At 71.2% G+C, this 109,585-nt stretch carries 113 protein-coding genes, 1 tRNA gene, 3 pseudogenes and 1 riboswitch; of the genes and pseudogenes, 63 read left to right on the forward strand and 54 right to left on the reverse strand.

Annotated features, from left to right (window positions below; genetic code table 11):
• The first annotated feature begins 166 nt into the window (after positions 1 to 166).
• The 4 genes from AQI94_RS40335 to AQI94_RS40350 all read left to right on the forward strand — a co-directional run bounded on the left by AQI94_RS40335 (position 167) and on the right by AQI94_RS40350 (position 2,956).
• On the forward strand, positions 167 to 910 hold the full coding sequence (locus tag AQI94_RS40335) for a GbsR/MarR family transcriptional regulator (RefSeq protein ID WP_031042950.1): 744 nt from the start codon (positions 167 to 169) through the stop codon (positions 908 to 910).
• Positions 911 to 923: 13 nt separating this feature from the next.
• Positions 924 to 1,559, forward strand: a complete 636-nt coding sequence (locus AQI94_RS40340; protein ID WP_031042947.1) for a maltokinase N-terminal cap-like domain-containing protein — start codon at positions 924 to 926, stop codon at positions 1,557 to 1,559.
• A 75-nt stretch (positions 1,560 to 1,634) separates the two neighbouring features.
• Positions 1,635 to 2,018: a DoxX family protein gene (locus AQI94_RS40345; protein ID WP_031042945.1), complete on the forward strand. Its 384-nt coding sequence runs from the start codon at positions 1,635 to 1,637 to the stop codon at positions 2,016 to 2,018.
• Positions 2,019 to 2,041: 23 nt separating this feature from the next.
• Positions 2,042 to 2,956 carry an RNA polymerase sigma-70 factor gene (locus AQI94_RS40350; RefSeq protein WP_031042942.1) on the forward strand — a complete coding sequence of 305 codons (915 nt, stop codon included), beginning with the start codon at positions 2,042 to 2,044 and terminating at the stop codon, positions 2,954 to 2,956.
• 6 nt (positions 2,957 to 2,962) lie between these two features.
• On the opposite strand, the gene AQI94_RS40355 is transcribed toward AQI94_RS40350, so the two are convergent.
• Positions 2,963 to 4,555, reverse strand: a complete 1,593-nt coding sequence (locus tag AQI94_RS40355; RefSeq protein ID WP_031042939.1) for an amidase — start codon at positions 4,553 to 4,555, stop codon at positions 2,963 to 2,965.
• A 134-nt stretch (positions 4,556 to 4,689) separates the two neighbouring features.
• On the opposite strand from AQI94_RS40355, the gene AQI94_RS40360 reads away from it, so the two are divergent.
• Positions 4,690 to 5,682: an aldo/keto reductase gene (locus AQI94_RS40360; RefSeq protein WP_031042937.1), complete on the forward strand. Its 993-nt coding sequence runs from the start codon at positions 4,690 to 4,692 to the stop codon at positions 5,680 to 5,682.
• 193 nt (positions 5,683 to 5,875) lie between these two features.
• On the opposite strand, the gene thpR is transcribed toward AQI94_RS40360, so the two are convergent.
• A complete protein-coding gene (thpR, locus tag AQI94_RS40365) occupies positions 5,876 to 6,448 on the reverse strand; it encodes an RNA 2',3'-cyclic phosphodiesterase (RefSeq protein WP_031042934.1) in 573 nt (190 codons plus the stop codon).
• Between the two features lie 26 nt (positions 6,449 to 6,474).
• Here thpR and AQI94_RS40370 point away from each other — a divergent pair, with 26 nt between their 5' ends.
• A complete protein-coding gene (locus tag AQI94_RS40370) occupies positions 6,475 to 7,005 on the forward strand; it encodes a GNAT family N-acetyltransferase (protein ID WP_031042929.1) in 531 nt (176 codons plus the stop codon).
• A gap of 3 nt (positions 7,006 to 7,008) precedes the next feature.
• Here the strand turns inward: AQI94_RS40370 and AQI94_RS40375 are convergent, their stop codons facing one another.
• Together AQI94_RS40375 and AQI94_RS40380 are read right to left on the reverse strand one after the other, a co-directional pair.
• Positions 7,009 to 8,283 (reverse strand): MFS transporter, encoded by a 1,275-nt coding sequence (locus tag AQI94_RS40375; RefSeq protein ID WP_031042928.1) that lies wholly within the window; start codon positions 8,281 to 8,283, stop codon positions 7,009 to 7,011.
• Between the two features lie 94 nt (positions 8,284 to 8,377).
• On the reverse strand, positions 8,378 to 8,815 hold the full coding sequence (locus AQI94_RS40380) for a MarR family winged helix-turn-helix transcriptional regulator (RefSeq protein WP_031042925.1): 438 nt from the start codon (positions 8,813 to 8,815) through the stop codon (positions 8,378 to 8,380).
• Positions 8,816 to 8,966: 151 nt separating this feature from the next.
• Between AQI94_RS40380 and AQI94_RS40385 the strand changes: the two genes are divergently transcribed.
• On the forward strand, positions 8,967 to 9,149 hold the full coding sequence (locus AQI94_RS40385; RefSeq protein WP_031042922.1) for a hypothetical protein: 183 nt from the start codon (positions 8,967 to 8,969) through the stop codon (positions 9,147 to 9,149).
• Positions 9,150 to 9,171: 22 nt separating this feature from the next.
• Here AQI94_RS40385 and AQI94_RS40390 read toward each other — a convergent pair whose 3' ends face one another.
• Positions 9,172 to 10,566 (reverse strand): NCS2 family permease, encoded by a 1,395-nt coding sequence (locus AQI94_RS40390; RefSeq protein WP_031042916.1) that lies wholly within the window; start codon positions 10,564 to 10,566, stop codon positions 9,172 to 9,174.
• Between the two features lie 111 nt (positions 10,567 to 10,677).
• Here AQI94_RS40390 and AQI94_RS40395 point away from each other — a divergent pair, with 111 nt between their 5' ends.
• Both AQI94_RS40395 and AQI94_RS40400 read left to right on the forward strand, forming a co-directional pair.
• Entirely contained in the window at positions 10,678 to 10,962 is a 285-nt protein-coding gene (locus AQI94_RS40395) for a DUF2530 domain-containing protein (RefSeq protein ID WP_031042913.1), read from the forward strand.
• A 113-nt stretch (positions 10,963 to 11,075) separates the two neighbouring features.
• Positions 11,076 to 13,469, forward strand: a complete 2,394-nt coding sequence (locus AQI94_RS40400; protein ID WP_031042911.1) for a cation-translocating P-type ATPase — start codon at positions 11,076 to 11,078, stop codon at positions 13,467 to 13,469.
• Positions 13,470 to 13,514: 45 nt separating this feature from the next.
• Here the strand turns inward: AQI94_RS40400 and AQI94_RS40405 are convergent, their stop codons facing one another.
• The 3 genes from AQI94_RS40405 to AQI94_RS40415 form a co-directional block, all read right to left on the reverse strand.
• Complete coding sequence (locus tag AQI94_RS40405; RefSeq protein ID WP_031042909.1) at positions 13,515 to 14,315, reverse strand: hypothetical protein; 801 nt, start codon at positions 14,313 to 14,315, stop codon at positions 13,515 to 13,517.
• A gap of 133 nt (positions 14,316 to 14,448) precedes the next feature.
• Positions 14,449 to 15,300: a DUF5707 domain-containing protein gene (locus AQI94_RS40410; protein WP_031042907.1), complete on the reverse strand. Its 852-nt coding sequence runs from the start codon at positions 15,298 to 15,300 to the stop codon at positions 14,449 to 14,451.
• A 165-nt stretch (positions 15,301 to 15,465) separates the two neighbouring features.
• On the reverse strand, positions 15,466 to 18,597 hold the full coding sequence (locus AQI94_RS40415) for a sacsin N-terminal ATP-binding-like domain-containing protein (protein ID WP_078902688.1): 3,132 nt from the start codon (positions 18,595 to 18,597) through the stop codon (positions 15,466 to 15,468).
• Positions 18,598 to 18,751: 154 nt separating this feature from the next.
• Here AQI94_RS40415 and AQI94_RS40420 point away from each other — a divergent pair, with 154 nt between their 5' ends.
• Together AQI94_RS40420 and AQI94_RS40425 are read left to right on the forward strand one after the other, a co-directional pair.
• Positions 18,752 to 19,369 (forward strand): RNA polymerase sigma factor, encoded by a 618-nt coding sequence (locus AQI94_RS40420; protein ID WP_062230305.1) that lies wholly within the window; start codon positions 18,752 to 18,754, stop codon positions 19,367 to 19,369.
• Positions 19,362 to 20,306 (forward strand): CU044_5270 family protein, encoded by a 945-nt coding sequence (locus AQI94_RS40425; protein WP_031042900.1) that lies wholly within the window; start codon positions 19,362 to 19,364, stop codon positions 20,304 to 20,306. Before AQI94_RS40420 ends, AQI94_RS40425 begins: the two co-directional genes overlap by 8 nt.
• 11 nt (positions 20,307 to 20,317) lie before the next feature.
• Here the strand turns inward: AQI94_RS40425 and AQI94_RS40430 are convergent, their stop codons facing one another.
• Positions 20,318 to 21,244, reverse strand: coding sequence for a DUF3027 domain-containing protein (locus tag AQI94_RS40430; protein WP_031042897.1), 927 nt, complete (start codon positions 21,242 to 21,244; stop codon positions 20,318 to 20,320).
• Positions 21,245 to 21,625: 381 nt separating this feature from the next.
• Between AQI94_RS40430 and AQI94_RS40435 the strand changes: the two genes are divergently transcribed.
• The 4 genes from AQI94_RS40435 to AQI94_RS40450 all read left to right on the forward strand — a co-directional run bounded on the left by AQI94_RS40435 (position 21,626) and on the right by AQI94_RS40450 (position 25,065).
• Complete coding sequence (locus AQI94_RS40435; protein ID WP_031042894.1) at positions 21,626 to 22,972, forward strand: MFS transporter; 1,347 nt, start codon at positions 21,626 to 21,628, stop codon at positions 22,970 to 22,972.
• Positions 22,973 to 23,043: 71 nt separating this feature from the next.
• The gene (locus AQI94_RS40440; RefSeq protein WP_031042892.1) at positions 23,044 to 23,547 is read left to right on the forward strand and encodes a hypothetical protein; all 504 of its coding nucleotides are present in this window, start codon (positions 23,044 to 23,046) and stop codon (positions 23,545 to 23,547) included.
• 14 nt (positions 23,548 to 23,561) lie between these two features.
• Positions 23,562 to 24,227, forward strand: a complete 666-nt coding sequence (locus AQI94_RS40445; RefSeq protein ID WP_062230307.1) for a futalosine hydrolase — start codon at positions 23,562 to 23,564, stop codon at positions 24,225 to 24,227.
• Positions 24,217 to 25,065 carry a 1,4-dihydroxy-6-naphthoate synthase gene (locus tag AQI94_RS40450; RefSeq protein ID WP_031053167.1) on the forward strand — a complete coding sequence of 283 codons (849 nt, stop codon included), beginning with the start codon at positions 24,217 to 24,219 and terminating at the stop codon, positions 25,063 to 25,065. The genes AQI94_RS40445 and AQI94_RS40450 overlap by 11 nt, the downstream gene beginning before the upstream one ends.
• Here the strand turns inward: AQI94_RS40450 and AQI94_RS40455 are convergent.
• Complete coding sequence (locus AQI94_RS40455; protein ID WP_031053165.1) at positions 25,058 to 25,516, reverse strand: hypothetical protein; 459 nt, start codon at positions 25,514 to 25,516, stop codon at positions 25,058 to 25,060. The two genes, AQI94_RS40450 and AQI94_RS40455, sit on opposite strands and share 8 nt — an antisense overlap.
• Positions 25,516 to 25,899 (reverse strand): cold-shock protein, encoded by a 384-nt coding sequence (locus AQI94_RS46490; protein WP_020122829.1) that lies wholly within the window; start codon positions 25,897 to 25,899, stop codon positions 25,516 to 25,518. The genes AQI94_RS40455 and AQI94_RS46490 overlap by 1 nt, the downstream gene beginning before the upstream one ends.
• Positions 25,900 to 26,062: 163 nt before the next feature.
• Between AQI94_RS46490 and AQI94_RS40465 the strand changes: the two genes are divergently transcribed.
• Entirely contained in the window at positions 26,063 to 26,311 is a 249-nt protein-coding gene (locus tag AQI94_RS40465) for a hypothetical protein (RefSeq protein WP_031053162.1), read from the forward strand.
• Here AQI94_RS40465 and AQI94_RS40470 read toward each other — a convergent pair.
• A complete protein-coding gene (locus AQI94_RS40470) occupies positions 26,290 to 26,922 on the reverse strand; it encodes an HAD family hydrolase (RefSeq protein WP_031053160.1) in 633 nt (210 codons plus the stop codon). The two genes, AQI94_RS40465 and AQI94_RS40470, sit on opposite strands and share 22 nt — an antisense overlap.
• 66 nt (positions 26,923 to 26,988) lie before the next feature.
• On the reverse strand, positions 26,989 to 28,044 hold the full coding sequence (locus tag AQI94_RS40475; protein WP_062230310.1) for a hypothetical protein: 1,056 nt from the start codon (positions 28,042 to 28,044) through the stop codon (positions 26,989 to 26,991).
• 324 nt (positions 28,045 to 28,368) lie between these two features.
• On the opposite strand from AQI94_RS40475, the gene AQI94_RS40480 reads away from it, so the two are divergent.
• Positions 28,369 to 30,888, forward strand: coding sequence for a helicase C-terminal domain-containing protein (locus tag AQI94_RS40480; protein ID WP_062230312.1), 2,520 nt, complete (start codon positions 28,369 to 28,371; stop codon positions 30,886 to 30,888).
• A gap of 16 nt (positions 30,889 to 30,904) precedes the next feature.
• On the opposite strand, the gene AQI94_RS40485 is transcribed toward AQI94_RS40480, so the two are convergent.
• Positions 30,905 to 31,444 carry a hypothetical protein gene (locus tag AQI94_RS40485; protein WP_031043423.1) on the reverse strand — a complete coding sequence of 180 codons (540 nt, stop codon included), beginning with the start codon at positions 31,442 to 31,444 and terminating at the stop codon, positions 30,905 to 30,907.
• Positions 31,445 to 31,598: 154 nt separating this feature from the next.
• Between AQI94_RS40485 and AQI94_RS40490 the strand changes: the two genes are divergently transcribed.
• Complete coding sequence (locus AQI94_RS40490; RefSeq protein ID WP_031043425.1) at positions 31,599 to 33,245, forward strand: DNA repair helicase XPB; 1,647 nt, start codon at positions 31,599 to 31,601, stop codon at positions 33,243 to 33,245.
• Positions 33,246 to 33,254: 9 nt separating this feature from the next.
• Here the strand turns inward: AQI94_RS40490 and AQI94_RS40495 are convergent, their stop codons facing one another.
• Together AQI94_RS40495 and AQI94_RS40500 are read right to left on the reverse strand one after the other, a co-directional pair.
• On the reverse strand, positions 33,255 to 33,620 hold the full coding sequence (locus tag AQI94_RS40495; RefSeq protein WP_031043428.1) for a hypothetical protein: 366 nt from the start codon (positions 33,618 to 33,620) through the stop codon (positions 33,255 to 33,257).
• Between the two features lie 72 nt (positions 33,621 to 33,692).
• Positions 33,693 to 33,875 carry a hypothetical protein gene (locus AQI94_RS40500; RefSeq protein WP_031043431.1) on the reverse strand — a complete coding sequence of 61 codons (183 nt, stop codon included), beginning with the start codon at positions 33,873 to 33,875 and terminating at the stop codon, positions 33,693 to 33,695.
• Positions 33,876 to 34,183: 308 nt separating this feature from the next.
• On the opposite strand from AQI94_RS40500, the gene AQI94_RS40505 reads away from it, so the two are divergent.
• The gene (locus AQI94_RS40505; RefSeq protein WP_031043432.1) at positions 34,184 to 36,256 is read left to right on the forward strand and encodes a HelD family protein; all 2,073 of its coding nucleotides are present in this window, start codon (positions 34,184 to 34,186) and stop codon (positions 36,254 to 36,256) included.
• Positions 36,257 to 36,320: 64 nt separating this feature from the next.
• Here AQI94_RS40505 and AQI94_RS40510 read toward each other — a convergent pair whose 3' ends face one another.
• The gene (locus AQI94_RS40510) at positions 36,321 to 37,013 is read right to left on the reverse strand and encodes a copper homeostasis protein CutC (protein ID WP_031043436.1); all 693 of its coding nucleotides are present in this window, start codon (positions 37,011 to 37,013) and stop codon (positions 36,321 to 36,323) included.
• 89 nt (positions 37,014 to 37,102) lie between these two features.
• Positions 37,103 to 37,490, reverse strand: a pseudogene (locus AQI94_RS40515) (maleylpyruvate isomerase family mycothiol-dependent enzyme); the annotation flags it as partial.
• An 89-nt stretch (positions 37,491 to 37,579) separates the two neighbouring features.
• Here AQI94_RS40515 and AQI94_RS40520 point away from each other — a divergent pair.
• A complete protein-coding gene (locus tag AQI94_RS40520; protein WP_031043438.1) occupies positions 37,580 to 38,221 on the forward strand; it encodes an HD domain-containing protein in 642 nt (213 codons plus the stop codon).
• Between the two features lie 35 nt (positions 38,222 to 38,256).
• On the forward strand, positions 38,257 to 39,363 hold the full coding sequence (locus AQI94_RS40525) for a GNAT family N-acetyltransferase (protein WP_051832084.1): 1,107 nt from the start codon (positions 38,257 to 38,259) through the stop codon (positions 39,361 to 39,363).
• Here the strand turns inward: AQI94_RS40525 and AQI94_RS40530 are convergent.
• On the reverse strand, positions 39,360 to 39,620 hold the full coding sequence (locus tag AQI94_RS40530) for a DUF4031 domain-containing protein (RefSeq protein WP_031043445.1): 261 nt from the start codon (positions 39,618 to 39,620) through the stop codon (positions 39,360 to 39,362). The two genes, AQI94_RS40525 and AQI94_RS40530, sit on opposite strands and share 4 nt — an antisense overlap.
• A gap of 5 nt (positions 39,621 to 39,625) precedes the next feature.
• Positions 39,626 to 40,000: a hypothetical protein gene (locus tag AQI94_RS40535; RefSeq protein ID WP_031043449.1), complete on the reverse strand. Its 375-nt coding sequence runs from the start codon at positions 39,998 to 40,000 to the stop codon at positions 39,626 to 39,628.
• Between the two features lie 55 nt (positions 40,001 to 40,055).
• Here AQI94_RS40535 and AQI94_RS40540 point away from each other — a divergent pair, with 55 nt between their 5' ends.
• Positions 40,056 to 40,943 carry a MurR/RpiR family transcriptional regulator gene (locus AQI94_RS40540; RefSeq protein WP_078902696.1) on the forward strand — a complete coding sequence of 296 codons (888 nt, stop codon included), beginning with the start codon at positions 40,056 to 40,058 and terminating at the stop codon, positions 40,941 to 40,943.
• 50 nt (positions 40,944 to 40,993) lie between these two features.
• The gene (gene murQ / locus AQI94_RS40545) at positions 40,994 to 41,938 is read left to right on the forward strand and encodes an N-acetylmuramic acid 6-phosphate etherase (protein WP_031043456.1); all 945 of its coding nucleotides are present in this window, start codon (positions 40,994 to 40,996) and stop codon (positions 41,936 to 41,938) included.
• Here murQ and AQI94_RS40550 read toward each other — a convergent pair.
• From AQI94_RS40550 to AQI94_RS40560, 3 genes are read right to left on the reverse strand one after another with little or no spacing between them, the layout of a single operon-like run.
• Positions 41,910 to 42,548 (reverse strand): dihydrofolate reductase family protein, encoded by a 639-nt coding sequence (locus AQI94_RS40550; protein WP_031043460.1) that lies wholly within the window; start codon positions 42,546 to 42,548, stop codon positions 41,910 to 41,912. The two genes, murQ and AQI94_RS40550, sit on opposite strands and share 29 nt — an antisense overlap.
• A 30-nt stretch (positions 42,549 to 42,578) precedes the next feature.
• A complete protein-coding gene (locus AQI94_RS40555) occupies positions 42,579 to 43,262 on the reverse strand; it encodes a class I SAM-dependent methyltransferase (protein WP_031043462.1) in 684 nt (227 codons plus the stop codon).
• Between the two features lie 8 nt (positions 43,263 to 43,270).
• On the reverse strand, positions 43,271 to 43,663 hold the full coding sequence (locus AQI94_RS40560; protein ID WP_031043467.1) for a hypothetical protein: 393 nt from the start codon (positions 43,661 to 43,663) through the stop codon (positions 43,271 to 43,273).
• A 115-nt stretch (positions 43,664 to 43,778) separates the two neighbouring features.
• On the opposite strand from AQI94_RS40560, the gene AQI94_RS40565 reads away from it, so the two are divergent.
• The 5 genes from AQI94_RS40565 to AQI94_RS40585 all read left to right on the forward strand — a co-directional run bounded on the left by AQI94_RS40565 (position 43,779) and on the right by AQI94_RS40585 (position 47,316).
• Positions 43,779 to 44,618: a helix-turn-helix domain-containing protein gene (locus AQI94_RS40565; protein ID WP_031043470.1), complete on the forward strand. Its 840-nt coding sequence runs from the start codon at positions 43,779 to 43,781 to the stop codon at positions 44,616 to 44,618.
• On the forward strand, positions 44,602 to 44,802 hold the full coding sequence (locus AQI94_RS40570) for a DUF397 domain-containing protein (RefSeq protein WP_031043474.1): 201 nt from the start codon (positions 44,602 to 44,604) through the stop codon (positions 44,800 to 44,802). The genes AQI94_RS40565 and AQI94_RS40570 overlap by 17 nt, the downstream gene beginning before the upstream one ends.
• A gap of 136 nt (positions 44,803 to 44,938) precedes the next feature.
• The gene (locus AQI94_RS40575; RefSeq protein ID WP_031043477.1) at positions 44,939 to 45,475 is read left to right on the forward strand and encodes a DinB family protein; all 537 of its coding nucleotides are present in this window, start codon (positions 44,939 to 44,941) and stop codon (positions 45,473 to 45,475) included.
• A 273-nt stretch (positions 45,476 to 45,748) separates the two neighbouring features.
• On the forward strand, positions 45,749 to 46,582 hold the full coding sequence (locus AQI94_RS40580; protein ID WP_031043480.1) for a hypothetical protein: 834 nt from the start codon (positions 45,749 to 45,751) through the stop codon (positions 46,580 to 46,582).
• Positions 46,583 to 46,746: 164 nt separating this feature from the next.
• On the forward strand, positions 46,747 to 47,316 hold the full coding sequence (locus AQI94_RS40585) for a hypothetical protein (protein WP_031043481.1): 570 nt from the start codon (positions 46,747 to 46,749) through the stop codon (positions 47,314 to 47,316).
• A gap of 12 nt (positions 47,317 to 47,328) precedes the next feature.
• On the opposite strand, the gene AQI94_RS40590 is transcribed toward AQI94_RS40585, so the two are convergent.
• From AQI94_RS40590 to thrC, 6 genes are all read right to left on the reverse strand, one after another.
• Positions 47,329 to 48,852: a carboxylesterase/lipase family protein gene (locus AQI94_RS40590; RefSeq protein ID WP_031043484.1), complete on the reverse strand. Its 1,524-nt coding sequence runs from the start codon at positions 48,850 to 48,852 to the stop codon at positions 47,329 to 47,331.
• A gap of 90 nt (positions 48,853 to 48,942) precedes the next feature.
• Positions 48,943 to 50,064, reverse strand: coding sequence for an NADH:flavin oxidoreductase (locus AQI94_RS40595; RefSeq protein ID WP_031043487.1), 1,122 nt, complete (start codon positions 50,062 to 50,064; stop codon positions 48,943 to 48,945).
• Between the two features lie 362 nt (positions 50,065 to 50,426).
• The gene (groL, locus tag AQI94_RS40600; RefSeq protein ID WP_031043490.1) at positions 50,427 to 52,049 is read right to left on the reverse strand and encodes a chaperonin GroEL; all 1,623 of its coding nucleotides are present in this window, start codon (positions 52,047 to 52,049) and stop codon (positions 50,427 to 50,429) included.
• 756 nt (positions 52,050 to 52,805) lie between these two features.
• Positions 52,806 to 53,012: a cold-shock protein gene (locus AQI94_RS40605; protein WP_007382895.1), complete on the reverse strand. Its 207-nt coding sequence runs from the start codon at positions 53,010 to 53,012 to the stop codon at positions 52,806 to 52,808.
• Positions 53,013 to 53,455: 443 nt separating this feature from the next.
• Positions 53,456 to 53,731 carry a MoaD/ThiS family protein gene (locus AQI94_RS40610; protein WP_031050795.1) on the reverse strand — a complete coding sequence of 92 codons (276 nt, stop codon included), beginning with the start codon at positions 53,729 to 53,731 and terminating at the stop codon, positions 53,456 to 53,458.
• Positions 53,728 to 55,011, reverse strand: a complete 1,284-nt coding sequence (gene thrC, locus AQI94_RS40615; protein WP_031050798.1) for a threonine synthase — start codon at positions 55,009 to 55,011, stop codon at positions 53,728 to 53,730. The genes AQI94_RS40610 and thrC overlap by 4 nt, the downstream gene beginning before the upstream one ends.
• A gap of 17 nt (positions 55,012 to 55,028) precedes the next feature.
• A riboswitch (SAM riboswitch) is annotated at positions 55,029 to 55,187 on the reverse strand.
• 148 nt (positions 55,188 to 55,335) lie between these two features.
• Here thrC and AQI94_RS40620 point away from each other — a divergent pair.
• The 3 genes from AQI94_RS40620 (at position 55,336) to otsB (ending at position 58,567) form a co-directional block, all read left to right on the forward strand.
• Positions 55,336 to 56,280: a glucosyl-3-phosphoglycerate synthase gene (locus AQI94_RS40620; protein ID WP_031050802.1), complete on the forward strand. Its 945-nt coding sequence runs from the start codon at positions 55,336 to 55,338 to the stop codon at positions 56,278 to 56,280.
• A gap of 68 nt (positions 56,281 to 56,348) precedes the next feature.
• Positions 56,349 to 57,743: an alpha,alpha-trehalose-phosphate synthase (UDP-forming) gene (locus AQI94_RS40625; protein ID WP_031050805.1), complete on the forward strand. Its 1,395-nt coding sequence runs from the start codon at positions 56,349 to 56,351 to the stop codon at positions 57,741 to 57,743.
• 2 nt (positions 57,744 to 57,745) lie between these two features.
• Positions 57,746 to 58,567 carry a trehalose-phosphatase gene (otsB, locus tag AQI94_RS40630; RefSeq protein WP_031050808.1) on the forward strand — a complete coding sequence of 274 codons (822 nt, stop codon included), beginning with the start codon at positions 57,746 to 57,748 and terminating at the stop codon, positions 58,565 to 58,567.
• Between the two features lie 4 nt (positions 58,568 to 58,571).
• On the opposite strand, the gene AQI94_RS40635 is transcribed toward otsB, so the two are convergent.
• Both AQI94_RS40635 and AQI94_RS40640 read right to left on the reverse strand, forming a co-directional pair.
• Positions 58,572 to 58,805, reverse strand: a complete 234-nt coding sequence (locus AQI94_RS40635; RefSeq protein ID WP_031050809.1) for a DUF3263 domain-containing protein — start codon at positions 58,803 to 58,805, stop codon at positions 58,572 to 58,574.
• 33 nt (positions 58,806 to 58,838) lie between these two features.
• Complete coding sequence (locus AQI94_RS40640) at positions 58,839 to 60,140, reverse strand: extracellular solute-binding protein (RefSeq protein WP_455712805.1); 1,302 nt, start codon at positions 60,138 to 60,140, stop codon at positions 58,839 to 58,841.
• A gap of 76 nt (positions 60,141 to 60,216) precedes the next feature.
• Here AQI94_RS40640 and AQI94_RS40645 point away from each other — a divergent pair, with 76 nt between their 5' ends.
• The 3 genes from AQI94_RS40645 to AQI94_RS40655 all read left to right on the forward strand — a co-directional run bounded on the left by AQI94_RS40645 (position 60,217) and on the right by AQI94_RS40655 (position 63,380).
• Positions 60,217 to 61,161, forward strand: a complete 945-nt coding sequence (locus AQI94_RS40645; protein WP_062230324.1) for an ROK family protein — start codon at positions 60,217 to 60,219, stop codon at positions 61,159 to 61,161.
• On the forward strand, positions 61,161 to 62,372 hold the full coding sequence (nagA, locus tag AQI94_RS40650) for an N-acetylglucosamine-6-phosphate deacetylase (protein ID WP_225890406.1): 1,212 nt from the start codon (positions 61,161 to 61,163) through the stop codon (positions 62,370 to 62,372). Before AQI94_RS40645 ends, nagA begins: the two co-directional genes overlap by 1 nt.
• A 78-nt stretch (positions 62,373 to 62,450) precedes the next feature.
• The gene (locus AQI94_RS40655; protein WP_031056239.1) at positions 62,451 to 63,380 is read left to right on the forward strand and encodes a 1-phosphofructokinase family hexose kinase; all 930 of its coding nucleotides are present in this window, start codon (positions 62,451 to 62,453) and stop codon (positions 63,378 to 63,380) included.
• A gap of 3 nt (positions 63,381 to 63,383) precedes the next feature.
• On the opposite strand, the gene AQI94_RS40660 is transcribed toward AQI94_RS40655, so the two are convergent.
• Positions 63,384 to 64,334: a carbohydrate-binding protein gene (locus AQI94_RS40660; RefSeq protein WP_031056241.1), complete on the reverse strand. Its 951-nt coding sequence runs from the start codon at positions 64,332 to 64,334 to the stop codon at positions 63,384 to 63,386.
• Between the two features lie 121 nt (positions 64,335 to 64,455).
• Positions 64,456 to 66,111, reverse strand: a complete 1,656-nt coding sequence (cdgB, locus tag AQI94_RS40665; RefSeq protein ID WP_031056244.1) for a diguanylate cyclase CdgB — start codon at positions 66,109 to 66,111, stop codon at positions 64,456 to 64,458.
• Positions 66,112 to 66,480: 369 nt separating this feature from the next.
• Here cdgB and AQI94_RS40670 point away from each other — a divergent pair, with 369 nt between their 5' ends.
• The 3 genes from AQI94_RS40670 to AQI94_RS44880 all read left to right on the forward strand — a co-directional run bounded on the left by AQI94_RS40670 (position 66,481) and on the right by AQI94_RS44880 (position 67,766).
• On the forward strand, positions 66,481 to 67,026 hold the full coding sequence (locus AQI94_RS40670) for a flavin reductase family protein (protein WP_107064322.1): 546 nt from the start codon (positions 66,481 to 66,483) through the stop codon (positions 67,024 to 67,026).
• Positions 67,027 to 67,068: 42 nt separating this feature from the next.
• On the forward strand, positions 67,069 to 67,539 hold the full coding sequence (locus tag AQI94_RS40675) for a GNAT family N-acetyltransferase (protein WP_031056249.1): 471 nt from the start codon (positions 67,069 to 67,071) through the stop codon (positions 67,537 to 67,539).
• Positions 67,540 to 67,607: 68 nt separating this feature from the next.
• Positions 67,608 to 67,766: a hypothetical protein gene (locus AQI94_RS44880; RefSeq protein ID WP_158806397.1), complete on the forward strand. Its 159-nt coding sequence runs from the start codon at positions 67,608 to 67,610 to the stop codon at positions 67,764 to 67,766.
• Between the two features lie 62 nt (positions 67,767 to 67,828).
• On the opposite strand, the gene arfB is transcribed toward AQI94_RS44880, so the two are convergent.
• Positions 67,829 to 68,257: an alternative ribosome rescue aminoacyl-tRNA hydrolase ArfB gene (gene arfB / locus AQI94_RS40680; protein WP_031056252.1), complete on the reverse strand. Its 429-nt coding sequence runs from the start codon at positions 68,255 to 68,257 to the stop codon at positions 67,829 to 67,831.
• A gap of 162 nt (positions 68,258 to 68,419) precedes the next feature.
• Between arfB and AQI94_RS40685 the strand changes: the two genes are divergently transcribed.
• From AQI94_RS40685 to AQI94_RS40705, 5 genes are all read left to right on the forward strand, one after another.
• Entirely contained in the window at positions 68,420 to 68,995 is a 576-nt protein-coding gene (locus AQI94_RS40685) for a TerD family protein (RefSeq protein WP_031056255.1), read from the forward strand.
• Positions 68,996 to 69,158: 163 nt separating this feature from the next.
• Complete coding sequence (locus AQI94_RS46700; protein ID WP_031056259.1) at positions 69,159 to 69,365, forward strand: helix-turn-helix domain-containing protein; 207 nt, start codon at positions 69,159 to 69,161, stop codon at positions 69,363 to 69,365.
• 309 nt (positions 69,366 to 69,674) lie between these two features.
• Complete coding sequence (locus AQI94_RS40695; RefSeq protein WP_037944987.1) at positions 69,675 to 70,454, forward strand: helix-turn-helix domain-containing protein; 780 nt, start codon at positions 69,675 to 69,677, stop codon at positions 70,452 to 70,454.
• Positions 70,455 to 70,503: 49 nt separating this feature from the next.
• On the forward strand, positions 70,504 to 71,097 hold the full coding sequence (locus AQI94_RS40700) for a Uma2 family endonuclease (RefSeq protein ID WP_031056263.1): 594 nt from the start codon (positions 70,504 to 70,506) through the stop codon (positions 71,095 to 71,097).
• Between the two features lie 31 nt (positions 71,098 to 71,128).
• Positions 71,129 to 71,644: a GNAT family N-acetyltransferase gene (locus AQI94_RS40705; RefSeq protein ID WP_031056266.1), complete on the forward strand. Its 516-nt coding sequence runs from the start codon at positions 71,129 to 71,131 to the stop codon at positions 71,642 to 71,644.
• 11 nt (positions 71,645 to 71,655) lie between these two features.
• On the opposite strand, the gene AQI94_RS40710 is transcribed toward AQI94_RS40705, so the two are convergent.
• Positions 71,656 to 73,089 (reverse strand): M1 family metallopeptidase, encoded by a 1,434-nt coding sequence (locus AQI94_RS40710; protein WP_031056269.1) that lies wholly within the window; start codon positions 73,087 to 73,089, stop codon positions 71,656 to 71,658.
• A gap of 41 nt (positions 73,090 to 73,130) precedes the next feature.
• Here AQI94_RS40710 and AQI94_RS40715 point away from each other — a divergent pair, with 41 nt between their 5' ends.
• The gene (locus AQI94_RS40715) at positions 73,131 to 73,631 is read left to right on the forward strand and encodes a hypothetical protein (RefSeq protein WP_031056273.1); all 501 of its coding nucleotides are present in this window, start codon (positions 73,131 to 73,133) and stop codon (positions 73,629 to 73,631) included.
• A gap of 34 nt (positions 73,632 to 73,665) precedes the next feature.
• On the opposite strand, the gene AQI94_RS40720 is transcribed toward AQI94_RS40715, so the two are convergent.
• On the reverse strand, positions 73,666 to 74,343 hold the full coding sequence (locus tag AQI94_RS40720) for a pentapeptide repeat-containing protein (protein ID WP_199814381.1): 678 nt from the start codon (positions 74,341 to 74,343) through the stop codon (positions 73,666 to 73,668).
• A gap of 129 nt (positions 74,344 to 74,472) precedes the next feature.
• On the opposite strand from AQI94_RS40720, the gene AQI94_RS40725 reads away from it, so the two are divergent.
• A complete protein-coding gene (locus AQI94_RS40725) occupies positions 74,473 to 75,633 on the forward strand; it encodes an NAD(P)-binding protein (protein WP_031056279.1) in 1,161 nt (386 codons plus the stop codon).
• 41 nt (positions 75,634 to 75,674) lie between these two features.
• The gene (locus AQI94_RS40730; protein ID WP_031056281.1) at positions 75,675 to 76,691 is read left to right on the forward strand and encodes a zinc-binding dehydrogenase; all 1,017 of its coding nucleotides are present in this window, start codon (positions 75,675 to 75,677) and stop codon (positions 76,689 to 76,691) included.
• Positions 76,692 to 76,706: 15 nt separating this feature from the next.
• On the opposite strand, the gene AQI94_RS40735 is transcribed toward AQI94_RS40730, so the two are convergent.
• Together AQI94_RS40735 and AQI94_RS40740 are read right to left on the reverse strand one after the other, a co-directional pair.
• On the reverse strand, positions 76,707 to 78,104 hold the full coding sequence (locus AQI94_RS40735) for an NAD(P)/FAD-dependent oxidoreductase (RefSeq protein WP_031056284.1): 1,398 nt from the start codon (positions 78,102 to 78,104) through the stop codon (positions 76,707 to 76,709).
• Positions 78,105 to 78,115: 11 nt separating this feature from the next.
• Positions 78,116 to 78,769 (reverse strand): rhomboid-like protein, encoded by a 654-nt coding sequence (locus AQI94_RS40740; RefSeq protein WP_037944989.1) that lies wholly within the window; start codon positions 78,767 to 78,769, stop codon positions 78,116 to 78,118.
• On the opposite strand from AQI94_RS40740, the gene AQI94_RS40745 reads away from it, so the two are divergent.
• The 5 genes from AQI94_RS40745 to AQI94_RS40765 all read left to right on the forward strand — a co-directional run bounded on the left by AQI94_RS40745 (position 78,768) and on the right by AQI94_RS40765 (position 83,093).
• The gene (locus AQI94_RS40745) at positions 78,768 to 79,703 is read left to right on the forward strand and encodes an aminoglycoside phosphotransferase family protein (RefSeq protein WP_031056287.1); all 936 of its coding nucleotides are present in this window, start codon (positions 78,768 to 78,770) and stop codon (positions 79,701 to 79,703) included. The two genes, AQI94_RS40740 and AQI94_RS40745, sit on opposite strands and share 2 nt — an antisense overlap.
• The gene (locus AQI94_RS40750; RefSeq protein WP_031056289.1) at positions 79,700 to 80,176 is read left to right on the forward strand and encodes a GNAT family N-acetyltransferase; all 477 of its coding nucleotides are present in this window, start codon (positions 79,700 to 79,702) and stop codon (positions 80,174 to 80,176) included. Before AQI94_RS40745 ends, AQI94_RS40750 begins: the two co-directional genes overlap by 4 nt.
• Positions 80,173 to 81,213 carry a DUF4037 domain-containing protein gene (locus AQI94_RS40755; RefSeq protein WP_031056292.1) on the forward strand — a complete coding sequence of 347 codons (1,041 nt, stop codon included), beginning with the start codon at positions 80,173 to 80,175 and terminating at the stop codon, positions 81,211 to 81,213. Before AQI94_RS40750 ends, AQI94_RS40755 begins: the two co-directional genes overlap by 4 nt.
• Positions 81,214 to 81,295: 82 nt before the next feature.
• Complete coding sequence (locus AQI94_RS40760) at positions 81,296 to 81,991, forward strand: response regulator transcription factor (RefSeq protein WP_031056295.1); 696 nt, start codon at positions 81,296 to 81,298, stop codon at positions 81,989 to 81,991.
• Entirely contained in the window at positions 81,984 to 83,093 is a 1,110-nt protein-coding gene (locus AQI94_RS40765; RefSeq protein WP_037944990.1) for a sensor histidine kinase, read from the forward strand. Before AQI94_RS40760 ends, AQI94_RS40765 begins: the two co-directional genes overlap by 8 nt.
• Before the next feature lie 19 nt (positions 83,094 to 83,112).
• Here the strand turns inward: AQI94_RS40765 and AQI94_RS40770 are convergent.
• Positions 83,113 to 83,186: transfer RNA gene (locus AQI94_RS40770), tRNA-Thr, on the reverse strand.
• A gap of 217 nt (positions 83,187 to 83,403) precedes the next feature.
• Here AQI94_RS40770 and AQI94_RS40775 point away from each other — a divergent pair.
• The 3 genes from AQI94_RS40775 to AQI94_RS40785 all read left to right on the forward strand — a co-directional run bounded on the left by AQI94_RS40775 (position 83,404) and on the right by AQI94_RS40785 (position 86,009).
• Entirely contained in the window at positions 83,404 to 84,540 is a 1,137-nt protein-coding gene (locus AQI94_RS40775; protein WP_031056301.1) for an ABC transporter ATP-binding protein, read from the forward strand.
• 216 nt (positions 84,541 to 84,756) lie between these two features.
• Entirely contained in the window at positions 84,757 to 85,218 is a 462-nt protein-coding gene (locus AQI94_RS40780) for a hypothetical protein (protein ID WP_031056303.1), read from the forward strand.
• 59 nt (positions 85,219 to 85,277) lie between these two features.
• On the forward strand, positions 85,278 to 86,009 hold the full coding sequence (locus AQI94_RS40785; protein WP_031056305.1) for a nucleotidyltransferase family protein: 732 nt from the start codon (positions 85,278 to 85,280) through the stop codon (positions 86,007 to 86,009).
• A gap of 113 nt (positions 86,010 to 86,122) precedes the next feature.
• Here the strand turns inward: AQI94_RS40785 and AQI94_RS40790 are convergent, their stop codons facing one another.
• From AQI94_RS40790 to AQI94_RS40815, 6 genes are all read right to left on the reverse strand, one after another.
• Positions 86,123 to 87,739 carry a DoxX family protein gene (locus AQI94_RS40790; protein ID WP_031056306.1) on the reverse strand — a complete coding sequence of 539 codons (1,617 nt, stop codon included), beginning with the start codon at positions 87,737 to 87,739 and terminating at the stop codon, positions 86,123 to 86,125.
• A gap of 118 nt (positions 87,740 to 87,857) precedes the next feature.
• Positions 87,858 to 88,799, reverse strand: coding sequence for a 23S rRNA (guanosine(2251)-2'-O)-methyltransferase RlmB (gene rlmB / locus AQI94_RS40795; protein ID WP_031056308.1), 942 nt, complete (start codon positions 88,797 to 88,799; stop codon positions 87,858 to 87,860).
• A gap of 101 nt (positions 88,800 to 88,900) precedes the next feature.
• Complete coding sequence (gene cysS, locus AQI94_RS40800; RefSeq protein ID WP_031056310.1) at positions 88,901 to 90,298, reverse strand: cysteine--tRNA ligase; 1,398 nt, start codon at positions 90,296 to 90,298, stop codon at positions 88,901 to 88,903.
• Between the two features lie 53 nt (positions 90,299 to 90,351).
• A complete protein-coding gene (ispF, locus tag AQI94_RS40805; protein WP_031056312.1) occupies positions 90,352 to 90,846 on the reverse strand; it encodes a 2-C-methyl-D-erythritol 2,4-cyclodiphosphate synthase in 495 nt (164 codons plus the stop codon).
• Positions 90,836 to 91,600 carry a 2-C-methyl-D-erythritol 4-phosphate cytidylyltransferase gene (gene ispD, locus AQI94_RS40810; RefSeq protein ID WP_031056315.1) on the reverse strand — a complete coding sequence of 255 codons (765 nt, stop codon included), beginning with the start codon at positions 91,598 to 91,600 and terminating at the stop codon, positions 90,836 to 90,838. The genes ispF and ispD overlap by 11 nt, the downstream gene beginning before the upstream one ends.
• A gap of 329 nt (positions 91,601 to 91,929) precedes the next feature.
• Positions 91,930 to 92,412, reverse strand: coding sequence for a CarD family transcriptional regulator (locus AQI94_RS40815; RefSeq protein WP_003953493.1), 483 nt, complete (start codon positions 92,410 to 92,412; stop codon positions 91,930 to 91,932).
• 589 nt (positions 92,413 to 93,001) lie between these two features.
• Here AQI94_RS40815 and AQI94_RS40820 point away from each other — a divergent pair.
• On the forward strand, positions 93,002 to 93,670 hold the full coding sequence (locus AQI94_RS40820; protein WP_031056318.1) for a copper chaperone PCu(A)C: 669 nt from the start codon (positions 93,002 to 93,004) through the stop codon (positions 93,668 to 93,670).
• 111 nt (positions 93,671 to 93,781) lie between these two features.
• Here the strand turns inward: AQI94_RS40820 and AQI94_RS40825 are convergent, their stop codons facing one another.
• Together AQI94_RS40825 and AQI94_RS40830 are read right to left on the reverse strand one after the other, a co-directional pair.
• On the reverse strand, positions 93,782 to 94,462 hold the full coding sequence (locus tag AQI94_RS40825; RefSeq protein ID WP_015659563.1) for a response regulator transcription factor: 681 nt from the start codon (positions 94,460 to 94,462) through the stop codon (positions 93,782 to 93,784).
• Entirely contained in the window at positions 94,459 to 95,715 is a 1,257-nt protein-coding gene (locus AQI94_RS40830; protein WP_031056322.1) for a sensor histidine kinase, read from the reverse strand. Before AQI94_RS40830 ends, AQI94_RS40825 begins: the two co-directional genes overlap by 4 nt.
• A 223-nt stretch (positions 95,716 to 95,938) precedes the next feature.
• Here AQI94_RS40830 and phoU point away from each other — a divergent pair, with 223 nt between their 5' ends.
• Together phoU and AQI94_RS40840 are read left to right on the forward strand one after the other, a co-directional pair.
• Positions 95,939 to 96,628 carry a phosphate signaling complex protein PhoU gene (gene phoU, locus AQI94_RS40835; RefSeq protein ID WP_031056324.1) on the forward strand — a complete coding sequence of 230 codons (690 nt, stop codon included), beginning with the start codon at positions 95,939 to 95,941 and terminating at the stop codon, positions 96,626 to 96,628.
• Between the two features lie 450 nt (positions 96,629 to 97,078).
• Complete coding sequence (locus tag AQI94_RS40840; RefSeq protein ID WP_031056326.1) at positions 97,079 to 97,327, forward strand: SCO4226 family nickel-binding protein; 249 nt, start codon at positions 97,079 to 97,081, stop codon at positions 97,325 to 97,327.
• A gap of 3 nt (positions 97,328 to 97,330) precedes the next feature.
• Here AQI94_RS40840 and AQI94_RS40845 read toward each other — a convergent pair whose 3' ends face one another.
• Positions 97,331 to 97,801, reverse strand: coding sequence for a hypothetical protein (locus AQI94_RS40845; RefSeq protein WP_158806399.1), 471 nt, complete (start codon positions 97,799 to 97,801; stop codon positions 97,331 to 97,333).
• Between the two features lie 856 nt (positions 97,802 to 98,657).
• Between AQI94_RS40845 and AQI94_RS40850 the strand changes: the two genes are divergently transcribed.
• On the forward strand, positions 98,658 to 99,224 hold the full coding sequence (locus AQI94_RS40850) for a hypothetical protein (RefSeq protein WP_031056330.1): 567 nt from the start codon (positions 98,658 to 98,660) through the stop codon (positions 99,222 to 99,224).
• A gap of 235 nt (positions 99,225 to 99,459) precedes the next feature.
• Here AQI94_RS40850 and AQI94_RS40855 read toward each other — a convergent pair whose 3' ends face one another.
• The gene (locus AQI94_RS40855) at positions 99,460 to 99,879 is read right to left on the reverse strand and encodes a DUF6578 domain-containing protein (protein ID WP_031056331.1); all 420 of its coding nucleotides are present in this window, start codon (positions 99,877 to 99,879) and stop codon (positions 99,460 to 99,462) included.
• Between the two features lie 302 nt (positions 99,880 to 100,181).
• Positions 100,182 to 100,754 (reverse strand): hypothetical protein, encoded by a 573-nt coding sequence (locus AQI94_RS44885; RefSeq protein ID WP_158806401.1) that lies wholly within the window; start codon positions 100,752 to 100,754, stop codon positions 100,182 to 100,184.
• Positions 100,755 to 100,833: 79 nt separating this feature from the next.
• Here AQI94_RS44885 and AQI94_RS40865 point away from each other — a divergent pair.
• From AQI94_RS40865 to AQI94_RS44890, 3 genes and pseudogenes are all read left to right on the forward strand, one after another.
• Positions 100,834 to 101,568: pseudogene (locus AQI94_RS40865) on the forward strand (replication initiator); the annotation flags it as partial.
• Positions 101,553 to 101,887 (forward strand): annotated as a pseudogene (locus tag AQI94_RS45245) (hypothetical protein); the annotation flags it as partial. The pseudogenes AQI94_RS40865 and AQI94_RS45245, both read left to right, overlap by 16 nt.
• A gap of 555 nt (positions 101,888 to 102,442) precedes the next feature.
• Positions 102,443 to 102,610 (forward strand): hypothetical protein, encoded by a 168-nt coding sequence (locus AQI94_RS44890; protein ID WP_158806404.1) that lies wholly within the window; start codon positions 102,443 to 102,445, stop codon positions 102,608 to 102,610.
• An 84-nt stretch (positions 102,611 to 102,694) separates the two neighbouring features.
• Here the strand turns inward: AQI94_RS44890 and AQI94_RS40875 are convergent, their stop codons facing one another.
• A complete protein-coding gene (locus tag AQI94_RS40875; protein WP_031056517.1) occupies positions 102,695 to 103,456 on the reverse strand; it encodes a phosphoglyceromutase in 762 nt (253 codons plus the stop codon).
• Positions 103,457 to 103,608: 152 nt separating this feature from the next.
• Between AQI94_RS40875 and AQI94_RS40880 the strand changes: the two genes are divergently transcribed.
• On the forward strand, positions 103,609 to 104,868 hold the full coding sequence (locus tag AQI94_RS40880; protein ID WP_031056520.1) for an MDR family MFS transporter: 1,260 nt from the start codon (positions 103,609 to 103,611) through the stop codon (positions 104,866 to 104,868).
• Between the two features lie 34 nt (positions 104,869 to 104,902).
• Here the strand turns inward: AQI94_RS40880 and AQI94_RS40885 are convergent, their stop codons facing one another.
• Positions 104,903 to 105,328, reverse strand: a complete 426-nt coding sequence (locus tag AQI94_RS40885; protein ID WP_031056522.1) for a DUF2000 domain-containing protein — start codon at positions 105,326 to 105,328, stop codon at positions 104,903 to 104,905.
• 49 nt (positions 105,329 to 105,377) lie between these two features.
• On the opposite strand from AQI94_RS40885, the gene AQI94_RS40890 reads away from it, so the two are divergent.
• Positions 105,378 to 106,214 (forward strand): helix-turn-helix transcriptional regulator, encoded by an 837-nt coding sequence (locus AQI94_RS40890; RefSeq protein ID WP_037945018.1) that lies wholly within the window; start codon positions 105,378 to 105,380, stop codon positions 106,212 to 106,214.
• A gap of 109 nt (positions 106,215 to 106,323) precedes the next feature.
• On the opposite strand, the gene AQI94_RS40895 is transcribed toward AQI94_RS40890, so the two are convergent.
• The gene (locus tag AQI94_RS40895; RefSeq protein ID WP_031056528.1) at positions 106,324 to 106,824 is read right to left on the reverse strand and encodes a type III secretion system chaperone family protein; all 501 of its coding nucleotides are present in this window, start codon (positions 106,822 to 106,824) and stop codon (positions 106,324 to 106,326) included.
• Entirely contained in the window at positions 106,817 to 108,154 is a 1,338-nt protein-coding gene (gene mshA, locus AQI94_RS40900) for a D-inositol-3-phosphate glycosyltransferase (protein ID WP_031056531.1), read from the reverse strand. The genes AQI94_RS40895 and mshA overlap by 8 nt, the downstream gene beginning before the upstream one ends.
• Before the next feature lie 332 nt (positions 108,155 to 108,486).
• On the opposite strand from mshA, the gene AQI94_RS40905 reads away from it, so the two are divergent.
• On the forward strand, positions 108,487 to 109,317 hold the full coding sequence (locus tag AQI94_RS40905; protein WP_031056533.1) for a hypothetical protein: 831 nt from the start codon (positions 108,487 to 108,489) through the stop codon (positions 109,315 to 109,317).
• Positions 109,318 to 109,585 lie beyond the last annotated feature (268 nt).

Genomic DNA, 109,585 nt, shown 5'->3' on the forward strand with positions numbered 1-109,585 from the left:
GGTTCCGGCAACGTACTTGTTGCATCACTCGGCAATAACTACAGGTGGAGTCCGCTATTTCATTGCAACGGATCAGAAAGTAACGCAACGGCAGTCGCGCAACCGTTGCAATGCATGAGAAGTGAACGCTATGCTGCGGGCACCAGGAACCACGAAGGAGACCGCGATGCCGGGAGGCAGACTCACCCAGCAGGAACGGCAGCAGATCGCGCTGGGAGTGGCCGACGGCCTCGCCTACGCGGAGATCGCCCGCCGCCTTGAGCGCCCCACCTCGACCGTCACCCGTGAGGTCATGCGCAACGGCGGCCCCACCGGCTACCGCGCCGACCTGGCCCACCGCGCCGCCGAACGCCGCTCCCACCGCCGCCGGCAGGCCGCGCCCCGGGGGACCCAGACCCCCGAACCGGTCCACGGCCGCGATCCCGAGGCGGTGCGGGATTACGAGGAGACGTTCACCACCGTCCTCATGCAGACGGGCGCGCCCAAGATGATGGCGAGGGTGCTGACCTGCCTCTACACGAGCGACACCGGCAGCCTCACCGCCGCCGAGCTCGTCCAGCGCCTGGAGGTCAGTCCGGCGTCCGTCTCCAAGGCCATCAGCTACCTGGAGAACCAGGGCCTGGTCCGGCGGGAACGCGACGACCGGCGTCGCGAGCGCTACATCGCGGACGACGACGTCTGGTACCAGTCCATGATCGCCAGCGCCCGCGGCACCATACAGCTCGCCGAGACCGCACGGCAGGGCGTGGGCGTCCTCGGCCGGGACACCCCGGCCGCCGTCCGCCTGGAGAACATCGCCCGCTTCCTCGACTTCGTCTCCGAGAGCCTCACCCGCGCCGCGGACCAGGCCCGCGAGGTCCTGCACACGAAACCGGAGTCAAAACCGATGAACTCCCCCGGGGCCGACTGACAGAATCCGCCGCATGGCGATCATCCACAACACCACCCTCAAGCCCACCAAGCTGGAACTGCTCACCGCCTGGCTGCCCACCCGCCCCTGGTACACCGGCACCGGCACACCCGAGTTGACCCGGGCCGGCGGCTTCCGGCTGGACGACCCTGAGGGCGAGGTCGGGATCGAGTTCATGGTGGCCGTCGACTCCTCCGGCTCCGAGCACGTCGCCTATCTGGTCCCGCTCACCTACCGCGCCGCCCCGCTCCCCGGCGCCGGGCACGCCCTCGTCGGCACGATGGAGCACGGCGTGCTGGGCGCGCGCTGGGCCTACGACGGCATCCACGACCCGGTCCTGCGCACGGAGCTCCTCGCTCTGTTCGAGGGCCGCGCCCAGGCCATGGCCCAGAGCATCAGCGACACCCCCGACCACGAGGTCACCCGCTCCTACGACGGCCCCGGGCTCCCCTCGGCCGAGGGGACCGTCGAGGTCACCGACGACCAGGACGGCACCGGGCTCCCGCTCCCGGACGGCACGGTCCTCCGCCTGCACCGGCGCCCGCTCCCCACCGCCCCCGAGGGAGCGACCGGCCAGGTCTCCGGCGCCTGGGACGCACCGGACGGCAGCCGCGTCAGGGCCGTGTTCGCGAGCCTGCGCACTCCCTGAGACCGGGGGTGTCACAGCAAGGACGGCTGTCTCGTCCCGAGAGGTGAAGGCATCACCTCGACCAAGGAGTGGACGATGAATCTCGCGCTGTGGATCGCCGCCGGACTGCTGGCCGCCGTGGCCCTGACCGGCGGGGTCACCAAGACCTTCGTGCCCCGGGAGAAGCTGGCCGCGGTGCACGGCGGAGGATGGACGGGGGACGTCGGCCCGGTCTTCGTCAAGACCCTCGGGGTCCTTGAGATCCTGGCCGCGGCGGGCCTGGTACTGACCGCCGCGCTCGGGATCGCACCGGTCCTGGTGCCCGTGACCGCCGTCTGCTGGATCCTTCTGATGATCGGCGCGATGATCACCCACGGGCGCCGCGGCGAGTCGGCGCTCGTCGTGCTGAACCTGGCCTACCTGGCCCTCGCGGTGTTCGTCGCGTGGGGCCGCTTCGGCCCCGAGTCCTTCACCGGCTGACCCACGACGACCCAGGAAGAGGAATGAGCAGGACCGAGGAGTTCCAGGAGCTGCGGCCACTGCTGTTCTCGATCGCCTACCGGATCCTCGGCAGCGTGGGCGAGGCCGAGGACGCCGTCCAGGAGACCTGGCTGCGCTACGAGGCCGCCGCGACCGAGCCGAGGTCGGTGAAGGCCTACCTCTCGACCACGGTGACCCGGATCGCGATCGACGTCCTGCGCTCGGCGCGCGTCCGCCGCGAGCAGTACGTCGGCGACTGGCTCCCCGAGCCCCTCCTCGACGACCCCTACGACGACCCCGCGCGGGCGGCGGAGCTGGCCGACTCGGTCTCGACGGCGGCCCTGTTGCTGCTGGAGCGGCTGAGCCCGCTGGAGCGCGCGGTCTTCGTCCTGCGGGAGGTCTTCGACTTCGGCTTCCCCGAGGTCGCGTCGGCGGTGGGTCGCTCCGAGCAGGCCTGCCGCCAACTGGCCTCCCGGGCCCGGCGCCACATGGCGGCAGGCCGTCCCCGCTTCGGGGCGGACCGTGCCGAGCGCGAGGAACTGGCGTCCCGCTTCTTCGACGCCCTGCGCGAGGGAGACGTGGACGGACTCCAGGGCCTCCTCGCCGCCGACGTGTCCATGGTCGGCGACGGCGGCGGCAAGGCACCGCAGCTGGCCAGGGCGGTCGCCGGGGCGCGGAACGTGGCCCGGCTGCTCGGCTCGGTCTACCCGCGGATGGCCCGGATCGAGGTGACCTTCGAGCCGCACGAGCTCAACGGCCAGCCCGGAGCGGTCTTCTACGACCGTGACGGCAGGGTCCTGCACACCCTGACCCTGGACGTCCTCGACGGCCGTGTCCAGACGATCCGCACGGTGATCAACCCCGACAAGCTCCGCCACGTGGGCCCGGTGGCCGACGCGTGGGCGATCCACCGGGAGGTCCGGGCGAGTCCCCCCTGAGCCGGGTCAGAACCCCACGTCCGCTCCCCGGTACCCCGGCACCCGCCGCACCCGGCTCGCCCGCTCGTACGCGTACGCGAGCCGCAGCAGCACCGGCTCGCTCCAGGCCGTCCCCATGAACGTCACCCCCACCGGCAGGCCGAAGGCGAAGCCCGCGGGCACGCTGACCGCGGGGTACCCGGCGAGCGCCGCGGGCGTGGACGCGCCGCCGCCGTACGTGTCCCCCCGGACCAGGTCGATCTTGGCCGGAGGACCGGTCGTCGGCATCACGAGGGCGTCGAGGCGGTGCCGGCGCAGCACCGCGTCGATGCCCTCCGCGCGGGACAGGCGGTGGTTGGCGGCCAGCGCCTCCTCGTACTCCCGTTCCGAGAAGTCCAGCCGCTCCACCGCCTCCAGACCGTCCTGCCGTACGAAGCGCAGCTCGCGGTCGGCGTGTTCGCGGTTGAAGGCGATCAACTCCCGCAGGTCGCGCGGGTGTTCACCGCCGGCTGCGGCCAGGTACGTGTTCAGCGCGCGCTTGAACTCGTAGGCCTGGACGACCATCGCGCCGGGCAGGTCCTCCAGCTGCTCGGCCGTGGGGATGTCCGCCGGGTCGACGATCACCGCTCCGGCCGCGCGCAGCACCCCGATCGCGCGTTCCGCGATCTCGTCGGCGTGGTCGCTGTACCCGAAGTAGACGGTCCGCGGGACGCCGATCCGCGCCCCGCGCAGCCCGTCCGCGTCCAGGAAACGGGTGTAGTCGCGGTGGAAGTGCCCCCGACTCGCCGTCGTGGCCGGGTCCCTCCCGTCGACCCCGACCAGCGTGCCGAGCATGATCGCCGCGTCCCGGACCGTGCGGGCCATGGGCCCCACGCTGTCCTGACTGGGCACCCCGGGGATCACCCCGCCCCGGCCGACCAGTCCGACGGTCGGCTTGACCCCGACGACACAGTTCGCCGACGACGGGTCGATGATCGAGCCGTTGGTCTCGGTGCCGATGCCGGCGACGCACAGGTTGGCCGCGACGGCGGCACCGGTGCCGGAGCTGGACTCGTTGGGCGAGCGGTCCAGCTTGTACGGGTTGCGGGTCTGGCCGCCGCGCGCGCTCCACCCGGCGTGGTGGGTGAGGGAGAGGCCGCCCGCCCACTCGCTGAGGTTGGTCTTGCCGAGGACGACGGCACCGGCGGCCCGCAGCCGGGCGGCGACCGTGGCGTCCCGCGAGGGCCGCAGCCCCTCCAGGGCGAGCGAACCGGCCGTGGTGTACATCCGGTCCGCGGTCTCGACCAGGTCCTTCAGCAGCACGGGCATGCCGTGCAGCGGGCCCCGGGGGCCGCCGCTCGCGTCCAGCCGCCGGGCCTCGCGCATGGCGTCGGGGTTGACCTCGATCACCGCGTGCAGGAGCGGATCGATGCGCTCGATCCGCTCCAGGTAGGAGCGGGTGAGCCGCTCTGCGTCGAGCCGTCCCCTGTCCATCAGCCCGCGCAGCTCGGTGATGCCCAGCTCGTCGAACTCCCCGCCCGCCGTGTCGGCCCGGGCCGGGGCGGTGCCCAGCCAGGGCGTGGCCGCCGCCGCGGTGCCGAGCGCCAGCACGTTCCGCCGCGTGGCGCGGCTCCCCTCCATGCGTGTCATGTACTGCACGCTAGAGACGGAACCGCTCCGGCTCCCTCCGGCTGTCCCCCGATTCCATACGGGAGCAATCCCCCCACAAGCAGGTGCTTGCCTTGAGCGCACTCGAAGGCGTTGGCTGAGGAGTCATGAAGTACACGCAGCTCGGACGCACCGGACTCAAGGTCAGCCGACTCGTCCTCGGCACCATGAACTTCGGCCCGCAGACCGACGAGACCGACTCCCACGCGATCATGGACTCGGCTCTCGACGCGGGAATCAACTACTTCGACACCGCCAATGTGTACGGCTGGGGCGAGAACAAGGGCCGTACCGAAGAGATCATCGGCAACTGGTTCGCGAAGAGCGCCGCCCACCGCGACAAGGTCGTCCTCGCCACCAAGGTCTACGGCAACATGGCCGCGGACGGCGAGGCCTGGCCGAACCACGACAAGCTCTCCGCGGTCAACATCCGCCGGGCCGTCGACGCCTCGCTCAAGCGCCTCCAGACGGACTACATCGACATCTACCAGTTCCACCACGTCGACCGCGCCACCCCCTTCGAGGAGATCTGGCAGGCGATCGACACCCTGGTCCAGCAGGGCAAGATCCTGTACGTCGGGTCCTCCAACTTCCCCGGCTACAAGATCGCCCAGGCCAACGAGATCGCCGCCCGGCGGGGCGGCACCATCGGCCTGGTCAGCGAGCAGTGCCTGTACAACCTCTACGAGCGCCGCGCCGAGATGGAGGTCATCCCGGCCGCGCAGGAGTACGGCCTCGGTGTCATCCCCTGGTCGCCCCTGCACGGCGGCCTGCTCGGCGGTGTCATCAAGAAGGAGGCCGAGGGCGGCCGCCGCGCCTCCGGCCGCGCCGCCGACACACTCGCCGACCCGGCCGCCCGCGCCCGCCTCCAGTCGTACGAGGACCTGCTGGAGAAGCACGGCCTGGAGCCCGGCGAGGTGGCCCTGGCCTGGCTGCTCACCCGTCCCGGCGTGACGGGCCCGATCGTCGGCCCGCGCACGGCCCAGCAGCTGGAGTCGGCGATCAGGGCGGTCGAGCTGGAGCTGGGCGAGGAGGTCCTGACGAGCCTGGACGAGATCTTCCCGGGCCCGGGCCCGTCCCCGGAGGCCTTCGCCTGGTAGGGGCGCGGGGCGGAGTCGATCCGGGGCTCCGCCCCCGCGGGCGCGACCGGCCCCGGGGGCGCAGCAGCCGGAGAACCGGCCGCGGTTCCCCCGCCTACCTGCCGAGCGCCGCAGCGAGAGCAACAACGACGAACATCATCACCAGCACACCGGCCATGATCCGGTTCCGTGTCTTCGGGTCCACGCGTCGAGCCTAACCGTCCCCGCCGAGCGCCCAGCGCCCGGCCACCTCGTACCGGGGCTGTTCCCCCGCCACCCCCGACGTCGGCAGGTTGCTCCGGACCAGCGCAAGCTCCTCGACCGTCCAGGTACGACCGGTGAACCCGTCGAGCACGTCCAGGCACGGCCCCACATCCACCGCCTCCCGGCTCCGGGCCACGGTCAGGTGGGCCTTGTACCGCCGGTGCTCCCCCATCTCCACCCCGGCCTTCCGGCCCGCGGCCTCCGCCCGCTCGGCGAGCAACCGCAGGGCCGGCAGCTCGCCGCAGGCCCCGGCCCACAGCACCCGCCCGTGCCCGAACTGCCCGCCGCCGCGCACGGCCAGTGGGAAGCGGGGAGTACGCCGTGCCGCCCGCTCCAGCCGCTCCGACAGCTCCGGTACGAGGTCCTCGTCGACCTCACCGTAGAAGGCGAGGGTGAAGTGCCACCCGGGAACGCCGGTCCAGCGCAGCTCGGACGCTCCGGGGAGCCGCCTCAACTCGGCCACCTTCGAAGCGAGTTCGTCGGTCACGTCCTGCGGGGGCAGTACCGCGGCGAAGAGTCTCATGGGGGTCAGCCTGTCACCATGGGGGCATGGAGATCAGCATCAGGGACGGCGGGCCCGACGACATACCCGTGATCCTCGGCATGCTCGACAGCTGCGTGGAGTGGCTGGTCGCGCAGGGACGTCCCGGTCAGTGGGGGACCGAGCCGCTGTCCGCGAACCCGAGGACCGTGGAGTCCGTGGCCCGGTACATCGACGAGGGCAGCCTGTTCGTCGCCGAGGCCGACGGGGTGCCGGCCGCGACCCTGACCCTCACCGACTCGCCCGGCGCCTATCTGGACCGTCTCCCGCCGCCCGGCGAGCCCGAGCGGTACATCCACTGGCTCGCCTCCGACCGCCGCTTCAAGGGCCACGGCGTGGGCAGCGCCCTCCTCGCGCACGCCGCCGAACAGACCCGGCGCGCGGGCGTCGCCCTGCTGCGGGTGGACTGCTACGCGGGCGACGACCGCAAGCTGGTCGCCTACTACGAGGCCAACGGCTTCGCCCCGACGGAGACGTACACCGCCGGGGCGAACAACGACTGGCCGGGCCAGGTGCTGGCCATGCGCGTGAGGCCGTAGGACTCAGGCCGCCGCGGCCAGCTGCTCCCGTGCCTCGCGCGGCACGAACCGGACATGCGGGTGGCCGCGGTTCCAGCCGACCGACAGCCGCAGGTTGCCGACGCGGGCCAGGACCAGGCCGATCGTCACGGCCGCCGCCGCGGCGATCGCGCCGCCGGCCGCGAGGCCGGCGCGGACGCCGTACGCGTCGGTGATCCAGCCCGCGATCGGCGCGCCGATCGGGGAGCCGCCCATGAACACCATCATGTACAGGGCCATCACGCGGCCCCGCATGGCCGGGTCGGTGCCCATCTGCACGCTGGTGTTCGCGGTGACGTTGACCGTCATCCCGAACATCCCGATGGGGGCCATGAGCAGGGCGAACAGCCACAGCGAGGGGGCGATCGCGGCCACGATCTCCAGCGTGCCGAAGGCCACCGCGCCCACGACCAGCACCCGCATCTTGGCGGTGCCCCGCCGGGCCGCGAGCAGGGCCCCGGCCAGGGAGCCGACCGCCATCACGGTGTTGAAGAGGCTGTAGGAGCCGGCGCCCGCGTGGAAGACGTCGTCGGCGAAGGCCGAGAGGTAGACGGGGAAGTTGAAGCCGAAGGTGGACACGAAGCCGACCAGGACGATGGTCCAGATCAGCTCAGGCCGCCCGGCCACGTACTGCAGACCCTCCCTCAGCTGCCCCTTGCCGCGCGGGGCGCGCTCGACGACGTACAGCTCACGTGCCCGCATCATCAGCAGGCCGACCAGCGGGGCGACGAAGGACAGGCCGTTGGCGAGGAACGCCCAGCCGGTGCCCACGCCGGTGATCATGACGCCCGCGACGGCGGGGCCGATCAGGCGGGCGGACTGGAAGTTCGCGGAGTTCAGGCTGACCGCGTTCTGGAGCTGGTCGGGGCCGACCATCTCGGAGACGAACGACTGGCGGGCCGGGTTGTCGACGACCGTCGCGAGGCCCACGGCGAAGGCGGCGAGGTAGACGTGCCAGACCTGGACGTGGCCGCTCAGGGTGAGGACGGCGAGCGCGATACCGGTGGCGCCCATCGCGGACTGGGTGAACAGCAGCGCGCGGCGCTTGGGCAGCCGGTCGACGAGGACACCGCCGTAGAGGCCGAAGAGCAGCATCGGCAGGAACTGCAGGGCCGTCGTGACGCCGACGGCGGTGGCGGAGCCGGTGAGGCTGAGCACCAGCCAGTCCTGGGCGATGCGCTGCATCCAGGTGCCGATGTTGGAGACGACCTGCCCGGCGAAGAACAGGCGGTAGTTCCTGACCTTCAGCGAGCTGAACATGGATGACTTGCGGGACGAGGTAGAAGGGATCGGTGCGGGGGCGGAGTCTGCTCCGGGTCCCGTACTCAAAGTGCGTTCGCCTCCTCTTTGTGGCTTACAGGTGTGCGAGTTTCTCCAGCACGGGGGCGGCTTCGCGCAGTTTCGCCCACTCGTCCTCGTCGAGGCCGTCGACCAGGGTGGCCAGGAAGGCGTTCCGCTTGGCGCGGGACTCCGCGAGCATGGCCTCGGCCTGCTCGGTCTTGGAGACGACCTTCTGGCGCCGGTCCTCGGGGTGCGGCTCCAGCCGGACGAGTCCCTTGGCCTCCAGCAGCGCCACGATGCGGGTCATCGACGGCGGCTGGACGTGCTCCTTGCGGGCGAGCTCACCCGGGGTGGCCTTGCCGCAGATGGAGAGGGTGCCCAGCACCGACATCTCGGTGGGGCTCAGTGACTCGTCGACCCGCTGGTGCTTGAGCCGACGGGACAGTCGCATCACGGCTGATCGCAGGGAGTTCACGGCGGCAACGTCGTCGCCATGGGTTAGGTCCGGCATCTCTTTAGCGTAACTCATTACTCTCGCTAAACAAGCTGGCGCGCACGGGGATTCCCGTGACTCCGGCCACTGAAACCCGATCTTCACCCGTACGAGTGAGTCGGTGGCGGAACGTGAACGCCGCCCGGCATGGGCGGCGACCCTCGTCTTCATGGGGACCAGCGTGCTCAGCCTGCGGATAGACGGGGAGCTGCTCGAGCGGCTCCGGGACCATGCGGCCAAAAGGGGGATGAGCGTCCAGGACTATGTGATCCGAACGCTCATCCGAGACGACTTCGACGAGCGGTTCCAGAGCGCCGTCGACGAGACCGAGAAGTTCTACGGGGTCACGTGAGGGCGGGTCACGTGAGGACGCGTCACGTCAGACCCAGCGCCGGCATCAGGTAGTAGAAGCCGAAGACCGCGGCGACGACGTACAGGGGAACCGGGACCTCCCGGCCCCGGCCGGCCGCCAGGCGCAGCACCACGAAGGTGATGAAGCCCATGCCGATGCCGTTGGTGATCGAGTAGGTGAACGGCATCATCACCATGGTGATGAAGGCCGGGATCGCGATGGTCCAGTCGGCCCAGTCGATGTCGCCGACCGAGTTGGCCAGGATCATGAAGCCCACCGCGAGCAGCGCGGGGGTCGCGGCCTGGGACGGGACCATCGTGGCGACGGGCGTCAGGAAGAGGGCCACGGTGAAGAGCCCGCCGGTGACCAGGTTCGCGAAGCCGGTGCGGGCGCCCTCGCCGACGCCGGCCGTGGACTCCACGAAGGCCGTGGTGGCCGAGGAGGAGCTCGCGCCGCCCGCGGCGACCGCGAGGCCGTCCACGAAGAGGACCTTGTTGATGCCGGGCATCTGGCCCTGGGCGTCGGTGAGCTTGGCCTCGTCGGAGACGCCCATGATCGTGCCCATCGCGTCGAAGAAGCACGACAGCAGGACCGTGAAGACGAAGAGGATGCCGGTCAGCACGCCGACCTTGTCGAAGCCGCCGAACAGGCTGACCTTGCCGATCAGACCGAAGTCGGGGGTGGCGACCGGGTTGCCGGGCCACTTCGGGACCGTGAGCCCCCAGGACGGGACCTTGGCGACGGCCTCGATGATCACCGCGAGGACCGTCATGGTGACGATCGAGATCAGGATCGCGCCGGGCACCTTGCGCACGATGAGGGCGAGGGTGAGCAGGGCGCCCAGGATGAACACCAGGACCGGCCAGCCGTTGAGGTGGCCGTCGGCGCCGAGCTGGAGCGGGACGGTGGTCTGGGCGACGTCGGGGATGCGGGAGACGAAGCCGGAGTCCACGAGCCCGATCAGCATGATGAACAGGCCGATACCGATGGAGATCGCCTTGCGCAGGCCGAAGGGCACCGCGTTCATCACGCGCTCGCGCAGACCCGTGGCGACCAGCAGCATCACGATGAAGCCGGCCAGCACCACCATGCCCATCGCGTCCGGCCAGGACATCCGGGGCGCGAGCTGGAGCGCGACGACGGAGTTCACGCCGAGTCCCGCGGCCAGCGCGATCGGGACGTTGCCGACCACGCCCATGAGGAGCGTGGTGAAGGCGGCGGTCACGGCCGTCGCGGTGACCAGCTGGCCGTTGTCCAGCTGATGGCCGTACATGTCCTTGGCGCTGCCGAGGATGATCGGGTTCAGCACGATGATGTAGGCCATCGCGAAGAACGTGGCGAAGCCGCCCCGGATCTCGCGCGGCAGGGAGCTGCCCCGCTCGGAGATCTTGAAGTAGCGGTCGAGGGCGGTCGGCATTGGATGTTCCTACGAGCAGAAGTGGACAGACAGAAACCGTTTCAGTATGAACGTATGAGGTCGGTGGGGCCATCTCCGCGCGTAGATGTGATCGCCTCGTAAGCTGTCCCCATGGACGTGTTCTCTTCGGGATCCTTCAAGCACGAGGCGCCGGAGCCCCTGGAGGGCCCCGTGGTCGCCACGGTCACCGGCGGCACGATCCTGTGGTTCGTCCTCTTCCTCGTGCAGCTCCCCTTCTACGGCTGGTTCGAGGACCACGACCACACCTGGTGGCTGTGGACCTGCCTGGCCGGCGGCGTGCTCGGGCTGTACGGCACCTGGTACGTGCGCAAGCGGGACGCCGCGATCAGGAAGGCGGGCGGCACGGATGCCGCCGCCGGCCCTGCTGCCGAGTGACGAGCACCCCGTAGTACCACGGCATCACTCGCCCCGTTCCCGTCTCCTCCCCAGGTCGGAACTTCCGGTCACTCGGCGGGTGAAGCCGCAAAACCGCACGTACCGTCGAATGCATGACGCACACCGACGCGGGCGCCGAACTCGACCCTGTGCACCCCACGACGCTCCCGGCACCGGCGGGCGGTCTGACCGCGGCCGAGGTCGCCGAGCGGGTGCGGCGGGGCGAGGTCAACGACGTCCCGGTGCGCAGCAGCCGGACCCTGGCGGAGATCGTCCGGGCGAACGTCTTCACCCGGTTCAACGCGATCATCGGTGTGCTGTGGCTGGTCATGCTGTTCGTCGCGCCGTTCCAGGACAGCCTGTTCGGGTACGTCATCCTCGCCAACACCGGGATCGGCATCATCCAGGAGTGGCGGGCGAAGAAGACCCTCGACTCGCTCGCGGTGATCGGCGAAGCGAGACCGACGGTACGGCGGGACGGGGCCGCGACCGAGGTCAGCACCTCGGAGATCGTCCTCGACGACGTGATCGAGATCGGGCCCGGCGACAAGGCCGTGGTCGACGGGGTGGTCGCGGAGGCCGACGGCCTGGAGATCGACGAGTCCCTGCTGACCGGCGAGGCCGACCCGGTGGTCAAGCGGCCCGGCGACCAGGTGATGTCCGGGAGCTTCGTGGTCGCCGGCGGCGGCGCATTCCGGGCGACCAAGGTGGGCCGTGAGGCCTACGCCGCCCAGCTCGCCGAGGAGGCCTCCCGGTTCACCCTGGTCCACTCCGAGCTGCGCTCCGGCATCTCCACGATCCTCAAGTACGTCACGTGGATGATGGTGCCGACCGCGATCGGGCTGGTCGTCAGCCAGCTGTTCGTGAAGGACAACGACCTCAAGGACTCCGTCGCCCGCACGGTCGGCGGCATCGTGCCGATGGTCCCGGAGGGGCTGGTCCTGCTGACCTCCGTCGCCTTCGCCATCGGTGTCGTCCGGCTCGGCCGGAAACAGGCCCTCGTCCAGGAACTCCCGGCCATCGAGGGCCTCGCCCGCGTCGACACGGTCTGCCTCGACAAGACCGGCACCCTGACCGAGGGTGGCATGGACGTCACCGGGCTCAGGACGCTCGACGGCGCCGACGAGTCGTACGTACGGAAGGTCCTGGGCGCGCTCGGCGAGTCGGACCCGCGGCCTAACGCCTCCCTCCAGGCGATCATCGACGCCTACCCGGACGCCGAGGAGTGGCGCTGCACCGAGTCGCTCCCCTTCTCCTCGGCCCGCAAGTACAGCGGGGCCGCCTTCAGCGAGGGCGACGGCGAGTCCAGCACCTGGCTGCTGGGGGCGCCGGACGTGCTCCTGTCCTCCGGCGACCCCGCCCTCGCCGAGACCGGGCGGCTCAACGAGCAGGGCCTGCGCGTGCTGCTGCTGGCCCGCGCCTCCCGTGACCTCGACGATCCGGCTCTCGCCCGGGGAGCACGTCCGACCGCCCTCGTCGTACTGGAACAGCGGCTGCGGCCCGACGCGGCCGACACCCTGCGGTACTTCGCCGAACAGGACGTCCGCGCCAAGGTCGTCTCCGGGGACAACGCGGTCTCCGTCGGGGCGGTGGCGGCCAAGCTGGGGCTGAAGGGCGGCGTGGTCGACGCGCGGGACCTTCCCGCCGACCCGGACGGGATGGCGAAGGCGCTCGACGAGGGCACGGTGTTCGGGCGGGTCACCCCGCAGCAGAAGCGGGACATGGTGGGGGCCCTCCAGTCGCGCGGGCACACCGTCGCGATGACCGGTGACGGGGTCAACGACGTGCTCGCCCTCAAGGACGCCGACATCGGGGTGGCGATGGGCTCCGGGTCCGAGGCCACCCGGGCGGTCGCGCAGATCGTGCTGCTCGACAACAGCTTCGCGACGCTGCCGTCCGTGGTCGCGGAGGGCCGGCGGGTCATCGGCAACATCACCCGGGTCGCGACCCTGTTCCTGGTCAAGACCGTCTACTCGGTGCTGCTGGCCGTCCTCGTGGTGTGCTGGCAGGTCGAGTACCCCTTCCTGCCACGGCACTTGACCCTGCTGTCGACGCTGACGATCGGCGTCCCGGCCTTCTTCCTGGCCCTCGCACCCAACAGGGAACGCGCGCAACCGCACTTCGTGCGACGGGTGATGCGGTACTCGATCCCCGGCGGGGTGGTGGCGGCGGTCGCGACCTTCGTGACATATCTGATCGCCCGTCACCACTACACGGGCGAGGGGGCGTTGGACGCGGAGACGAGCGCGGCGACGCTGACCCTGTTCCTGATCTCGATGTGGGTGCTGGCGATCATCGCCCGCCCGTACACCTGGTGGCGCGTCGCGCTGGTCGCGGCGATGGGCCTCGGGTTCGTCCTGGTGCTGGCCGTGCCCTGGCTCCAGGACTTCTTCGCCCTGAAGCTGGTGGGGCTGACGATGCCGTGGATCGCGGTCGGCATCTCGGTGGTGGCGGCGGCCGCCCTGGAACTCCTGTGGAGGTGGGTCGACCGCCGCGCTTCCGCCTAGCCCCGGGCTTCAGCCGGGACAAGGCCGCCGTGTGGCGGGTGCGTGCTACTGGACGTCGACGAAGTCGCCCGCCGCGCTCACGGACGGGGTCGTCGTCGTGCCCGCGAAGCTGTAGCGGTAGTAGCCGTCGACCGTGGCGGTGGTCGTCGTCTTCAGGGTGCCCGTGGACGACGTCTTGATGGTCTTGAGGGTCGTGTAGGTGCTGCTGCCCTTCTTGCGGAACTGGAGCTTCACCGGCTGGGTCGAGTACCCGGCGTAGGTGTTGGTGTCCCAGTTGGCGCGGGCCAGCTTGCCCGTGACGGTGATGGTCTTGCCCTTCTTCACCGGCTCCGGGGAGGCGTTGGCGGTGAGGGTGGCCCGGCGCTGGAGGTGGGTGCTGCCGAGGCCGCCCTGCCAGGTGATCCCGTCGTCGGCGTTGACCGCGAGGGCGCCCAGCTTCCAGGTGCCCGCCTGGCTGCTGATCAGGTCGCCGTCCTCGTCGGTGCCCTTCGGGCGGAAGTTGATCTTCGCCGAGCACTTCAGGACCGTCGAGGAGGACGCCGTGCAGGTGCCGGGGTCGTCACTGATGATGAGGTCATCGGAGTCCATGCCGAGCGTGGCGCCGCGGTAGAGGGCGGGCCCGGTCTGGAAGGAACTCGCGCTCAGGTTCGCGGGCTTGGTCACGGTGTAGGTCGCCGAGACCGTGACGGTCGACGTCGTGCCGACCACGATGTTCTTGCCGCTGTTGACCTTCAGGTTGGAGAAGGTGACGGCGGGCCCGGCCGTGGCGGCCTGGGCGGCCGGAACGGCGAGGGCGGAAAGGGCCACGGCGCCGGAGGCGGCGAGGACGAGGGCGCGTATGCGCATGTGCGTTCCCCATGAGGAGAGAAGGATCTCGGAGTCTGATGACTCACTCTCTAGATCCATGACGCAGGGGACTGGTTGTACGCGTGGGACGTGATTTGGCCCGCACATGCGCAACGCTTTACCTCGGCCCGGCCTACCGGACGTCGATGAAGTCACCCGCGGCGTTGACCGCCGGGGTGGTGGAGGTGCCCGCGAAGCTCCAGCGGAAGAACCCGTCGACCGTGGCCGTCACCGTGGTCTTCAGATCACCCTTGGTGTTGGTCTTGACCGTCTTCACGGTGGTGTAGGTGTCGGAGTCCTTCTTCCGGAACTGCAGCTTCACCGGCTGGGTCGAGTACCCCGCATACACGCGGGTCTCCCAGTTGGCGCGCGTCAGCTTGCCGGTGACGGTGATGGTCTTGCCCTTCTTCACCGGCTCGGGGGCGGCGTTGGCGGTGAGCTTCGACAGGCGCTGGAGCCGGTGGGTGCCGTAGGTGTCGTTCCAGTAGATGCTGCCGGCCTCGTCGGCGGCGATCGCGGCGGCCGTCACGTGCCAGGTGCCGGCCAGCGTGTTCATGTACAGCTCGCGGCCGGCGTCGACCGTGATGGTGAGCTTGCAGTTCGAGGTCGTGTCGTTGACCGCGGTGCAGGTGGCGCTCTGCTCGTTCGGGGCGAACACGCCGTCGATGTGGGCGCGGTCCCGGCCGTGCCACAGGTCGATGTACGCGTCCTCGATACCGGCGGAGTGACTGGCGGTCAGCGACACGGTGAACGTCGTTCTGCCCGTCGTACCGGCCACGATGCTCTTGCCGCCGTTGACCTTCACGTTGGAGACGACCGGCTGTTCCTCGTCGGCGGCGGCACTCATCGTCGACCGGGAGAGCCCGAAGCGCTCCGCGGCGGTGGTCTTGTGGAGGCCTCCGTCGGTGGCCTGAGCGGCCGGGACGGCGAGGGCGGAAAGGGCCAGGGCGCAGGAGGCGGCGGCCACGGTGGCACGAATACGCATGTGTTCCCCACGTGAGACGAGTGGTCGAGTGACTCGCGTGGTCAGATGGACCCGTACGGGGAATGGTTGCGCCTCGGGGTAAGAAAATCTTGACGACCACCGGCCGAAGTCGGAGGGACCGGGGATCCTTACCGACACCCGGTCCCCGCCGCCGGCAAGAGGCGCTCAGTCGAACCAGCGGTCCCGCGCCAGTTCCTCCGTGCGGGTCGGGTCCTCCAGCAGGGCCGCCACCTCGAAGCGCCGAGGCCACTGGCCCGCCGCCCAGGCCAGGCCCGCCGCCACGCCCTCCAGGGTCGAGGCGTGCAGGACGCCGTCGTGCGTCAGACGCCAGTCGATCTCCACGCCGTCGACGACGAGTTCGTCGTGCTCCACGTAGGTCGAGGGGGTACGGGCGCCCAGCAGCACCCCGACCGGCTCCGGTACGTCGTGCTCGGTGCCCTCGGAGTCGACGGAACCGGTGACGGACTCGCTGAGGCGCCGGACCTGGAAGAGGTCGGCCAGTTCGGCCGCCCGGGACGGGCGGACCGGCAACAGGGGGACGCCCTGGGTGAAGGGCAGCAGGTCGGGCGAGTCGACGACCACCGCGTCGGCGGCGTCCACGACCCCCACCCGGCCGTCGGTCACGGCCCGCAGCTCGTCGGGCAGGGTGACCTGTTCGGGGTCCAGATCGGCCAACGCGCTGTACAGGGCGTGCAGTTGGGACGCGGTCACTCGGCGGTCGGGGTCGGCGAGGCGGTCCAGCAGTTCAGCCGCCCCGCCCGGCTCCTCCAGCAGCGCGGCCACCGAGGTCCGCACCCCCAGCGCCCGCAGCACCTGCTCGTCGTCGAAGCCGGTCGCGTCCGCCTCCTCGTACAGCCCGCGCAGGAGGGGGTCTCCCCCGGCCGCCAGCAGTCCGGCGGGGCGGCGGCCGTCGAGCACCGGGTTCCCGCGCAACCACCAGGCGGTGTACGGCCGTACGAGTTCATGGGTGCCGTCCGGCAGGAGAACGCGGACCTGCTGGGTGATCGCGTCCCGGAGGGGCGGCTGGGCCAGCAGGGCCAGCGCCTCGGGCCACTTGTCCTCGTCGACCAGGTCGAGATCGCGCACGGCGACCAGTTCGGTGGCGACCGGCGGTACCGGGCTGTCCGGGAAGCGGTCGAGGATGTCCTCGCACCACACGTCCACGGCGTCCAGCAGCCCGGCGTCGTCCGGTTCGGCGAAGTCGCCCTCGCGCGGCTCCAGTTCGTCCGGGTCCAGCACCACGTCGGTGGCGCGGACCAGGGCGAAACCGGCGAGCACCCCGCAGGCGGCGAGGGGCTGTTCGCCCCACTTCCCGGCCAGGTCGGCGTCCACGAAGGCGAGTTCGTCCTCACGCATGACCCGCGCGAACGGGCTCCCGGGCAGGACGAGTTCACCGGCGGGGACCAGCTCCCCCTCCTCGTCGGGCAGAGCGAGCGCGCCCAGCCACGGCTCCTCGCCGGGCTCCAGGCCCGCGTCCCGGACGAGCGCGAGGACGGTGTCCGCCAGTTCCTCGGCGTCCGGGGTGTCCTCCTCCCAGCTCATGCCTCCGTCGTCGTCCAGGGAGGCGGCCACGGCGGCCCGCACCTGGGGCGTGGTGAGCACCGCGCGCGCGGTCGCGGGCAGCGCGCCCAGCTTCTCCAGGAGCGGGTGGGCGGCGGCCGGGTGGGCGACCTTGAGGCCGAGCCGGGCGAGGATCTCGGCGTCGATCACGGGCCCGTCCGAGGTGGGCAGCAGCACCTGCCGGGGCCCGATCGTCGTCCGTCCGTCGGCCAGCGGCACGGGAAGGCCGGAGAGCCGGTCGGGGTCGACGCCCGCGAGGCTGTCGTAGAGCCGCTGCCACCACTCCGGTTCCTTCTCCAGGCCCGCCAGCCGGTCGATCGCGTCCGTCAGCGGAACCCGGGCGACGCCCAAGGTGCGCAGTTCCACCCGCCGTTCGAGACCGGCGGGCAGCAGCGTGGGCAGCACCTCGGCGAGCACCCGTACGGTGTCGGCGCCCGCGCCCTCGACGACCTCGGCCTCGCGCGGACGCAGGGCCTCGGGCAGTTCCGAGTCGTCGCCGGGGTCGAGTGCGGGCGGGAGGAAGGCGGTTCGCGGGAGCCGGTCGAGAATCGCCTGGCGCAGCGCCCCGTCCAGCTCGCCCTTGCCCAGCGGGCCGGGCACCAGCGCGATGATCCCCTCGCTCACCGGCCGCCAGCCGGCGAGGAGTTCGGTGTACACGTCCGCCGCGCGCTGCACGAGGAAGTCGGTGAGGGGCCCGGGGGACGCGTGCCGGCGAGTGGTGTCCAGCGGGAAGGACGCGATGAGCAGCGCGGGGACGCCGAGCGGTTCGTCGCTGGGCGTCGGGGCGTGCACGACGGGGCTGGTGCGGGGATGGGCCGGGGTGCCGTCGGCGTCGGCGGGCACGGCCCAGGTCAGCGACCAGTGCGGCCGCAGCCGCTCCTCGACGGACCGGCCGGCGAGCAGTTCGGGGGTGAGCGGCCCGTGCGCGGACGCGGTACGCCACCGGGTCGTACCGTCGCGCGAGTCCTCCACGACGGTGAGCCCGTCCTCGGTGCGGCGGCTGATCGTACGGGTCGTCTCCGTCTCGATCACGACCTCCTCCAGCCCGGGGAGGGCGAGGAGCAGGGCGTCGTCGACGGCGTCGAGCAGGCGCTCGGCGAGGTCGGCGGCGGCGCTGTCGCGCAGCGGGAGGATGACGACGGTGTCGTAGGGGGCGGGCGCGCTGCCCTCGGCGGCGAACGGGAGCCGCAGCAGCGGCACATGGCCGTCACGGCGGCGGATCTCGTCGCCGAGGCCGGGGCTGTGGCGGGCGGTGTCAGCGGCGTGGTCGCGGGCCTCGGCCAGGGACCAGCGGACCCCGCCGTGGCGGCCGACGACGGCGGGCTCGTCGGTGACGGCGAGCACGGCGGCGAAGCCGACGCCGAAGCGGCCGACCGAGCCGTCCGCGTTGTCCCGCTTGGCGGAGGCGCGGAGCGTGGAGAGGGACTCGACACCGGCCGCGTCCAGCGGGGCACCGGTGTTGGCGGCGAACAGGACGCCCTCGCGCAGGGTGAGCCGGAGCCGTCCCGGCACGCCCGCCCTGGCCGCCGCGTCGGCGGCGTTCTGCGCGAGCTCGACGACGAGTCGGTCCCGGTACCCGCCGAGGACGAGGTCCTCCTCGGCGTTGGCGTCCTCCCGGAACCGGGCGGGGCTGGTGGCCCAGGCGTCCAGCACCCCTCGCCGGAGCCGGGCGGTCCCGAACGGGTCGGCACCCTCGGCAGCGGGCCGCACGAACTTGCTCACGTTGACTCTCCTCATCGGCGTGACGATGAAGGTACCGCGACGCGGAAGGACGGAAACGCCGCCCCGGTGGCCCTCACACCTCGTCCGCGGGGGAACCGGATTGCCGCGAGCGGCGAAGTACGGGTGAAAGCCCGAGCTTCACCGCGCTACAGCGACGAAAGGAGCCCCGATGACCGTCGAACCGGGCGTCAGAGTGGGGCAGGACAGCGACGCCTCGGTGATCGAACGGTCGTGGGACGAGCCCGAGGAGTTCGCCGCGCTCTTCGACCGTCACGCCGATTCGGTGCACCGCTACGCGGCCCGCCGGCTGGGCGGGGAGGCGGCCGAGGACGTGATGGCGGAGACCTTCACCACCGCGTTCCAGCAGCGCTTCCGGTACCGCACGGAGGCGTCCGACGCCCGTCCCTGGCTGTTCGGCATCGCGACCAACCTCATCGGCCGCCACCGGCGGGCCGAGGCCCGGCGGCTGAAGACCCTCGCCCGGCTGCCCGCGACCGCCCCCGGCACACCGGCCGAGGAGACGGTCGCGGACCGGGTGGCCGCGCGCGTCAGCGCCCAGGCGGTCGGCGGCGAACTCGCCGGTGCGCTGGCCCGGTTGCCCGCCCGGCACCGGGACGTGCTGCTGCTGGTCGCCTGGGCCGACCTCGGCTACGAGGAGGTCGCGGCCGCCCTCGGTGTGCCGGTGGGGACGGTCCGGTCGCGGCTGCACCGGGCTCGCAGAAAACTTCGTGAGGCATTGGGCGGATCCGATCCGACCGCTCTTCGAGAGGAATCCGACGATGAATGAGATCGAGCTCCTGAGGGAGTGGGACGCGGACGCGCCCCCTCTCTCGGACACCGCCCGCGCCCGCGCCCGCTTCCGTCTCCAGCAGGCGATGGGGGCCACCGCAGCCCCCGTCGGCGTGGCCGGCGTCGGCCGCCGTCCGCTGTTGCGGATCGCCGTGGCCGGTGTCGCCGCGGCGGCCGTCACCGCGACCGTGGTGGTCACCCAGGACACGGGGACCGAACCCCGTACCCGCACGGTCAGCGCGACGACCGTGCTGCGGGGGGCTGCCGCCGAGGCCCTGCGCACCGAGAAGCCCGTCGCCCCGCGCGACGACCAGTTCATCTACACCAAGGAGGTCATCGAGGAGACCCCGGTCTCGGGCGGCCCGGCGAAGACGTACGTCGACGAGAGCTGGAACTCGGTCGACGGGTCCAAGAAGTCGTACGTCAGTGAACTGGGCCACAAGCAGTGGGTGCCGCCGTTCCAGAAGGGGCAGTCCACCTGGCCGCCGAGCCGTTGGTCGGAGCTGAAGCAGCTGCCCACCGACCCGGCGAAGCTGACGGCCACCCTGCGCGACATGGGCGGCAGGCCGGACTACGGCCGGCCGACCAAGGCCGACGAGTGGCCGATGGTCCAGTACTTCCTCTCCGGTCTGCTCCGCAACGCCGTCCTGCCCAAGGGGCTGCGCTCCGCGGCGTTCGAGGCGCTCGCCTCCGTTCCCGGGGTGACGGTGCTGCCGGGCCGGACCGAGGTCGACGGACGCGCGGCGATCGCCATCCGGTACGTGGGCCCGTCCGGCACTCCCTGGCAGGGCAGCGGGCGGATGCTGCTCTTCGACGCGAAGTCGTACCAGTACCTCGGGACACGTGAGAGTCGCAAGGCGGGCGGCAAAACCTACGAACAGTGGTCACACCTCACAGCCCAGGCCGTGGTCGACCGCGTGTTCCAGCGCCCCTGAACCGACAGGCCCTACGAGTGGCCCAGTTCCGCCGCCGTCTCGTCCGCGGTCTCCGGCACCGAGCCGGAGTCCCGGGCGGGGCGCAGCGGGAACGGGTCCACCCGGGTCTCGTCGATCACCGGAAGGGCGGGCTGCGGCGGCTTGGGCATGACGGCCGCCTCCGAGTGGCCACCGCAGCCGTAGGACAGCGAGACCACACGGCCGTCGGCGGGGGCGAACTCGTTCGCGCACAGACCGAAGGCCTGGCCGAGCGAGCCGCCCAGCGGGACCAGGAAGCCGCAGCTGACGCAGGGCGCCGGGGCCGCCTGGGCCATCGGCGTCTTCGCGCCGAAGGAGTCCTCCCAGCGGTCGGCGGCGACGTGCAGGCCGTAGCGGGACAGGACGCGGGCCCGGCGCATGCCCAGTTCCTCGGCGACCGCGGCGATCGAGCCGCGGGTCGGGGCCACCGGCAGGTGCGACGGGGAGCCCGCCGTGAGCTCCGCGTCCTCGGCCTCGACCAGCTCGGCCATCTCCGTGGAGACGGGCGCGCTCGGCAGCGGCTCGTCCTCGCCGGTGTAGCCGGGCTCCAGGCGCAGGTCCTCGGCGTCGGTGGGGAGCAGATCGCCGGGCCCCATGTCGCCGGGGCGCAGGCGTTCGCTCCACGGCACCCACTCCGGCGCCAGCAGCGCGTCCGGGCCGGGGAGCAGGACGACCTCGTCCAGCGTCACGAGCTTGGCGCGGGAGGCGCGGGCGACCGTCACGGCCCAGCGCCAGCCCCGGTACCCGAGCTCCTTGCACTCGAAGAAGTGCGTGACGACACGGTCTCCCTCGGAGACCAGGCCCGAGTGCTCGCCCACCACCCCGGGGGCGGCGGCCTCCTCGGCGGCGGCGCGGGCGAGGTCGACGGCCTCGGCGCACAGGCGGTCGGGGGTGCGGCTTCGCGTTGTCGCTGCGCTCACAGGTATCGCTTCTCTCCTACGCCGTCACTCGGGTGCGCCGGCCTGAAGGCGGTGGGTGCGGACGGAGCGGACCGGAGGACCGCGTCGACGTCCGCGCCCGGTCGCGCTCGGGCGCACCTGCTCCATCCATTCTGCGGGATGCCGGAGAGGCGCGCGGCCGAGAACGTTCGCCACGGCGCGCTACGCACGCTACCTGTTCGCCGCCGCTCGGCCTACACCGACGTGATGGTTCGTTGCCTCCAGTGGGTCTGCAGTGGCACTTCATATGCGTTCATACGCGCGGTAACCGCACTACTCACAGCTTTCTCGGGGCACTATGACGGGGTGGCAGCCGCGAGGACACCCCAGGGAGCCACCGGGATCGGTGGCGGTTCGGGCCGGATGACAGGGCCCGTGCGCGCCGTCGGCCGTGCCCTGCACTTCCCGTTCACCGGTACGGCCCGGGGCATCCGCAAGGCCACCCACGCGCACGGGGCGGGCGAGTCCGGCCTCGGCAAGCTGATCGAACTGCACGCCGTCAACGGCGCGGGGGACGTGATGATCACCGTCGCGCTCGCCTCGACGGTGTTCTTCTCGGTGCCGACCGACGAGGCCCGTGGGCGCGTCGCGCTGTACCTCGCCATCACCATGGCGCCCTTCACGGTCCTCGCGCCCGTGATCGGCCCGCTCCTCGACCGCCTTCCGCACGGCCGCCGCGCCGCCATGGCGGGCGCCATGCTCGCCCGGGCCATGCTGGCGCTGATCATCGCCGGGGCGGTCGCCACGGGCAGCCTGGAGCTGTATCCGGCGGCCCTGGGCGTACTGGTGGCCTCCAAGGCGTACGGCGTGGTCAGAAGCGCGGTCGTGCCCCGTCTGCTCCCGCCCCGCTTCTCCCTCGTCAAGGCCAATTCCCGCGTCACCCTCGGCGGACTGCTCGCCACCGGCGTCGCGGCCCCCATCGGCGCGGGGCTCCAGGCCATCGGACCGCGCTGGCCGCTCTACGGCGCCTTCGTGATCTTCGTCGCCGGCACGTTCCTGTCCTTCTCCCTGCCGCCGAAGGTCGACTCGGCCAAGGGCGAGGACGTGGCCCTGCTCGCCGCCGACGAGGAACATCTGCACGGCCCGCACCTCAAACCGGTCAAGCGCCCCGGACTGCGTACGGTCGGCACCGCCGTCACCCACGCCCTCGGCGCGAACGCCGCCCTGCGCTGGCTGTCCGGCTTCCTCACCTTCTTCCTCGCCTTCCTGCTGCGCGAGCATCCGCTGACCGGCGAGAGCGCGGCGGTCTCGCTGGGCCTGGTGGCGGTGTCGGCGGGCGTGGGCAACGCGCTCGGCACGGCGGTCGGCGCCTGGCTCAGGTCGCGTGCGCCGGAGATCATCATCCTGACGGTGGTGGCTGTCGTGCTGGGCGCCGCGATCACGGCGGCGATCTTCTTCGGGGCGTTCTTGGTGGCGTGTCTGACGGCGGTCGCCGGGTTCTCGCAGGCCCTGTCCAAGCTGTCCCTGGACGCGCTGATCCAGCGGGACGTGCCCGAACTGGTCCGCACCTCGGCGTTCGCCCGCTCCGAGACGCTGCTCCAGGTGTCCTGGGTGTTCGGGGGCGCGGTGGGGATCGTGATGCCGCTCAACGGCTATCTGGGCCTGTCCGTGGCGGCCGTGGTCGTCGCCGTGGGCTGGCTGACCACCGCGAGGGGACTGCTCAGCTCGGCCCGGCACGGCGGCAGCGCCCCCAAGGCGCGAGTGGCCTAACCCGGCCCTCGCGCACGGCACGCCGCACCCCGCATAAAGGGACCGTGGGGCACGCCCGATAGCCTTCGGCCATGACCACGCTGCAATCCGCTGTGCGACGCCGCCGCGCCGTCGCCGCCGCCGGCCTCGTTTCCGCCGGACTGCTCGTCCTGTCGGCCTGCGACAAGCCGACGCCGCGCGTCACCGTCACGGTCGGTTCGACCTCGGTGAGCTCCGAGGCCGTCTGCTACGACGACGGCAACGACCTCGGCCAGGCGAAGGCCACCAAGTGCGCCCTGGAGAAGTCGGACGTCAAGACGATCAAGGTCAAGCAGAGCGAGACCCTGCGCGTCGGCGTCGACCAGAAGGTCGCGGACACCGGCTGGGCCCTGTGGATCAACGGCCAGCAGATGACCTACGTCTACAAGAAGTCGTACTACGCCTTCGACGGCGTCGACCTCTTCGCCCAGCAGCAGGGCCAGGCCCCGCAGAAGACGCTGTACATCAGCATCGTCGAGCAGGACAAGCAGTCCTCCGGCCAGAGCAAGGCGTACAAGGGCGTGTGGAACTTCAAGCTGGAGAACTCCGACTACTGATCCGCCGTATCCCGATGCGCATCCTCGTGGCCACCGCCGTCCCCGTCGAACGGGACGCGGTGGCCCGCGCGTTCACGGGCCCGGCGCCGGACGTCGACGTCGTCGCCGCGGGGGTCGGGCCCGCTCTCGCCGCGGCCTCCACCGCCACCGCGCTCACCCGGGCCGCGCTGGCGGGCGCTCCCTACGGCCTGGTGGTCTCCGCCGGGATCGGCGGCGGCTTCCTGCCGCACGCGCCGGTCGGCTCCCTCGTCGTCGCCGACGAGATCACCGCGGCCGACCTCGGGGCGGAGACCGCCGACGGGTTCGTGCCGGTGACCGAGCTGGGCTTCGGGGCCGTCACCCACCGCCCGCCCGAGGCCCTCGTACGGGCCGCGGCGGCCGCGACCGGGGCGCGGGCCGGGGCCGTGCTCACCGTGTCCACGGTGACCGGTACGGCCGCCCGCGCGGCCGCTCTGCGAGAACGCCACCCCACCGCCCTCGCCGAGGCCATGGAGGGCTTCGGGGTCGCCGAGGCGGCCGGGGTACACGGGGTGCCCGTGCTGGAGATCCGTGCCGTGTCCAACCCGGTCGGTCCGCGCGACCGCGCCGCCTGGCGCATCGGCGACGCGCTCGCGGCCCTGACGGAGGGGTTCGGGAAGCTGACGCCCGTACTGGAGAGTTGGAGACACCATGACGACTGAGCCGCTGCAGATCGCGTACTCCCCCTGCCCGAACGACACCTTCGTCTTCGACGCCCTCGCCCACGGCCGGGTGCCCGGGGCGCCCGCTCTGGACGTGACCTTCGCCGACATCGACGTCACCAACGGGATGGCGGAGCACGGTGAGTTCGACGTGCTGAAGGTGTCGTACGCCGTGCTGCCGTACGTCCTCGACGAGTACGCGCTGCTGCCGTGCGGGGGCGCGCTGGGCCGGGGGTGCGGGCCGCTGGTGCTGACCCGGGAGGCCGGCGTGGACCTCACCGGCCGTACGGTCGCCGTGCCGTCCGAGAGGTCGACGGCGTATCTGCTGTTCCGGCTGTGGGCGGCGGACGTGGTCCCGGGCGGCGTCGGGGAGATCGTCGTGCTGCCGTTCCACGAGATCATGCCGGCCGTGCGGGACGGGAAGGTCGACGCGGGGCTCGTGATCCATGAGGCCCGGTTCACGTTCCAGAACTACGGTCTGCACAAGCTGGCGGACATGGGCGAGCACTGGGAGTCGACGACCGGGCTGCCGATTCCGCTGGGCGCGATCATCGCGAAGCGGTCGCTGGGTGCGCGGCGGCTGTCGCTGCTCGCCGAGTCCATCCGGACGTCGGTGCGGGCGGCCTGGGACGAGCCCGAGGTTTCCCGGCCGTATGTCATGGAACACGCGCAGGAGATGGATCCCGCGGTCGCCGATCAGCACATCGGTCTGTACGTCAACGAGTTCACCGCGGACCTCGGCGAGGACGGATATGCGGCGATTCGCGGGCTGTTGACCCGCGCCGCCGCGGAAGGCCTTGTACCCGCTTTGCGGCCCGACGCGTTGTCGTTTATCTGAGGTGCGCCTTTGGGGCGTTCGGCCATCGGGCCAGTTTCAGCATTCCGAGGACCCGCTGGATCAGGAAGCCCGCCAGCGGGAGTTCCACACACACCGCCAATGCCACCGACCACCACACGTCCGGGGTGCCCAGGGCCAGCGACACGTCGAACCACGCGTCGCAGAGCAGCAGGGCACCCGTCGACACGGCCGCCACCACGACCCCCCGGTGGCGGCGCCAGCCGAGCAGGGCCGTGGCGGCCATCGAGAGCAGGAGCAGGACGTCGAAGCCGACCCAGGTGGTGCGCCACTGGCGGACCGTGTACCCGCTGGGCAGGGTGACGGCCAGCAGGATCGTCCACGGGACGAGTCCGATGGCGCAGACGGTCAGCAGTTCCAGGGTGTGGCGCCGCTGCCGCCGGATGTACTCCAGCAGCTGGGGGGACGGTTCCTCGGCCCGTATCTCGGTCACTACACGTCGAGTTGGTCGGCGACCGCCCGCAGGAGACCGGCGATCTTCCCGCCGGCGGCCTTGTCGGGGTAGCGGCCGCGCTCCAGCATCGGCGTGATGTTCTCCAGGAGGGTCGTCAGATCCTGGACGATGGAGGCCAGTTCGTCCGGCTTCTTGCGGGTCGCCGCCGCGACCGAGGGGGTCGGGTCCAGGACGGCCACCGAAAGGGCCTGATCACCGCGCTGCCCCGCGACCACTCCGAACTCCACCCGCTGCCCGGGCTTCAGCGTCTCGACTCCGGCGGGGAGGACCGAGGAATGGACGAAGACGTCGCCGCCGTCGTCGCGGGAGAGAAAGCCGAAGCCCTTCTCACTGTTGAACCACTTGACCTTGCCGGTAGGCACGTCTGTCCTCGTCCTCGTACTCGTCGGAAAACTGCTTCTGAAACGGCTCTTGATAGCACTGGGGCGGGTCGTCGGGACCCGCCGGTACCAAGGCTAATGGTCTTCAGGCCGGTGACAAGACGTCGCCCGGTTGTTCCTCCGGGCAGGGAACTACCCTGGTCCGGTGCGTGACAAAACCCAAACGAATTCCGCCGCTCCCGGTGACCGACTGATCCGTGCCGGAGCCATCGTGTTCTTCATCGGCGCGGTGGCCACTCTGGTCACCGTGGCCCCGTTCCTGCTCGGAACGACGCCTTTTCCGACATACATGTTCGGATTGAGCATGCTCATGGCCGTCGGCTTCGTGGTGGCCGGTGCGGGGGTCCTGCAATCGGTCGCGGCGGGAAGGCGTCAGGCGCGGGCCGGACGATAGTCCGAAAACCACCGCGGAAACTCGGTGAGAGCGCCGAGGACGACATCGGCTCCGGCCTCGGTCAGTTCCTCGGGGCTGCACGGCCCGGTGGCCACCGCGACCGACAGCGCCGCAGCCGTGCGCGCCCCGCGCACGTCGCCGACATGGTCCCCGACGTACACGCTCGCGCCGTGCTCGCGCAGGGCCTCGCCCTTGCTCTCGGCCCACAGGTTGCCGATCACCGCGTCGGGCTCCAGGCCCAGGTGCTTCATGTGCAGCTTGGCGTTGGGTTCCCACTTGGCCGTCACGACGATCGCCCGCCCGCCGGCCGCCTGTACGGCTCCGATGGCCTCGCGGGCGCCGGGCATCGCCAGCGTGCCGGTGATGGCGTACGACGGGTAGAGCGCGCGGTAGAGGTCCGACATCGCCGCGACCCGGTCCGCGGGGAACCAGTGCGCCATCTCCTCCGAGAGCGGCGGCCCCAGCCGGGTCACCACCAGGTCGGCGTCGACGTACGTCCCGGTCCGCTCGGCCAGCTCCACCCAGCAGGCGTGGATGCCCGGGCGGGAGTCGATGAGCGTCATGTCGAGGTCGAAGCCGACGGTCGGGGCGGAGGTGCTTGTAGAGGCCATATGAGCCATTGTGCCCAAGCGGTACGACCGTCGGACAATGATTTCCCCCGACCTGGTTTTCGTGACCTACCGCCGCCGCTGCGAGCGCCACACCAGGAACAGCGCCGACGCCACGGCCGCCCCCCGCACGACCCACGGCCAGGTCTCGGCGACCGCGTCGTTCATGTGGCCCTGGGCGATCGGCTCGCCCCAGCGGCCCTCGTTGCGCCCCCACAGCCAGACGATCCCCGCGGTGAGCGCGAGGCTCGGCAGGAACACGACGGCCCATTTGGTCTCGGCGTCGGTCAGCCGGCGCGAGGCCCACGCGATCAGCCAGCCGACGCCGAGGACGAGCAGGTTGCCGAGCACGGCACCGGCGACGAGCAGGGCGGCGGCGAGCAGCAGCAGGGGGTTGCTCCAGCCGCCGGCGCCGGCGCCCGCGGCCCGGCGGAAGGGGCCCCGGCGGACCGGGGCGGCCTCGACGGCCGGTTCCGCGGCCTTGGCGGCCTTCCTGGGCCGCCACCAGGCCGTCCGGGCCTTCACCGCCGGCCCGGGCGCCTGCTCCACAGCGGGCGCGGGCTCGGGTTTGCGCTCCTCCTTGGGCGGCGGAGGCTTCAGCAGCTCCGGGATCTCCACCCCGCCCACGAACCCCGGCACGCTGTCCCCGACGCCGAAGGGGCTGCTGTCCACCCGCCACCAGTCGGGCTGCGCCGCGCTGTCGCCGAGTTCGTCCAGACCAGCCTGGTGGGGCCCGTGGGAGGTGTCGCGGCCGGCGGCGGGAGCGGGCTGCGGCGGGGTGTCGGTGCGCGGCCGGGGGACGACCTTGCGCAGGCCCCTGGGCCGCTCGCTCTCCTCCGTCTCCCGGTCCCGCTGCACGGGCATGGCGACGACCGGCGCCTGCGGGGCGCTGCCCGCCGTGCCGCCGGCGGCGGTGACCACCTCGTCGGGGCTGCCCAGCCTGGCGATGATCCGGCGGACGGCGGCGGGCGAGTCCACGGTGACCTTGGCGCGCCGCCGGTCGATCTCGTTGCGCAGTTCCGAGACGAGCCGCATACGGGTGGACGACGGCAACTGCCGCTGCTGCGCGACATCACCGACGCGGCTCAGATACTCGTAGACGACCTGGTCGCTCTCGATACCCACGAAGTCCCCTCCGGGGCGGGTGCGTTGGATACCCCGTGGGACGACGTTAGCGCAGGCAGCCGCCGATCGGACGGGCCCCGGCGGCGGACCCGCCCGTCCAGGTGGCGCTCCCGCGCGCGTGGGGCACCCTGCGCGAGCAGGCCCTGCTGTGGGGGTGACGACGACCGGCTGCGGCTGGTGCGCACGGCCCGCGAGCTGCTCGCGCCCTCGCCGCAGCACCCGTCGCCGACCGGCCTCGGACCGGCCGTGCGGGAGGCGGGGCGCCCGCGCGGACGCGGGGTACGTCGGCCCTGCCCCGTCCCCCCACCCGCTAACGTTGGTCGGATGAGCAACCCGGCCGTACCGCCGCGCTCCCTCGCGGAAGCGCTCCGAGCCAGGGACGACGTCTCCCTGGCCGCGCTTCTGCGTGCCCGCCCCGACCTCATCACCCCGGTGCCGACCGACCTCACCCAGCTCGCCACCCGGGCCGGGACGCGGGCGTCGGTGGTGCGGGCCCTGGAGCGGCTGGACCGTTTCGCCCTCCAGACGGCGGAGGCGCTGGCGGTGGCGGCGGACCCGGCGCCCTACGGCGAACTGCTCGCTCTGCTGACCGGCGACGACGGCGACCCGGCCGTCTCGGCGGCGCTTCCCCGCGCCCTCGGCACCCTGCGGGAGCAGGCCCTGGTGTGGGGCGACGACGAGCGGCTGCGACTGGTGCGCACGGCCCGCGAGCTGCTCGCGCCCGCCCCGCAGCATCCCTCGCCGACCGGGCTCGGGCCGACCGTCCAGGAGGCCACGGCGGGGATGTCGCCGGGCCGCATCCAGGACATCGTCACGGCGGCGGGGCTCGGCTCGACCCACGACTCGGTGTCCGCGGTGGCGTCGCTGACGGCCCTGTTCACGGACCGCGAGCGGATGTCGGCGCTGCTCGCCGGGCTCCCGGAGGAGTCGCGGGAGGTGCTCTCGCGGCTGGTGTGGGGGCCGCCGTACGGCCAGGTCACCGCCGAGCCGGCGGCCCATCTGCGCCGCCTGCTGGATCTGGGGCTGCTGGTGCCGACAGCGCCGGGGACGGTCGTCCTCCCCCGGGAGGTGGCCCTGCACCTGCGCGGCGGCCGGGCGCACCGGGAGGTGGAGCCGCTGCCGCCCGCCGTGGAGCCCGCGGCGACCCACCGTCCACAGGTTGTGGACGCGACGGCGGCCGGGCAGGCCTACACCGCGCTCGCGACCGTCGAGGAGCTGCTGAAGGACTGGGACGAGGGCGGGCCCGCGGTGCTGCGGGCGGGCGGTCTGAGCGTCCGCGACCTCAAGCGCACGGCCGTCGCCCTGGACGTGGCGGAACCGGTCGCCGCGTTCTGGGTGGAACTGGCGTACGCGGCGGGCCTGCTGGCCTCCGACGGTGAGGCCGACGAGCGGTACGCGGCGACCCCGGCCCACGACGAGTGGCTGGAGCAGCCCCCGGCCGAGCGCTGGACCCGCCTGGCGGAGGCGTGGCTGACGGCGACCCGGGTGTCCGGGCTGGTGGGCGGCCGGGACGCGAAGGACCGCACCCTGTCGACGCTCGGCCCGGGACTCGACCGCAGCGCCGCGCCGGAGGTACGGCACCGGGTGCTGACGCTGCTCGCGGGACTGCCGGAGGGCGCGTCGCCGTCGAGGGAGTCGGTGCTGGCCCGGCTGCGCTGGGAGCGTCCGCTGCGCGGGCCGCAGCGCGAGGACGACCTGCGCTCACGGCTCGCCGAGTGGACCGTGACGGAGGCGGAGCTGCTGGGCGTGACGGGACGGGGGGCGCTGTCGGGGCACGGGCGGGCGCTGCTGGGCGCGAGCGCGCCGAGGACGCCGGACAAGGCGCCCGAGGGCCCCGGCGACAAGCTTCCCGTGCACCACCGGCCCACCGTCGCCGAGCCGCTCTCCCCCGCTGAGCAGGCCACCGCGTCCGCCGCTGCCGCCCGGCTGCTCGCGCCGCTGCTGCCCGAGCCGCTCGACCATGTCCTGCTCCAGGCCGACCTGACGGCGGTGGCCCCGGGCCCCTTGCAGCGGTCGCTGGCCGAGGTGCTGGACGTCCTGGCCGACGTGGAGTCGAAGGGCGGGGCGACGGTCTACCGCTTCACCCCCGGCTCGGTACGCCGTGCCCTGGACGCCGGACAGTCCGCCTCCGACCTGCACGCCTTCCTCGCCGCGCACGCCCGCACGCCGGTGCCGCAGCCGCTGACGTACCTGATCGACGACGTGGCGCGCAGACACGGCCACCTCAGGGTCGGCGCGGCCTCCGCGTACGTCCGCTGCGACGACGACGCCCTGCTCAACGAGATCCTCGCCGACAAGCGCGCCGCGGGCCTGCGCCTGCGCCGCCTGGCCCCGACGGTGCTGGCCGCGCAGGCCGACCCGGCGTCCCTGCTGGACGGCCTGCGCGCGATGGGCTTCGCCCCGGCCGCCGAGTCCGCCGAGGGCGACGTCCTGATCACCCGCGCGCACGCCCACCGCACCCCGCCGCGCACCGCACCCGAACCCGTCCCGGACGGCCCCCCGGTGCCCGACGCGACCCTCCTGTCGGCCGCGATCCGGGCCATCCGGGCCGGCGACCTGGCCGCGACGACCCCCCGCAGACAGACCGACCAGCCGCAGCCCGCGAGCGGCGAACTCCCCCGCACCAGCTCCGCCGAGACCCTCGCCACCATGCAGGCCGCCGTCCTGACCGGCGAGGCCCTGTGGATCGGCTACGTCAACGCCGAAGGGTCCGCCAGCCAGCGGGTCATCGCCCCCATCCGCGTCGAGGGCGGCTTCGTGACGGCCTACGACCACACGGCGGACGAGGTCCGCACGTACCCGCTGCACCGGGTGACCGGGGTGGCGGAACTGGCGGAGGAGTAGGGCGTGTCCTTGGCGCTCAGCACTCCGTGACGGGGGAGTCGGACGGCAGGCCGAAGTGGGTGCGGGCCTCGGACTCCAGGGGGCCGGCGGCCACGCCGGTGTCGAGGGCGACCGTCGTGGCGCGGCTGAAGTGGCTCGTCAGCCACTCCTCGCCGCCCGCCCCGTCGGGCGCCTCCTCCTGCGACACGACCACGTAGTCGCCGTCGGCCTCCCGCCGCAGCCGCAGCACCTGCGGGACCTCGGCGCCGCCGCACTCCACCAGGCGCCCCGCGCGCACCCCGTACTCCATGCACAGGGTGCTGACGCCGGCCCGCACGAGTCCGTCCCGCTCGGCGAGCTCCACCGCCTGCGCCCGGCAGAACCACCGCGCCCCGAGCCCCGGCTCGCTCTCCCCGTACCCGGAGCCGCGGGACTGGTCCACGAGCCGTGCCTCGATGGCCGGCCGCACCTGGTTCCACAGCCCGGGGTCGGCGTCCGACGGCCAGCGGGCCCACGCCCCCGTCGCCACCAGCACCACGACCGCTCCCCCGCCGACGGCCCATCTGCCCGCAGACATCCCCATGTGTCCTCCCCAGACCGCTCCCGCCAGTCAAGACACCCGAGCGGGGGCCGGGGTTGCCCCAGGAGAGCCGCCGACCGCCTCGGCCTCCCTTGATCGTCCCTGGTTGAGGCACACTGGACGTTTGGCCCGTGCGGAAGGATGCAGGTACGTGAACGGTCCTCTCATCGTCCAGTCCGACAAGACCCTGCTGCTCGAAGTCGACCACGAGCAGGCCGACGAGTGCCGTCGGGCCATCGCGCCGTTCGCCGAGCTGGAGCGGGCGCCCGAGCACATCCACACCTACCGGGTGACCCCGCTGGGGCTGTGGAACGCGCGTGCCGCCGGGCACGACGCCGAGCAGGTGGTCGACGCGCTGGTGCAGTACAGCCGGTACCCGGTGCCGCACGCCCTGCTCGTCGACGTCGCCGAGACGATGGACCGGTACGGGCGGCTCACGCTCAGCAAGCACCCCGCCCACGGGCTGGTGCTCACCACCACCGACCGGCCGGTGCTGGAGGAGATCCTGCGCTCGAAGCGGATCATCCCGCTAGTCGGGGCGCGGCTCGACCCGGACACCGTGGCCGTGCACCCCTCCGAGCGCGGGCAGATCAAGCAGACGCTGCTGAAGCTGGGCTGGCCCGCCGAGGACCTCGCCGGATACGTCGACGGCGAGGCGCACCCGATCGAGCTGGCCGAGGACGGGTGGGCGCTGCGGCCCTACCAGAAGCAGGCCGTGGAGAACTTCTGGCACGGCGGCAGCGGGGTCGTGGTGCTGCCCTGCGGCGCGGGCAAGACCCTGGTCGGCGCCGGGTCCATGGCGCAGGCCAAGGCGACCACGCTCATCCTCGTCACCAACACGGTCTCGGCCCGGCAGTGGAAGCACGAGCTGGTGAAGCGGACCTCGCTGACCGAGGAGGAGATCGGCGAGTACAGCGGGACGAAGAAGGAGATCCGGCCCGTCACCATCGCCACCTACCAGGTGCTGACGACCCGGCGGAAGGGCGTCTACCCGCACCTGGAGCTCTTCGACTCCCGGGACTGGGGGCTGATCGTGTACGACGAGGTGCACCTGCTGCCGGCGCCCGTCTTCAAGTTCACCGCCGATCTCCAGGCCCGCCGCAGGCTCGGGCTGACCGCGACCCTCGTGCGGGAGGACGGCCGGGAGTCGGACGTCTTCTCGCTGATCGGGCCCAAGCGGTTCGACGCGCCGTGGAAGGAGATCGAGGCGCAGGGGTACATCGCGCCGGCCGACTGTGTCGAGGTGCGGGTCAACCTGACCGACTCCGAGCGGCTCGCATACGCCACGGCGGAGCAGGAGGAGAAGTACCGCTTCTGTGCCACGACCGCGACCAAGCGGAAGGTCACGGAGGCGCTGGTCAAGCGTTTCGCGGGGCAGCAGATCCTGGTGATCGGCCAGTACATCGACCAGCTCGACGAGCTCGGCGAGCACCTGGACGCCCCCGTCATCAAGGGCGAGACCTCCAACGCCCAGCGCGAGAAGCTCTTCGACGCCTTCCGGCAGGGCGAGATCAGTGTGCTGGTGGTGTCGAAGGTGGCGAACTTCTCCATCGACCTGCCGGAGGCGACGGTCGCCATCCAGGTCTCGGGCACCTTCGGCTCCCGCCAGGAGGAGGCCCAGCGGCTCGGGCGGGTGCTGCGCCCGAAGGCGGACGGCCACCAGGCGCACTTCTACTCCGTGGTCGCCCGGGACACCATCGACCAGGACTTCGCCGCGCACCGCCAGCGCTTCCTGGCGGAACAGGGGTACGCCTACCGGATCGTGGACGCGGACGAGCTGCTGGCGGACGGGGCCTGAGCACCGGCGCTACGGCGCCATCAGCAGGAGGACCAGCAGAAGGACGGTGGCCGGCGGCAGTACCGCGAGGAGCGCCAGCCACGCGCGCAGGGGGGACCAGCGGCGCTGCCAGGGCAGGGCCCAGGAGGCGACGAAGGCGGGCAGGGTGACCAGGCCGCCGAACTCCAGGATCGCGTAGATCGCGGTCAGGCACGTCATCAGCGCCCGCGGGCAGTCGTCGGGGCCGCAGGAGTCGGTGGCCATCGCGGACAGGCCGCCGAACAGCAGGGCGAGCGGGCCGAGGATGATCAGCAGGACGGTCGCGACGAGCGGGGCCACCCAGGCGTGGCGGTCCTGGTCGCGGTCGGGAAGGGCCGGTGCGGTCGCTGTCGTCATACCGCCGAGTGAACCGCCGCGGGAGGCGGCCGGGCATCGGCTCGGATACTCATCCCGAGCCGCGTGCCGTACTCAGCGGCGGCGGACGCCCGCTTCCTCGCCGTACTCGCCGAGTATGACGACGTCGAAGGCGGCGCCGGCGAAGACACGGACCGCCCGCAGGGCGTTGCCCAGGCGGTGGGTGCTGTGGACACCGGAGACGGGAGTCGCCCCGGACGGGCGACCAGGGCTTGGGGTGAAGGTCGCTGCGCTCATGTCTCCATGGTGGCCGAGGAGGCATAAAGAGGGCATCGGTCCCAGGTAGCCCCTTTCTGTGCTACCTGAGTACCGCCTGTAGGTGGAGCCACCCCTAGAGGAGGAGGGGCGATCCCTTAGGGGCCGGAGAAATGCGTCGGGCCCCGGGGCATGAGAAATTCGTTGGCCCCCTCTCACCCGGTCCCTCTACAATCTCCGCTCTTGCCCGCCTCCCTCCCGGAGTGCCGCCGCCCGGACGGAAACCGGTCGGCTCCTCGCTGCCGTCCACCCGGCAGTCACCACCCCGCAGCACCCTCGGAGGCACCCCCTTGTCCAGGCCGTCCACTCCCGTGCCCGCAGCCGACGACCCCCTCGCCCGCGAACGCTCCCACCTCGCCGGCTCCCGCGCCGCGCTGCGCGCCATGCGCGAGGACGTCGAGTCGCTGGACATCAAGGACGTCACCGCGAACTGGGTCAACGCCGAGGTCCTGGCCCGCCAGATCGACGACCGGATCAAGGCGCTGGCGGACCTCAGCGACACCCCGCTGTTCTTCGGCCGCCTCGACTACCTGCACTCCCCCGGCGCGGACCGGGCCGAGGGCGCGGAGGGCGAGCGCTTCTACATCGGGCGCCGGCACGTCCACGACCACGACGGCGACCCGATGGTGATCGACTGGCGGGCGCCGGTCTCGCAGCCGTTCTACCGGGCGTCCAAGAAGGACCCGATGGACGTCGGACTGCGCCGCCGCTTCGGGTACACCCGCGGGGACATCACGGCGTACGAGGACGAGCACCTCTCCGACCCGACAGAGCCGTCGGGGGCTGCCGCCACCAGCAAGCTGCTCCAGCAGGAGATCGAGCGCCCGCGCGTCGGCCCGATGCGCGACATCGTGGCGACCATCCAGCCCGAGCAGGACGAGATCGTACGGTCCGGGCTCGGCGGCACGGTCTGTGTGCAGGGAGGCCCGGGTACCGGGAAGACCGCCGTGGGCCTGCACCGGGTGGCCTATCTCCTGTACGCCCACCGCGACCGGCTCGCCCGCACCGGCACGCTCGTCATCGGACCGAACAGGTCCTTCCTGCACTACATCGAGCAGGTGCTGCCCGCGCTGGGCGAGTTGACGGTGAAGCAGGCGACCGTCGACGACCTGGTGGCCGCGGGCCTGGAGGTGCGCGGCAGCGATGACGCGCCCGCCGCCGTCCTCAAGGGCGACGCGAGGATGGCCCAGGTGCTGAGGCGGGCCGTCTACTCCCACGTGACCATGCCCACCGAGCCGGTGATGGTGGTGCGCGGCTCGCGCAGGTGGCGCGTCCCGGCGTACGAGATCGAGGAGACCGTGCGGGAGTTGCTCGACCGGGGCATCCGGTACGGCGCCGCCCGCGAGGCCCTTCCGCAGCGCATCGCGCACGCCGTGCTGGTGCAGATGGAGCGGTCCGGGGAGGCGCCGGACGACCGGGTGCAGGACGCGGTGGCCCGCAACCCGGCGGTGAAGGCGGCGGTGAAGGCGATCTGGCCGCCGGTGGATCCGGCGAAGCTGGTGCTGCGGCTGCTGACGGACGCGGACTTCCTCGCCGAGCACGCGGACGGGATCCTCGACGAGGAGGAGCAGAAGACGATCCTGTGGGCGAAGCCGGTCAGGTCGGTGAAGTCGGCCCGGTGGTCGTCCGCGGACGCGGTGCTGATCGACGAGGCGACGGACCTCGTGGAGCGCACGCACTCGCTCGGGCATGTGGTGCTCGACGAGGCGCAGGACCTGTCCCCCATGCAGTACCGGGCGGTCGGCCGCCGCTGCTCGACCGGTTCGGCGACCGTCCTGGGCGACCTCGCGCAGGGCACCACGCCGTGGGCGACGCGGAGTTGGGACGAGGCGCTGGCCCACCTCGGCAAGTCGGACGGTGTGGTGGAGGAGTTGACGGCCGGTTTCCGTGTGCCGACGGACGTCATCACCTACGCCTCCCGGCTGCTGCCGCACATCGCGCCGGGTCTGACGCCGGTCGCGTCGGTGCGTGAGAACCCGGGCTTCTTCGACCTGCGCGAGATCTCCGGTACGGCCGACGTGGTCACCGCGTGCGAGGAGTTGCTGCGCAACGAGGGCTCGACCGGTCTGATCGCGGCCGACGCCCGCGTCCCGGCCCTCGCCCAGGCGCTGACGGCGGCGGGGATCCCGTATCTCGCCCCGGGTGAGGAGACGACGGCCGAGACCCGGCTGACCCTGGTCCCGGCCTCCCTCGCCAAGGGTCTTGAGTACGACTACGTGGTCCTGGACGAGCCGCAGGCGGTGGTGGACGGCGAACCGGACGAACGCACGGGCCTGCGGCGGCTGTACGTGGCACTCACCCGAGCGGTCTCGGGCCTGATCGTGACCCACACGGCACCGCTGCCCGCGCAGCTCGCCGGGTAGGTTCCGCCGGGTGCGGGCGCACGGGGGCCGCTCTCGCGGTCCCCACGCCCCTGAGGGGTTCCGCTCACCCCAGGTCCAGAGCCCGCCGCCACTCCCCCACCGCGTCAGCCGAAACCGGCGCCGCCCAGCCGCCCGGCCGCGCCGCGCCCCCGATGTGGAACGCGTCGATTCCCGCCGCGCGCAGCTCCGGCACATGGTCCAGCCGCAGCCCGCCGCCCACCAGGAGTTGCTGCTCGTACCCCGGTTCCCCCGCCCGCGCGGCCTCCGCGAGCAGCACGGGGAGCCCCTCGTCGACGCCCACCGCCGAGCCCGCGGTGAGGTAGGTGTCCAGGCCGGGGAGGTCGGCCAGTTGCTTGCGCAGGGCGTTCCGGTCCGCCGCGTGGTCGATGGCGCGGTGGAAGGTCCAGCGGCAGCCGTCCAGCTCCGCGGCCACCGTCTCGACGGCCGCGAGGTCCAGCTCACCGGTCGTGTCCAGAAATCCCAGCACGAACTCCTCGGCCCCGGCGTCCCGCAGCTCCCGGGCCGCCCGGCCCACCCGCGCGACGTCCCCGGCCCCGAACCCGTCCGACAGCCGCAGCATCACCCGCAGCGAGATGTCCACGGCACCGCGGACCGCGGCGACCGTGGAGACCGCCGGCGTCAGACCGTCCGCCGCCATGTCGGTCACCAGTTCCAGCCGGTCCGCGCCTCCGGCCTGGGCGGCGATCGCGTCCTCGGCGTCGAGGGCGATCACCTCCAGGACTGCACGCTTGCTCATGGGGCCCCATTCGTCGACGGTCTCGGACGGCTACAGGTCTAGTCCAATTCCAGAATACGCCGCCACCGGGCCCCGCTCACCGGCGCGTCTCAGCCGAAGATGTTCAGCTCCTTCGCCTCCGCCCCGGCGAGTTCGTACGCCCGCCCCTCCACCGGCCGCCCCGAGTACAGCCGTACGAGGGTCGCCGCGTCCCCGATGCAACGCGCGGGCGTGCGGTCGCCGGCCGTGTCGCCCAGGCGGAGCGGTTCGTCCAGGTCGTCGAGGTCGGCGTGCAGGGGCAGGTGGCCGCGCTCCCGGGTCGTGCGGGCGAGCAGGGCGAGGGCGTCCGGAAGGCCGTTGCCTCCGTACGCGCCCGGCTCCCCGAAGACGTCCCGCACGTCCCTTGGCGATCGCCGGGCCCGCCTCCGTCATTCCGCGCTCCAGCTCGTCGACGACCTGCTGGTTCGTCTCGAACCGGCCCTCCACCACCCGCATCAGCGGCCGGGGAGTTAAGGATCACGGTCATGAGCGGTGTCAGCGGTCATGGGGCCAACCCCCCGGCGAGTGACGCGCGGGACAATGAGGTCATGGCCGATCTCGACGACCTCCGCGCCCGTTTCACCCGTGCCCTGGACAGTGCCCGGCCCGGCGACGGCCCCGACCCGACGCCGTACGCCGACAACCTCCTCGTCCGCTGGCAGGAGCCGCAGCGGCACTACCACACGCTCTCCCACCTGACGGCGGTCCTGGACCGCATCGACGTGCTGGCGGAGTACGCGGACCGCCCGGACCTGGTGCGTCTGGCGGCCTGGTTCCACGACGCCGTCTACCTCCCGGACCGCTCGGAGAACGAGGAGCGCTCCGCCCGCCTCGCCGAACGCGCCCTGCCCGAAGCCGGCCTCCCCGCCGACGGCACGGCCGAGGTCGCCCGCCTCGTCCGCCTCACCACCACCCACGACCCCGCCGACGACGACCGCGACGGCCAGGTCCTGTGCGACGCCGACCTCGCGATCCTCGCCGCCCCGCCCTCCGCCTACGCCGCCTACACGGCCGCCGTCCGCGAGGAGTACGGCTTCGTCCCGAGCGACGCCTTCCGCGAAGGCCGGTCCGCGATCCTGCGGCAACTGCTGGAGTTGCCCCGGCTGTTCAGGACGCCGTACGGAGAGCGGGAATGGGAGGCCACGGCCCGTTACAACCTCACCTCGGAGCTGGAAATGCTGTCGCTCTGACGGCCCCGGCGCCTTAGCCTGCCCGCATGGCAGACATGGGCGGGGACGTGGGCGGACAACGGGTGACGGAGGCCGTCGCGAGCGCGGTGGCGGTGCTGCGGCCCGCCGTGGACCGGGACTGGACGGCCGTGAGGCCGGCCGGGATGGAGTGGACCGTCCACGAGACGGCCTTCCACATCTGCGGCTGCCTGGTCTCGTACGCCGCGAACCTGGCCGGAGGCGCCCAGGACGACTACGTCCCCTTCGACATCACCCTCGACGAGGGCACCGACAACCTGGGCCTGCTCCATGTCCTGGAGACAGGCGGCGCCCTGCTCGCCGCGGCCGTCCGCACCGCGCCCCGCGAGGCCCGCGCCTTCCACCCGTCGCCCTTCCGCAGCGCGAACCGCGTGGGCTTCGCCGCGATGGGCGTCGCCGAGGTGCTGCTGCACACCCACGACATCGCGGACGGCCTGGGCCTGGCGTACGAGCCCCCCGCCCACCTCCCCGAGTACGTCCTCACCCGGATCTTCCCCGAGGTCCAGCCCGGCCCCGACGCCTGGCGCACCCTCCTGTGGGCCACCGGCCGCGGCGACCTGCCCGGCCGTGCCCCGCGCACCGGGTGGCGCTGGAGCAACAACCTCGTCCTGCCCACCGAGCGCCTGACCCTCCAGGGCGTCACGCCCGCGTCCGCCGCCGAACTGGCCGCGGGCGGCGACGGCGACTTCGTGTGGGTCGAGGACGGCCCCTTCGAGGGCACCCGCGAGGCCGCCGGGATGACCATCAAGGCCTACGAGGCGGGCGTGCACCGCCCGGAGTTCGGCCTCTTCGTCCTCGTACGACGGGAGGACGGCCGCGCGATCGGCGGCATGGGCTTCCACGGCGCCCCCGACGAGGACGGCCGCGCGGAGGTCGGCTACGACCTCGCCGTGAGCGCCCGCGGCCAGGGCTACGCCACCGAGGCCCTGCGCGCGCTGAGCGACTGGGCCCTGGCCCGCGACGACGTGCGCAGCCTCTGCGCCACCATCGAGCCCGACAACGCCGCCTCCCAACGCGTGATCGCCCGGGCCGGTTACAGCCGGGCGACCGTGGCGGAGGAGCACGCCTACGGGGAGACGGAGACGGGGTTGCGGCTGTACGTCCTTCCCGGCAGGGCCGGTTAGCGGCCCTTGCGCCGGCGCAGCCCCGCAGCCGTCAGCAGCCGCACCACCTCCCGGCTGCTCACCTCCACCGCGCCCGCCGCGACCACATCGGCGTACCGGTGCGACGGGATGTCGTAGTGGTCGCGCTCGAAGGCCCGCGGGGGCACTCCCAACCCCTCGGCGAACAGGTGCAGTTCGTCGTACGAGACATCGCTGATCAGGTGGGACCACAGTCGGCCGTGTCCCGGCCAGGTGGGTGGGTCGATGTAGACGGTCACGAGGGTCAGGCCCCGCCCGCCGCGGCCCCGAGCGAGCCGACCGCCGCGACCTTCACGCCCGCCTTGTGGCACACCCAGTACGGGTCGGGCCCCAGCTCCGGCTCGACCTCCAGGGCGTGCGGGTCGCCGGAGCCGCACACCGGGCACAGCGGCCAGCGACCGTAGGTCTCCAGCAGCGCGTCCTGGACGTCCTGGGCGACCAGGCCCGCGACGAACTCCGCGCCCTCCGGCCACTGCTCCACCCACCAGCGGCGCTGCACGACGGAGTCCTCGACCATCGACACCACGTCGGCGGCGGCGACCTCACCCGCCGCCAGGTCGGCGAGCACGCGGGCGCGTGCCGCGTGCAGGGACTGCTCCAGTGGACCGATGGACTCCATGGAGCCATTGTGCGGGCTCTTGACCACGAGTCCGAGCCGAAAATATCTTTCATACGTGACCCAGGAAGTGAAGGAAATTTTCGGCGGCGCTCTCGCCGCGAAGGTGCGCACGCTGGGTCCGTCCATGACCCGCTCCATGCACCGGGTCGCCGAGGCCGTGGCGAGCGACCCGGCGGGATGCGCCGCGCTCACCGTCACGGGCCTGGCGGAACGGACCGGGACGAGCGAGGCGACCGTCGTGCGGACCGCCCGGATGCTGGGCTATCCCGGCTACCGCGACCTGCGGCTCGCGCTCGCCGGGCTGGCCGCGCAGCAGCAGTCCGGGCGGGCCCCGGCGATCACCACGGACATCGCGGTGGACGACCCGATCGCGGACGTGGTCGCCAAGCTCGCCTACGACGAGCAGCAGACCCTCGCGGACACCGCGGCCGGGCTGGACACCGCGCAGTTGGGCGCGGCCGTCGCCGCGACGGCCGCGGCCCGGCGGATCGACGTGTACGGGGTGGGGGCCTCGGGTCTCGTCGCGCAGGACCTCACGCAGAAGCTGCTGCGCATAGGGCTGATAGCGCAGGCGCACAGCGATCCCCACCTGGCCGTGACGAACGCGGTGCAGCTGCGGTCGGGGGACGTGGCGATCGCGATCACCCACTCGGGGGCGACCGGGGATGTCATCGAGCCGTTGCGGGTCGCGTTCGAGCACGGGGCCACTACGGTGGCGATCACCGGGCGGCCGGGCGGGGCGGTGGCGCAGTACGCCGACCATGTGCTGACGACGTCCACCGCCCGGGAGAGCGAGCTGCGGCCCGCGGCGATGTCGTCGCGGACGAGTCAACTCCTGGTGGTGGACTGCCTGTTCGTGGGGGTGGCGCAACGCACGTACGAGACGGCGGCGCCCGCGCTGGCCGCGTCCTACGAGGCGCTGGCGCATCGGCACCGTCGGTAGACCCGAGTTGCCCCGGTAGACATCGGTCACGCAGAAAGAGCCGCTCCTCCATGACCTCCCCCTCCGACCCCCGTGATCTGCAAGCCCAGTTGGAGACGCTCACCACCGAGGCCTTCCGGCCCGAGCTCGCCGACATCGATCGGCTGCCGACCCTCGACATCGCCCGGCTGATGAACGGCGAGGACGCCTCCGTGCCCGCCGCGGTCTCCCGGCAGCTGCCGGTAATCGCCGCCGCCATCGACGCGATCGCCGAGCGGATGGCCCGTGGCGGCCGGCTGATCTACGCCGGGGCCGGCACCGCCGGCCGCCTCGGTGTCCTGGACGCCTCCGAGTGCCCGCCCACCTTCAACACCGACCCCGCCCAGGTGGTGGGCCTGATCGCGGGCGGCCCCGGGGCCGTGGTCACGTCCGTCGAGGGGGCGGAGGACTCCGCGGAGCTGGCGCGGGCCGACCTGGACGGGCTCGCGGTGACAGCCGTGGACACGGTGGTCGGGGTGTCCGCGTCCGGGCGCACCCCCTACGCCGTCGGCGCGGTCGAACACGCCCGCGCGCGAGGGGCCTTGACCGTAGGGCTGTCCTGCAACGCGGACAGCGCGCTCGCCGCGGCCGCCGATCACGGCATCGAGGTGGTCGTCGGCCCCGAGCTGCTCACCGGCTCGACCCGCCTCAAGGCGGGCACGGCCCAGAAGCTCGTCCTCAACATGCTGTCGACGATCACGATGATCCGCCTCGGCAAGACCTACGGGAACCTGATGGTCGACGTCCGCGCCTCCAACGAGAAGCTGCGGGCCCGCTCCCGCCGCATCGTCGCCCTCGCCACCGGCGCCGACGACGAGGAGGTCGAACGCGCCCTGGCCGCCACGGACGGCGAGGTGAAGAACGCGATCCTGACGATCCTGGCCGACGTGGACGGACCCACGGCGGCCCGGCTCCTGGCGGAGTCGGGGGGTCATCTGCGGGCGGCGCTCAGCGGCGGACCAGCACCGCGTGGGTGACGTTCGGTGAGCTGACCAGCTCGGCCACCCGGTAGCCGGCGATCCCGTCGCCCAGGTCGTCGAGCAGCCGCTCGCCGCGTCCGATGAGAAGCGGGGCGATCACCAGGTGGACCTCGTCGATCAGCCCGGCGCGCAGATACTGCCGGATGACCGCCGCCCCGCCGCCGATCCGGACGTCCTTGCCGTCCGCGGCGTCGAAGGCCCGCCGGAGGACCGTCTCCGGCGGCTCGTCGGTGAAGTGGAAGGTGGTGCCACCGGCCATCTCCAGCGACGGTCGCAGATGGTGGGTGTGGACGAAGACATCGTGGTGGTACGGCGGGTTGTCGCCCCACCAGCCCTGCCAGGACTCGTCCTCCCACGGCCCGCGCTGCGGACCGAACATGTTCCGCCCCATGATCGTGGCGCCGATGTTCTGGTCACCGCGCACGAAGTGGTCGACATCGATCCCGGACTTCCCCGCGGCCGCGTCCTCCGACGCGGACATGAACCAGCTGTGCAGCTCGTCGCCCCAGCCGACGCCGTCACCGAAGGGGGCGTCCGGTCGCTGGTTCGGACCGGCCATGAAGCCGTCGAGGGAGATCGTCACGTTGTGCACCCGGACCTTGGGCATGGCCTTCACCTCTCGTGTGGTGTCGTGCTCTCACCCCTGCGTCGTTCCGAGCGTGCCTGGATCGACATCCCCGCGCACCTTTTTCCAGACGAGTGTGTGGCGCCAGAAGAGCCGCCGCCTCGGCCGGACTCCCGGGAGGACGCGGCGGGCCTCGCGGACGAACTCGGTGTAGAGGACGTCGGCCGGGCGGGTCGGGGCCGTCATCGCGACGGGACGTGGCGCCCTGCGCCCCCGGTTCCTGACCCAACCGGTGATCAGGTTGAGCGGAACGGACGCGAGGCCCAGGAGGGTCTGGACGCGGGTGTCCTCCCGCGTCAGGGCGACGATCACCAGGGTGCCGCCGGGTGCCAGTTGCCGCCTGAAGCGGATGAGCGCCTCGGTCAGGGGGAGGTGGTGGAGCACGGCGACACAGGTGATGACGTCGTAGGGGGAGCCTTCGTCGTAGGCCAGCGCGTCCGCGACGGCGAAGGTCACGGGGAGCCCGGGGCCGGTGGCCTCCCTCGCCCTGCCGATGATCCGTTCGTCGCTGTCGATGCCGTGCACATGGGTCGCACGCGCCGCCAGCAGCCGGGCCAGGTCGCCGGCACCGCAGCCGACGTCCAGGGCCCGGTCGAAACGGCCGGGCAACCGGCGAAGGATCCACGGGTGGAAGTGGGCGTTGTGGCTCCAGGGGTGGGCGTCGTTGAAGCGGGCGAGGGCATCCACGAGAGGCATGGTTCATTTCAACAGGGCATCCGTCCCTCCCGGTTGACCTTCCGCACCCTCGCCCGCAGCACATCGGCCTGCGGCGCGGGCCCGGTGGACTCCGGCGGACAGTCCCACTCCCGCCCGCCGCCGAGGGGCCGCAGCTGCACCCTCCCGCCCAGGTGCCCCATCACCTCCCCCACGCGCCCGTCCCGCCCGTCCACGACGTACGACCCCACCGGCGGCGCCTCCCCGCGCAGTACGGACGCCAGCCGCTCGGCCGTGCGTACGTTGCACCGCCCCAGGTCGACCAGCGGGAACGGCTCGTCACCGGCACCGGTGAGGGGGTCGACGGCGAGGGACGGCAGCACGACGCCGACCCCGCTGAGCGCCTCCCGCAGGGACTCCAGGACTTCTTCGGTGGACCGCACGCTTCCTCCATCGGCACGGTGGGTTGGTGATTCGCGACACAGCGTGTCCGGTACGGCTCTAACCTGGCCAGACAGGGCGTCCCAACAACCTCGACTGGTGGATCGGGAGCTACGCATGGCAGGACCGAAGGACCTGGACCCGTCGTCGTCACCACGAGCACTGCTGGGCGCGGAGCTGCGGCACGCGCGCGAGAAGGCCGGCCTGAGCCAGGAGGAGCTCGGGCAACGGCTGTTCGTGAGCGGGTCGTTCGTGGGGCAGTTGGAGGCCGGGACACGGAGGATGCAGCGGGATGTCGCGCGACTGCTGGACGAGACACTCGGGACGGAAGACTTCTTCCTGCGGAACTGCGGGGCGTCGGCGAAGTCGCGGTATCCGGAGCACTTCGCGGAGGCGGCAGAGGCGGAAGCACGGGCCGCTGCGATCAGCCAGTACGCACCGTTGCTGATCCCGGGGTTGCTGCAGACGCCCGCGTACGCACGAGCGGTGTGCCGCGCCTATCAGCCGACGGCTCCGGAGGATGAGATCGAGAAGCTGGTGGTGGCCCGGAGCGACCGGGCTCGGCTCCTCGACGATCCAACAGAGCCCATGTTGTGGGCGGTGATTGACGAGGCAGCGCTGCGTCGGGTGACGGGAGGCCGCACGGTGATGGCGGAGGCCCTGCACCACATCGCCGAACTGGCACGCCGGAGACGGGTGATCGTGCAGGTGCTGCCATTTGATGCGGGAGCGCACGCGGCCATGGAGGGCTCCACCAAGCTCATGGAGTTCGAGGACGCCCCTCCGCTCGTCTACTTCGAGGGCGTCGGCACCGGGCGGCTGGAGGACGATCCGGCCGTCGTCAGGCACCAGCGCTTCACCTACAGGCTCCTGATGGCCTCCGCCCTCTCTCCTCAGAAGTCCCTGGCCCTGATCGAGGCGATGGCGCAGGATTACGCCCATGAGGAACACCCCTGAGTCCTGGCGCAAGTCGAGCTACAGCGGCGGCAGCGGCGGCGACTGCCTCGAAGTGGCCCTCGGTCACCCCACCACCATCCCCGTCCGCGACTCCAAGAACCCCCACGGCCCGAAGCTCGTGTTCCGGCCGGAGGCGTGGTCGGCGTTCGTGGAGGCCGCCGCCCGCGACCACTGGACCGGATAACGGCCCGCGCTGTGACCCGGCGACCAACTGCTCGGCGAGTTGGACGGCTCGCCTCCCCCAAGAGGTCAGGATCTGACCTATATGCCTCCTAGCGTGTGACCTGTCGTCGGAACAGCAATCCACGGAGGGCACCACCATGACCACCGCCACGAAGACCACCCTGCCCACGGGCGAGCGCGCCGACCTGCTGGAGGCGCTGGCCAAGCAGCGGCACTTCCTGCGCTTCACCACCCGTGACCTCACCGACGAGCAGGCCGGGCAGCGGACCACCGTCAGCGAACTGTGTCTCGGCGGCCTGATCAAGCACGTCACGTCGGTGGAACGCAACTGGGTGGGCTTCATCGAGAAGGGCCCGTCGTCGATGGGCGACTTCACCGCCATGACCGAGGACGACTGGGCCCGGCGGGCCGACGAGTTCCGGATGCTGCCCGGCGAGACCCTGGCCGGAGTGCTGGCCGACTACGCGGAGACGGCCGAACGGACGGACGAACTGGTCGCCACCCTGCCCGACCTGGACGCCGCCCATCCGCTGCCCAAGGCCCCGTGGTTCGAGGCCGGGGCCCAGTGGTCGGCCCGCAGGGTGCTGCTGCACATCGTCGCCGAGACCGCCCAGCACGCCGGCCACGCCGACATCGTCCGGGAGGCCCTGGACGGCGCCAAGAGCATGGGCTGACCGGTCCCGAAGCTCAAGCGTCCAGCTCCGAGCCCTCTTTTCAAGGAATGGGTGGAGGACCCCAACCCGCCCTCCCACCCCGCGTGTTGACGCGAAGCGACCGGCTTGCCACGCACAGTCACGATCGTCTAGCGTGCCCGAATAACGAACAGCCCCCGCCAGGTGCTACCAACACCTGCGGGGGCTTGACCTACGAGATCGATCGAGAGCATCGACCTGTGGCTGCCACCAATCTTAGTCCTGCCTTCCTGCCCGCGCACGCCTCCCCACCCCATGGCGAACCCGGGATACGGCAAACGCTCCACCCCCGACCAACGCCCCCGCACCGCGCACGACTTCGTCCACCTCCCACCCCGCGAAGCCGCCATCGCCGGGTACCTCGACCGCCTCCCCGACGGCGCCGACATCTCCGTAAAGACGCTGGCCAAGACGCTGCCGTACGGACAGTGCGCGCTGGGCACGGCCCTCAACCGCCTGCAACAGGCAGGCCACTTGCGCCGGGGGCGCGAGCGCCTGGCCTCCGCTACCGGAGGGCACCGCTGGATCACCCGATCGTGGTTCTCGCGTACCGCCCGTGACGACGACTGGTGGGCGGCCTTCACTCGGGGTGACGTACCGCACGACCCACCGAGCCGCCCGCCCACCCGTTCCCGCGCCCACATCCTCCTCGCCGCGCTGGGCCGCGAGACCCCCTCCCTGTCCCTCTCCGCCGCCGACTGCGCGGCCCTCGCCCCGCTGGTGACGGAGTGGTTCGCCCGAGGGGCCACCGAGGACGTCGTACGCCACGCCCTGACCAGCGGTCTGCCGATCCCGGTCCACCACCCGGCCGCCCTGCTCCGCCGCCGCCTGACCGACAAACTCCCACCGGAGCCCCCGCCGCCCCTGACGCCCCACCGGATCCTGGAGTGCGCGGAGTGCGGAGTTCCCGGGCCTCCGGAGGCCCTGCCCGGGGGCGTGTGCGGCGGTTGCCGCGACGGATACACCCCCGCGCGCCCCGCCTCGCTCCTGCCCGCCCATGTGATCCATGCTCGCGCGGACGAGATCCGGGCTGCGATGTCCCTGCCATCCCGGGGCCAGAGGTCAAGCCGGTACCCGACCAGGGCCTGACACCGACCGCCGTGACCGGGGCGACAAGGTTCGCGGGTACGCGGAAGCGGGAATCCCCGTCCACCTGCTCGTCGACCGGGCCCTGGACGCGATTACCGTGTACAGCGACCCGCGCGACGGGACCCTGGATACCGAAAAGCTCAAGGACTACGCAGACTGAGACCATGAACCACGCCCAGCTCACCGCCCTAGGCCGTGCCCTCCGTGTGCTCGGCGAGCACGGCGACGCTCTCACCGCCGACGCTCCGGACGCCAAGCTGCACGAGGTCAGAACCGATCTGAAGCGTGCGCTGGAGCTGCTGGAGGACAGCGTCACCACCGCCGCCCCCAGCACCCGCTGCGCCGAGCACCCGAACGGCCCGGTCGACGAGAACGCCCCCGACCTGTGCCTGCTGTGCGAGACCCGGCGCAGGGCGGCCCGGCGCGCCGAGATCAACGGACCGTCCGCGCGCCCCCGCTCCACCGAACCCACCCCCTCCCGGTACGGGGTGCGGGAGGACCGGCCCCAGCCCCAGCAGCGCTGGCTGCCGGAGCAGTGGACCGGCCAGGAGTGGCAGCTGTGCGGGACGCCGAGGCGGGACCGGCACGAGGCCGAGCTCTACATCAACGCCCAGCGCCGCGGGCCGCGCGCCGCGATGGCGTACCGGCTCGTCCACGAGTTCACCGACTACGAGGTGCTGCGGGTGTGGGGTACTCCGGTGCGCGTGGACATCGAGCCGCTCGGCAATCTGTAGAGCCCGAGCGTTCTACTTCAGCAGCGGCAGCGCCGGGAAGTCGTACCCCTCCCACATCCGCCGCGACACCTCCTCCGGGTACGGCCGCACCTCCGCCCGCACGTCCAGCACCTGGGTCAGCCGGCCCGACGCCTCGAACGCCGGCCACCCCGGATCCCCGGTCCGTGCGAACCCGGCCCACGCCGACTGGAAGCGCGCGGTCAGCGTCCGGGCCTCGTCCGGCACCCCGGTCCCCGCGAACAGCAGCTGCCCGAGGTCGGCGTCGTACGTGCCGAACAGCAGCGGGATGTCCAGCCCGTGGCACGCGCCGAGCGCGCCGCCGAATCCCGGTGCGGGCCAGGTGAGTTCGTAGAGATGGGCGCGGCCGCCACCCGCCGTCTGCGCCTCCGCGAGCCGCAGGGACGGGATGTTGAACAGCCAGTCCGTCTGCACGCGTTCGAAGAGTTCGGTGGGCGAGGCGTCCGGGAATGCCTCGCGGTAGGAGCGCTCCCCGTCCGGGCCCGGTGCGAACGTCCGCAGCGCCGCGGCCGCCTGCTCCTCGGTGATCCTGCCGAGGTGCTCGCCGAGGGCGAGGAAGAGCCGGTACTCGTCGCGGTTGTGCCCGACGAGCAGGTCCACGTCCCGCCCGGCGCCCGCGGCCAGCGCCTCCCAGGGGGTGCACGGCAGCACCTCCCCGTCGACGACCGGCGCGAACGGCGTCACCGTCGGCGCAGCCTGCCCCCACCGGTCGTCGTACTCACGCATCCGCGCGCTCAACCGCTCACCGGCCGCCGGGAGTTCGCACGGATCCACGGCGGACAGCGCGGCGGCCACGGGAGCGAGCCCCGCCTCCTTGCCGAGCTCCACCGCTATGTCCCGGGCGAGATCGGCGGAGAAATAGGTACCGGGCACGCTCTGCGCGACGGCCCGCCGGAACAGGCCCCGCGCGGCCGGCATCGCCAGCAGCGAGGCCACCGACCCCGCGCCCGCCGACTCCCCGAACACGGTGACCTGCCCGGGGTCCCCGCCGAACGCCGTGATGTTGTCCCGCACCCACTCCAGCCCCGCGACCTGGTCCAGCAGCCCCCGGTTCGCGGGCGCCCCCTCCAGCAGGGTGAACCCCTCGATGCCGACGCGGTAGTTGAGGGTGACGACGACAACGTCGCCGCCGCGCGCGAGATGCTGGGCGTCGTAGCCGGGGCTGCCGGAGTGGCCGAGCTTGTAGGCGCCGCCGTAGATCCACACCATCACCGGGCGGCGGGCCGCGGGGTCCGTCTCGGGGGTCCAGACGTTGACCGTCAGCCAGTCGTCACCGGTGGGCGTCGCGGGCTGCGCGGCCCGGCCCTGGAAGCCGGACTCCTGCGGGGGCGGGGGCCCGAAGGCGTACGCCTCCCGGGTCCCCTCCCAGCTCCCGACGGGCCGCGGTGCCTGGAACCGCCCCTCACCCACCGGCGGTTCGGCGAACGGGATCCCCCGGAAGACCACCAGTCCGTCCTCGGCGCGCCCGCGCACGGCACCGGCCGCGGTACGCACTTCGAGACCCTCGGCTGACGTCATCGGTCGAACTCCTCACAGGTCGGGGCTGCTGCGCCTCACTCCAGCCCACGTCCCTTGCCTGAGTCAACCAAGCCGGGGAGCGTTGTTGCGTCAGCTCAACGACTTCAGCGCGGACGCGTCGTACGGCTGAAGTTCGTCGAAGCGGCCCGCCAGCACCTTCGCGGCCCACTCGGGGTCCTGGAGCAGCGCCCGCCCGACGGCGACCATGTCGAACTCCTCGCGCTCCAGGGCGTCGAGGAGGTCGTCGATGCTCTTGACCGGGGAGCCCTCGCCCATGAAGCCCTTGATGAAGTCGCCGTCGAGGCCGACCGAGCCCACGGTGATGGTGGTCCGGCCGGTGAGCTTCTTGGTCCAGCCGGCGAGGTTGAGGTCGGAGCCCTCGAACTCGGGGAGCCAGTAGCGGCGGGTGGAGGCGTGGAAGGCGTCGACACCGGCCGCGGCGAGCGGGGCGAGGATCGCCTCCAGCTCCTCGGGCGTCTCGGCGAGCCGCGCCTTGTAGGCGTCCTGCTTCCACTGCGAGTACCGGAAGATGACCGGGAACTCGGACGAGACCGTCTCGCGTACGGCCGCCACGATCTCCGCCGCGAACTTCGCGCGGGCGACCGGGTCACCGCCGTAGGCGTCGGTACGGCGGTTGGTGCCCGCCCACAGGAACTGGTCGAGGAGGTAGCCGTGGGCGCCGTGCAGTTCCACGCCGTCGAAGCCGATGCGCTCGGCGGCGGCCGCGGCCTCGGCGAACGCGCCGATGACGTCGTCCAGGTCGCGCTGGGTCATCGCCTTGCCGGTGGGCTCGTCGGCGCCGATCCGCAGGCCCGAGGGGCCGACGGCGGGGGCGTCGGCGTAGGGCGCCTCACCCTCGTTGCGGACCATGCCGATGTGCCACAGCTGCGGCACGATGGTGCCGCCCGCCGCGTGCACCTGCTCGGCGACCTTCGCCCAGCCCGCCAGCTGCTCCTCGCCGTGGAACCGCGGGACGTTGTCGCTGTTCCCCGCCGACGTGTGGCCCACGTAGGTGCCCTCGGTGACGATCAGACCGACCCCGGCGGCCGCGCGGCGGGAGTAGTACGACGCCACGTTCTCGCCGGGGACACCGCCCGGGGAGAACATGCGGGTCATGGGCGCCATCGCGATGCGGTTCGGGACGGTCAGGCCGTTGATGTGCACCGGACGGGACAGAATCTCGGCAGCGCGGGAGGGGACGGGGGCAGTCACGTGGGGGTACTCCTCGGTATGTGCATGCGCATGGACACTACCCAGGTGCCAACCGTCCCGCGCGCCTCAGGATTTCCCGCTGCTCTGTGACTCCGGCCACGCATGGAAGAAGCCCGCCCCACGAGTGTGGGACGGGCTTCTTATCGAGCGCCGGGCAGGCCTTGCACCTGCATCTCCCCGCAGGAAGCGGGGCGTCTTTCCTTGGACCACCAACGCGTAGTCGACCGACGGGAGTTCACGTCGGGCGGCTCGTGATCAACTATAGCGCAAGAAAAGACCGGGGGCGGCCACCCCCTGTTCCCAGGAAGGACCGCCCCCGGCAAGGACGTTGATCGACCGTCGGGCCTCACGGCCCGGGGCGATCAGAAGTCCATGTCACCGCCCGGCATACCGCCACCGGCGGGCGCGGCGGCCTTCTCCGGCTTGTCGGCGATGACGGCCTCGGTGGTGAGGAAGAGCGCGGCGATGGAGGCGGCGTTCTGCAGGGCAGAGCGGGTCACCTTCGCCGGGTCGATGATGCCCTCGGCGATCATGTCGACGTACTCACCGGTCGCGGCGTTCAGGCCGTGGCCGACGGGCAGGTTGCGCACCTTCTCGACGATGACGCCACCCTCGAGACCACCGTTGACGGCGATCTGCTTGAGCGGGGCCTCCAGCGCGAGCTTCACCGCGTTGGCACCGGTCTGCTCGTCGCCCGAGAGGTCCAGCTTCTCGAAGACGCTGGAGGCCTGCAGGAGCGCCACGCCACCACCGGCGACGATGCCCTCCTCGACGGCCGCCTTGGCGTTGCGCACGGCGTCCTCGATGCGGTGCTTGCGCTCCTTGAGCTCGACCTCGGTCGCGGCACCGGCCTTGATGACGGCGACGCCACCGGCGAGCTTGGCCAGGCGCTCCTGGAGCTTCTCGCGGTCGTAGTCCGAGTCGCTGTTCTCGATCTCGGCACGGATCTGGTTCACGCGGCCGTTGACCTGGTCCGAGGAACCGGCACCGTCGACGATGGTGGTCTCGTCCTTGGTGATGACGACCTTGCGGGCGCGGCCCAGGAGGTCCAGGGTCGCGTTCTCCAGCTTGAGGCCGACCTCCTCGGAGATGACCTCGCCGCCCGTGAGGATGGCGATGTCGCCGAGCATGGCCTTGCGGCGGTCACCGAAGCCCGGGGCCTTGACGGCGACGGACTTGAAGGTGCCGCGGATCTTGTTGACGACCAGGGTCGACAGGGCCTCGCCCTCGACGTCCTCGGCGATGATCAGCAGCGGCTTGCCCGACTGCATGACCTTCTCCAGGAGCGGGAGCAGGTCCTTGACGGAGCCGATCTTGGAGTTGGCGATGAGGATGTACGGGTCGTCGAGCGACGCCTCCATCCGCTCCATGTCGGTGGCGAAGTACGCCGAGATGTAGCCCTTGTCGAAGCGCATACCCTCGGTGAGCTCCAGCTCCAGACCGAAGGTCTGGGACTCCTCGACGGTGATGACGCCTTCCTTGCCGACCTTGTCCATCGCCTCGGCGATGAGCTCGCCGATCTGGGTGTCGGCGGCGGAGATGGAGGCCGTGGAGGCGATCTGCTCCTTGGTCTCGACATCCTTGGCCTGCTCGAGGAGAGCGGCGGAGACGGCCTCGACGGCCTTCTCGATACCGCGCTTGAGGGCCATGGGGTTGGCGCCGGCGGCTACGTTGCGCAGGCCCTCGCGGACGAGCGCCTGGGCGAGCACGGTCGCCGTGGTCGTACCGTCACCGGCGACGTCGTCCGTCTTCTTGGCGACTTCCTTGACCAGCTCGGCGCCGATCTTCTCGTACGGGTCCTCGAGCTCGATCTCCTTGGCGATGGAGACACCATCGTTGGTGATCGTGGGGGCGCCCCACTTCTTCTCGAGGACGACGTTGCGGCCCTTGGGGCCGAGCGTCACCTTGACGGCGTCCGCGAGCTGGTTCATGCCGCGCTCGAGGCCGCGCCGCGCCTCCTCGTCGAACGCGATGATCTTGGCCATGTGAAGTGGTCCCTCCAGGACTGGGGGTGATTCCTTCGGACCGCGCCCGCGCCCGCGACGGACGGCTCGCCGGCCTGTGGATCCTTGCCCCACAAGGCCTGCGGGCCTCACCGACCCGGTCCATCTTTGTCACTCTCACCTTCAGAGTGCTAACGCCAATGATTAGCACTCGGCATGGTCGAGTGCAAGCGCCTCCCGAATACCGGGGTGGGGAGCGCGCAGTTCCCCGCGCCCCTGGAAGAGCCATGCGGACGCTCGCGCAGCCGCGCACGGCGGGCGGGTGCGGGCCGGTGGGGGCTGGTCGCGCAGTTCCCCGCGCCCCTACGGAGCTACAGCCACCGGCGCCGCTATGGACTGTGCCGGGTGCGGTCGTGTTGCGGGTACAGGTGCGTCGTGGCTGGTCGCGCAGTTCCCCGCGCCCCTGGGGGGGTGCAGTCGCCGGCACCACGACGGACCGTTGGCCGGGTACGGCGTGCAGGGGACGGGGTGGGGGGTGTCCGCCCGCAGCGGCCGGCGTCCGTTACAGGGCACTTCTCAAGGGGCCGAGCCGCCGGACCGAGGACGGATACCCCCCGCCCCGGCCCCGACCCCACCACCCACCCGCCCCTCCAGGGGCGCGGGGAACTGCGCAAAAACGCCCGCCCCCACCGGACCCGCACAAGCACATGCCGAAGGGCCCGTACCCATGACTCCCCATGGGGTACGAGCCCTTCGAAGAAGAACGAAGAACGACGCTGTTGTTACCCGGCGCGTGCTTCAGCCAGTCGCGAGACGAACCATGTCCGCCTGCGGCCCCTTCTGACCCTGCGAGATCTCGAACTCGACCCGCTGGCCCTCTTCAAGGGTGCGGTAGCCGTCCATCTGAATCGCGCTGTAGTGGACGAATACATCCGCACCACCGTCGACCGCGATGAAGCCGTACCCCTTCTCCGCGTTGAACCACTTGACGGTGCCCTGAGCCATGCCTAACTCCCCTATTACTGGCCCTTGCACGGATCCACACTTCATGGATCCGGGTCAGACCTCACCCCCCACATGGTTGGGGGCGTGCGCCGGAACGCGTCGACCGCGGCTGAATGTATCTGTCCAACTGCCGTCTGCAACAGGTCAATCGGACGAGAATTCTGGACGGAAGGGGTCCGGAATGTAGTGAGAATTCGCCCGAATTCGGGGCAAGTCGGGCCCCATAAAAGGAGCATAAGCCACAAAGAACCCACACACTTTGGCTACTTCTCGTCGCATCCGAAGTCAGAACTCATATGCGTCCGGCATGCGGGAAGCAGCAGGTTCCCCAACTGTACCGTGCTCAACCATAGAGAATTGCCCCCTCCGCTTCTCTCGCGGAGAGGGCAATCAGATGAACACTCGGTAATTACTGTTACCGAAGGTAATGACCAGTCATACGGTCACCCGCCGGCGACCGCCGGGATGATGGAGACTCCGGCCCCGTCGGGCGTCACCGTCTCCAGCCCCTGCTCGAACCGCACATCGTCGTCGTTCACGTACACGTTCACGAACCGCCGCAGCTTGCCCTGGTCGTCGAGAACCCGCGCGGCGATCCCGGTGTGGTTCTTCTCCAGATCCGCGATGACCTCGGCGAGGGTCCCGCCCTCGGCCTGCACCTCGGCCTGGCCGCCGGTGTAGGTGCGCAGGATGGTGGGGATGCGGACGTTGACGCTCATGCGAGGCCAGCCTCTCGGAAAGAGTCCAGGTTCGGACGAATCGTGGCGGTGAGCCCGGTACCGGCCACCGCGTCCAGGGTCTTGAGACCGTCGCCGGTGTTCAGCACCACCGTGGTCTTCGTCGGGTCGAGGACGCCGTTCTCGATCAGCTTGCGGGTCACACCCACGGTCACGCCACCCGCGGTCTCCGCGAAGATGCCCTCGGTACGCGCCAGCAGCTTGATCGCGTCGACTACCTGCTCGTCGTTCACGTCCTCCACGGCACCGCCGGTACGACGCGCGATGTCCAGCACGTACGGCCCGTCCGCCGGGTTGCCGATCGCCAGCGACTTGGCGATGGTGTTCGGCTTCTGCGGCCGGACCACGTCGTGGCCCGCCTTGTACGCCACCGACACCGGCGAGCACCCCTCGGCCTGCGCACCGAAGATCTTGTACGGCTTGTCCTCGACGAGCCCGAGCTTGATCAGCTCCTGCAGACCCTTGTCGATCTTCGTGAGCTGCGAGCCGGAGGCGATCGGCACGACCAGCTGGTCGGGAAGCTGCCAGCCCAGCTGCTCGCAGATCTCGTACGCCAGGGTCTTGGACCCCTCCGCGTAGTACGGCCGCAGGTTGACGTTGACGAAGCCCCAGCCCTCGCCGGCCGGGTCGCCGATCAGCTCGGAGCAGAAGCGGTTCACGTCGTCGTAGTTGCCCTCGATGCCGACGAGCTCGCCGCCGTAGATCGCGGCCATGACGACCTTGCCCTGCTCCAGGTCGTGCGGGATGAACACGCAGGAACGGAAGCCGGCCCGGGCAGCGGCGGCGCCCACCGCACCGGCCAGGTTGCCGGTGGAGGAGCAGGAGAGGGTGGTGAAACCGAAGACGCGGGCGGCCTCGATGGCCTGGGCGACGACGCGGTCCTTGAAGGAGTGCGTCGGGTTGCCGGAGTCGTCCTTGACGAACAGCTTCCCGGCGTCGACGCCCAGCTCGCGGGCGAGGTTGTCGGCCTTGACGAGCTTGGTCCAGCCGGGGTTGATGTTGGGCTTGTCCGCCACGTCCGCGGGGACGGGCAGCAGCGGGGCGTAGCGCCAGATGTTCGCGGGTCCCGCCTCGATCTGCTTGCGGAGCTCCTCAGTGTCGTACGCCGAGAAGTCGTAGGCGATCTCGAGCGGGCCGAAACACTCCTCGCAGGCGAAGACCGGGCCGAGCGGGACGCGGTGACCGCATTCGCGGCAGCTCAGCGCCGCGGCGGGACCCAGATCGACGGAGTTCGTGGTGCTTGCAACTGTCTGCGCAGCCATGGAGGCGAGGCCCTTTCTCCTCATCTTCCTCACGACGCATCTCGCCGTGAGACGGATTTGGCACCTTCCCGAGCCGGGAGCCTCGCGGAGACGATCGTCATCGATCGCTACGAGAACCGACTGGAGGGTTGCCGGGGCTTCATCGGGCCGTATCCCTCTGCCCCTCTGGATGAGCGGTATGAAGTTGTGAACGGCGGGCCACCCAGGACATGCGATGGTCACCCGCGTTGTTCAAGACTGTAACCGAAGGCCAGGACAGTTGAGATAGTCGTCCGAACGGCGAGATGGATCACACGCAGATCACACGCAGAGGAGCCGCGCACTGTGCTGAACGAAGTCGAGCGCTGGCTGGCCACCCGGTCCTGGTCCGCGACCGATCGCCCGCTCCACCGGATCATGGCCGCGAAGCGGAGCACGGGTCGGACCGTCAGTGTCGTCCTGCCCGCGCTCAACGAGGAGGAGACGGTCGGTGACATCGTCGCCGTGATCCGTCATGACCTCATGCAGCAGGTCCCGCTCGTCGACGAGATCGTCGTCGTCGACTCGGGATCGACCGACCGCACCTCGGAGGTCGCCACCGCGGCCGGGGCGCGGGTCGTCCACCGCGACGACATCCTCCCGCGCATACCGGCCGTGCCCGGCAAGGGCGAGGTCCTGTGGCGCTCCCTGCTCGTCACCAGCGGGGACATCGTCTGCTTCATCGACGCCGACCTGAAGGAGTTCTCCTCGGACTTCGTCGCCGGCATCGTCGGACCGCTGCTCACCGACCCCGAGGTCGACCTGGTCAAGGGCATGTACGACCGTCCCCTGGGCGGCGCCGCCGGGCAGGGCGGCCGGGTCACCGAGCTCATGGCGCGCCCGCTGCTGAACATGCACTGGCCGCAGCTGGCCGGTTTCGTGCAGCCGCTGGGCGGCGAGTACGCGGCCCGGCGCTCGCTGCTGGAGCAGCTGCCGTTCCCCGTCGGCTACGGCGTCGAGCTGGGCATGCTGGTCGACGCCCTGCACCTGGTGGGCCTGGACGCCCTCGCCCAGGTCGACGTCGGCGTGCGCAAGCACCGCCACCAGGACGGACAGGCCCTGGGCCGGATGTCCGCCGCGATCTACCGTACCGCCCAGCTCCGGCTGGCCCGCGGTCACATGATCCGGCCCGCCCTCACCCAGTTCGAGCGGGGCCGGGACGGCTTCGAGCCGCGGACGTACTCCGTGGACACGGAGGAGCGGCCGCCGATGACGGAGATCCCGGAGTACATGAAAAGAAGGGCTGCGTAGGAGCGCCCCTTCCGGAGCGCTCCCAAGGGAACGTTTGAGCGGTTGGACACCGGGCTAGGTTTCGAGGCATGGCTTCATCGCACAACGCCCAGGTGCTGGTCGCGTCCAACCGCGGCCCGGTCTCGTACGAGGTCCAGGAGGACGGTTCGCTGACACCCAAACGGGGTGGCGGCGGACTGGTCTCGGGCCTTTCGGCGATCGGTCCGGAGGCGGGCGCGCTGTGGGTGTGCTCGGCGCTGTCCGACGGTGACCGCGAGGCGGTGCGGCAGGGGGTCGGCGAGGACGGCGTCCGCATGCTCGCGATCCCGGCCGACGTGCACGCGGACGCGTACAACGGCATCGCGAACTCGGTCCTCTGGTTCGTCCACCACCTCCTCTACCAGACCCCGCTGGAGCCGTCCTTCGACGCGGAGTTCCGGCGCCAGTGGGCGTCGTACGAGACGTACAACCGCGCCTTCGCCGAGGCGCTCGCCGAGGAGGCGGCCCAGGGGGCGGCGGTCCTGGTGCAGGACTACCACCTGTGCCTGGTGCCGGGGATGCTCCGCGAGCTCCGCCCCGACCTGCGCATCGCCCACTTCTCGCACACGCCGTGGGCGCCGGTGGACTACTTCCGGATGCTGCCGGACGACATCGCGTCCCAGCTGCTGCGGGGCATGCTGGGCGCCGACCGGCTCGGCTTCCTCACCCGCCGCTGGGCGGACGCGTTCACGGCCTGCGCCACGGAGCTCGCGGACGGGCTCGGCGAGACCCGGATCGGGGTGCACGGCCTGGGCGCGGACGCGGACTTCCTGCGCGAGCGCTCCCACCAGGCGGACGTCGAGGAGCGGATCGTCTCCCTGCGCGAGGAGATCGGTGAGGGCCGCAGGACCGTCGTCCGCGTCGACCGCACCGAGCTGTCCAAGAACATCGTCCGCGGGCTGGTCGCCTACCGGCGGCTGCTGGAGTCGCGGCCCGAGTGGCGGGAGCGGGTCGTGCACGTGGCGTTCGCGTATCCCTCGCGGCAGGACCTGGCGGTGTACCGGGACTACACGGCCGAGGTGCGGCGCGTGGCGGAGGAGATCAACGACACCTTCGGCACCCCCGGCTGGACGCCGGTCCTGCTGAATCTGGAGGACGACTTCGCGCGCTCCCTCGCCGCGTACCGGCTGGCCGACGTGGCGCTGGTCAACCCCATCCGGGACGGCATGAACCTGGTCGCGAAGGAGGTGCCGGTGGTCTCCGACGAGGGGTGCGCGCTGGTGCTGTCGCGGGAGGCCGGGGCGCACGAGGAGCTGAAGGACGACGCGATCGTGGTGAACCCGTACGACGTGGAGCAGACGGCGGCGGCCCTGCACGAGGCCCTGACGATGCCGCCCCACGAGCGGGCCGAACGCGCGAAGCGGCTCGCCGCGGCGGCGACGGCACTCCCGCCGGCCCAGTGGTTCCTGGAGCAGCTGAACGCACTGAAAGCGCTGAACGGGTGAGCATGAACCTTCCGACGCCCACCACCCCCGCCGGCCAGGAGGGCCTGCGCGCACTCCTCGCGGAGCCGCGCCGCGCGGTGATCGGCCTCGACTTCGACGGGACGCTGGCACCGATCGTGGCGGACCCGGAGCAGGCCTTCGCCCACCCCGAGGCGGTGCCGGCGCTCGCGGCGCTCGCGCCGAAGGTGGCGTCCGTGGCGGTGATCACCGGCCGCCCGGCCGCGGTCGCGGTCCGCAACGGCGGTTTCGCGCGGGTCCCGGGCCTGGAGCACCTGACCGTGCTCGGCCACTACGGGGCGGAGCGCTGGGACGCGGCGACGGGCGAGGTCACCGCCCCCGCCCCGCACCCGGGAGTCGCGGCGGTCCGTGCCGAGCTGCCGGAGCTCCTGGCCGGGACCGGGGCATGGCTGGAGGAGAAGGGCGGCCGGGCGGTGGCCGTCCACACCCGCAGGGCCGACGACCCCCAGTCCGCCTTCGAGGCCCTGCAGGGGCCCCTCGCCGACCTGGCCGCCCGCAACGGCCTGATCGTGGAACCGGGCCGGCTGGTCCTGGAGCTGCGCCCGCCCGGCATGGACAAGGGGGTGGCCCTGCAGAAGCACGCCCGCGAGGTCTCCGCCCGGTCCGTGCTGTTCGCCGGCGACGACCTGGGCGACCTGCCCGCCTTCTCCGCGGTCGACGACCTCCGCGCCGCCGGCACCCCCGGTCTCCTGGTGTGCAGCGGCAGCGACGAGGTGACGGAACTGCGCAAGCGGGCCGACCTGGTGGTGGACGGCCCGGCCGGTGTGGTGGGCCTGCTGCGGGCCCTGGCGGAACGACTCGGCTGACCCCTCAGCGCTCCGCCCGCCGGGCCTCCCGCACTCTGCGCAGCCGGTTCACCGTCACCGGGTCGAAGGCCAGCGCCCGCTGATCGTCCAGCAGGGCGTTGAGGAGCTGGTAGTAGCGGACCGGTGCGAGGCCCAGTTCCTCGCGGATGGCCCGCTCCTTCGCGCCGGGCCCCGCGAAGGAGCGGCGCTCCAGCGCGAGGACGTCCTGTTCCCGGCGGTCGAGTTCCGCGTGCTCCATGCCCTGAACCGTAACGGCCGCCACTGACAGCGACTACTCCGCGTTCTGCGCGGTCAGCTGCAGCGCGCGCAGCACCTCGCCGGGGTCGCCGTCGGAGCTCACCGCGGAGCCGATCCGCTTCTTCACGGCCGCGCTGACCGAGGCCCAGGACGTCTTGCCCACCGGGGGCAGCTCCGCGGAGGGCAGTGCGCCGAGGAAGGGCTTGAGGTCGGCGTCCCGGGAGGACCCGCTCATGGCCTCGGACGCGGAGTTGGTCACCGGCAGCAGGTCGTACTCCCGGGAGAACGCGAGGACGTTCTTCTCGCTGTAGACGAAGTCGAGGAAGTCGCCCACCTGTTCGGCGTGCCCGTTCTGCCTGAAGGCCATCATCCAGTCGGCGACGCCCATGGAGTTCCTGGTCGGTCCGTCGGCGCCGGGCATGGGCACCATCCCGAACTTCACGCCCTTCTCGGCGGCGATCTTCATCAGCGAGGGGTGGCCGTTGAGCATCCCGACGTCGCCGGCGGCGAACGCCGAGAACGCGGCGGCCCGGTTCAGGTTCTCGGGCGCGACCGGGCCGGTCAGCCCCTTGCCGACGAGGTCGTCCTTGAGCCAGGTCAGCGTCGCGACGTTCTCCTCGGAGTCGATGCCGTACGTGCCGGTGTCGTCGACGTACCCGCCGCCCCCGCTCAGCAGCCACTGCATGGTCTCGGCCTGTGCCTCCTCGGGGCCGAGCGGCAGCGCGTACGGGTACTTCACCCCGTCCGCCCTGAGCGCCCTGGCGTCGGCGGCCAACTGCTTCCACGTGGTCGGCGGGGTGAGCCCGGCGTCGGCGAAGAGGGTCTTGTTGTAGAAGAGCAGCCGGGTCGACGCGGCGAACGGCATGCCGTACTGCATGCCGTTGATCCGTCCCGCGGAGCCGAGCTGGGAGACGAAGTCGGCCTGCTCCCGGATCCCGATCAGCTCGTCGGCCTTGTACAGCAGTCCCTTGTCCGCGTAGTCGGCGTAGGCGCCGATCTGCGCCATGTCGGGCGCCTTCCCCGCGTCGACCAGTTCCTTGACCTTGCGGTCGACGTCGGTCCAGTTGTACACGCTGACGTCGACCTTCACACCGGAGTGCGCGGCCTCGTACTCCTTGACCAGCTTGTCCCAGTACTTCCGGGAGCTGTTGGCCGAGCTGTCGCCGTAGTCGGCGGCGACCAGCTTCAGCGTCACCTCGTCCGGTCCTCCGCCCAGGCCGCAGCCGCCGAGGACCGCCGTCATACCCAGTGCGGACACCGCCGCGATCGTTCCCGTCCTACGCCGCCGCACCGACAACCGCCCCACACTCACGTTCGAAAGCTTTCGAAAAGTCATACATATCTTGGACCTAAGGTCTACACCACGTGAGTGGACTAGACCTCTTGTGGGTCAACGGGTCACACTGTCCCCCGTGAGACATGTCATCGCCCTCGACGTGGGCGGCACCGGGATGAAGGCGGCCTTGGTCGGCGCGGGGGGCGAACTCCTGCACCGGGCCCGCCGGGCCACCGGCCGCGAGCGCGGACCGGACGCGGTCGTCGACGGCATCCTCGACTTCGCCGCCGAGCTGCGCGCGTACGGCACCGAGCAGCTCGGCGCCCCCGCGGCCGCGGCCGGCGTCGCCGTCCCCGGCATCGTCGACGAGGACCGGGGCATCGCGGCCTACGCCGCCAACCTGGGCTGGCGGGACGTCCCCCTGCGCGAACTGCTCGCCGCCCGCCTCGACGGCGTCCCGGTCGCCCTCGGCCACGACGTCCGCACCGGCGGCCTCGCCGAGGGCCGCATCGGGGCCGGCCAGGGCACCGACCGCTTCTTCTTCGTCGCCCTCGGCACCGGCATCGCGGGCGCGATCGGCATCGCGGGCCGGGTGGAGGCGGGCGCCCACGGATTCGCGGGCGAGATCGGCCACATCGCCGTACGTCCGGGCGGCAAGCCCTGTCCCTGCGGCCAGCGGGGCTGCCTGGAGCGGTATGCCTCCGCGGCGGCCGTCAGCGAGGCCTGGGCCTCGGTCACCGGGAACCCGGAGGCGGACGCCGCGGACTGCGCCAAGGCGGTCGAGGCCGAGGACCCACGGGCCCGGGAGGTCTGGCACCACGCGGTGGACGCCCTGGCCGACGGGCTGGTCACCGCCCTCACCCTCCTGGACCCGCGCACCCTGATCATCGGTGGCGGCCTGGCGGAGGCGGGGGAAACCTTGTTCACACCGCTGCGGGACGCGGTCCGGCGGCGCATCACCTTCCAGAAGCCGCCGACCATCGTCCCAGCAGCCCTGGGCGACACGGCGGGTTGCCTGGGCGCGGGCCTGCTGGCCTGGGATCTCCTCGACACGACGGACAGTTCGGAGGTAACGCCCTGATGACATCCCCCTCAGGGGCGCGGGGAACTGCGCGACCAGCCACGACGAACCCGCACCCCGCGACGGGCCCCGCGCCCCTCGTCCTGTCCGGCGCGACGGTCGTCCTCCCCACGGGAACCGTCGAAAACGGCCGAGTGATCGTCGACGGCACCCGAATCATCGGCGCCGCCCCGGAGAACGCCCAGTTCATCGACGTAACCGGCCATTGGCTGGTCCCAGGTTTCGTCGACCTCCACAACCACGGCGGCGGCGGCGCCTCCTTCACCTCGGGCACCGTCGACGACGTGCTCAAGGGCATCCGCACCCACCGGAACCACGGCACCACCACCCTCGTCGCCTCCACCGTCACCGGCGACATGGACTTCCTCGCCCAGCGAGCCGGCCTGCTGAGCGAGCTCGCCGAGCAGGGCGACATCGCCGGCGTCCACTTCGAGGGCCCGTTCATCTCCCCCTGCCGCAAGGGCGCGCACGCGGAGGCGCTGCTGCGGGATCCCGACCCGGCGGAGGTCCGCAAGCTGATCGACGCGGCGCGCGGGCAGGCGCGCATGCTCACCCTCGCCACCGAACTCCCCGGTGGCATCGACTCGGTACGCCTCCTCGCCGAGCACGGCGTCATCGCGGCGGTCGGCCACACGGACGCGACGTACGAGCAGACCGTCGAGGCCATCGACGCGGGCGCGACCGTGGCCACGCACCTCTACAACGCGATGCCGCCCCTCGGCCACCGCACTCCCGGCCCCATCGCCGCCCTCCTGGAGGACGAGCGGATCACGGTCGAGCTGATCGACGACGGCACGCACCTGCACCCGGCCGCGCTGCGACTGGCGTTCCACCACGCGGGAGCAGCCCGGGTCGCCTTCATCACGGACGCCATGGACGCGGCCGGCTTCGGCGACGGGCGTTATCTGCTCGGCCCCCTGGAGGTGGAGGTCAGCGAGGGAGTCGCCCGGCTCGTGGAGGGCGGCTCGATCGCCGGCTCGACCCTCACCCTGGACCGCGCCTTCAAGCGGGCGGTGACCGTCGACCGGATCCCGGTGCAGGACGTGGTCGCGGCGATCTCCGCCAACCCGGCCCGGCTGCTGGGCATGTCCGACCGCATCGGTTCGCTGGAGCCCGGCAAGGACGCCGACCTGGTCCTGCTCGACCATCAATTCGACCTCAAGGGCGTCATGCGCCGGGGCGAATGGGTGGTCGATCCCCAACTGGGCTGATGTGTCCCGCTGTTGGGCCCGGTGGCATCCTGGGAGACTGGACGGGCACATTCTGTCTTCCGGGGGAGGTCGGCCCAGGTGATCCTCACGGTCACGCTGAACACCGCTCTCGACATCACCTATCGCGTACGGTCGCTGCGGCCGCACACCAGTCACCGGGTCGGTGAGGTCACCGAACGCCCCGGCGGCAAGGGCCTGAACGTGGCCCGGGTGCTGGCGGCGCTCGGCCACGAGGTGACGGTCACCGGCTTCACGGGCGGAGACACGGGCCGCACGGTCCAGGACCGGCTCACCGCCGTCCCCGGCCTGGTGGACGCGCTCGTCCCGGTCAGCGGCCCGACCCGGCGCACGATCGCGGTCATGGACGAACGGTCCGGCGACACCACCCAGCTCAACGAGCCGGGTCCGACGGTGACGCCCGCGGAGTGGTCGGCCTTCCAGGAGGCGTACGAGGATCTCGTGCCGTCCGTCTCGGCGGTGGCCCTGTGCGGGAGTCTGCCGCCGGGGGTGCCGGTGGGGGCGTACGCGGGCTTGATCCGCACGGCGAAGGCGGCCGGGGTGCCGGTCCTCCTCGACACCAGCGGTGAGGCGCTGCGCCGCGGGGTCGCCGCCCGCCCCGACATCCTCAAGCCGAACACCGACGAACTGGCCGAACTGACCGGCTCCCACGAGCCGCTGCGCGCCACCCAGGACGCCCGACGCCGGGGCGCCCTCGCCGTCGTCGCCTCCCTGGGCAAGGAGGGCCTCCTCGCGACAACACCGGAGGGCCGCTGGCGCGCCATCCCGCCCACCGCGGTCCACGGCAACCCGACGGGCGCCGGTGACTCGGTGGTGGCGGGACTGCTGTCGGCCCTGGCGGAACAACTCCCCTGGCCGGACCGCCTGTCCCGCGCGGTCGCCCTGTCGGCGGCGACCGTACTCTCCCCGGTGGCCGGCGAGTTCGACCGCGACATCTACGAGGAGTGGGTACCCCGGGTGACGGTGACCGGGGAGGCCAGCGCGGCCTGACTTCTACTGGTCGACGTTCTCCGTGAGGGAGAACTGGTCGAGCAGGGCGTTGCACTGGTTGCCCTGCTGGCAGGACAGCTGGATCGTGTTGGTGCCTTTGGTCAGGGAGACCTGTGCCCAGGTCTCCTGCCACTCGTTCGCGGGGAGCCCACCGAAGTTCTTCATGTTCAGCGGCCGGGAGGAGGGTTTCCCGTTGACCGTCACCGTCGCGTTGGCGTCCTCGGCGGGAAGGCCGTAGCGGACGTACACCCGGTAGACGCCGGCCTTCTTGATGCCGTTGACCGTCCAGGTGACCGAGGCGCCGACCTGGTTGAAGCCCTGGACGTACACGCCCCCGTCGGACTTGGCACCCTTCACGTCGGACGCGACGCCGGTGCCGCCCTCCAGCCGCATCGTCTTGACGTCGGCCTTCGGAAGGTCGGCCGCCTCCGACGCCGATGCCGACGGGCTCGGCTCCGCGCTCTGGGACGTGGTCGGGGTCGTCGCCGCCTCGTTGCCCTTGTCGTCCTTCTGGTCGTCGCCGCCGGCCATCGCGATTCCGATGCCGATGACCACCGCGGCGACCACCGCGATCGCGCCGATCAGCAGACCCTTGGTGTTGGGACCGCCGCTGCGGCCGCCGCCACCGCTGTAGCCCGGCATGGGCTGCTGGCTGGTGGGGGCCCCGCCCGGGAGGGTCTCGGGGGCCTGATAGTGGGCGCTGGGCTGGCCGTAGCCGCCCTGGGCCTGCTGCTGCGGGACCTGGCCGTACGGGCCGTTCGGCGCGGCCGGTGCCTGCTGCTGGCCGTACTGCCGCTGGCCCACCGAGCGTGTCCGGTTGACGGAGTTCGGATAGCCGTAGCCGTAGCCGCCGCCGGAGGGCGGCTGGGCCCCGTTGGCCTGGCCGTCGGCGTAGAGGTAGCCGAACGGGTCTTCGTCCTCGGGCGTGCTCGCGCCGTTGTTGCCGGACGTCATCCCTTGGTACTCCTCAACAGGTGCGGATCGGATGCGATACGTGCAGTCAGAATGGCGAGCCTACCCGCTCCTGATGGCCCAAACGGGTGACTCGGATCGCATCAGCTCGCTGACCTGGGGCTCAGCCCGCGCGTCTGTGTTGTTTGGGACGAGATCGTTTCTCGACGTACATCCGCTCGTCGGCGGACTTCAACACTTCGTCCGCGGTCATACCGCAGTGCGCCCAGCCGATGCCGAAGCTGGCACCGACCCGGACGGCCCGTCCCTCGGCCCGGATGGGCTGGATGATCTCGTTGCGCAGACGCACCGCGAGGTCCGCCGCGTCGGCCTTGCCGAGGCCGTCGGCGAGGATCACGAACTCGTCGCCGCCGAGCCGGGCCACGGTGTCACCGTCGCGCACGCACTGCGACAGCCGCCGGGCGACCTCGATGAGCACCGCGTCACCCGCGTTGTGCCCGAACCTGTCGTTGATCGACTTGAAGCCGTCGAGGTCGCAGAAGAGCACCGCGAGCCCCTTGGTGCCGTCGTCGCGCTCCCCCTCGGGGGCGACGGTGTGCACATGGTGGTCGAAGGCGCCGATCGCCTCGGCGCCGCCCTGCCGGAAGTCGAAGCCGTGGCCGCCCGCGTCGAAGGCCGGGTGGCCGAAGGCGGCGTCGACGGGCTCCAGGGCGCCGGTGTGGGTGGGGCGCTGGCACAGCCGGGAGGACAGCCGCGAGCGCAGCTCGGCGGAGTTCGGCAGCCCGGTCAGGGAGTCGTGGGAGGCGCGGTGGGCGAGCTGGAGCTCGCGGCGCTTGCGCTCCTCGATGTCCTCGACGTGGGTGAGCAGGAAGCGCGGCCCGTCGGCGGCGTCGGCGACCACCGAGTTGCGCAGGGAGACCCAGAGGTACGTGCCGTCCCGGCGCCCGAGGCGGAGCTCGGCCCGTCCGCCCTCCGCCGAGGTGCGCAGCAGGGTGCCTATGTCCTCGGGGTGGACGAGGTCGGAGAAGGCGTAGCGGCGCATCGCGGACGCGGGGCGGCCGAGGAGGCGGCACAGGGCGTCGTTGGTGCGCAGGATGCGGCCGTGCTGGTCGCCGCCCATCTCGGCGATGGCCATGCCGGAGGGGGCGTACTCGAAGGCCTGCCGAAAGCTCTCTTCACTGGCCCGGAGGGCCTGCTGTTCCCTTTCGAGCCGGACCAGAGCGCGCTGCATGTTCGCGCGCAGACGCGCGTTGCTGATCGCGATGGCGGCCTGGAAGGTGTACATCTGCAGCGCCTCGCGGCCCCACGCCCCCGGCCTGCGGCCGTTGCGCGGCCGGTCCACGGACAGGACGCCGATCAGCTCGCCGCACTGGCCGCCCGGCACGCCCGGTGTGTACATCGGCGCGAACAGCCGGTCGGAGGGGTGCCACTCGTCCTCGAAGCGGGGCGCCGGGCCGTCGGTGTACCACTGCGGGACGTCGTCGTCGTCGAGGATCCAGCCCTCGGTGTGCGGGATGAAGACCAGGTCGCCCCAGGTCTCCCCCATGCTCAACCGGCGCTCCCAGGACTCGCGTGAGCCCACCCGGCCGGTGATCAGCGCTTCGGCGGCCTGGTTGCCCGAGAAGGCGGCGACCACGAGGTCCCCGTCGGGGCGCACGAGATTGACGCACGCCAGTTCGTAGCCGAGTGCGGTGACCACGCCGTTCGCGACGGTCTGCAGTGTGTCGGCCAGGCTGCGGGCCGTGTTCATGTCGGCCATGACCTGGTGCAGCTGTCGCAGGGACGCAAGACGGACGTACGGCTCCGACTCGCTCTCCATTGCTCGCCCTCCCCCCGAGACCTCGCAGCGAATCAAGGGTTCTCTTCGGCGTATCTTTCAGTGCGGTTTCGTTGGTGCGGCTTCGTCGGTACTTCCCGCCACTGAATCACAGCGCGCTGCCCACTCGGTACACAGGGTCAACAATTGGCGCCCCTTGTGACTCAAGTCACAGCGAAAGATGAACAATTGAGTGGGGTTTCTGCGTTTTCCCTGTGCGTTTACTGAACGCAAACTTTGGGTGTTTGTGAACACCGTGCGCATCTCCGCCGGTAGACCTAGGTCCGGCCTCGGACGAAGGCCCGATGCGGACCGCCCGGAGGTGACACTAGCGTTTCCGGCGTGCCGAACACTGCTGCCACCACCACGCCGATGATCCCTCCGCCCGCTTCCGGGCATGCTGTGGGGGTGAGCAACGACGAGTTCCGCGCCGCCATGTCCCGGCTGGCCGCGGGCGTGGTCCTGGTGACCGCGTTCGAGCCTCCGCTCGACGCCGAGGGCCCCAAGGGCGAGGACGTCGGCATGACGGCGACGGCGTTCCTGTCCGTCTCCCTTGATCCGCCTCTGGTGCTGGTCAGCCTGCGTACGGGCGCCCGCATGGACGACCTGCTCGACGAGCAGCCGCTGTGGGCGGTGTCCGTCCTGTCCGAGAGCCAGCGCCACATCGCCGGCCGTTTCGCCATGAAGGGCCGCATCAGCGACCGCCTCCTGTTCGAGGACATCCCCTACGTCCGCGGCACGGCCACCGGCGCCGTTCTGGTCGGCGGCGCCCTCGCCACCCTGGAGTGCCGCACCGAGCAGCGCGTGGAGGCCGGCGACCACACGCTGGTGATCGGGCGCGTCCTGACGGCCGCCGTGCCGAGCGCGGACGGCGGCCCGCTGACGTATTTCCGCGGCAGGTACCGGCAGTTGGGATGAATTCCGTGGCGGTGTGCCGCCGGCTCGTCCTAAGGTCCCCGGATGGCATTCGCACCCCGCCTCGAAGAGGTCACACCCGGGAATTTCGAAACGGCGACCGGCATACGCGTCCGGCCCGAGCAGGAATTCGCCGTCTCCCCCGTGATGCAGTCCCTCGCCGAGGCGTACGTCCACCCCCCGGGCGTCGCCTGGCCCCGCCTGATCGTCGACGGTGACCGCACGGTCGGTTTCCTGATGGCCTTCCTCGACATCGACTGGCGCGCCGACGGCGGCACCCTGCGCCGCTCCGGCCTGTGGCGGCTCACCATCGCGGCCGACGCCCAGGGCAGGGGCTACGGCCGTTTCGCCGTCGAGTCCGTCGCCGCCCAGCTGCGCCGGAGGGGCACGAAGGAGTTGTACGTCACCTGGCACGAGGGGCCGGACGGCCCGGCGGAGTTCTACCTCAGGCTCGGTTTCCGCCGCACTGGGGAGCTGAGCGGGCAGGAGACGGTGGGAGTCCTGGAGCTCGTCTAGAGGAGCGTGACGTCCGTCCGCGCCACCCGCGCCGGGTCCGTGGTGATGTCGATCACGGCGATCCGGTCGTGTACGAACGTGAACGCGAGGGTCCGCTCCACCCGGCCCTCCCGCAGCAGCGCGACACCGGCGATCTCGTCGTACGGGACGGCGAGGAGGTCGTGGAGGACGAAGGCGAGCAGGACGTCCTGCTCGGCGCATGGGAGAAATGTGACGCGCCCCCATAGGGGCGCGGGGAACTGCGCGACAAGCCACGACGGCGCCGCACCCGACCGACGGCCTGGGGGCGTTACCCCCAGTCCCGCCCCGACCGCCCCCGCTTCGTGTCCGACCGCTGCTTCTTCTCCCGCAGCCGCCGCTCGTTGATCCCACGAGGAATCCGGGTCGCCCGCCGCGGCTTCGGCGGCGGCGCCGTGGCCTCGGCGAGAAGGGCCGCGAGGCGTACGGCCGCGGTCTCGCGGTTGCGCCACTGCGAGCGGTGCTCGGAGGAGCGGACGGTGACGACCCCGTCGACGAGCCGTCCGGCCAGCTTGGCGAGCGCCCGCTGCTTCCACACCTCGGGCAGGGCCTCGGTGCGGGCCAGGTCGAAGCGCAGCTCCACCTGGGAGTCACTGGTGTTGACGTGCTGGCCGCCGGGGCCGGAGGAGCGCGAGAAACGCCACATGAGCTCGGCCTCCGGGAGGGAGACAGAGCCGCGGATGACGTGAGGACCGGACATGGGGTCCATGTTCCCGGCTCTGTCCGGTCCACGTCACCCGAATATCGCTTGGTAAAGAAAGTAAAACGCGGGGGAACCTTGGACACCCCTCGCGGCGTTCATACGGGTAGCTGTAGCTTCATGCCCGTACTGCCGTACATAACGAGGGAAGGACTCCCAACCATGGCTGTAAGCCTGTCCAAGGGTGGCAACGTCTCGCTCACCAAGGAGGCTCCGGGCCTGACCGCCGTCACCGTGGGCCTCGGCTGGGACGTCCGCACGACCACCGGCACGGACTTCGACCTCGACGCCTCCGCGATCGCGGTCAACACCCAGGGCAAGGTCTACTCCGACGCCCACTTCGTCTTCTTCAACAACAAGCAGACCCCGGACCAGACCATCGTCCACACCGGTGACAACCGCACCGGCGAGGGCGCGGGCGACGACGAGGCGATCAACGTCAACCTGGCCGGCCTCCCGGCCGACATCGACAAGATCGTCTTCCCGGTCTCGATCTACGACGCGGAGAACCGCTCGCAGAACTTCGGCCAGGTCCGCAACGCCTACATCCGCATCGTCAACCAGGCCGGCGGCACCGAGATCGCCCGCTACGACCTCTCCGAGGACGCGGCCACCGAGACGGCGATGGTCTTCGGCGAGCTGTACCGCAACGGCGCGGAGTGGAAGTTCCGCGCGGTGGGCCAGGGCTACGCGTCCGGCCTGGTCGGCATCGCCACGGACTTCGGCGTGAACGTCTGACGTCCCGCTGCGCCGAGCTGAACATGAGCCCCTGGTCATACCGACCGGGGGCTCACGTCTGTGACACGAAGGCGGTCCAGGCGGCGGGGGTGAAGGCCGGACGCGGGCCTCTGCCGCACACCGAACTCCCCGCACCGGACGCCGAGTCGGGCCGAGGCCTCGGATGGTGCTGGATGCAGGTGTCTCCGGCGTACTGGTGGATGGCCTCTGCGGGGCGGCACCGGTTGAACATCAGGTCGTAGAACGCCGAGCCGTCGCCGACCGTCTCGGCTTCTCCAGCCCCACCCACTTCAACAAGTACTTCCACCAGCGCACCGGCCAGACCCCGATCGCCTTCCGCGACACGGTTCGCGGCCGCAGCCCTAGCTGAGACGCGTCCACTGGAGACGGTGTGGGCGGAGATCGACCTCTCACCGGCACCCGGAAACGCGTACGTCGGTGGTGGGGGCGGTCTTTCCCAAAGAACCCTGGGGAGAAAGAACCCAGACCAAGCCCCACCTTTCCTCCCGCCTCGCGGCGCAGCTCACCCGGGCGGGTGAACATCACCAACTCAGCTGGATTTCGCCCCGGTTGCCTGCCCTACAGTCGGCGCAACACAACCGCAGACATGCAACGGCCCTCGCCGGGACTGGCATCCCAATGCGAGGGCCTGACCACCAAGGAAGAAAGCCCCTTCCCGATGGACACGCAAAACCCTAGCGCGCCCTCACGCGCCCAGTCCCGTACCGCGGACAAAAACCACCCCCACGCGGGTGGCCTCGTTCATGAGAACACCCGGCACACGACCCGCTTCACGGTCATCGGCAACCACCTCGCCCAGCACCCGGAGCTGTCGCTCGTCGCGAGAGGGCTGGCTCTGTACCTCCAGTCCCTGCCCGCCGGGGCCCGCGCCGACATCCGGACCCTCGCCGCCCGCTTCCCCGAGGGCACGACACGTATCGCCGCCGCCCTGCGCGAACTGGAGACCCACGGCTACCTGCGCCGCGAACGCGTACGCGTCCCGGGCGGCCGTGTCATCACCCGTACGACGTCCTGCAACCAGCCCGGCCGACGTGACGCCGAGCCGGGCCGGCCCAGGAAACCCGCCCGGCGCCCCACCCCGGACCAGCCCCGCAGAAGACTCCCGCCGGTCCCCCGGCCCGGCCACCCGGCTCCGCAGCTCCTCCGCATCGCCACCGAGGTCCTCGTCACCCTCCGCCGCCACGATCCCCGCCTGCTCCTGTCGGCCACCGACGCCGAACATCTCGCTCCCGGCGTCGCCGCCTGGCTGGAACGCGAGGTCACCCCCACCGCCGTACGCCACGCCCTCATCGCGGACCTGCCCCCGGAGGACCTGCGTCGCCCGGCCGCCCTCCTGGCCCACCGCCTGACCGACCGGCTCCCTCCTACGCCCCCGTACCGCGCTCCCGCGCCGGGCCGCTGCCGCGACTGCCGAGGCGACATCCGGGAGGCCGCCTAGCATGGACGTGACGATCCTGGCCCCTGGGCACAGACGAGGAGCGAGCGCCATGACCATCGCCCCGGACGACGCGCAGCAGAGCGCTTCCCACGTCTACCGAGCCATGCGAGACGTCGTTCAGTCCATGGACGACAACCTCCCGGGCAAATTCGAGATCACCAAGGAGGGAATCGTCCACGACATGATGTCGCCCGGGGGGCCCCACGAAGCGACGGCGGCCCACGTCAGCCGCCGTCTGGAGAGGGTCATGCCGGACGAGTTGCTGGCCCACAACGGCACACCGGACGTGGAGAACGCACCGGAGGGAATCACCCGTCACCCTGACGTCATGGTGATCGCGTGGGACGACTTGAACGTCGAGGGCTCGATCGATCCCCATACTCTCGTCGCCGCCATCGAGGTGGTCTCCCGCTCCAACCCCGACAACGACTGGGTCGGCAAAATGCGCGACTACCCCCTGATCGGTATCCCCGTCTACGCGATCTTCGACCCCCGCACAGGCACCGGCGCCGTCCTCACCGACATCCACCCCACCCCCGAGGGCCCCCGCTACGCCTCCCGCAAGGACTTCGTCTACGGCGAGGACGTCACCATCGCCGACTGGACCATCTCGACGGACGGCCTGCCGCGCTACAGGGACTAGACACCGACACCGCTCAACTACTCTGCCCGGCATGCTCCTCACCCCCCTCCCCCTCACCCCCGACCACGACATCCCGGCGCCCGTCCTCACCGAGCTCACCGCCCTCTACGCCGCCAACCACGAGTTCTTCTCACTCAGCGGCGACTTCCCGGACCCGGACGACATCCGGCCGGAACAGGTGGCGGCCGCGCTGGCCGAGGAGCTCGCGCATCCGGACGCGGAAGTGCTGCTGGCGCGCAGCGCGGGCCGGCTGGTCGGAATCGCGATCACCCTCGCCCACCACCCCGACCCGGCCGACCCGGACCCGTGGATCGGGCTGCTGATGATCGACGCGGGCGTGCACCGGCAGGGCCAAGGGCAGCGGCTCGCGCGGCTCGTCGAGGACCGCTTCCGCACCGAGGGCCGCACCGCCGTACGCCTCGCCGTCCTCGACGGCAACGACCGCGCCCTCGCCTTCTGGACCGCCCTCGGCTACGAGGTCGTCGATCACCGGACGGACCGCCAACTGGCCCGCCCCTGCTCGGTGTTGCGCAAGGCACTGGATTAGCACCCCGCCGGTCACGGCCGTTCCGGCTTCCCCTCCCCGTACAGCCACTCCTCCCAGATCGGGCCGAAGTCCTTGTCGGGGGCGAGGTCTTCGACGTACGTCGTGAAGTCCTCGGTGTCCGCGTTGCCGTGCCGGTGGGTGGTGGGCCAGTCGCGGAGGAGGGCCTTGAAAGCGGTGTCGCCGAGCCGCTGCCGGATCTTGTGGAGGACCATCGCGCCGCGCTGGTAGACGGGGCTGTCGGAGAGGTGCGCGGCGCCGGACGGCTTTCCGGGCGGGAAGGACCAGAGGTCTTCGTCCTCGTCCTCGCCGTGCGCGTACAGCTTGTCGAAGGTCTTCTGGGCGCTGTCGCCGCCGTGGTCCTCCGCCCACAGCCACTCGGCGTAGGTGGCGAAGCCCTCGTTGAGCCACATGTCCCGCCAGGTCTTCGGCGTGACCGAGTCGCCGTACCACTGGTGGGCGAGTTCGTGGACGAGGGTCCCGGTGTCGGGGGCGCCGGGGAAGAAGGGGCGGTTCTGGGTCTCCAGGGCGTACTCGGCGTCCCCCTCGCGGTCGACGATCGCGCCGGTGGAGGAGAAGGGGTAGGGGCCGAAGGTGTTCCGCGCCCACGTCATCACGGAGGGGATCTGCGCCAGGACCTTCCGGCTCGCGGCCGCCTGAGCCGGGTCGACCGCGACGTACACGGGCAGGCCGTCGGTGAGGGTGGAGGTGTGGATGTCGTAGTCGCCGATCGCGAGGGTGGCGAGGTAGCTCGCCATCGGTTCGGCGGTGTGCCAGTGGGACGTCGTACGGCCGCCGCCGGTCCTGCTCGCCGTCAACTCGCCGTTGGAGACGGCCTGAAGCCCCTCGGGCACGGTGATCGTGAGGTCGTAGGAGGCCTTGTCGGAGGGGTGGTGGTTGCCGGGGAACCAGGCCATCGAGCCGGTCGGTTCGCCGAGGGCCACCGCGCCGTCCTCGGTGGGCAGCCAGCCCTCCTCCGAGCCGTCCGGGTCGGTGATCGTCTTCGGGGTGCCGGAGTAGGCGACGGTCACGCGGAAGGCGCGGCCCTCGTCGAGGTCGTCGTGCGGGCGGACGGTCAGCTCCTGGCCGGTGCGGTTCCAGCGGGCCGGGTCGCCGCCGACGGTGACCTTCTCGACGTCCAGGCCGTCGAGGTCCAGGTCGAAGGCGGTCAGGTCCTGGGTGGCGCGGGCGGTGAGGGTCGCGGTGCCGGAGAGTCGCGAGGTGTCCGGGTCGTAGGCCAGGGCGAGGTCGTAGTGGGTGACGTCGTAGCCGCCGTTGCCGGACTTCGGGAAGTACGGGTCGCGCAGGCCGGAGCCGCCGGGGGTGCCGTGCACCCCGCCGTCGCACGCGGTGAGGAGGAGGGCCCCCGCCAGGAGCAGGGCGGCGGGGACGCGCAGCGCGGCGGGCACGGGCCGGGCGACGGGGACGGGCGGCTCGGATCGGGACACGCCAGTGATCCTATGAGGGCCCGCGTGACACCATCGCCTACGTGCTCGACATCGGCTACGCCCTCTCCAACCGTTTCCCGGACCCCCCGCAGACCGACTACCGCCGCGCGGACGTCCACGCGCTGCGGCACGACCTGTTCTGCGGAGACGTGTATCTCGCGGACACCAAGGAGGACCGGGAACTGTCCACAGCCTGGGGATGGGTGCCGGTGCTCGACTTCGCGTGGGCGCTGTGCGACATCGTGGAGCGCCTCGACCGCGACCCGGCGGGCTCCCGCGCCTCCCGCCCCCAGCACGCGGAACTCGACTTCACCGAGTCCACCGACCGCATGCTCTTCGAGCGGCGTTTCGGCTGGGTGGACATCGAGGCCGACTGGATGCCGGTGGAGGAGCCCCCGCTCACCTTCTCCCACGCGGACCTGCGCCGCGAGGCCCGCGACTTCCTGCACGACCTGATCGCCGATCTGGTCGACCTGCACGAGGACCTGGGCGAGAACCCGGCGATCTGGACGCTCCAGGCACGGTTCCCGAGAGTGAAGTGAGGGGGAAGTGAGCGGGGAGGTGAGGGATCCGCTGTCAGCCCTCCACCCGGATCCCCACCTCCGCCGCCAACACCGGCGCCAGATCGAGCAGTTGGGACGGGCTGATCACCGCACCGGCGAGACGGTCGACGCCCCGGGCGATCTCCAGTGACGCGGCGCCACGCAGGTCGACGTCCTTGAGTGTGGCCGCCGTGAGGTCCACACCCTTCAGGGCACAGTCCACGAACTCCACGCGCTCCAGGCGGGCGCCGCCGAAGTCCGGCTCCACCAGGACGCAGCTTTCGAAGACGACGTCCTTCAGGACGGCCGTGCGCAGGTTCAGATAGTCGATCTTGCCGCCCCGGATCACGACCCGCTCCAGCGCCGCCCCGTGCAACTGCACTCCGCCGAGACGGGCGTCGATCAGCTCGACGTCCCGCAGGGTCGCCTCCGCGAGGTCGGTGCCCACGCCCCGTATGCCGGTGAGGACCGAGTCGAGGAAACGGGCGTGGTGGAGCCGGGTCTCGTCCAGCGCGCAGCTTCTCAGCGCGCAGTCCATGAAGCGGGCCCCCGCCCCGTCCTGCCCCGCGAAGTCCGCCTCCGTGAACTCCAGCCCGTCGTAGTCCCCGTCCGGCTCCAGCTCCCCTCCCCCGTACGGCTCCAGCGGCGGCAGCCGCACCTCGGGCCGCCGCGCCCCCTTCACCCTGCCCGCACCCGTCCCTCGACTCACCATGCCCCCATCCTGCACCCCACCACTGACAATCCCCGTGACCAGCGCAAACGGCCCCGATGTCACATTCCGGTGCCCCCGATCGGTCATACCGGGGAGACCGACGACCCAAGCAGAGGGAGATCCCCAGCCATGCACCGCATCACCGTCATCGGCGGCGGCCTCGCCGGGCTGACCGCGGCGATCACCGCCGCCGAGTCGGGCGCCAAGGTCACCGTGCACGAGTCCCATCACACGCTCGGCGGCCGGGCCAGGACCGCCGAGGGGCCCTACCGCACGAACGACGGCCCGCACGCCCTCTACAACGGCGGCCCGCACTGGTCCTGGCTCCGGCAGCGCGACCTGATCGGACCGCTCGCCCCGCTCCCGCCCCTGGAGGCGGCCCGGATGCGGCTCAGGCACAAGGGCGCGCTCCGCCGCACGCCGCCCTTCGCGATGCTCAAGCTGCTGCGCCGCAGCGCCCAACAGGCTCCGGTCGACGTCGACTTCATGTCCTGGGCCACCGGGCAGGCCGGCGAGGAGGGCGCCCGCGCCGCCGCCCACTACTCGGCCGTCGCCCTCTTCCACCACGACCCGGGCGCCCTGTCCGCCGCGTTCGTGCAGGAACGGCTCCGGCGCGCCACCAGACTGCCTCCCGAGGCGCACTACCCGCGCGGCGGCTGGGCCGGCGTCGTCGACCGGATGGCCGCCCGCGCCTGGAACCTGGGCGTCCGGATGGAGACCCTGTCCCGTGTCGACGCCCTGCCCACCGACACCCCCGTCGTCGTCGCCACCTCCCTCGACGCGGCCCGCCGCCTGCTCGGCGACGACTCGCTGACCTGGCCGAGCGGCCGTACGACCCTCCTCGACCTGGCCCTGCGCACCCGGCGCGGCGACGCCTTCGCCGTCTCCGACCTCGACGCCCCGGGCTGGATCGAACGGTTCACCGCCCAGGACCGCACCCTGGCCCCGGCGGGCGAGCAGCTCCTGCAGGGGCAGATCCCGATCGCCCCGCACGAGACCAGGGCCGACGGGGTCGCGCGCGCGGAACAGCTGCTCGACCTCGCCTTCGACGGCTGGCGCGAGCGGGTCACCTGGCGGCGCGAGTCCGTCGCGAACGGCCGCACCGGAGCCGTCGACCTGCCCGGCACCAGCTGGCGCGACCGGCCCGCCATCGACCGGGGCGACGGCGTCTACCTCGCGGGCGACCAGGTCGCGGCGCCCGGGGTGCTCTCGGAGGTCTCCTTCAACAGCGCGCTCACCGCCGTGTCGCTGGCCCTGGGCCGCAACGCCCTTGACCTCAAGCACGCTTGAGGTCGGAGGGTGGGCGCACACCTACCGAGGAGGGTTCTCCCATGCGCGCCATCCGCCTGCACACCTTCGGCCCCGCCGAGAACCTCAGCTACGAGGAGACCGCGGATCCGGTACCGGGCCCCGGCCAGGTCCGTATCGCCGTACGGGCGGCCGGAGTCCACCTGCTGGACACCGCCCTGCGCGAGGGGCATCAGGGGCCGGCGCCCCGGCCGACCGCGCTTCCCACCGTCCCCGGCCGTGAGGTCGCCGGCACGGTCGAGTCCCTCGGCGAGGGCGTCGCCGGCCTGTGGCTCGGCAAGCGCGTGGTGGCCCACCTCGGCTTCGCCCCCGGCGGCTACGCCGAACTCGCCGTCACCGACGTCGACCGCGTCCACGAGATCCCCGGGAACCTGGACTTCGCCCAGGCCGTCGCCATGATCGGCACGGGCCGTACGGCCATGGGGATCGTCCAGTTCGCCGAGCTCGGCCCGGACTCCGTGGCCGTGATCCCGGCGGCGGCCGGAGGCATCGGCACGCTGCTCGTGCAGTACGCGAAGAACGCCGGCGCGACCGTCGTCGGCCTCGCGGGCGGACCCTCGAAAACGGCACGGGTGCGGGCGAACGGCGCCGACCTCGCCGTCGACTACCAGGACTCCGCGTGGCCCGGGAAGGTCCGCGCCTTCCTCGGCGGCCGGCCCGCCACCGTCGTCCTCGACGGCGTGGGCGGGGACATCGCCCGCGAGTGCGTCGCCCTTCTCGACCCCGATGACCGACCGGACGGATCAGACCGACCTGGCCGACCTGGCCGCCACCTCGTCTTCGGCTGGTCCGGCGAGGGCATCCGCGACGGCGGGCCGTATCTCGTCGAGGGCGTCTCCGAGCAGGTCCTCGGAGACGCCATGGCCCGCAGGGCCGGCGGCCCCCACCCCATCCGCACCCTCGAACTGCGCGCCCTCACCGAAGCCGCCGCGGGCCGTCTCACCCCCGCCGTGCAGCGCTTCCCGCTCGCCGAGGCGGCCGCCGCGCACCGGGCGCTGGAGACCCGCGGCACGACCGGAAAGGTGGTCCTGGAGCCCTGACGCACGCGGGAAAGGTCAGTGCCGCCCGGCGATCCGGTCCGCCCACCGCGCCAACCGGGACGACTCCGCGCTGTGGCTCATCAGCTCGCGCCGGTCCGCCGCGCGGTACGTGGCGTACATGCCCTGCACGCCCAGCCACCGCAGCGGTTCCGGCTCCCACCTGCGCACCTTGTGCCCGACCCACGGCAGTTCGGTGAGTTCGGTCCGGCCGCCCTGGCCGGAGTCCTGCTGGACCAGGTCCCGCAGGGTGCGGGCGGCCAGGTTGGCGGTGGCGACGCCCGAACCGACGTAACCGCCCGCCCAGCCGATACCCGTCGAACGGTCCAGCGTCACCGACGCGCACCAGTCGCGCGGCACCCCGAGCACCCCCGACCAGGCGTGCGCGACGCGCGTCCCCGCCAGCATCGGGAAGAAGGCCACGAGGATCTCCCGCAGTGCCTCGACCGTCCCGGCCTGCGTCCGGCCGTCGTTGTCGGTGCGCGAACCGAAGCGGTACGGCACCCCTCGGCCGCCGAGTGCGATCCGCCCGTCGGCGGTGCGCTGCGCGTACATGTAGGCGTGCGCCATGTCCCCCAGCGTCTGGCGCCCCTCCCAGCCGATCGCCGCCCACTGCTCGTCGGTCAGCGGCTCGGTGGCGATCATCGAGGAGTTCATCGGCAGCCAGGTCCGCTTCTGGCCCTTCAGCGCGGCGGTGAAGCCCTCGGTGCAGCGCAGGACATAGGGCGCGCGGACGGTGCCGTACGGCGTGACCGCGTGCTTGGGCCGGATCTCCGTCACCGGTGTCTGCTCGTGGATCACCACGCCCAGCGCCTCGACGGCCGCCGCGAGCCCCTTCACCAGCTTCACCGGATGCACCCGCGCCCCGTGCGGCGTCCACGACGACCCGACCGCGTCCGCGACCCGGATCCGCTCGGCCGTCTCCCGCGCGCCGTACAGTTCACGGTCCTTCTCGCCGTACGACAGCTCGTGCTCGTGGAACGCCCTCAGACGGGCCAACTGCGCGGGCGTACGGGCGACTTCGAGGACGCCGCCCTGGTGCAGCCCGGCGTCGAAGCCCTCCTCGGCAACAGCCCGCACGACCTCGCCGACGGTGTCGTTCATGGCCTTCTGCAGGCGTACGGCGGCCTCGTGGCCGTGCAGCCTCGCGTACCGGTCGCGCCCCGCGATGCCGTTGTAGAGCCAGCCGCCGTTGCGCCCGGAGGCGCCGTAACCGCAGAACTTCTGCTCCAGGACGGTGATCCGCAGGAAGGGCACGGTCTTCTTCAGGTAATACGCCGTCCACAGTCCGGTGTACCCGCCGCCCACGATCACGACGTCCGCCGAGGCGTCACCGCCGAGCGGCTCCCGTGCCTCGGGATAGCCGTCGTCCGCGTACCAGAAGGAGATGCCGCCGTTCACGGCCCCGCTGCTCATGGCCAGGGACGTTAACCCGCCGGCGCACCCGCTGTCTCCTTCGGATTCCGTGCTTTTTCCCGCCCGCCGACCAGCGGCCGGCACCCGAACCCGATCAGCGCCGAGGTGAAGTGCCCGAGGTCGGTGAAGGTCCGCCCGGTCACCAGGGGCACCGCATACACGACGAGCACCGCGAAGCCGTAGACGTACCGCCAGGGTGCCGGAATCCGGTACACGAGCACGGCGATCACCCCCGCCAGCGCGTAACTCACCCCGATGTCCAGCGTGTTGACCGCGGACTCGGGCGCCATCCCGTGCCGGATGCCCCACAGCAGCGCCCCCTCGCTGATCAGCGTGGCCAGCACATGCGCCGCCGCGCACACCGCGAGCCAGCGCGCGGTGCCCAGCCAGCGCTCGGCCGGCGCGTGGAAGACGGAGTAGAGGACGACGTACGGCAGCCAGTGCCCGCTGTCGATCCACATCGCGCTGGAGACCAGCACCCGCACCGGATTGCTCGACAGCTCATGGATGTTGGTCGAGCGCTGCCGCAGGAACTCCTGCTCGAACTCCGGCGACATGTGGTGCATCGCCACCGTCGTCACGAAGAGGACCGCCAGCCAGACATAGGTGCCGGGGGAGCTGCGGACGTACGCCCACACCCTGTGGACACCCCGGTTAATTCGCATGAGTCGATTCACGCACGCCGGTAGGGTCCGGCACGTGATCGACATCCCGGAGGAACTGGCCGCGACACAGGAGCTGTACAACGGCGACCGGGGCCGGGAGTTCATCGCGGGGCTGCCGACCCTGATCGAGGACTTCCTGGAGCGCTGGGAGCTCAGACCGGACGGCTCCCCCATGCACGGCGTCGCCGCGCTGGTCCTCCCCGTCGTCCGCCGCGCCGACGACACCCCGGCCGCCCTCAAACTCCAGCTCCTGGACGCGGAGAGCGCCGGCGAGCCCGTCGCCCTGCGCCGGTGGGACGGCGACGGGGCGGTCCGCCTCCTCGACCACGACCCGGTCACCCACACCATGCTCCTGGAGCGCCTCGACTCCGCCCGCATGCTCTCCACCCTGCCCGGCACCCGCGACGCGGTCCTCGTCATCGCCGGTCTGCTCGCCCACCTGACCGCGACACCCGCCCCGACCGGGATACGCCGACTCGGCGACCTCGCGCACGCCATGCTCGACCGGACCCCCGCCGCCCTCGCACGCATCCCCGACCCCGGGATCCGCCGCACCGTCGCCGACTGCGCGGCCGCCGTGCGCGAGGTCGTCGACGAACCGGGCGACCGGCTCCTGCACTGGGACCTGCACGACGAGAACGTCCTCGCCGCGGACCGCGCCCCCTGGCTCGCCATCGACCCCAAACCCCTCGCCGGCGACCCCGGGTTCGAGCTGTGGCCCGCCCTCGACAACCGCTTCGACGCCGACGAGATCACCTGGCGCTTCGACGCCATGACCGACGTCCTCGGCCTGGACCGCGCACGCGCGCGTGCCTGGACCATGGGACGTCTCCTCCAGAACGCCCTCTGGGACATCGAGGACGGCCGCCCCCTGGAACCCCGCCAACTCGACATCGCCCACCGTCTGCGCACCCACCGGAGCCGACAGCAGTGATCCGCCCCGCCACCCCCGCCGACATCCCCGCCGTCCACGCCCTGATCCGCGAACTCGCCGACTACGAAAGGGCCCTGGACGAGGCGAAGGCCACCGAGCGACAACTCCACGAGGCCTTCTTCGGCCCCCGACCCGCCGCCTACGCCCACGTGGCGACCGACACCACGGACACGGTGGTCGGCTACGCCGTCTGGTTCCTCACCTTCTCCACCTGGCGCGGCGTCCACGGCATCCACCTGGAGGACCTCTACGTCCGCCCCACGGCCCGCGGCGGCGGCCACGGCAAGGCCCTGCTCACCGCACTCGCCCGCATCTGCGTCGAGCGCGGCTACCAGCGCCTCGAATGGTCCGTCCTGAACTGGAACACCCCCGCGATCGACTTCTACGAATCCCTCGGCGCCCGCCCCCAGGACGAGTGGACGGCGTACCGCCTCACCGACGAAGCCCTCCTGAAGGCCGCCGGCACCGCGTGAGCACCCCCGCCTTCGTCCCCGGCCTCGAACTGGCCCGCCGCTTCTACACCGAGGCGGTGGGCCCGCTGCTGGCGGAGGCCGCCCCCGGCCTCCCGCACTCCGCCGCGCGCATCGGCCCCGGCTCCGAGGTCCTCGGCTACGACACCCCGCGCTCCGCCGACCACGAATGGGGCCCGCGCCTCCAGCTGTTCCTGCGCCCCGAGGACGCCTCCCGCCACGCGGACCGAATCCGACACGCCTTGGCCGAGCGCCTCCCGAAGACCTTCCACGGCTACCCCACGAACTTCGCGCCCACCGGCGAGGCCCGCGACATCCGCGTCATGCGCGCCTCCGACGGCCCGGTCCACCACCGCGTCGAGATCACCGACGTTCCCTCCTGGTTCACCGACACCCTCGGCTTCGACCCGACCTCCGCCCTCACCCCCGCCGACTGGCTGCGCACCCCCACCCAACGCCTCGCCGAGGTCACCGCCGGCGCCGTCTTCCACGACGGCCTGCACACCCTCGCCCCCGCCCGCACCGCCCTGCGCTGGTACCCGCGCGACCTGTGGCGGTACGTCCTGGCCTGCCAGTGGCAGCGCATCGCCCACGAGGAGGCCTTCGTCGGCCGTTGCGGAGAGGTCGGCGACGAACTCGGCTCGGCCGTCGTCGCCGCCCGCCTGACCCGCCACCTGATGCGCCTGTGCCTCCTCATGGACCGCCGCTATCCGCCGTACGGCAAATGGCTGGGCAGCGCCTTCACTCGCACCACCGCGGGCGCACGCCTCACCCCGGTCCTCACGGCCGCCCTCGCGGCCACCGACCGGCACGAACGCGAGCGCCACCTCACCACCGTCTACGAAACGGCCGCCGGCCTGCACAACCGGCTCGGCCTCACGGACCCCCTCGACCCCACGACCAGGCCGTACCACTCCCGCCCCTTCCGCGTCCTGCGCGCGGACCGGTTCGCACAGGCCCTGATGGCCCACGTGACGGACCCGGCGATCGGGGAACTCCCCCTGCCGGAGCCGGCGGACACCGGACCGGGGATTCCCTGATCCGCGCGCGCAGCGGCCCGAGCGCACCCGGACGCGGATTTCGATACGCCGGCGATATACGCCCGCTCGTAGCATCGAAGGCATGCGTGTGTTGATCGTCGAGGACGAGCTCTACATGGCAGAAGCCATCCGCGATGGCCTACGCCTCGAAGCGATCGCGGCCGACATCGCGGGCGACGGCGACACCGCTCTGGAACTGCTGGGCATCAACACCTACGACATCGCCGTCCTCGACCGGGACATCCCCGGACCCTCCGGCGACGAGATCGCCCAACGCATCATCGACTCCGGCAGCGGCATGCCGATCCTCATGCTCACCGCGGCCGACCGCCTCGACGACAAGGCCTCCGGCTTCGAACTCGGCGCCGACGACTACCTCACCAAACCCTTCGAACTCCAGGAACTCGCGCTCCGGCTCAGAGCCCTCGACCGCCGCCGCGCCCACCACCGCCCTCCCGTGCGGGAGATCGCGGGCCTGCGCCTGGACCCGTTCCGCAGGGAGGTCTACCGGCAGGGCCGCTACGTCGCGCTGACCCGCAAGCAGTTCGCCGTGCTCGAAGTCCTCGTCGGCGCCGAAGGCGGTGTCGTCAGCGCCGAAGCCCTCCTGGAGCGCGCCTGGGACGAGAACGCCGACCCGTTCACCAACGCCGTACGCATCACCGTCTCGGCCCTGCGCAAGCGCCTGGGCGAACCCTGGATCATCGGCACCGTGCCGGGTGTCGGCTACCGCATCGACACCCAGCAGGAGGCCGGACCCGAAGGACACGGCCGTGGGTAGGGCGCCCGGCCTGAGCGTGCGCCTCAAACTCACCCTCAGCTACGCCGGGTTCCTCATGCTCGCGGGCGTCCTGCTGATCGCCGCCGTGGGGCTGTTCCTGCTGCGGAACGGCGAGTTGGCACGCAACGAGGCGGGCGCGGTGCAGGCCACCCCGGGCACCACCTTCGTGAAGGGCTTCGCCCCGACGGCAGCCGGAGCCATGGCGTTCCTGCTGGTGTTCGGCCTCCTGGGCGGATGGATCCTCGCCGGCCGCATGCTCGCCCCCCTCAACCGCATCACGGACGCCACCCGCACCGCCACCACCGGATCCCTCTCCCACCGGATCCGGCTACCGGGCCGCAAGGACGAATTCCGCGAACTCGCCGACGCCTTCGACACGATGCTCGCCCGGCTCGAAGCACACGTCGCCGAACAGCGCAGGTTCGCGGCCAACGCCTCCCACGAACTGCGTACCCCGCTCGCGATCTCGAAGTCCCTGCTCGACGTGGCCCGCACCGATCCGCACCGCGACACCGGCGAACTCATCGACCGCCTCCGCACCGTCAACACCCGGGCGATCGACCTCACCGAGGCCCTGCTCCTGGTCAGCCGCGCCGAACAGCGCTCCTTCACCCGCGAACGCGTCGACCTGTCCCTCCTGGCGGAAGAAGCCACCGAAACGCTCCTCCCCCTCGCGGAGAGGCACGGCGTCACCCTGGAGACCCGCGGCGACATCACCCCCACGACCGGATCGCAGGCCCTGCTGCTCCAGCTGACCACGAACCTCGTGCACAACGCGATCATCCACAACCTGCCCGACCGGGGCATCGTGCGGGTCACCACCCGGGCCCGCCCCGGCTCGGCGCTCCTGACCGTCGAGAACACCGGCGAGCAGCTCGCCCCGGAACTGATCCCGACCCTCACCGAGCCGTTCCGGCGCGGCACCGAACGCGTCCACACCGACCACGCGGGAGTGGGCCTGGGCCTGGCCATCGTCAAAACGATCACCCAGGCCCACGACGGCACCCTCACCCTCACCCCACGCCCCGAAGGCGGAATGCACATCAGCGTGGAACTACCGTCCACGCCTCCCGCACAACACAAAGGCCCAGGTCAGACCTGATCTGACCTGGGCCGAGCGGAGCCCCCTGTCGGATTCGAACCGACGACCTACGCATTACAAGTGCGTTGCTCTGGCCATCTGAGCTAAGGAGGCGTGCACCGCCGCCACGGGGGGTGCGCCCGAGCAGTGTACCCAGGTCGCCGTGGAGGCCTGTCGAAAATTTCCGCGAAGTTCACAGTCCGCCAGGTACTGACATACGCGTGAACGCCGGGTACCGTCCTGAGCCAGTCCACCTGCGTGGACTGGACCACCACCTTCCTACAACGGATCGTCCGGCACGTTCCTGCCGGTAGAAGGGGGCCTCTGAGCCATGGCCACTGTTTCGTTCGACAAGGCGACCCGCATTTACCCGGGTTCCACGAAGCCCGCCGTCGACGGTCTCGACATCCACATCGAGGACGGCGAGTTCCTCGTCCTGGTCGGCCCGTCCGGCTGTGGCAAGTCCACCTCGCTCCGCATGCTGGCGGGGCTCGAGGACGTCAACGGCGGTGCCATCCGCATCGGTGACCGTGACGTCACGCACCTGCCACCGAAGGACCGGGACATCGCCATGGTGTTCCAGAACTACGCGCTCTACCCGCACATGACGGTCGCCGACAACATGGGCTTCGCGCTCAAGATCGCCGGCATCAACAAGGCGGAGATCCGGCAGAAGGTCGAGGAGGCCGCGAAGATCCTCGACCTCACCGAGTACCTGGACCGCAAGCCGAAGGCCCTCTCCGGCGGTCAGCGCCAGCGTGTCGCGATGGGCCGCGCCATCGTGCGTGAGCCCCAGGTCTTCCTCATGGACGAGCCGCTGTCCAACCTGGACGCCAAGCTCCGCGTCAGCACCCGTACGCAGATCGCCTCGCTGCAGCGCCGCCTCGGCATCACCACCGTCTACGTCACCCACGACCAGGTCGAGGCCATGACGATGGGCGACCGTGTGGCCGTGCTCAAGGACGGTCTGCTCCAGCAGGTCGACTCCCCGCGCAACATGTACGACCGCCCGGCGAACCTCTTCGTCGCCGGCTTCATCGGCTCCCCGGCGATGAACCTCGTCGAGGTCCCGATCACCGACGGCGGTGTGAAGTTCGGCAACAGCGTGGTGCCCGTCAACCGCGAGGCTCTCAAGGCCGCCTCCGACAAGGGTGACACCACGGTCACCGTCGGTGTCCGCCCCGAGCACTTCGACATCGTCGAGCACAACGGCGCCGCCGCCTCCGCCCTCACCAAGGACACCGAGGACGCCCCGGCCGGTCTCGCGGTCTCCGTGAACGTGGTCGAGGAACTCGGCGCCGACGGCTACGTCTACGGCTCCGCGAAGGTCGGTGAGGACCTGAAGGACCTGGTCGTGCGGGTCAGCGGCCGCGCGGTCCCGGACAAGGGCGCCACGCTGCACGTCGTGCCGCGTCCGGGCGAGACCCACGTGTTCTCGACCTCCACCGGCGAGCGCCTCTCCGACTGAGGACGAACCGCAGCAATTCACCCAGGTTGACGAGAAGGGCCCCGCAGACTGCCTGCGGGGCCCTTTCCGCGTGCGGGCGGCGGCGACAAATACCCCGGCACACCGGTCATTTCGAGCAGCGTGCGTCAACCCCCTACCCAGAAAACGGCGCCATCCCATCCCCCGAACCGGTGACTAAATGTCGCCAAATCATTACCGCACGCTACCCTCACACGCGTGAAGCACTCCACTTACCAACAGACGCGACGCGGCCGGGGCCCCGCCCGCCGTATCGGCCGCTCCCTCGCCCTTGTCCTGCCCGTCGTCCTGGTGCTCTCCGGGACCCTCGCGGTCACCCGAGTCAACTGGTCGGGGGATCCCTCGAGCTCCTCGGTGCTCACCGCGTCGGACGCGACGGTCTCGGACAGCAAGCCGCGCGGCGCGCCCCTCGCCCCGCAGGACCTCCTGCGCGAGCAGCTGCTGACCGAGCTCCAGGAGAAGGACCCGGGCATCGCCCTCACCCACCTCCAGGAGGCCGTGAACGAGCGTCCGTCGCTCGCCCGGCACTGCGCCTCCATCGCGCGGGCCCTGGGCCGCGCAGCGGTCCGTGTGTACGGCCCCACGCGCGCGCAGTCGTACGCCCGCCCCGTCTGCGACACGTCCTTCGCGACGGGTGTGGCCGCGGCACACAGCGGCTGATCCCGCGCGAGGGGATGCCGACCGAGGTCGGGAGAGGGGCGCGTCGTACAGTTCCGGTCATGACCGATCCGAACGCCGCGTCCCGCCCCACCCAGGCCGTGATCCTGGCCGGCGGCCAGGGCTCCCGGCTGCGTCCGTACACCGACGACCGGCCCAAGCCGATGGTCGAGATCCCCGGTACGGGGACTCCGATCATCGGCCATCAGCTTGTCTGGCTCGCCGAGGAAGGCGTGACGGACGTGGTGATCAGCTGCGGGCATCTGGCCGAGGTGCTCCAGGACTGGCTGAAGACGGCCGACCTGCCGGTGCGCGTCCAGACCGTCATCGAGACGGAGCCGCTCGGCCGCGGTGGCGGACTGAAGTACGCGGCGGCGCGTCTGCCGCACCCGGACCGGGCGTGGTACGCGACGAACGGTGACATCTGGACCCGGTTCTCGCTGCGGGACATGGCGGACTTCCACACCGAGCGGGACGCGGTCGCCACGGTCGCGCTGGCACGGCCGCGGATTCCGTGGGGGGCCGTGCAGACCGACGGGTTCGGGCACATCACGGACTTCATCGAGGCACCGCCGTCGACGTTCGAGATCAACGCGGGGGTGTACGTCTTCTCGCCCGCGTTCGCCGGGCTGCTGCCGGAGCGCGGGGACCATGAGCGGACCACGTTTCCCACGCTCGCGCGGGAGCTGCGGCTGGCCGGGTTCCCGATTCCGCAGGGGGCCTACTGGCGGGCCATCGACACGGCGAAGGATCTGACGGAAGCGGCTAGGGAACTGGCGGCGCTCGGTCGGTAGCGGCCTGCAGGCACACATGGAGAAGGTCCCGCACCTCGAAGGGTGTGGGACCTTCTTGTGGGCCGGTGTCGCTCAGCCGGTGGGGTTGCCCAGTACGTCGCCCACCGGCCCGCCTACCCCAACAGGCCGCCGACCAGGCCCGGTTGGCCGGAGGAGGAACCCCCGGTGCCGGAGCCGCCCGTCGAACCGCCGGAGGTGCTGGTGCCCCCGGTCGGGCCCGAGGTGGTGCTGGGTGCCTGCTGGACCGGGGAGGACTGCTGGGGTGCTGTCTGGCCCGTGGTGCCCTGGGTCTGGCTGGGCGAGCCCCCGCCGGTGGCGGTGCCGGTGTCGCGGGTGGCGCCGGGTGACGCCGAGGTGCCGGCGGACGGGCCGCGGGTGGCGCCCTGGCTGGGCGTGGTGGACGCCGACGGCTTCTTCTTGTGGGCCCTGGCGGAGTCCTGCGGGAGCGGGGAGCCGGGCAGTTCGTTGCGCGGGGCCTCGCCGGGGCCGGGGACGATGACCCGGTCGGCGTCCCGGACGGCGCCGCCGAGGACGGAGCCGATCAGGAGGGTGAGGCCGGTGGCGATGGCCGTGATGAGGGCGCCGCGGCGCAGGACGTAGCGGCGCAGCTCCCAGATGTCGGAGTGGGGTCCCAGACGGCGCCAGGCGCTGCCCGCGAGGCGGCCGTCGATGGAGTAGACGGGGGCGCCGGCGATGATCAGCGGGGACCAGGCGGCGAGGTAGATGATGTCAGGGGTGTCGTAGGCGGGGACGCTCTTCCAGCTGACGGTGACGAGGAGCGCGGCGGAGAGGCCGGCGCCGATGACCGCGGCGACGCGCTGCCAGCAGCCCAGGATCGTGAGGACGCCCACGATGACCTGGAGGAAGGCGATGACGAGGCCGGAGCCGACGGGGTGCTGGAGGGCGAACTGGCGCAGCGGTTCGGCCACTTCCCACGGGTGCAGGGTGTTGAGCCACTTGACCATGGAGCCGCGCTTGCCGCCGTCGAAGTAGACGGGGTCGCACAGCTTGCCCATGCCGGCGTAGATGGAGATGAAGCCGAGGAAGATCCGGAGCGGGAGGAGGACGACGCCGAGGTTCATCCGGCGGCCCGGGTAGTACGCGTGCCGCGCGTTCTCGTCGCCCTGTCGCCTGGTGGCGCGGTCGGCGCGGGCCTCGTCGAAGCCGTCGTCGAACTCCTCGCCCTCGTAGGCGGGTTCGTCGTACGCGCTGCCGACCGTGCGCATGTGGGGCAGGAGTCGGGTGCCGTCGCCGTCGGGCGTGCGCTGGGCGCCGACGACCGGGGTCTCCATGGTCTGGGCCAACTCGCCGTCGTAGTCGGCCCGGTAGCCGGAGTCGACGTCGATGCGGGGGATGACCTGGGTGGCTCCGGCGTCGGCGGCGGGCGGCTCGGCATGGCCGACGCTGCCGCCCCGCACGGCCTGCAACAGGCGGTGGGCGCCGGTGTCGTCGGGGGCGGACCTGCCGCTCCACACGACGGGTCGGCGGCGTCCCGCGGCGCCGGCGGCCGGCATCCTGCTGGTGTCCTCGGCGGCGATCAAGTGCCGTGCGATGCGCGGGGATTGGGCGCGTCTCGTCGACGCGCCCAACTGCACGCGGAAGCTCGCATGATTGACGATGATCTGCGCCGGATCGCTCGGCACCTTCACCATGCTCAGCGCGGGAGCGTCGTCGAAGCCCGACGGGCCGTCCCCCGTGGGTGTGCGGGGTGTTCTGGTGTCCACACTCATCTAACCGAGTGACGTGTGGTTAGGACACTGCTTTGACCCGCCGGATCTGTCCGGACCCCGTCAAGCTTGCCCCGTACGCCCGGAACACCCCGTGTGGGGGACCGTGCCGAACAGCCGTTCAGACCCGGCGGCGAGCCGCCTCGTACAGCACGATGCCCGCCGCCACACCGGCGTTGAGCGACTCGGCGCCTCCCGGCATCGGGATCCGCACCCGGTAGTCGCAGGTCTCGCCGACCAGGCGGGACAGGCCCTTGCCCTCGCTGCCGACGACGATGGCGACCGGGCCGCCGAGGGCCTCCAGGTCACCGATCTCGTGCTCGCCGTCGGCGGCGAGGCCGACGACCACGATGCCCTGCTTCTTGTACGCCTCCAGGGCGCGCGTCAGGTTGGTGCAGCGGGCGACGGGGGTGCGGGCGGCCGTACCGGCGGACGTCTTCCAGGCACCGGCGGTCATGCCGGCCGCGCGCCGCTCGGGCACGAGGACGCCGTGGCCGCCGAAGGCGGAGACGGAGCGGACGGCGGCACCAAGGTTGCGCGGGTCGGTCACGCCGTCGAGGGCGACGATCAGGGGGTCCTGACCCTCGTCGTAGGCGGCGTTGGCGAGGTCCTCGGGGTGGGCGTACTCGTACGGCGGGACCTGGAGGACCAGGCCCTGGTGGTTGAGCCCGTTGGTCATCCGGTCGAGCTCGGGGCGGGGGGCCTCCATGAGGTGGACGCCGCCCCGGTCGGCGACGAGCTGGAGGGCCTCGCGCACCCGCTCGTCGTTGTCGATGAACTGCTGGACGTAGAGCGTCACCGCGGGCACGCCCTCGCGCAGCGCCTCGACGACGGGGTTGCGCCCGACGACCATCTCCGAGGTGCCCTTGCCGCCGCGGCCGCGCGGCGTCGGACGGCGTACCGCCTGCTTCGCCTTGGCGTTGGCGACACGGTTCTTCTTGTGGCCCTTGCGCATCTCTGCGGGCGGGGTCGGCCCCTTGCCCTCCAGGCCCCTGCGCCGCTGGCCGCCACTGCCGACCTGCGCGCCCTTCTTGCCGGACATGCGGCGGTTGTTGGCTGCCATGACCTACCTGTTCTGCGTGATGTCTGCGTCGGGGAAATATTCGTACGTCTATGCAGTGTGCCGCCCGGAGGGCCGGGCGGCACAATCGATCATGAAAAGGGCTAGCGGGGACCCAGCGTCCAGCGCGGGCCCTGCGGGCCGTCCTCGATGGTCAGTCCCGACTGGCCCAGCTGGTCGCGGATGGCGTCCGCGGTGGCCCAGTCCTTGCGGGCGCGGGCCGCCTCGCGCTGGTCGAGGACCAGGCGTACCAGGCTGTCGACGACGCCGTGCAGGTCGTCGCCGCGGTCGGTCTCGCCGGCCCAGTGCTCGTCGAGCGGGTCGAGGCCGAGGACGCCGAGCATGGCGCGCACCTCGGCGAGGCGGGCCACCGCGGCCTCCTTGTCGTCGGCCGCGAGTGCGCTGTTGCCCTGCCGGACGGTGGTGTGCACGACGGCGAGCGCCTGCGGGACGCCCAGGTCGTCGTCCATGGCCTCGGCGAAGGCGGGCGGCACCTCGGCGGAGGGCTCGACGGGGCCGGCCTTCTCCACGACCCGCTGCACGAAGCCCTCGATCCGCGCGAACGCCGACTCGGCCTCGCGCAGGGCGTCCTCGCTGTACTCGATCATCGAGCGGTAGTGCGGGGTGCCGAGGTAGTAGCGCAGCACGATCGGCCGCCACTGCTTGACCATCTCGGAGACCAGCACCGAGTTGCCCAGCGACTTGGACATCTTGTCGCCGGCCATGGTGACCCAGGCGTTGTGCACCCAGTACCGGGCGAAGTCGTCGCCGTAGGCCTTGGCCTGGGCGATCTCGTTCTCGTGGTGCGGGAAGATCAGGTCGAGGCCGCCGCCGTGGATGTCGAAAGCGGTGCCCAGGTACTTGTGGGCCATCGCCGAGCACTCCAGGTGCCAGCCGGGACGGCCGGGACCCCAGGGCGTCGACCAGGTCGGCTCGCCCGGCTTGGCGGACTTCCACATGGCGAAGTCCCGCGGGTCCCGCTTGCCGGTCTCGCCGTCGCCGGAGGGCTGGAGCAGGTTGTCCAGCTCCTGGCGCGACAGCTCCAGGTAGCCCGGGAAGGAGCGCACGTCGAAGTAGACGTTGCCGTCGGACTCGTAGGCGTGGCCGCGCTCGATGAGGCCCTGCATCATCTCGACCATCTCGGTCACGTGCCCGGTGGCACGCGGCTCGTAGGTGGGCGGGAGGCAGCCGAGGGCGGTGTAGCCGTCGTTGAAGGCGCGCTCGTTCTCGTACCCGATCGACCACCAGGGGCGCTTCTGCTCGGCCGCCTTGGTGATGATCTTGTCGTCGATGTCGGTGACGTTGCGGATGAACGTGACCTCGTAGCCGCGGTACGCGAACCAGCGGCGCATGATGTCGAAGTTCAGGCCGGAGCGGATGTGCCCGATGTGCGGGGCCGCCTGCACGGTGGCACCACACAGGTAGATCGAGACACAACCCGGCGTGAGCGGGGCGAAGTCACGGATCTGCCGGGCGCTGGTGTCGTACAGGCGAATGGTCACGGGTCCAGGGTAGTGGGCGATGTGTGGTGCCTTCGACGGGTTGTGGATAACAGTCAGTTCGCGGTCCTGACCACGAGCGCGGTCGCCACCGCCATCAGGCCCTCGTCCCTGCCGGGAAAGCCGAGTCCGTCCGTCGTCGCCCCCGACACCGACACCGGTGCCCCGGCCGCCTCGGACAGGATCTTCTGTGCCTCGTCCCGCCGCTTTCCGATCTTCGGGCGCGGACCCACCACCTGTACGGCGATGTTGCCGATCCGGAAGCCCGCCTCGCGCACGATCCGGGCCGCCTCCGTCAACAGGGTGACTCCGGATGCACCCGACCACTCGGGCCGGCCGGTGCCGAAGTGCTGACCGAGGTCGCCGAGCCCGGCCGCGGAGAAGAGCGCGTTGCAGGCGGCGTGGGCGACGACGTCCGCGTCGGAGTGGCCGGCCAGACCGGTGCCCTCCCACTTCAGGCCCGCGCACCACAGCTCGCGGCCCTCCTCGAAGGCGTGGATGTCGGTGCCGATACCGACCTGGGGCAGGAGCACGGGCTGCTCAGAAGCCATCGTTGAGCCTCCGACGGGCCAGGACCGCCTCCGCGAGGACCAGGTCCAGCGGGCGGGTCACCTTGAAGGCCTCCTCGTGCCCGGGCACGACCACCACGGTGAGCCCCAGCTGCTCGACCATGCTCGCGTCGTCGGTGACGTCGCCGGTGACCGTCTCGTGGGCGCGGATCAGGGTCGCCCGGTCGAAGCCCTGCGGGGTCTGCACGGCACGCAGGCGCGCGCGGACCGGGGTCGCCACCACCGGCTCCGGCTCACCGGGGGCGGCCGCCGGCTCGACCTCCTTCACGGTGTCCGCGAGGGGCAGCGCCGGGACGACGGCGGGGGCGCCCTCCCGTACGGCCTCGATCACCGCGTCGACCGTGTCGACCGGGACGAGGGGGCGGGCCGCGTCGTGGACCAGGACGATGCCGAAGTCGGTGGGCAGGGCCTCCAGGCCCAGCCGGACCGATTCCTGGCGGGATTCGCCGCCGGGGACGACGAGGAAGTCCGTCCGCTCGGGCAGCGCGTGCGCGTCGAGGAGGGACTTGACCTCGCCGGCGCCGTCGGGCGGGGCCACCACGACGACCAGGGAGACGGCACGGGACGCGGCCATCGCGCGGACCGCGTGGATCAGCATGGGGGTGCCGTTCAGCGCTCGGAGCGCTTTGGGGGCGCCCGGACCGAGGCGTACGCCCCTTCCGGCGGCCGGAATCACCACGGCGGTGCGGGCCTCCGCACGTGCTTCGGCGGGCGAAGGGCGCGAAACGTCAGACATCGGTTCCTGTCAGGTTTGTGTGCTCGGCCAACGTGGGTACGGAGACAGCGTGCCGGGCGCGACGCCTTGACCGGACCCTTCCGTGACACCGGTCGAGCCAGCTGCCCGGGCCCGGCACGCCAAGTATCGGGGGATCTTTCTCCGAGAGGAACAGGCGCACGGCACTCGGGGCGTCATGGTCCGGACGTCATGGATCCGACATCCGGAGACAGACATGCCGCAGCGCCCGGCGACAGCAGTTGCGTCATCGGGCACCGCGGCATTTCAGTGCGGCAATTCAGATTCAATGTGTGCTGAGCTGAGCGGGCGAGATGCCTGCACAGTGACGCTCAGGACGCGAGAACCTCGTCGAGCAGCGCCTCGGCCTTGTCCTCGTTCGTGTTCTCCGCGAGGGCGAGTTCGCTCACCAGGATCTGCCGAGCCTTGGCGAGCATGCGCTTCTCACCTGCGGAGAGTCCGCGCTCGCGCTCACGACGCCACAGGTCACGCACGACTTCCGCGACCTTGATGACATCGCCGGAGGCGAGCTTCTCCAGGTTTGCCTTGTAACGACGGGACCAGTTTGTGGGCTCCTCGGCGTACGGTGCGCGCAGCACCTCGAAGACCCGGTCCAGCCCGTCCTGACCGACCACATCACGCACGCCGACGAACTCCGCATTGTCCGCTGGCACACGTACCGTCAGGTCACCCTGGGCGACCTTCAGCACCAAGTAGGTCTTGTCCACGCCTTTGATCTGGCGAGTTTCGATGGCCTCGATCAGCGCGGCCCCGTGATGGGGATAGACCACGGTGTCGCCAACCTTGAACGTCATGTGACAGGTACCCCTTCCGTGGCTATCCAGGGTAACACGGAAACTGCGGGTTCTGAATGGCGTTTTCGCAGGTCAGGGCATATCTCGGGGCTTGACAACAGCAACAGGAACGTGCTGCGGAGGCTGAGCGGAACAAGGAATTCGCAGGTCGGAGCGGCTCTCCGGGCGAGGTGAAACGCGTACGTTACACACATCCGGAGGCCCCTCCAGGTGGGCTAACGTCCCCAAATGTCCGGTTCCATGTGTGCGACTTCCGCTACTCCGTTCGGTGTCCGGAGTCACTTCCCCGCCGATTCCGGAATTGATCACGCACGGCCGGCGGATCAGGCCGTGATCAATTCCGGGGGTGATCGCGCATTCCTTCACGGAAGTTTTGCCACTGGATGCCGAAGACTCTTATGTGAATGCCGGACGAGCGCCGGAGTGCGGGGTACAAGTGACTCAGGGGTCACTTGTGAACCGAGTGACACGCCTCTTGGGGAGGGTCGGGTGCGGCCCTGCGGGAACGGCTCGGTAACCTAAGGCCGCTGACAGACACTTAGCGCGGCTTTACGGGCCGCCCCGCTCAAGTCAAGGAGTTGCCGCCGCCGTGAGCAGCAGCCTTCGACGCGGCGCCCTCGCCGCCTCCGCCATCGCGTTCTCGATCGCCGCGCTCTCCGCGTGTGCGGCCGGCAGCAACGCCCAGACCCTGGAGGTCAAGCCGGACAACGCGGAGACCCGCGTGGGCGCCATCAAGCTCCAGAACGTCGTGGTGATCACCCAGGCGACCCCCGAGGCCTCCGGTGAGACCACGGGCCCGGCCGTCGTGTCCGCCACCGTCTTCAACTCCGGCGACACGGCCCAGACGCTGGAGTCCGTGAGCGTCGACGGCGGCGGCAAGGCCGAGATCACGCCCGCCAAGGGCAAGGGCAAGGTGACCGTTCCGGCGCACGGCTCGGTCATCCTCGGCGGCAAGGGCAACGCCTCCGCCGCGGTGAGCGAGATCGGCGAGAGCGTCAGGAACGGCAACGCCCAGAAGGTCACCTTCACCCTCAGCACCACCGGTGACGTGAGCGTCCGCGCCTTCGTGGTCCCGGCCGACAGCTACTACAGCAAGTGGGGCCCGAGCGCGGTCCCGTCGGCTCCGCAGACCCCGCCGAAGCCGAAGCCGACCGGCTCCGCGACCCCGACCGGTGCGGCCACGCCGAGCGGCTCCGCCACGGCGACCGACGCGGCCTCCGCGAGCGCGACGGCCACCGAGTCGGCCGCGGGCCACTGAGCGGCCGTACGACACCCTCGTACGACACGAAGGGCGGGACCTCCGAGGAGGTCCCGCCCTTCGGCGTACGGCAGCCGCTCTCCGCGGCTCCTTGCGGCTGTTTACGGCTGTTTACGGCTCGAACTTGTATCCGAGACCGCGGACCGTCACCAGGTACCGCGGCGCGCCCGGGTCGGGCTCGATCTTGGCGCGCAGGCGCTTGACGTGGACGTCGAGGGTCTTGGTGTCGCCGACGTAGTCGGCGCCCCACACCCGGTCGATGAGCTGCATACGGGTCAGGACGCGGCCCGCGTTGCGCAGCAGCATCTCCAGCAGGTCGAACTCCTTGAGGGGCAGGTCGACCTTGGAGCCGGAGACCGTGACCACGTGGCGGTCCACGTCCATGCGGACCGGACCGGCCTCCAGGGCCGCCGGGGTGACCTCCTCGGGCTCGCCGCGGCGGCGCAGGACGGCGCGGATACGGGCGACCAGCTCGCGCGAGGAGAACGGCTTGGTGACATAGTCATCGGCTCCTATTTCCAGGCCGACGACCTTGTCGATCTCGCTGTCCTTGGCGGTCACCATGATGACGGGGACGTTGGAGCGGCCGCGCAGCTGGCGGCAGACCTCGGTACCGGGCAGGCCCGGCAGCATCAGGTCGAGGAGGACGAGGTCGGCGCCGTTGCGCTCGAACTCGTCGAGTCCGTCGGGGCCCGTGGTCGCGACCGCGACCTCGAAGCCCTCCTTGCGAAGCATGTACGACAGGGCGTCGGAGAAGGACTCCTCGTCCTCGACGACGAGCACTCGGGTCACGGAAGGACCTCCGGGGCGGGAAGCGGGTCGTAGGTGGCCGACCCGGATGTGGATGTCCCGTCCTCGTCGTCGAGGTCGGGGTGCTGGAGCGCGCGGTCGCGGGCCGCGCCCGCCTCCGGCAGCCTGAGGGTGAACGTGGAGCCCTGTCCCTCCGAGCTCCACACCGTGACCTCCCCGCCGTGCGAGGCGGCCACGTGCTTGACGATCGCGAGACCGAGGCCCGTACCGCCGGTCTGGCGGGAGCGGGCCGGGTCGACGCGGTAGAAGCGCTCGAAGATGCGCTCCTTGTCCTTGTCGGAGATGCCGATGCCCTGATCGGTGACGGCGACCTCGATGAGGTCGCCGCTCGGCACGGACACCCGGCGGGCGGCTATGCCGACCCGGGTGCGGGCGGGTGAGTAGTTGACGGCGTTCTCGACGAGGTTGCCGAGAGCGGCGGCAAGCTGGCCGCGGTTCCCCCAGACGCGCAGCTCGGCCGCGCCGGCCGCGGCCATGGTGATCTGTTTGGTGCCGGCCTGGTGCCGGCAGCGGTCGATGGCCTCGGCGACGAGCTCGTCCACGCGGACGGGCTCGGCGTCCTCCAGCGGGTCGTCGTTCTGCACCCGGGAGAGGTCGATGAGTTCCTGGACCAGGCTGGTCAGGCGGGTGGCCTCGATCTGCATACGGCCGGCGAAGCGCTCCACGGCCTCCGGGTCCTCCGACGCGTCCATGACGGCCTCGGAGAGGAGGGAGAGCGCGCCGACAGGGGTTTTGAGCTCATGGCTGACGTTCGCGACGAAGTCCCGTCGCACCGCTTCGATCCGCCGGGCCTCGGTGAGGTCCTCCACCAGCAGCAGCACCAGCCGGGAGCCGAGGGGCGCGACCCGCGCGGAGACCGCGAGGGCCTCCCCCCGTCCGGTGCCCCGCCTGGGCAGGTCCAGCTCGACCTGGCGTATCTCCCCGTCCCTCCGGGTGTCCCGGGCCATCTGGAGCATGGGCTCCACGGAGAGCTTGCCGCCGCGGACCAGCCCGAGGGCGTACGCGGCGGAGCTGGCCTTGACGACGGCGTCGGCCTCGTCGAGGACCACGGCCGAGGAGCGGAGCACGGAGAGGACGGTGTCCACGCCCGGCGGAAGCACCGGGTCCGTGTGCAGGGAGGTGCGGGTGGGGCGTTTCTGCTCCCGCTCGCTCCAGCGGAACGCCAGCATCGCGATGACACCGGTGAGCACACCGGCGATCGCTGCCGCTGCGGCGACCGCCGCGTTCACGTCCATGCCACCAGGTTAGGCATGGGATCGGTCCTGGCCACAGCCGTCCGAGTGCGAGCTCGAACACTCGTCGCCCAGAGTTCACCTTGGAGCCAGTACTGGTTCATTTGGGAGGGCGGAAACGGACGCGTAAGGGGCCGAACGTGGGAGCGTGGGGTACGCAGCACCGGTTTCACGGCCGGTTTTGGCCCCTGGAACCCACAGGAATGACGTACGAGAGGGAACCCTGATGCGGGACGCGTACCACGAGGAACTTGATTCGATCGGCGACGGTCTGGTGGAGATGGCCCGGCTGGTCGGCTCGGCGATCGGACGCGCCACGACGGCCATCCTCGACTCCGACCTCAAGCTGGCCGAGAGCGTGATCGAGGCCGACCAGAAGGTGGACGACCTCCAGCACGACCTGGAGGCCAGGGCGATAGCACTGCTCGCCCGCCAGCAGCCGGTGGCGACGGACCTGCGGATCGTCGTCACCTCGCTGCGCATGTCGGCCGATCTGGAGCGCTCCGGCGACCTGGCCCAGCACGTGGCGAAGCTGGCCCGGCTGCGCTTCCCCGAGCGGGCGATCCCCAACGACCTGCACGCGACCATCCTGGAGATGGGCCAGCTCGCCCAGCGCCTGATGGCGAAGGCCGCCGAGGTGATCGTCACGAAGGACGTCGACCTGGCGCTCCAGCTGGAGCAGGACGACGACGAGATGGACCTGCTGCACCGCACGCTCTTCCAGCACCTGCTGGACGACAAGTGGAAGCACGGCATCGAGACGGCGGTGGACGTCACCCTGCTCGGCCGCTACTACGAGCGGTTCGCCGACCACGCGGTGTCGGTCGCCAAGCGCGTGGTGTACCTGGTGACGGGTGAGCACGCGGACGATCTCCAACAGGAGATCCAGCCGGTGACGGGGGTCGAGGGGGCCTGAACCGGCGCCCTCGGTCCGTCCGAGGCGTGCGCGAGCCTCTGTGCGCCGTTGATGCGCCCAGGGGTGCGGGCATCCAATGGGCACAGGGCCTGATCCGACAGTCGGTCCGGCAGTCGGCACGTTCCGGCTCTCGCCTCTAGGAGGGACCCATGGCCGAATCCCCCAGCACTCCCCAGCCCGACCCCACGCAGGAACGCCCGACCGAGCAGCCCGCCGCGATCAGGACCCTGACGGTCATCGGCGCGTGCGGCTGCGGCTCGGGGTGCGGGTGCGGGTGCCAGTCGGGCAGTCCGTGCCAGTGCGGCTGATCTCGTACGACGGTGAGGGGCCCCGGGTGATCCCGGGGCCCCTCGTCGTTTCGGGTCACCCGGGCGGGCCGGGAGGGGGAGCATGGGGAAGGGGGACTCAGGGGTGACCGCTCGGCTCGGGGACGGCAGGAAGGTGCAGGCCATGGCACGGTTCATGGACGTACACCGTGGGATGAAGGGCATCACGGCCGACCAGTTGATGGAGGCCCACAAGGCCGACCTCGCGATAGAGAACGAAGAGGGCGTGCACTTCGAGCACGCCTGGGCGGACCCGGAGTCCGGCCTCGTGTACTGCCTCTCGGAGGCACCGTCACCGGAGGCGGTCCAGCGCATCCACGAACGGACGGGACACAAGGCGGACGAGATCCACCCGATGCCGCTGTCGGTCTGACACCTACTCCAGGTGCTCGCGTACGAGATCGAGGAACGCCCGGCGGTTGGGACGGATGTACGCCCACACCCTCTCGTCCTGGGGTTCCCCCGGACCGGGCCCCTTCCGGATCACGTTCTGCACGTCGTACGCCAGACGACGCGCCGCCTCGTTGACCTCGGCACCGCACAGCATGTGGATGGTCTTCTGCGCCACCCACATCCTGTCGATGGACTGCTTCGCGCGCGCCTGCCACGGTTCGTCGCTCACACCGTGGTGGTAGCGGTCCACGGCGACCCGTTCGGCCTCCTGCACCGCGGACAGGAAGTCGATGAGATGGGTGACGCGCTCACCCCGCCGTACCTCGACGCGTTCCCGCATGCTCCGCCGCATTTCGGCCCGCTCCGACGCCCGCCCCAGCGAGTACTGGGCCACCGTCGACACGAGCCCCCCGAGCACGACGCCGAGGAACGGCACGAATGGTGTCGATGTCACGGTTCAGGGTGACATCGACACGGTGAGTGACACCGCGTTTCGCACTATCCCGGGCGGAACGGCGCTCCAGGGTGTATATCGAAAGGGCTACTTCTTCTTGCCGTGGGTCTTGCCGGGAATCTTGGTGAGCTGGTTTTTTGCTGGTCAAGGGCGGTGGGCTCGTACGGCTGGTGGTCGTCTTGGTCGTCCTTGGCCACCACCGCTATGGGCGTCGGCTGACCGCGTTACGCAATGCCTCGAACCAGGCTGCGGTTCCGGACGCCTCGGCAGGCGCGGAAGTCGGGGAGGAGTAGAGACAGACACTTGGGCTTAAGCTTCGTCGGCCTCCACCACCGTGCAGATGGCAGTAGCCGTTCCATCCGGCCGGGTTTCCGCACGCTCGCCCCTGCCGTGTCACCCCAGCGCAGCGCCCCATGAAGCGAGTCTGGCAGAGACAGTGCGGGCGGGGACCCTGTGGGGCAACTGCTTGCAAGACCTGCGGAGTCTCATAGGGAGAAGCCATCAGCTTGGGAAGCTCGTGTCCACTGGTCGTGGATTGCCATGGTGACCTGCGGGCAACGGAGCTGGCGCCACAGGTAAACCGCCGCTCGATTCCCCGGTGTTTCCTGTAGTTCCCCCTACAACCTGGGACGCGTGTGGCTGGGTGAGCTGTTCGACTGACTGTTGTCTAGGCGTACTTGGGTGCCTTGGATGTGCCCCGTAGATGATCTGAGGGTTCGAATTGCTCGCGCAGCCGACGCTGCCGGCGGAGTCGTTGGCGTACGGCGGCGAGTACGCACAGAAACATGGTGCTGTCGTCGTTTTGCGGGGGAGGATGCAAGAGAGTGCCAACGATCGAGAGCACGACGGGGTGGGGATGAGCCAGGGAGAATCTGGGCCTGAGATCGGCATTGCCAAGCCGACGGGCCAGGAGGCACGCGAAGCCTGGGGCGCCGAGGCCTACTTGATCCTCGTAGGCGTTGCGCAGACGTATCACGCAGTGATCACTTACAAGGAGTTGGCGGAAGAGATCCAGAGCCGCACGGGTATCCGGACCAGGACTCTCCTGCACAACTGGATCGGTCCGATCTTGGGCCGGGTGGTACGTGAAGCCCACCGTCGGGGCGACCCACCACTGACAGCTCTGGTGGTCCATACAGACGACGGCAAGGTAGGCAGCGGCTACAAGGAAGTTCTGGCGGTCGCCGGAGAGCCGCCGGTAGATGACGAGTTGGAACGTGAGCACCACGCTGCCGACGCCCGCCTTGCTTGCTACCGCCATTTTGGGGCGACCATGCCCCCTGACGGCGGTGTGCCGGCCCTCGCCCCCAGACTGCAAGCCGCCGTCGAACGCCGTCGCGAACGCACGGATAAGCCCGCCCGTGTTTGTGAGCGCTGCTTCGTCCAACTGCCTTCGACGGGCGTTTGCGATTCGTGCGGATAGCCGACGACTTCTTCGTCCCGAAGCAACTTGAGGGAGGACACTGCCTTGGGCTTGGGCGTCCCTCACCTGGGCTGATAGTGCGTACGTGTTCGCGCTTGTTCGCCGTTGTTCATGGGCGTCGTCACGCAGTGAGACACTCACTGGTGATGCGTCCTGCTGGTGAGGTGCCTGTGGCAGAAGGCCACCTGATCCGTGGCTCCAGCTCGATCTCAGGAAGCATGCCCTGCCGGCTCCTTCATCGACCGCGAGCAGCCGGACCTTCTGGTCCGTCTGTGGCACGCCGGGCCGTCACCAGATAGCCCGCGAAGCGAACGTCCGACCTGGCCTTCGCCCACCCGTCCGCCTTCTTGGCCGGAACCAGCACGGTCGTGCCAGGAACGGGGCGGTTCACATTGTCCTTAGCGCCCGGAGGTACCTCGTAACGACAGTGCACCTCGGCGATCGACACCACTTCTACTGAGGTCGGTGCGTGCCCCTCCCCCTGGCCGTGATGCTCCTCGCGGAAGTCGATCTCATCTGCACGTTGGCTGCCAACGACGCCGGCGTAATCCTCCGGATCGACCTCCAGCAGCGTCCAGGAGACAACATCCCCTGGCACGAAGCTCTGTCCGCAGCACTGGATCTGCCAGTCATCGACCCAAATCGTCAACGTCATGACGCCATTGTCCGCCGAGCGGCCGGAACTCCTCAGGGACTTCGCGCATGCTCTACGACACCCGCTTCGGGAGTTCGATCCGGGCTCGTCCCTCGGGCCGTCAGCGGTTCGTCCGGCCGCTCCGCCCACCACCAGGTGTGTCGATCAGCGCACTGATACAGAGAACTGCAGGTCCTCGGTCGCCGTCCCGCCCGGACAGCACGTTCGATCGGGTGCGCTGTGTTGCTTTCCACGATGTCCCGTCGGTGCGGGGAGGGCAGGACAGCGGAGGCACTGGGCGTGTTACTGACTGCTGTTTTGCACTATTCCGATCGAAGGATGAAGGCGGCACGAAGAGCTTGGAGGGCGTCAGCGCGGAGGACCTGGGCCATGTCCTCCCGCGCGCTGTCCTTACCGCGCCAGGGGAGTTGCTGGTAGGTGCGCGTCACGATGCTGTCCGGCGTCCATTCGCTGCGGAAGTGGTAGAACTCGCGCCGCTTTCGGTTGACTTCCTCAAGCAGGGCTTGCGAAGACGCCGTGTACCAACCCTCTGTGGCTGCGTACTGGAGGAGGGCGCCGAGTCCCCAACGTTCCCATCCTCTCGGCGCATTGGCGCCCGAGTGGTTCACGCGTCCCGCAAGTTCTCGTTCGCACGACGCATGGGCGCATACAAGGGCTGCTGCGTCAAAGCCATGGAGGTAGCAGCCGATCGCTTCCACAAAGAACCAAGCGGACTCGTGTCCCCCTCCAACTAGGCCGATGGTCTCAGGAGGGAAGTCCTGCCTGAGGCTGTCGATCTCAAGGGATCGCTCGGCACGCGCGGCCCGTGTCCGCTCATCTCGAGCGGCTAAAACTGCTATTCGTTGTAAGAGTTCAATTTCGGTCGATGCACCCATAGCGAGATCATGGCACGGTGAAGCGTGTGGCCCTGGCACGTTGCTGTTCGCCATCTTCACCCGCACCACCCCGGCCCCCGTGCCGGAACTCGCGAACCTGGCCGCCCAAGGCACCCTCCCCGGTATCCTCCGCCAGCTCTCCGGCCTCGGCGGCTGCACCCACCCCATCCGCCTCGACGGCCACCGCACCGAATACGACCTCGACACCACCACCGGCGAGATCGGCCGCACCCTCCAGCACCTCGACTCGACCAGCCTCCCCGCCGGCCAACTCCTCGTCCGCTGCAACAACCGCCGCACCACCCGCTGCCCGGCCTGCGCCGAGGTCTACCGCCGCGACACCTTCCACCTCATCACCGCCGGACTCCGCGGCGGCAAAGGCACCCCCGAACAGGTCGGCGCCCACCCCCGCGTCTTCGCCACCTTCACCGCCCCCGGCTTCGGCCCCGTCCACAACCGCCGCACCGACGGCCGCCCCTGCCGCTGCGGAACCCACCACGACCAGGACGACGACACCCTCGGAACCCCACTCAACCCCGACACCTACGACTACGAAGCCGCCGTCCTCTGGAACGCCCACGCGGGCCAACTCTGGCGACGCTTCTCGATCTACCTCCGCCGGGAGGTCGCCAAGCGCGCGGGCCTCTCCCAACGCCGTCTCCGCGACCACGCCCGCGTGTCCTTCGCCAAGGTCTCCGAGTACCAAAAGCGCGGCGCCATCCACTTCCACGCCGTCATCCGACTCGACGGCCCCGGCGGCCGTGAAACTCCGCCTCCGTCGTTGGCCACCGCGGAGCTGCTGACCTACGCCATCGGTTCCAGGACATGGTCGACCTAGGTGGCGGCTGCGGGCTGCGACAGGGCGAGATCCTCGGTGTGGCCGCCGATGCGATCGACTTCGAGGCGGGCACGCTCCACGTGGTCCAGCAACTCAAGCTGAGCCGGATCAAGGCCGTGTTCGCCCCGCGCAAGGGTGGCAAGCTCCGGACGTGCCGCTTCCTGGGCCGGTCAAGGCCCTGGCCGAGTTCCTCGGCCACTCGGACCCGGGCCTGACGCTCCGCGTGTACGCCCACCTCATGCCGTCCAGCCAGGAGCGCACCCGCAAGGTGATCGCTACCGTGTTCGCGCGATGAAGAGAGCATTTGGAATCACCACACACGAATGCTCCACCCCGGCCAACATTGCCGAAGCCAGCATTTGGAATCACCACACACGAATGCTCCACCCCGGCCAACTTTGCCGAAGCCAGCATTTGGAATCACCACACACGAATGCTCCACCCCGGCCAACATTGCCGAAGCCAGCATTTGGAATCACCACACACGAATGTTCGAGCCCGATGCAAGATTGCCAGGCCACCCACCTGGCCTCCTGGCCAGGTGGGCCCCTGGCCGAACGAGGCCGCTCCCGCCTTGCTGGTGGGGCACCTACGAATTTTCGTAGGTGGTGGCGTCACGGCACCTGAAGGGCCACTCTTCACGCCAAGATCACGGCGTTCTGAAACTGGAAGCATACGACTACTCCGGCGGCTTTAGCTGGGGATTTGTTACGTCCGCTATTAAGTCGCTAAAGTCCACCATGCCGTCGAGAAGAAGAGGGGCCACTCACTGGCATGAGCGGCCCCTCACCCGTCGGCACGCTTATTCACCGCTGATAGAGGAGAAGTCATGCGTCCTACGGAGAAACCCATGGTGCCACGACCCGGTCTGCGTATCGACCTCATCCCTCGCGAGCTGCCGCTCGGGCTGGTCGGCCTCGGCGGCTCGGCCCTCGCCATGTGGGTCGGTGCCGAACCTCTCGCAGTCCTCCCGCCGGCCTTCCTCGTTTCGGTCCGGGTGAGACTGCACCTCATCTGACTGCGACGGCCCAGACACGGCCCCAGCGCATAGAAGCCCCCTCCCGGCGGAAAATCCGCAGGTAGGGGGCTTCTTCAGCTCTGCTTACTTCTTCTTGCCCTGGTTCTTGACCGCCTCGATGGCCGCTGCGGCCGCCTCCGGGTCCAGGTACTTGCCGCCCGGTGTGACCGGGTTGAAGGACGCGTCGAGTTCGTAGTAGAGCGGGATGCCCGTCGGGATGTTGAGGCCCGCGATGTCGGCGTCGGAGATGCCGTCCAGGTGCTTGACCAGGGCGCGCAGGCTGTTGCCGTGGGCCGCGACCAGGACCGTGCGGCCGGCCAGGAGGTCCGGGACGATGCCGTCGTACCAGTACGGGAGCATGCGGACGACCACGTCCTTCAGGCACTCCGTGCGGGGGCGGAGCTCCGGGGGGATCGTGGCATAGCGGGGGTCGTCCGACTGGGAGAACTCCGTGCCGTCCTCGAGGGGCGGGGGCGGGGTGTCGTAGGAGCGGCGCCACAGCATGAACTGCTCCTCGCCGAACTCCGCGAGGGTCTGCGCCTTGTCCTTGCCCTGGAGGGCGCCGTAGTGGCGTTCGTTCAGGCGCCAGGAGCGGTGGACCGGGATCCAGTGGCGGTCCGCGGACTCCAGCGCGAGCTGGGCGGTGCGGATCGCGCGCTTCTGGAGGGACGTGTGGACCACGTCGGGCAGGAGGTCGGCGTCCTTCAGGAGTTCGCCGCCGCGGACTGCCTCCTTCTCGCCCTTCTCGTTGAGGTTGACGTCCACCCAGCCGGTGAACAGGTTCTTCGCGTTCCATTCGCTCTCGCCGTGGCGGAGGAGGATCAGCTTGTACGGTGCGTCGGCCATGCGTATGAGCGTAATCCACGCCTTCGGTCCGGGCGGAGGCCGCTCGACAGACGGACGGTTGACGGGATCTGTTAATTGAGTGGCTCCTGGTCATCTCGGCTTCGTAAGTTGTGCTCACCAGCTGAGCCGCTTACACGCACGGGGGTCCGTCCATGCCACTCGCCACCCTGAGACGCGCCACACGCGAGACCGTCTCCGGGCTGCCCCGCGCGTTCTGGTGGCTGTGGATCAGCACCCTCGTCAACCGCCTGGGTGCCTTCGTCGCCACCTTCATGGCCCTCTACCTCACCCTCGACCGCGGCTACTCCGCCTCCTACGCCGGTCTCGTCGCCTCGCTGCACGGGCTGGGCGGGGTCGTCTCCTCGATCGGGGCCGGGGTGATGACCGACCGGCTCGGGCGGCGGCCCACCCTCCTCGTCGCGCAGTCCGCCACGGCCGCCTGCGTCGCGCTGCTCGGCTTCATGCACCACCCGGTCGCCATCGCCGCCGTCGCGTTCCTGGTCGGGATGACCTCCAACGCCTCCCGCCCGGCCGTGCAGGCGATGATGGCCGACATCGTGCGGCCCGAGGACCGGGTCCGGGCCTTCTCGCTCAACTACTGGGCCATCAACCTCGGTTTCGCCGTCTCCTCCATGGCCGCCGGGTTCATCGCCGAGTACAGCTATCTCGCCGGCTTCCTGATCGAGGCCGGGATGACCGCCGTCTGCGCGGTCGTCGTCTTCCTCAAGCTGCCCGAGTCCCGGCCCGTCCTGCAGCAGTCCGCTCAGGCGCCCGATGACGTCCGCCTCGGCACCGTCCTGCGCGACGGGCGGTTCATGAGTGTCGTGGGGCTGTCCTTCCTGGTCGCCGTGATCTTCCAGCAGGGTTCGATCGGGCTGCCCGTCGCGATGGGCGAGGCCGGGTTCACGCCCGCCGACTACGGCCTGGCCATCGCCCTCAACGGCGTCCTGATCGTCGCACTGCAGATCCCGGTGACCCGTTTCATCCAGGACCGGGACCCGCAGCGGCTGCTCGTCGTTTCGTCCCTGCTGGCGGGATACGGCTTCGGGCTCACCGCCTTCGCCGGGTCCGTCGGCCTCTTCGCCCTCACCGTGTGCGTGTGGACCCTGGGCGAGATGATCAACGCCCCCACCCAGACGGGGCTCGTCGTCCGCCTCTCCCCCGCCCACGGCCGCGGCCGCTACCAGGGCATGTACACCCTGTCCTGGTCCGTCGCCGCCCTCGTGGCACCCCTGATGTCCGGTTTCGTCATCGACCGGTTCGGGGCGCGGTGGCTGTGGGGGCTGTGCGCGGTCGTCGGAACGGTGGCGGCGGTGGGGTACGCGGCACTCATGCGGCGCCTGTCCGGGGAGACGGCCGCCGAGGTCGCCGTACCCGAGAAGTCCGCCGCCGCCGAGGCGAGCGCGGCCTGATCCGTCACGGAATGCGTGCGCACGCCCCGATCCGTCACGGATGCATCCGCGCGCCCTTGAGCACCTTGTCCACGGCATTGCGCGGCCCGTACACCGCGAGGCCCACCAGATCCAGCTCACTCGTCGCGACGGCCCGGACCGCCGCTCGGTTGTCCCGGTCGTTGCCCGTCGAGAACAGGTCGCTCGTGAAGAGCGCGCGCGGCAGCGAGCGGGACAGCACGCGCGCGTGGGCCGCCGTCAGGGTCTCCTTCGTGCCCTCGAAGACCAGCACGGGCTGCCGGAACATCGGCAGATAGGGCACACCGTCGGCGTCCTCGTACGGTTCGCCGACCACCTCGGGCGCCTGGCTGCCGAGGCCGCTGACGAGGAACGCGGTGACGTTCAGGCGCTGCCAGGTCTCCAGGTCCTCGCGCAGCAGGACGGCGATCTTGGTGTCGAAGCGGATGGGTTCAGTACTCATGGGACGAGACTGGCGGGCACCGTACGACCTCGTCTTGTACGTTCTTTGCATGGCCACCCGGGAGAACGTCACCGCGTGGCGTCCCACCGTCCCGGGCGTCACCGAGGTCTTCCACGCCCACTTCACCGAGTACGCGTACCCGATGCACGTGCACGAGGCGTGGACGCTGCTCATCGTGGACGACGGGGCCGTACGGTACGACCTCGACCGGCACGAGCACGGCACGCCGGACGACACCGTGTCGCTGCTGCCGCCGCACGTCCCGCACAACGGATCGCCCGCCACTCCCGACGGCTTCCGCAAGCGGGTTCTCTACCTCGACCACACCCACCTCGGCGACGAGCTCATCGGGCCCGCCGTCGACGGCCCCGACCTGCGGGACCCCGTACTGCGGCAGCGGGTGGGGCAGTTGCACACGGCGCTGGCCAGGCCCGGGGAGGAGTTCGAGGCGGAGAGCAGGCTGACGCTCATCGGCGACCGGCTCAGGAGTCTGCTGCGGCCGTCGCCGCACGACGGGCCCGCGCGCCGGGACCCCGCCCTCGCCCGCCGGCTGCGCGAACTCCTCGACGAGCGGGTCGTGGAGGGGCTGTCGCTGGAGGCGGCGGCAGGGGTCGTACAGGCCCATCCGGCGCATCTCGTACGGGCGTTCAGTGCCGCCTACGGCATCGCGCCGCACCAGTACCTGACCTCCCGCCGGGTCGACCGGGCCCGGCGGCTGCTGCTCGCCGGGCAGGGTCCCGCCGAGGTCGCCGCGCTCACCGGTTTCCACGACCAGGCCCATCTCACCCGGCACTTCAAGCGGCTGGTGGGGGTGACGCCGGGGCGTTATCGCAGCGGCGTCGGGAGATCCACGGAAGGCGTCCGTCCGGTGATCGGCGCGGGTTAGCGTCGCGGCGCCGCCCTGGTCGCCGCCGCTGACACCGACCGTGCCGCCGAGCAGCCGTCCAGCTCGCTTCCGCCCCACTGGGCACAGGGCAGCGCTGACTCCCCGGGGGTCAGTCCTGCGAGCGCTGGGTCAGATGCGCGAACGCGTCCAGGTTGCGCGTCGACTCGCCCCGGGCCACCCGCCACTCGTACTCCTTGCGGATCGCGGCGGCGAAACCCAGCTCCAGCAGGGTGTTGAAGCTGCCGTCGGCCGCCTCCAGGACCTGGCCGAGGAGGCGGTCGACCTCGTCGGCGGTGACCGCGGCGAGGGGGAGCTTGCCGGCGACGTAGATGTCCCCGAGCCGGTCGACGGCGTAACTCACGCCGTACAGCTTGAGGTTGCGCTCCAGGAGCCAGCGGTGGACGCCGGGTTCGTTCTCGTCGGGGTGGCGGATGACGAAGGCGTTCACGGAGAGGGAGTGGCGGCCGACGAGGAGCGAGACGGTCGTCTTCAGCTTGCGGGTGCCGGGCAGCTGCACGACGTAGTTGCCGGGCGCGGGGCTCTCCCACTCGACCTCGGTGTCCTTGAGGACGCCCTCGATGACCTGCGCTGCCTTCTCTGCCTCAGCCATGGTGGGAGCGTACGTGACGCCGGTACGACTGCGCCGCGGCCGCGTACACGTCCGCCGTCGCCGCGGCCGCGGTGTCCCAGCCGAAGGACTGGGCGTGCCGGGCGGCCGCCTCACCCATGCGGGGCGTGAGCGCCGGGTCGTCGGCGAAGTCGCCCAGCACGCGCGCGTAGGCGGCCGGGTCGTGCCCGCGTACGAGGAAACCGGTCCGTCGGTCGGCCACGGCGACCGGCAGCCCGCCGACCGCCGCCGCGAGCACCGGGGTGCCGGCCGCCTGGGCCTCTATGGCGACCAGGCCGAAGGACTCGCTGTAGGAGGGCATCACCAGCACGGAGGCGGCCCGGAACCAGTCGGCGAGCTGTTCCTGGCCGACGGGCGGCTGGAACCGTACGACGTCCGCGATGCCGAGGCGGGAGGCCAGCTTCTGCAGGCCCTCCGGCTTGGCGAGGCCGCTGCCGCTGAGGCCGCCGACGACCGGGACGAGGATGCGGGAGCGCAGGTCGGGGCGCTGGTCGAGCAGGACCGCCACGGCCCGCAGGAGGATGTCCGGGGCCTTCAGGGGCTGGATGCGGCCCGCGAAGAGGGGGATCAGGGCGTCCTGGGGCAGACCGAGACGGGCGCGGGCCGCCGCCCGGCCGTCCGCCGGGCGGAAGCGGTCGAGGTTCACGCCGGGGTGCACGACGGCGACCTTGCCGGGGTCGGCCGCGTAGTGCTGGACGAGTTCCTCGCGCTCCTCGGCGGTGTTCGCGATGAGGCGGTCGGCGGCGGCGACGATCTGGGTCTCGCCGATGACGCGGGCGGCGGGCTCGGGGGTGTCGCCGTCGGCGAGGTTGGCGTTCTTGACCTTGGCCATGGTGTGCATGGCGTGCACGAGGGGGGTGCCCCAGCGCTGGGCGGCTAGCCAGCCGACGTGGCCGGAGAGCCAGTAGTGCGAGTGGACCAGGTCGTAGTAGCCGGGGCGGTGACCGGCCCAGGCCTGCATCACACCGTGCGTGAAGGCGCACAGCTGGGCGGGGAGGTCCTCCTTGTTGAGGCCCTCGTAGGGGCCCGCGTCGATGTGGCGGACCAGGACGCCGGGGGCCATCTCGACGGTCGGCGGGAGACCACCGGTCGTCGCGCGCGTGAAGATCTCGACCTCGATGTTGATCGCGGCGAGGCGCTGGGCGAGCTCCACGATGTATACGTTCATGCCGCCCGCGTCGCCGGTGCCGGGCTGGTGGAGCGGTGAGGTGTGCACGGAGAGCATGGCGACGCGGCGGGGGCGGCGGTGCAGGCGCAGCCGGTGGGGTGCGGCCTGGGAGCGACGCTGGAGCCTGCTGACGTACTGGCTCACGTGGCGTTCCTCCTTGCAGCGGGCATGCCTGGCGAAGGGCGTGGGGCGCCCTCCGAGGGAGGAACACCGGAGGGCGGCATTCCCATTCCGGGCGGGGTGGTTTTTGCCTAGGTATTACCAGGAGTCGCTCAACCGTTCGATGGGTGGGGGCGTTGGCTGTGCGGGGAGTCCGGGGGCGGTGGGATGCCGCGGCGCGGTGCGGTCCAGTGCTGTGCAGTGCAGTGCGGTGGGCCGGGGGTGGTCGGGGTGGGGTGGCCGGGGTGGGTTGGCCGGGGTGGGCGACCGCCTCCGGCCCGCGATGACCCGGGTCCCCGCCGCATACCCTCTTAGGCATGACATCCCGCGCCGCCTCCCGCCCTGTGGGCACGGTCACGCGCGGGACGACCAACCCCAACCGGCTGCGCCGTATGGACCGCTGGATCGCGGCCACGCACGGCGCCGAGCTGCGCCGCGCCGCCGACCCGGTCGCCGTCGACCTCGGCTACGGGGCCGCGCCCTGGACCGCCGTGGAACTGCTCGCCCGGCTCCGCGAGAACGCTCCACGCACGCGCGTGGTCGGCGTCGAGATCGAACCGGCCCGGGTGGCGGCGGCGAAGCCGTACGAACGCGAGGGTCTCGTCTTCCGGCACGGCGGGTTCGAGATCCCGCTCAGCCAGCGGCCGCTGCTCATCCGGGCGGCCAATGTGCTGCGGCAGTACGACGAGGCCGAGGTGGCCGCCGTCTGGGAGCGGCTGTGTGCCCGGCTGGCTCCGGCCGATCCGGCGCGAGGGTCACGCGGCGGACTGCTCGTCGAGGGGACCTGCGACGAGATCGGCCGCCGGCACGTGTGGGTCGCGCTCGGCCCCGAGGGACCGCGGACGGTCACCTTCGCGACCCGACTGGGCTCGCTGGAACGCCCCTCCGACCTCGCCGAGCGGCTGCCGAAGGCGCTGATCCACCGCAATGTGCCGGGCGAGCCGGTGCACTCCTTCCTCCGCGACTTCGACCGCGCGTGGGCGGCCGCGGCACCCTACGCCTCGTACGGCGCCCGTCAGCGATGGATCCGCACGGCACGATCCCTGACCACCGACTGGCCGCTGACGGACGGCCCTTCACGGTGGCGGCAGGGGGAAGTGACGGTGGCGTGGGGGGCGTTGGCGCCGGGTGGGGTGCGGGTGGGGTGAACTGGCGTGGCGGCGGGGGCGTGATCGCAGGCGCTGTGTTGGTTGTTGGGACGGGCGTGTGCGGGCTGGGGGCGGTAACACGCGTGTGTGTGCGTGCCGGGTGGCCGTGACACGCGTGCGGGCGTGGATGCCGGGTGGCCGTGACACGGGCGTGCAGGCGTAAGGCGGGCGGGTAAGACGCGCGGGCGTGCCGGGTGGCGGTCCCCTGAACTCCGGCGGGCCGTGGCCTGTCGGGGGAACTCGGGCGTGCGGTGACCGCGCAGGCGAA

The sequence above is a fragment of the Streptomyces pseudovenezuelae genome (assembly GCF_001513955.1).
GTDB classification, from domain to species: Bacteria; Actinomycetota; Actinomycetes; order Streptomycetales; family Streptomycetaceae; genus Streptomyces; species Streptomyces pseudovenezuelae.

Coding starts and splice junctions, on each gene's coding strand:
- AQI94_RS40335 (WP_031042950.1), top strand. CDS start 167: ATGCCGGGAGGCAGACTCACCCAGCAGGAACGGCAGCAGATCGCGCTG.
- AQI94_RS40340 (WP_031042947.1), top strand. CDS start 924: ATGGCGATCATCCACAACACCACCCTCAAGCCCACCAAGCTGGAACTG.
- AQI94_RS40345 (WP_031042945.1), top strand. CDS start 1,635: ATGAATCTCGCGCTGTGGATCGCCGCCGGACTGCTGGCCGCCGTGGCC.
- AQI94_RS40350 (WP_031042942.1), top strand. CDS start 2,042: ATGAGCAGGACCGAGGAGTTCCAGGAGCTGCGGCCACTGCTGTTCTCG.
- AQI94_RS40355 (WP_031042939.1), bottom strand. CDS start 4,555: ATGGAGGGGAGCCGCGCCACGCGGCGGAACGTGCTGGCGCTCGGCACC.
- AQI94_RS40360 (WP_031042937.1), top strand. CDS start 4,690: ATGAAGTACACGCAGCTCGGACGCACCGGACTCAAGGTCAGCCGACTC.
- thpR (WP_031042934.1), bottom strand. CDS start 6,448: ATGAGACTCTTCGCCGCGGTACTGCCCCCGCAGGACGTGACCGACGAA.
- AQI94_RS40370 (WP_031042929.1), top strand. CDS start 6,475: ATGGAGATCAGCATCAGGGACGGCGGGCCCGACGACATACCCGTGATC.
- AQI94_RS40375 (WP_031042928.1), bottom strand. CDS start 8,283: ATGTTCAGCTCGCTGAAGGTCAGGAACTACCGCCTGTTCTTCGCCGGG.
- AQI94_RS40380 (WP_031042925.1), bottom strand. CDS start 8,815: ATGCCGGACCTAACCCATGGCGACGACGTTGCCGCCGTGAACTCCCTG.
- AQI94_RS40385 (WP_031042922.1), top strand. CDS start 8,967: ATGGGGACCAGCGTGCTCAGCCTGCGGATAGACGGGGAGCTGCTCGAG.
- AQI94_RS40390 (WP_031042916.1), bottom strand. CDS start 10,566: ATGCCGACCGCCCTCGACCGCTACTTCAAGATCTCCGAGCGGGGCAGC.
- AQI94_RS40395 (WP_031042913.1), top strand. CDS start 10,678: ATGGACGTGTTCTCTTCGGGATCCTTCAAGCACGAGGCGCCGGAGCCC.
- AQI94_RS40400 (WP_031042911.1), top strand. CDS start 11,076: ATGACGCACACCGACGCGGGCGCCGAACTCGACCCTGTGCACCCCACG.
- AQI94_RS40405 (WP_031042909.1), bottom strand. CDS start 14,315: ATGCGCATACGCGCCCTCGTCCTCGCCGCCTCCGGCGCCGTGGCCCTT.
- AQI94_RS40410 (WP_031042907.1), bottom strand. CDS start 15,300: ATGCGTATTCGTGCCACCGTGGCCGCCGCCTCCTGCGCCCTGGCCCTT.
- AQI94_RS40415 (WP_078902688.1), bottom strand. CDS start 18,597: ATGAGGAGAGTCAACGTGAGCAAGTTCGTGCGGCCCGCTGCCGAGGGT.
- AQI94_RS40420 (WP_062230305.1), top strand. CDS start 18,752: ATGACCGTCGAACCGGGCGTCAGAGTGGGGCAGGACAGCGACGCCTCG.
- AQI94_RS40425 (WP_031042900.1), top strand. CDS start 19,362: ATGAATGAGATCGAGCTCCTGAGGGAGTGGGACGCGGACGCGCCCCCT.
- AQI94_RS40435 (WP_031042894.1), top strand. CDS start 21,626: ATGACAGGGCCCGTGCGCGCCGTCGGCCGTGCCCTGCACTTCCCGTTC.
- AQI94_RS40440 (WP_031042892.1), top strand. CDS start 23,044: ATGACCACGCTGCAATCCGCTGTGCGACGCCGCCGCGCCGTCGCCGCC.
- AQI94_RS40445 (WP_062230307.1), top strand. CDS start 23,562: ATGCGCATCCTCGTGGCCACCGCCGTCCCCGTCGAACGGGACGCGGTG.
- AQI94_RS40450 (WP_031053167.1), top strand. CDS start 24,217: ATGACGACTGAGCCGCTGCAGATCGCGTACTCCCCCTGCCCGAACGAC.
- AQI94_RS40470 (WP_031053160.1), bottom strand. CDS start 26,922: ATGGCCTCTACAAGCACCTCCGCCCCGACCGTCGGCTTCGACCTCGAC.
- AQI94_RS40480 (WP_062230312.1), top strand. CDS start 28,369: ATGAGCAACCCGGCCGTACCGCCGCGCTCCCTCGCGGAAGCGCTCCGA.
- AQI94_RS40485 (WP_031043423.1), bottom strand. CDS start 31,444: ATGTCTGCGGGCAGATGGGCCGTCGGCGGGGGAGCGGTCGTGGTGCTG.
- AQI94_RS40495 (WP_031043428.1), bottom strand. CDS start 33,620: ATGACGACAGCGACCGCACCGGCCCTTCCCGACCGCGACCAGGACCGC.
- AQI94_RS40500 (WP_031043431.1), bottom strand. CDS start 33,875: ATGAGCGCAGCGACCTTCACCCCAAGCCCTGGTCGCCCGTCCGGGGCG.
- AQI94_RS40510 (WP_031043436.1), bottom strand. CDS start 37,013: ATGAGCAAGCGTGCAGTCCTGGAGGTGATCGCCCTCGACGCCGAGGAC.
- AQI94_RS40520 (WP_031043438.1), top strand. CDS start 37,580: ATGGCCGATCTCGACGACCTCCGCGCCCGTTTCACCCGTGCCCTGGAC.
- AQI94_RS40525 (WP_051832084.1), top strand. CDS start 38,257: ATGGGCGGGGACGTGGGCGGACAACGGGTGACGGAGGCCGTCGCGAGC.
- AQI94_RS40535 (WP_031043449.1), bottom strand. CDS start 40,000: ATGGAGTCCATCGGTCCACTGGAGCAGTCCCTGCACGCGGCACGCGCC.
- murQ (WP_031043456.1), top strand. CDS start 40,994: ATGACCTCCCCCTCCGACCCCCGTGATCTGCAAGCCCAGTTGGAGACG.
- AQI94_RS40550 (WP_031043460.1), bottom strand. CDS start 42,548: ATGCCCAAGGTCCGGGTGCACAACGTGACGATCTCCCTCGACGGCTTC.
- AQI94_RS40555 (WP_031043462.1), bottom strand. CDS start 43,262: ATGCCTCTCGTGGATGCCCTCGCCCGCTTCAACGACGCCCACCCCTGG.
- AQI94_RS40565 (WP_031043470.1), top strand. CDS start 43,779: ATGGCAGGACCGAAGGACCTGGACCCGTCGTCGTCACCACGAGCACTG.
- AQI94_RS40570 (WP_031043474.1), top strand. CDS start 44,602: ATGAGGAACACCCCTGAGTCCTGGCGCAAGTCGAGCTACAGCGGCGGC.
- AQI94_RS40575 (WP_031043477.1), top strand. CDS start 44,939: ATGACCACCGCCACGAAGACCACCCTGCCCACGGGCGAGCGCGCCGAC.
- AQI94_RS40580 (WP_031043480.1), top strand. CDS start 45,749: ATGGCGAACCCGGGATACGGCAAACGCTCCACCCCCGACCAACGCCCC.
- AQI94_RS40585 (WP_031043481.1), top strand. CDS start 46,747: ATGAACCACGCCCAGCTCACCGCCCTAGGCCGTGCCCTCCGTGTGCTC.
- AQI94_RS40590 (WP_031043484.1), bottom strand. CDS start 48,852: ATGACGTCAGCCGAGGGTCTCGAAGTGCGTACCGCGGCCGGTGCCGTG.
- groL (WP_031043490.1), bottom strand. CDS start 52,049: ATGGCCAAGATCATCGCGTTCGACGAGGAGGCGCGGCGCGGCCTCGAG.
- AQI94_RS40605 (WP_007382895.1), bottom strand. CDS start 53,012: ATGGCTCAGGGCACCGTCAAGTGGTTCAACGCGGAGAAGGGGTACGGC.
- AQI94_RS40610 (WP_031050795.1), bottom strand. CDS start 53,731: ATGAGCGTCAACGTCCGCATCCCCACCATCCTGCGCACCTACACCGGC.
- thrC (WP_031050798.1), bottom strand. CDS start 55,011: ATGGCTGCGCAGACAGTTGCAAGCACCACGAACTCCGTCGATCTGGGT.
- AQI94_RS40625 (WP_031050805.1), top strand. CDS start 56,349: ATGGCTTCATCGCACAACGCCCAGGTGCTGGTCGCGTCCAACCGCGGC.
- otsB (WP_031050808.1), top strand. CDS start 57,746: ATGAACCTTCCGACGCCCACCACCCCCGCCGGCCAGGAGGGCCTGCGC.
- AQI94_RS40635 (WP_031050809.1), bottom strand. CDS start 58,805: ATGGAGCACGCGGAACTCGACCGCCGGGAACAGGACGTCCTCGCGCTG.
- AQI94_RS40640 (WP_455712805.1), bottom strand. CDS start 60,140: ATGACTTTTCGAAAGCTTTCGAACGTGAGTGTGGGGCGGTTGTCGGTG.
- nagA (WP_225890406.1), top strand. CDS start 61,161: ATGACATCCCCCTCAGGGGCGCGGGGAACTGCGCGACCAGCCACGACG.
- AQI94_RS40660 (WP_031056241.1), bottom strand. CDS start 64,334: ATGACGTCCGGCAACAACGGCGCGAGCACGCCCGAGGACGAAGACCCG.
- cdgB (WP_031056244.1), bottom strand. CDS start 66,111: ATGGAGAGCGAGTCGGAGCCGTACGTCCGTCTTGCGTCCCTGCGACAG.
- AQI94_RS40670 (WP_107064322.1), top strand. CDS start 66,481: ATGATCCCTCCGCCCGCTTCCGGGCATGCTGTGGGGGTGAGCAACGAC.
- AQI94_RS40675 (WP_031056249.1), top strand. CDS start 67,069: ATGGCATTCGCACCCCGCCTCGAAGAGGTCACACCCGGGAATTTCGAA.
- arfB (WP_031056252.1), bottom strand. CDS start 68,257: ATGTCCGGTCCTCACGTCATCCGCGGCTCTGTCTCCCTCCCGGAGGCC.
- AQI94_RS40685 (WP_031056255.1), top strand. CDS start 68,420: ATGGCTGTAAGCCTGTCCAAGGGTGGCAACGTCTCGCTCACCAAGGAG.
- AQI94_RS46700 (WP_031056259.1), top strand. CDS start 69,159: ATGGTGCTGGATGCAGGTGTCTCCGGCGTACTGGTGGATGGCCTCTGC.
- AQI94_RS40695 (WP_037944987.1), top strand. CDS start 69,675: ATGGACACGCAAAACCCTAGCGCGCCCTCACGCGCCCAGTCCCGTACC.
- AQI94_RS40700 (WP_031056263.1), top strand. CDS start 70,504: ATGACCATCGCCCCGGACGACGCGCAGCAGAGCGCTTCCCACGTCTAC.
- AQI94_RS40705 (WP_031056266.1), top strand. CDS start 71,129: ATGCTCCTCACCCCCCTCCCCCTCACCCCCGACCACGACATCCCGGCG.
- AQI94_RS40720 (WP_199814381.1), bottom strand. CDS start 74,343: ATGGTGAGTCGAGGGACGGGTGCGGGCAGGGTGAAGGGGGCGCGGCGG.
- AQI94_RS40725 (WP_031056279.1), top strand. CDS start 74,473: ATGCACCGCATCACCGTCATCGGCGGCGGCCTCGCCGGGCTGACCGCG.
- AQI94_RS40730 (WP_031056281.1), top strand. CDS start 75,675: ATGCGCGCCATCCGCCTGCACACCTTCGGCCCCGCCGAGAACCTCAGC.
- AQI94_RS40735 (WP_031056284.1), bottom strand. CDS start 78,104: ATGAGCAGCGGGGCCGTGAACGGCGGCATCTCCTTCTGGTACGCGGAC.
- AQI94_RS40745 (WP_031056287.1), top strand. CDS start 78,768: ATGAGTCGATTCACGCACGCCGGTAGGGTCCGGCACGTGATCGACATC.
- AQI94_RS40740 (WP_037944989.1), bottom strand. CDS start 78,769: ATGCGAATTAACCGGGGTGTCCACAGGGTGTGGGCGTACGTCCGCAGC.
- AQI94_RS40760 (WP_031056295.1), top strand. CDS start 81,296: ATGCGTGTGTTGATCGTCGAGGACGAGCTCTACATGGCAGAAGCCATC.
- AQI94_RS40775 (WP_031056301.1), top strand. CDS start 83,404: ATGGCCACTGTTTCGTTCGACAAGGCGACCCGCATTTACCCGGGTTCC.
- AQI94_RS40785 (WP_031056305.1), top strand. CDS start 85,278: ATGACCGATCCGAACGCCGCGTCCCGCCCCACCCAGGCCGTGATCCTG.
- AQI94_RS40790 (WP_031056306.1), bottom strand. CDS start 87,739: ATGAGTGTGGACACCAGAACACCCCGCACACCCACGGGGGACGGCCCG.
- rlmB (WP_031056308.1), bottom strand. CDS start 88,799: ATGGCAGCCAACAACCGCCGCATGTCCGGCAAGAAGGGCGCGCAGGTC.
- ispF (WP_031056312.1), bottom strand. CDS start 90,846: ATGGCTTCTGAGCAGCCCGTGCTCCTGCCCCAGGTCGGTATCGGCACC.
- ispD (WP_031056315.1), bottom strand. CDS start 91,600: ATGTCTGACGTTTCGCGCCCTTCGCCCGCCGAAGCACGTGCGGAGGCC.
- AQI94_RS40815 (WP_003953493.1), bottom strand. CDS start 92,412: ATGACGTTCAAGGTTGGCGACACCGTGGTCTATCCCCATCACGGGGCC.
- AQI94_RS40830 (WP_031056322.1), bottom strand. CDS start 95,715: ATGGACGTGAACGCGGCGGTCGCCGCAGCGGCAGCGATCGCCGGTGTG.
- phoU (WP_031056324.1), top strand. CDS start 95,939: ATGCGGGACGCGTACCACGAGGAACTTGATTCGATCGGCGACGGTCTG.
- AQI94_RS40840 (WP_031056326.1), top strand. CDS start 97,079: ATGGCACGGTTCATGGACGTACACCGTGGGATGAAGGGCATCACGGCC.
- AQI94_RS40850 (WP_031056330.1), top strand. CDS start 98,658: ATGAGCCAGGGAGAATCTGGGCCTGAGATCGGCATTGCCAAGCCGACG.
- AQI94_RS40855 (WP_031056331.1), bottom strand. CDS start 99,879: ATGACGTTGACGATTTGGGTCGATGACTGGCAGATCCAGTGCTGCGGA.
- AQI94_RS44885 (WP_158806401.1), bottom strand. CDS start 100,754: ATGGGTGCATCGACCGAAATTGAACTCTTACAACGAATAGCAGTTTTA.
- AQI94_RS44890 (WP_158806404.1), top strand. CDS start 102,443: ATGGTGCCACGACCCGGTCTGCGTATCGACCTCATCCCTCGCGAGCTG.
- AQI94_RS40875 (WP_031056517.1), bottom strand. CDS start 103,456: ATGGCCGACGCACCGTACAAGCTGATCCTCCTCCGCCACGGCGAGAGC.
- AQI94_RS40880 (WP_031056520.1), top strand. CDS start 103,609: ATGCCACTCGCCACCCTGAGACGCGCCACACGCGAGACCGTCTCCGGG.
- AQI94_RS40885 (WP_031056522.1), bottom strand. CDS start 105,328: ATGAGTACTGAACCCATCCGCTTCGACACCAAGATCGCCGTCCTGCTG.
- AQI94_RS40890 (WP_037945018.1), top strand. CDS start 105,378: ATGGCCACCCGGGAGAACGTCACCGCGTGGCGTCCCACCGTCCCGGGC.
- AQI94_RS40895 (WP_031056528.1), bottom strand. CDS start 106,824: ATGGCTGAGGCAGAGAAGGCAGCGCAGGTCATCGAGGGCGTCCTCAAG.
- AQI94_RS40905 (WP_031056533.1), top strand. CDS start 108,487: ATGACATCCCGCGCCGCCTCCCGCCCTGTGGGCACGGTCACGCGCGGG.